Here is a 115,343-nt window from a genome sequence, read left to right on the forward strand (position 1 = left end):
ATATCATTTTGCACCGTTGCACCCTGACCTTGCCAGCGCTCAGGTGCGAGATACGCTGGTGTGCCAGCAGGATTTGGTTGGCTATTATCCACCATCATACGTTGTGATAAAGCAAAATCAGTGAGTAACAATCTAGGAGTCAGACTATTACTCATAGTATCTACTGGCCAATTATCGTCAGAACCTTCAAGCAAAATATTGCTAGGTTTAATATCATTATGTAGCCAGCCAGCCTGATGCAAATTGCCTATCAAGTATGCAGACTTCATGATGAAATGATACTTTTGTGACGCTATCAATGACAGATGTTTTGAAGCGGTCAACTGACTCGCTAAGCTACCATTACGATAATAAGGCATGACCACTATAACTAGGTGTTGCAACTGCTCTAGTATTTGAACGTCCACGCAATGATGAGCCAATAGTGGCGGTGCGATAGCATTATTTTTGATTTTCGATGAAGCATTTACAGCAGCTAAAATATCCGCTTCATGAGTTAAATCGGCAGCAATAGTATAAGCGCCATCACTCAACTGCCATTTAATCATCACCCTACCAAATTGTGGATGCTGGGCACGTGTTAGTCCTTGGAAGTAAGTCTTGTCGATATGTTGCGTTTTAACAACTTGCGCATGCTGACCTTGCGTTTGTTCTGTGCTTTGCTGAGCAATACGTTGATGCACTATTTCCTTAAAATCTTGTGCGTCCAGTTCTTGGGTAATAATGGACAATAGCTGCATTGCTTGAGCTTGCAAAGCTTGCGTAATAGACGGATTACTGGCACTATTTTCCATGGTATTGTTTCTCATAATATAGTGAGATTATTGCCTTCCCATTCGTATCATTTCCAAAGATAATAATAGCGCGAATAATGGTTACAAGTACTACGATTAATAGGTACTAAGATTGTAGGCACTGAAATTTCAGCAGCGTTAATTGTATTTTTGGGTATGGTATTAAAGACAACCTTAATTGCTAGAGCCACTATGTCACAACCAACTATCCCGACCATGCCATCTGATCAACCTACTTACGCCCTACCCGCACATTTGTTAGACTTACTCAGTCAGTACTTACAAGAGCGAGTCACACCAACTATTGAAATCGACCCGAGCCAGCTTGCTTATCGCTGGGTCGGTGGACGCACTGGTCACCTCCAGCCTTTGTCGGTCAATTTGTTTTTGAGCTTAGATGACTTGCATGGTATCGATACACAAAAGTCGAAACTGGTACAAAACACCCGTCAGTTTATTAAAGGTTACCCTGCCAACCATGTATTGATGTCAGGCACACGTGGTGCCGGTAAATCATCATTGATTCGCGCTTTGCTACAAGCCCATCATAGTGAAGGCTTACGTATTATTGAAGTTGCCCGCGATGATCTGCAAGTATTGGATAAGATTCGTGCTGCTATTAATGCCCTACCAGCAGATTGTCATTGCCGCTATATCGTATACTGTGATGACCTCGCTTTTAATGGTCAAGACGAAAGCTATCGTGCGCTAAAGAGCGTGCTCGATGGCTCGCTAGACTCTGAGCAAGACAAACTACTGGTCTATGCCACCAGTAATCGCCGTCGCCTACTACCGCAAATGATGAAAGACAATGTCGAAATTTACAATGGGCAGACGGATGAAGTCAATCCTTATGAGGCCATTGATGAGACCGTGTCATTGTCAGATCGATTCGGTTTATCACTCACTTTCCACCCTATGGATCAGCAGACTTATCTGCATATCGTTCAGCACTATCTAAATTTAGAACAGCAAAAAATCTCAGCTGATATGGATAGTGAGGCTAAGAACATTTTGGAAAGTCAGTCTATGCCTGACAAGATCAGAAAGGACGCGCTACGTTGGGCCTCTGAACGTGGTGGTCGCTCAGGACGGGTTGCATATCAGTTCAGTCGATACTGGAGCGGTATAACGCAATTGGAAATTGAAGACAGTAAGCGCTAAATTATATCTACTAATGCTTAGCCATATCTAATCACTGCGTGCAGAACCTATATACTGCACGCGACTCTCTTCTTGACTGTTCTCTTGATTGCTTACCGATTCAACTGCACCATCAACCATATATTGGTCAAAATCTGCCGCCAGCCATAGATTACCTTTGTAGACGCTCTCAGCATCTAAACGAATATATGCCATATTTGGCGTTTCGCTATCTGGATTATCAAAGTTCTGATAGCGAGCGCTAAAGTGGGTCAAAATGATGTTTTTCAGGTTCATCTTTTGCGCGAATGTGCCCACCACATGCGCACTGCTATGCATTGGGTCATAGTCAGGGTTTCTGGCTTGAATAGCCATCATGACCTCATGCGTATAAGTAGCTTCATGCACCAATAAATCCGCATTGATAACGGCTTTGCTTAACAAATTTGGCGCATCATTGTCTCCTGCCACCACCACTCGCGTCCGCTGTATCTCATTGTCAACATAATCTACTGAGCGCAATTGTCTATTACCCTCAGTCGTGACATCTTCGCCTTGCTGCAATTTACCCCACAGTGCACTTGCTGGAATACCATCAGCCACAAGCTTATCTGTATTAAGGAGGCGGCGGCTAATAGTCTGAGTAATACCAAAGGCATGAGAAGCAACCCGATGCGATAGCCGCGTGATATCAATATCAAGCTGATGTTGGTCACTTAAGCTAATGCTAACTTTGTTCGTATCACCTTGCTCAGTTAACACCTCTTCAATCGCTATAAAATTAAGAGCAAAAGGTAAATAAAGCTCTGTAGTAGCGGTAATCGCTTCAAGCAAAGTAGCAATTGCTTTTGGGGCAATCAAAGTTAATGGCTCACGGCGCCCTGACATGGCAGCACTTGCTAATAGTCCTGGCAGACCGTAGCAATGGTCACCATGCACATGGGTGATGCAGATAGCAGCTAATTGATGTAATGAAAGCTTAGTATGTAGCAATTGCTGCTGCGTGCCCTCTCCGCAATCAATCAGCACCCATGGGCGCGATTTCTTACTCTGATTATTCTGTTGACGACTTCCTTGCTGTACGCCAGAGGTATGTGGATTCAGACACTCTATTGCCAATGCGGTCACATTACGCTGTTTAGTCGGTACACCCGCGGACGTACCCAAAAAGGTTAGCTTTAGCATAATGATGCCTTTTATTTATCAGGAATACTGGCTAAGAAGTACGAGAGTGTCTCTTAATTATAAAAATAATAACAGGAATAGGATAAGCGAAGAATGTCCCCTAGCTACGACAGTTGGCATATCATGGTTTTTTGACCTTCAACCATTTGTCCACCATTGGCAGTGCACTCATTTACCATATTTGATTCGTAAGATTTCCAGCCACCATAAAAGCTCGCTGCACACAGAATTACCACCAGGATTTTCTGTGACCACGATTTGATAGAGACTTGTTGGCTATTAATCTGTTGTCTATTATTTTCTTGCATACTGGTATCTTGCTTATTGAGTGATGTTTGAGTTGCTGACTGATTGTCATTTTGATCTAGGCTACCTTGTTTCAGATGGTCTTTATTCGAGGTGTTTAGATCTGTCATAACATTATCCTAAAAAAGGCTTTGTTTATTCTTAAACAAAGCCTTTGGTCTACATGGCTACTTAAGCGTTGAGAGAGGATTATACCAGTATCCTCTAAAAATTCAGACGGCCACCCTTTTTTTCTGCTCGCTTAAAGGCATCTCGTTCTTCGCAGCGTTTGAGCCAGTTCAAAAGATTGGTATATTTACTCTGATCTAAACCTGCACCAGCATTGGCACCCAAGACTGCAAGATGCATTTGAATATCAGCGGCGCTAAATTCACTACCGGCAAACCAGTGATTTTCATGTAGATGACGCTCCATCATATCTAGCATTTTCTCCAAACCGCTACTGATCATGTTTTTTTCAATCTGACCTTGGATTTTTTTGCTGATAGGTTTGATTAGCATTGGCGACTGAGACACCACTTTTGTGAATACCAAGCGCATGACCAACAGTGGCATCAGTGAAGCTTCTGCAAAGTGTAGCCAAAACGTATAGGCTTCCCATGCTGCTTCGTTATTATTATCAGGTTTGAACTGCTTTTCTTTATCGTAGTGTTTAATCAGATACTCAATGATAAACCCTGACTCAATCAACACGCGATCGTCCGCTTCTAGTATCGGTGCATTACCAATTGGATGCACTTGCTTTAAGCTATCAGGAGCACGGTATGCTTTATTGCGCTCATAACAAGTCAGTTTATAATCGGCGCCAAGCTCTTCCAACAGCCAGATAATACGAAACGAGCGCGAGTTTGCTAAATGATGAAGATGTAACATAAACCGTCCTAGTTATATATTGTAGTAAATCAGCCATAATATCTCAGATATAGCACCATACGTTTACTCGATCGTGGCACTACTGCTCTCGATAATAGCGTAATTTCTACTTGTTTAATACTATGAGTTGGCAGACATGATGGAAAACAATGCCTACCGAATCGATACTATCTAAGACGGTGTACTCTTTGACATCAATCTAAATGCAATGCTTCAATCTTGCGCGTCATTTTATCTATCTTTTGCTGATATTTTTTGATTTGGCGGAATCGATGCGCGATTAGCACGCCTTTAATACGGCGATTTTTCAGACGACGGCGTGGTGGAAAACTACCCACTTGTGGCTCATTGTAGCCATGTAAGCGGTCTTCACGTTTACGCGCCATATAACCCAATCCGCTATCAGCAATCATAATCAGCAATGCGATAAAAATCATGCTATACATCAGCATGGAGCCACCATCATGTAGGCTGCGATCTAAAATTGCGATTGAGAATATGAACAAGAATATCGGCTCAAGGTAGCACAAAGTCCCAAACAGTGAGACAGGCAGCTTCTGACTGGCTACCATCGTCAGTGACATCGCAGCGGTACTGATAATCCCTAATAATGGCAATAGATACCAAAGCTTGTGGTTGGTGATTGCTACTTCAAAACCGCCATTCATATACAGCGCGACCAATACCACTGGTAACAACAATACAAGGTCTGAAATCAGACCAGTAATAGGCGGCACAGCCAACTTACGACGCAGTAGATAATAAGGAGGATAACCCAAGCAAACAAATAAAGTCGCCCAAGAAATAGCACCATACTCAAAAATATCGTAAGCGATACCAAGACCTGCACATACGATAGCTGCCCACTGGAGTAAGCTCATGTCTTCGTTGTAAAAGAACCTGCCGACAACGATCATAATCATCGGATATAGGAAGTAACCCAACGTTACCTCAAGCCCCAAGCCATTAACTGGCGCCCACATAAATATCCAAATTTGTGCGCCCAAAATCGGTGTAGGTAATATAAATAGAAACCACTCTTTTGCGTTCTTTAGTGTTTTTAGATAATCAAAAATGTGCTGCCATTGCTTTAGTACGCTGACCAGCAGTACTAGACTAAAAAACATTGTCAGCACACGCCACGAAGCGACTTGCGTACCTGATAATGGTTGCAGCAGTAGACCAAATAAGAACAGCAATGAGTATAAAAAATTTGCAGCGACAGCGGTGATTATACCCTGCGAGGTTTGGTTAGTAGTCAGCATCACAACAGCCTTTAAAGATTGGGGCACATCCATGGCAATTTTTAAAAAAAACAAAAGCCTCAGACGAGAACGTCTGAGGCTTTTGCATATAAGGTCGTCGCGCAATCTAAGTTGAACGCTTTTGATGTACTAGGCTTACATCATGGTCGGCATTATGTCAAAGTCAGAATGAATAAGCAATGCCACTGTTCATCTAGTGTCTAAACTTTTAAATTCAGTAAATTTAATGCAGGTAAATACTTATTTTGCATCAAGTTGTTGGATTTTTTGTTGTATCTTATCCATCTTCTTTTGGTAACGACGAATCTTGCGAAAACGATGGGCTTTTAGCACGCCATCGATACGCTGATTGATAAAATGACGACGCGGTGGAAAGCCGCCAATCTGAAGCTCTCTATAGCCATGCAAGCGATCATTACGCTGACGAACGAGATAGCCTTTTATGCTATCAGCCATCATAACCAGTAGCGCAAGCGTAATCATGCCGTACATAAAGAGCGAACCACCTTCTTCAAGGCTTTGACTCAAAATAGTAATAGACAATACGAATAACAGCATCGGCTCTATATAACTTAGCGCCCCAAACAGTGATACTGGCAGCTTACTACTAGCAATCATCGTCAGCGACATCGCAAGCGCACTAAAAGCACCAAGCAGCGGCAATAGATACCAGAACTTCATGTCTTGCGCCGCAACATCAAAACCGCCCGTCATATAAAGCACGATGAGCACGACTGGTGTCAACAGCGTCAAATCAAACAATAACCCTGTAATAGGCGGTACAGAAAGGGTGCGTCGTAGCAGGTAATACGGTGGATAACCCAAGCATACAAACAGTGTCACCCAAGATACTGATCCATACTGAACAATATCGTAGCCGATACCGAGTGCTGCAAATATCGCGGCAGCCCACTGCAAGATGCTCATATATTCATGGTAAAAGAATCGACCAAGCACAATCATCACTAGCGGCAATAAAAAATAGCCCAACGTGACATCGAGACCAAACCCATTGACCGGCGCCCACATAAACAACCAAATCTGTCCACCTAGGATTGGTGCAGGTAGTATAAATATTAACCAATCCTTGATTGTCTTTAGCGTCTTTATATAATCAAAAACACGTTGCCACTGCTTAGTCAAACTGACCAATATCACCAAACTGAGCAACATCATGAGCACACGCCATGAGGCTACCTGCGTCCCTGTTAAGGGCAGCATAAACAGTCCAAACAAAAACATCATCGAGAATAAAAAGCTCGATGATACCGAAGCAACCGTTCCCTGAAAAGTTTGATTGGTCGTAAGCATAACAACAGCCTTAAAAAATAGAACCTTATTTACAGTATTGAAAAAATGAGAATTAAAAAACAAAAGCCTCCGACGATAACGTCAGAGGCTTTTTTCTAGAAAAATGCTAAGAGACTAGACTCAAAAGCTAATTACCAAGACTATTACTCGTCATCGTCTTATGCATAGTTAGTCTATTATAGATTGTCACTTGGTTTATGATCGTTTGCAATATCAATCACATCATCGACGTCAGTAGTTGCAGTATCGTCAGTTGTCGCATCAATATCTATCTGCTCCTGACCTTCTACGTCAAACGTACCGTCTTCTCTCATGGCATCGATAAGTTCATCATCGCTCTCTTCATGCTCAACACGTGCCATGGCAACCAGTTTTTCATCTTTTGACAGACGAATCAATGTTACGCCTTGCGTATTACGACCAGAGCTAGCGACATGCTCAACTGGGGTACGAACCAACGTACCTTTATCAGAGATTAGAATAATATCATCGGTAGAGTCAACCTTGGTCGCTCGTACTAGTGCGCCATTACGTTCACTGGTCTTAATAGCGATCACACCGCCACCGCCACGATTTTGTGTATTGAACTCATCAATGAAGGTACGTTTACCAAAGCCGTTTTCACAAGCAATCAGGATTTCACGTACATCATCTTCGATAACGACTAATGATTTGATAAATTCATCAGTAGCCAGACGCATACCGCGGACGCCTTTTGCCGTACGGCCCATCGCACGCGCATCATTCTCATCAAAACGAATGGCTTTACCACTTGAAGCAAACAACATCACTTCTTGGCTACCGTTAGTGATACGAGCGCTGACCAATTTATCACCGTCTTCTAGTCCAACCGCAATCAAACCGTTCGAGCGAATATTGGCAAACTGCTTCAGCTCTACCCGCTTCACTGTACCGTTGGCCGTGGCAAAGAATACAAAAGGCGGCTCTGCTTGGTTGCTATCTTCTACCGAATCGTCATCATTGCTTACTTCTGATACTTCACTTACTACTGATGTATCTTCCACAATTTTTGGAATTGGTAGTATGGTTGTAACGGTTTCGTCGCTATTTAGGCCAATTAGATTGACCAATGGACGACCACGAGCACCGCGACTGGCAATCGGCACTTCAAAACCACGTAAGCTAAAGACACGTCCACTATCAGTGAAACACAGTACCGTAGAATGCGTTGATGTCACGACTAAATGATCGATTACATCATCTTCTTTCATTGCCGTGGCAGACTTACCTTTACCGCCGCGTTTTTGTGCGACATAGTCATCAATCGGCTGAGTTTTGGCGTAGCCAGTACGCGATACCGTCATGACGACCGTTTGCTCAGGGATAAGATCTTCGCGACTAAAGTCCATACGTGAATCGATGATATCGGTACGGCGCTCATCACCAAAGTTATCGCGAATCTCAATCATCTCATTAGAGATAATAGCCATCAGCTTATCAAAATCGCCAAGGATAGACTCTAAGTGTGCGATTTCACGCAGTAAATCTTGGTATTCTTCGGTCAACTTATCTTGCTCAAGGCCAGTCAGACGATGCAATTGCATATCTAAAATCGCATTGACCTGCTCAAGTGACAAACGATAGCGCTCTTCGCCTTCGATTAGACCAAACGGCGCTTTAGGATCTTCGCCTTCGATAAACTCAGGACGTACTGATTGACTACCAGCAGCCGTGAGCATCGCAACGACGCTACCTGAACCCCATGTGTTATTTAATAGACTTTCGCGCGCCAAGCCACGATTTGCAGAGGCTTTAATCGTCGCGATAATCTCATCAATATTGGCTAGAGCGACCGTTAGACCTTCTAGCAAATGACCACGAACGCGGGCTTTGTTCAATTCATAAATCGTACGACGTGTCACCACTTCTTGACGATGACGGACAAATGCAGCGATAAGCTGACGCAAGGTCAATAGTTTTGGCTGACCATTATCCAGCGCCACCATATTGATACTAAAGCTAGACTCTAGCGGCGTTTGTAGAAATAGGTTATTAACGATAACTTCAGCCGTCTCACCGCGACGCAAATCAATAGCTATACGCATACCATCTTTATCAGACTCATCACGAATTTCGCTAATACCTTCGATTTTTTTATCACGGACCAGCTCTGCGATACGCTCAATCAGTTTGGCTTTGTTGGCCTGATAAGGTACTTCGGTAAATACGATGCGCTCACGATCACGGTTAACGCCAGAATTGCTCATCGGCTCGATATGATAACGACCACGAATATGCAAACGGCCTTTACCCGTACGATAAGCATCTAAAATGCCCGCGCGGCCATAGATAATACCACCTGTAGGGAAGTCAGGACCTGAGATATGCGACATCAGCTCTTCGGCTGAAACTTGTGGGTTTTCAGCATAGGCCAAACAAGCATTGATCACTTCGGTCAGGTTATGCGGGGCCATATTGGTCGCCATACCAACGGCAATACCCGTCGCGCCATTGACCAATAAGTTAGGAATACGCGCTGGCATTACGCTTGGCATGCGCTCAGAGCCGTCGTAGTTGTCTTCCCAATCGACCGTATCTTTGTCCAAATCAGCGAGCATCTGGTGGGTCAGTTTGGTCATACGTACTTCGGTATAACGCATCGCTGCCGGAGGATCATCATCGATCGAGCCAAAGTTACCTTGACCATCAACCATTGGATAGCGCAAGCTGAAATCCTGCGCCATACGGACGATGGCATCATAGACGGCACTATCGCCATGTGGATGGTATTTACCGATAACATCACCGACCACACGTGCTGACTTTTTGTACGGTTTGTTATAATCGTTTGATAGCACGTGCATGGCATACATCACGCGGCGGTGTACAGGTTTGAACCCATCACGCACATCAGGCAGCGCACGCGAGACGATCACGCTCATCGCATAATCCAAATACGACTGCTTTAGTTCATCTACGATGCCAATAGGACTGACCGATTCGCTCATATACACTCCTTCACTCACATTTTTTTCTAACGTTGACACATCGCTTATAGCACCCATAGATCATATAAAAATACTGCCACATAAATGGGCAGTCATGACCAAAATAGATACCATAAAAAAACACTGCTACACGTGCAAAACAATAGGAAAATAGTGATACGGTTTTTGTTAAAAACAATGTTTAATAAAAGAAGCTATTTTAGCACAAATTTGCTGATTTAGGGGGTTCTGACCACCATTAAAATCAAGCTAGGCGGTTCATTCACAGTGATATTTTGAATTATTGACACACACTAAAATAATTCTAATGGCAGGTTTTTTTTGATTGGCTGATTTTGCCATTTTTACAAACAAACTTACCATCTGCTGAGCAATGAGACACCCCGCCCATTTTACCTGAACAAGGCGTATTTCGAGCTTGTGCTTGGCTCATAGATGTAAAAGTAAATACTAGGGCAAGTAGCGCTGTGCTGATTGATTTCATTGTTTATTCTCCATATCTGATGGATATTAAATAGAAAAATACTATACTCATTCAGTACAGCTCGACAAGATTTATTTTGACTAACTGAGTGAATACTTATATTTCTACCTACAATTCAACATGACATTTAATTTAACGCTAAAATCTTGAGCATAGGGATCATACGTGGTTTGCATATAAGCTCTATTGACCAAACAACTAGGATGCTTAGAATATTTAGCCAATACAACAACACCTACAACTGTCTCTGACGTGAACTGATTGTTTTTATGGTCATATTGTTTTCATAACCATAATGCTTTGCCATAAGCTAATAGCTTTCAAAATCATATTATTCTCATGAGCACATTATGATTTAAACCACTTTAATGCGGTTATTTTTTAGTGATGCTGGACAAAAAAATTCTAAACGCTACACTAACTCATCTTTTATAGCACTTAAATAACGACCTAACAGGCTACTTTTATTATGGATATCATTCTTGCAATTGTTTGGATTTTAGCAATGGTGCTATACAGCTTTTCGAGCGATTACGTTGCTAGCTTTCCTAACCATAACAATCGCGCTGTCCCTTATGTCCGTTGGGGAGCACTTCTAGTCGCTATGGCTCTGTCAGCATACTTGTCAAAAGCCTATCAAGAAAACCTACAAGGCAATGGTATGTGGGTGTTTGTTATCGTCGTATTTGTCGTTATTGTATTAGCGAAAGTCGTTTTTAAATGGGTAATTAACAGACGTTTGAAACGCTAGTTAATACTGAATAGTTTTATTAATTTGACCCTCTTACTTATTGATCTAAATACCTATGACAACTAAACATCAAGATAGCCAGCCTGACTCAAACCTTTCTATACCAGCAGAAAACGATCGAGCAGATCGTAGCTTCGATGCCATTGCCGATCATTTCGAAAAGAAGGTTTATGGTGGTTTAAAAGGCGAGATTCGATTGGCCGTGCTACGCCGTGATATTTTTGAATATAGTTCACAAATGAGTGAGGCGCTTGGGCGACCTTTACGTATCTTGGATGTGGGTGCAGGGCTTGCACAAATTGCGATAGAACTTGCTGCTCAAGGTCATAGCGTAGTCATCAATGACATCTCAGCGAATATGCTTGAGAAGGCAAAAGCGAGCGCAGAAAAAGTTGATAAAAAGCTAGACATCACATGGTACGTCTGTCCATACCAAACACTTGAAGAAACGCTAGGTAAAGAGGAAAACGATAAGTTTGATTTGATCCTATCGCACGCGCTACTTGAATGGTTGGCAGAGCCTGCTGCCGTCATGGACTTTTTTGATCAGCAATTAATAGATGGTGGCGCGCTATCCGTCTGCTTCTATAATCCAGCAAGTTTCGATTATCGCAATCTTATCATGGGAAATTTTAACTTACTCGATAGCTTACTTGATGGTAACGATTACAAAGCGGACAATAAGAAAAGCCTCACCCCGAACTATCCCGTGGCTAAAGAAGAAGTCGAGTCTTGGCTCAAAGCGCATGATTATCAGACGGTACGTAGCAGTGGCTTGCGGGTATTTCATGATTATGCGCCGCTCAAGCGTGGCGGTCACAACGACCCAGATGCAGTGATTAGAATGGAGTTACGCTACTCACAATTAGAGCCGTACAAGTGGCTTGGTCGTTATTTACATATTTTGGCTAAACGGTAAATTTAGACAACAGCTGAAGAATAAATAAAGACGGCTAAACCTCTTCATCCATTCTCGATGATCTATCGTATTCTGACCAAGTAGTGGCATTGATGTCTTTTTCATCAAAGACTACAACATGCTCTAGCAAAGGCAAGATGCCAATATACGAGCCGATTGCATGATTATGATGGCTCGCAACTAAGGATAAGACAGTCTGTCCGTCATCTAACTGCAGTCGGTACAAATAGTTGGCACCGCGAAACACTCGCCCAATCACCAAGGCTGTCTGCGTACTATCATCATCATGGATGATATCGTCAGGACGCACGAGCACTTTGATTGGTGTACCATTTGGATAATCATATTCGCAGTACTGTGGTTGTCCTGATTCATCATAGACTTCCATGCGGCGATAGATATTGCCAAGCGCCGTCTCCACACGACCTTCTTTGATGATACCGTCTATCATCGCGCCTTCGCCGACGAACTCAGCGACAAAAGGACTGACAGGCTCATGATACAGCTCGCTTGGTCGCGCCCACTGTACCAATCGTCCTTTATCCATTACCCCTACTTTATCCGCTAGCGCAAACGCTTCGTTTTGATCATGAGTGACCAAAATCGCTGTGGTATTGGTACGTTTGAGGATATCACGGACATTCATTGCCAATGACTCACGCAGTACCACATCTAGATTAGAGAAAGGTTCGTCGAGTAGCAGTAGTTTTGGTTTTGGGGCGAGCGCTCTTGCAAGAGCCACACGCTGCTGCTGACCACCGGACAGCTCATTTGGACGTTTATCCGCATGCTCCGTCAGTTCGACCAGGCTTAGCATCTCAGCCACACGTGCTTTTTTGTCAGCAGCTGACCATTTATTGAGGCCAAAGGCAATGTTTTTTGCCACGCTCAAATGACCAAAAAGCGCATAATCTTGAAACACCATCCCCATGCCGCGCTTGGCTGGTGCCACGGCAAAAGAGTGCCGAGCTGTTTTTTCCGTTAGACGTTGATTGTTTAAATGGATAGTACCGCCGCGGCTTTGCTCCAGTCCTGCAATCGCTCGTAAGGCCGTGGTCTTGCCGCAGCCGCTATAACCCAAAAAACACCCAATCTCTCCTTGCTCGAGCATCAACGACATGCCATTAACCACAATAGTATCGTCATAGCCGACAATTAGGTTTTGTACACTAAAATAAGGATCTGTCGCGATATGTTTCTCAGTATTTTGTTGTGAGGTATTGCTTTGTTCTACAGTTTTATTCGGCTGAACTGGATTGATTCTATTTTGTGACAGTGCTGATTTTGCTACAGGCATGTGATTAGCCCGAGCCTTTTCTGACTTAGAATTTGTAGAGTCGTTCATTGAATCAGTGTACATAAACGGTACCAGTTCGCTATTAGTAAGTAAAACCATCGATAAAACAGGGCAAATTATAATATAGCTGACACTATGAGTGTGCTGTTAAACTTATGCCAAATTATTGCTATTAGCTGTGTTGTTACTAGCTGTGTTTGTCGCTTTGACGTAGTAATATCCAGACAGGGAGCAATCCAACTAGCACGATTAGCAAACTCGGCAATGCGGCTCGTCCCCACATACCTTCACTCGTCATTTCAAATACTCGTACTGCAAGCGTATCCCAGCCTTGACGCCTTGTCATTAGCGTAATGGGCATCTCTTTCATCACTTCGACAAAGCCCATCAATAATGCGGTCAATACACCAGGGCTAAGCACAGGCAGCATCACATGACGCCAGCGCTGATAAGGACTGTCGCTAAGTAATTTTGCAGCAGCCTCTTGATTGACGGTCAATCGCTGCAACTGTCTGTCAACTGGCTGAAAGCTCACCGTCATAAAACGCGTCGATAACGCCAGTAGCATAACAATGACACTGCCAGAGAGCACTTGCTGTGAGGTGATACCAAAGGCAATCATTTGATTATCAAGCCACGCAATAGGTATAAATATCCCTACCGCCAATACAGTCCCCGGTGCGACATAGCCTAAATTGGCTAAAGTGGTCATTAGCTTAGTCGATTTATCAGGATACTGCCGTTTGATCCACGCAATAATAATGGCCAAAAAGGCAATAAACAGCGTGGTCATACTAGCAATCATGAGGCTGTTGGTGACAAAATCAATGTAACGTGCATCAAAATCTTGGCGAAAGTTAAGTGCTGTCCAATAGATGAGCTGTAAGAAAGGAATTAAAAAGGCAACTAAAAAGATCAGCGTACACAGCAGTGTCATGGCGAGTTTGGCAGGTTTGCTGGCATCAAAGCGTTGGCTGCTACCTTGGGTAAGTGAGCTACCACGCTTCGCTTGCCAATACTGCTCAAACAATACCACGATAAAAATCACACCAATAAGCAAGGCTGCTAACTGAGCCGCTGTGGTCAAACTAAAAAAACCAAACCATGCTTTATAAATGGCGGTAGTAAAAGTATCGACATTGAATACAGATACTGCACCGAAGTCCGCTAAGGTTTCCATACTAGCTAGCAATAAGCCACCAATGATCCACGGTAATGCTTGCGGTAATGCCAGACGAAAAAATACACGGCTACGACTCAAACCTAGCATCTGCCCCGCTTCTATCGCTCGCCTGCCTTGTGACAAAAATGCCTGACGCGCGAGCAAATATACATAAGGGTAAAACGCTAGCGATAATACCAAGCCTGCGCCCCATACGTTCCTTATCGACGGTATGGCAGTGCTGATACCGGAATCGCGCAGAGCTGTCTGTAGCGGCCCACTAAAGTCAACAATCCCAATAGTGACAAATGCCAATACATAAGCAGGGATGGCAAGTGGCAACATCAACGCCCACGAAAAGAAACGCTGACCAGGGAAACGATACATACTAGTGACCCAAGCCAGAGCAGTACCAATAGTACCTGAAACGACAGTCACCATTAGCAATAAAATTGCCGTGTTTTTGAGCACTTGCGGCAGTACATAGTCTGCCATATGTGTCCAAATCTCTGCCACTGGCTGAGTCCACGACAGCAGCACGATTAAAATCGGTACTAGCATAAACAACGAAATCAGCCCTAAGACTGATTTCGAGATAATACGTTTACGAAGGGCGTGGTCTTGGCTGACAGTCTGCTGGTCGTTAACACCGTTATTGACAGTATCATTTTGACTAACAGACGCATCTGGCGTTGTGATCATATTATCATTACCGTGTCATACGTATAGAGACCTTGTAAGCTTATACCAACCTCAAAATCGTCATTACTTGAATAACTGATCTGTAATAACTAACCTTTGAACCTATTCTTTAAGAACTATTGTCTCGAAGTTATGATTTTGCGATTGGTATCAGTATTACTGGCGATCCCTTATTTATAACCCGCTTTATCCATCATTTGGATAGCTTGAGTTTGTAGTTCACCGAATTTCTGTACATTGATATCGTCTTTTTTGAACTCGCCCCATGATCTAAGCATGTCTGACTCATCGATACCTACTTTTACTGGGAATTCTTTGTCAGAGCTAGCATAGAGACCTTGTGCCTCGTCAGATGACAACCACTCTATCAGTTTAAGCGTACCATCTGGATTGTCCGAACCTGCAACCACGCCAGCGCCTGAGATGTTTACGTGCGTACCAGTCGTATCTTGGTTTGCCCAGAATATCTTCACAGGAAAGTTTGGTTTTTCGTCCAATAGACGACCATAGTAGTAGCTATTGGCGATACCGACTTCACACTGACCAGCAGCGATAGCTTCTAGCATCGCAACGTCATCACTGAACACATCAGTCGCTAGGTTATCAACCCACCCTTTAATAACCGCTTCGGTTTTTTCTTCGCCCAAATGCTCCATCATGCTAGCAACAAGCGATTGGTTATAGACCTTTTTAGAGGTACGTAAGCATAGTTTGCCTTTCCATTTTGGATCGGCCAAATCTGCATAAGTAGACAACTGGTCGGCAGTGACTTTGCTTGGGTCATAAAAGATAGTACGTGCACGTAGTGACAGACCTGTCCACTGACCTTTTGGATCACGGTATTTTGCAGGAACGTTAGCCTCTAACACAGTAGATGATACTGGCTGCAATAGGCCTTGCTCTGCAGCCTGCCATAAGTTACCAGCATCAACGGTCAATAGCATATCAGCCGGAGTATTCTGACCTTCAGCTTTTAGACGCGCCATCAAAGGCCCAGTTTGGTCTGTAACCAGTTCAACTTTTACACCTGTTTGCTCAGTATAGCGATCTAACAATGGCTTAATCAGCTGCTCATTACGTGATGAGTAGATAGTAATTGTCTGACCATCAGCAGTCGTAGCTTCGTCAGTTGCTGCTTGCTGCTCAGCACCTGTTTCTGTTGACTCTACTTCTACGCTCTCTTCTGTGGTTGAAGAATTACTACAACCCACCAAACCCAACGTCATGCCAAATACGGCTGCAGGTAGGATAAGCTTCGTAGAGGTTAGATTAGCGCTGATAGCGTTCAATGACATGGTTTTCCCCATAGTAATGCTATTAAAAAAGTAAGACGGATGGTGAGACAAAATAACAGTGATTATAACGCTGACTGGCTAAGCGCTAGCAGTAATCAGGCCATAATATATCAAAGCAACATACTAATGGAAGTGAGATTAATTATCAATACATTTGTTTAACTCGTAAATATACCTGTAATGAGTCTTTAGCATTGATTTTTAAGAACTATTTTTAGCGGCCCAGTTCTTTCCATAGTTTGGTCTAGCGACGCGTTTTAGTATCCATCTAAAGCAGCCATTGTCCCAATATTGCATTGACTGCAGCTTCTGTACGTAAGATACGAGAGCCTATATGTACAGGCGTGCAGCCTTGAGCTAACAACAGCTCTATCTCATAGTCAATCCAACCACCTTCAGCGCCTATACAGACTAGATTTGGTAGCTCTCGTGATGGTTGCTGTTGTAAAAATTCAGAAAAGGACTGCTGACTATAAGGATGCGCGACAATCGCTTGACTGCTTATTAGGCTTCCAAGTGAGTCTTCGACAAATGGCTTAAAACGTTTTTGTAGCGTAATACTAGGAACGATCGTATCGATGCTCTGCTGTAGACCTTCTAATACAAACTCGTCAACCCGCTCAAGCATTGGGCTTTGCCAATAGCTTTTTTGAGTACGATAGCTATTGATAAGAATGATATCGCGTACACCAAGCGCCGTCATATCCATGATTAAACGCCGTAGCACTTTAGGACGCGGTAACGCCAAAATGACAGTCAAATCTAATTTGGCTGGCGGCACAGTATTGAGCTGAACGTTACTTAACTGAATGCTGTCAGCGGTAATATCTTCGATAACAGCAGTACCAAGATTGCCGCCGATTTGGCCAATTTTAAGCGTATCACCGACTTTCGCGCCCAGCACTTTAGTCACATGGTTGACTTGAGACAAGGCATCGATTTTTGCTGTGTCTGATGAGAAGTTTTCAGCAGGCAATAATATACAGTTCATAAATTATCTTGGTTGGAAGACATCTCGATAGCGTCTTCAATCATCGTAAATTGACGGGTCAGTACCGCTTGCTGCTGTATCGTCATTTGCTCGCCAGCTTGCCCTGCCTGCGCGGCTAATGGCAAATTGCGTAGCCAAGTCTCTAGCTGCATATAAATGCTAACAGCGTCTTCACGGTTATAAGCTGTTTTTTTGCGAGAGGATTTTTTATTCGCCTTTAACTGGTCATCAATGGCCATCTGTGCGTCTGCACCGTTTGATTCAATTGGACAATAGAAGTCATTATTTGGCTGATATACAGCGCCTACTTCAGCCAATTTGTCTATCACGCTTTGGCAGGACTGAGTATAACGTCCCATCAATACAGGCGTTGCCACACTAGCAGGCTCAACTGGATTATGCCCACCAATATCTACCAGTGAGCCGCCCACAAATGCTACATTTGCCAATGTATACCAAGTCATCATCTCACCCATGCTATCTGCTAGATAGACTTGCGTATCTGCACTAATCATATCTCCATCACTGCGCCGAGCCATATTTAACCCAGTTTTTTGAATGAGATCTGCTACTGCGTCAAAACGCTCAGGATGCCTAGGGACGATAATAAGCAGCGTATCTGCTAATGTGGCTTGAGACAGTAGTTGCTGCTGCAACGACAACGCTGCGGCCTCTTCGCCATCATGAGTACTCGCAGCTACCCACACAGGACGATCTGCTATACCAAACTCTGCTCGCAGTTCAGCTTTCTTATTATAAATACGGTTATCTTCTACCGCTTGGTCATCGAGTTTGGATGCATTGATTACCCACTTTAATGAGCCTGCCACACGAATCTGGGCGCTACTAGCCCCTAACTGCCGAAAGCGTTTAGCAGAGTCGCTGTCTTGCGCAATGATTAAGGAGAGGTTTTTCATCATACTGGCGCTGACTGCACCAATTTTTTGATAACTCTGAAAAGAAGAAGCAGATAATCGACCATTGACTAGGATACTTGGAATACGGTGCTGGGATAACTTGGTCAAGATATTTGCCCACAGCTCTGTTTCTACAAACAGTGCAGCGATCGGCTGCACATGCGTCAAAAAAGTCTCGATAACAGCAGGGCTGTCGACTGGCACATAACTATGACTCATCTGACCTTGAGCTATCTGTTCTGCAAAACGACTGGCACCACGGGCAAAACCTGTCTGAGTCGTATTAGTCAACCATATCTGGTAGCCATTAGCCAATAACATATCTAATAAAGGCGCGACCGTATTGGTTTCGCCTAATGAGACTGCGTGGCACCAAATTACCCCTTTATCGCTATCAGCATTGACTACTGGACGCGGTGGATACTGCTTACCAAAACGCTGATCGATTTCCTGTTGATAGTTGTCGTTTTTATGAGATCGACGCCATACTTGTAGACGGTATAATGGCTTTAGCAGCCCAATAAGAGACTGATAATATAAAGGTGTCTCGTGTACCGCACGACTAGGCGATGATACAGGGTCAATTGGATTTGCAGAGTGGTCAGACGGGGTATTAGATGATGGCATGGAACAGCCCAGATTAGTTATGAATCAAACAATAAAAGGGTAAAGGTAAAGCGCGCCAATTCTACCTGAATTTAAGCTGTAACAATAAGCTTTTAAAAAGTTACTGAGTAAATAGTTATTAGATAACGATTGTTAGATAATGATTATTATCAATAAAGCGACTGCGATGATTGCGCCAATTAACAGCTGATAACGCTTGGTGCTATGCTGCTCTTGCTTCTGTGTGGTCAGCAGCATTTCTGCTTGCTGCCATTGCTTGACCAGATTGGCCGCTTCTGCATGACCATTATCCGCTGCCTGCTCTAACCAGTATTTACCGCTATCTATATCTTGGGATACCCCTACTCCTTGGTAATACATTTTACTGAGTAGACGCTGAGCACGACTGTCGTTTTTGATAGCGGCTTGATTGACCCACTCTACGCCAGACTTTTTTTGATTATCACTGTCCGCTGTCAAAACTTCACCTAATAGTTCATACATGGCCAAACGTAACATAGCAGCTGTATTATCATCTTCAGCAGCCGCTTGTAGTAATAGCAACGCTTTGTTTTTTGCTGCGATATGATCATCTGAAAATATAACTTGGCGACGAGGTTTGTTCTGTTTGGCAATATGCTGCTCGAACTGATCTAATACTTTGCGTGCTTGCAGATACTGAACATCACCAGTTGATTGTGGCACCGCTATCTCATCTAACTCTACCAGCAGTTGCGTAAACATCTCTGGCGTTGATGTGTTTTTTACAGGTGACGTAGGCTTAGCTGTTGGCTTCTTTACTTTAGTCAGCTCAGGCTTTATTGGATTCTCAGACTCAGGAGGCACTACACTTGTTTGCAACTCAGTTACAGTATCAGGCATAGCAGATAGAGCTGCGAGACTCTCACCATCAGTTACAACTGCATTAGCTAGGTTATGCTCAGTTCCTATCGATACTTCCTGTGGCTTTTCAAGAAGCTCATTCGATTGGCTAGTACCGACATGCGTATTTGAATCTGCGCTCGGATTACCACTATCAGCGACTTGATGAGTGGTTGCTTTATGTGTTGTTATTTTGTTTATTGCTACTTTATTCGATGTTAATTCGGACACTGAATGAACGTCGTTACTTAAAATAGTTGGTAGTCTAAGGCTAACCGCTTGATATAACCCACTATCTACTTGCCCGCCTTGTACTGCGTCAAACTGCCGATCAATATGACCAAACAGACGCAGCCCTATTGGCTCTAGTGCAAAAAATAAGCGCTCTTTAACCCCACCATTATCATAACCAACAGCCATATGCTGATAAAAATCATCGGTGATCAACGTTAGCTCAGGGTAACGTTTACGCAGCTCAAACTGACCATACCAATGTGGCTTGCTTTGCCACTGTTGCGCCAATACACGACCGGCATAAAACGCCAAAAATACCATAAAATTACGATAGCGTTCATCGACCAGCAGCATCGTCTCATCCCATATACCGCTCTTAATCATATCTCGGCGCACTTGGGATAATAGCGTGTCGATACGCTGTAAACTCTCAAGCGACTCGTCTAGTGTACAAGCGCGCAGCTCAGTTTCGTAGGCGATACCACCTGCAATAGGACGCTCAGCTAAGAAATCTTGCCAATAGCCTTCTGCAATATAGTCCAGTGGTGTTAAAGGTGATGCAGACATAGACGGACGTGACCTCTTTGCAGATAGATAAACCAAAAAAGCATAGGCTATAAAAGTGCTAATACTACTAAAATAATAGAACGGTACTGGTAGATTACCTTACCCTAAAAATCCGAGTGCTACAATAAAGGACTGAACAAGCGCACGACATTATCAAACAAGCGTTTTGATCCGTGACGCTGTTGCCACTCATCACTATCCAAGATTCGACAGTTTTCTAAATAGACTTCCTGACAGTCCGCTACTTGGGCGACCATTTCTGGCGTATAAATCGCCAAACTGACTTCCATATTTAAATAAAAGCTGCGCATATCAATATTGACGGTGCCAAATAAACAGTAGTCATCATCGATAACCACTGTTTTTGCGTGTAGCAAACCACCTCTAAACAATGCGATCGTTACCCCTGCATCCAACAACTCTTGATAATAAGCCTGAGAAGCATGCTGTACCAAAAATGAATCCACCTTTTCAGGAACAATAATCGTCACATCAACGCCGCGCTTAGCCGCTATCGTCAGCGCACCCGATAGGGACTCATCAGGGACAAAATAAGGTGTGGTAATGCGAATGCGCTTATTGGCACGATGAATCACAGAAACTAACGTATTGTAAATCACATGAGCCGTTAGCTGCGGTGCTGAAGGTATTAGCTGCGCCAAGACTTTGTCCACGACAGGCATCTTTGGTACGACAATCGAGGTGGCGCCTATATCTGGCTGCTCATGATCATCAATCGTATCCGCCAATACCTTCACGCGGCTATTTAGATCATTGATGGTCGGATGCATCACATATAACTTACGAGTATAGTTATTAACCCGTTGATGCAGCTCGGCAAGATTGTCATTACTTTCAGCACCAATATCGGTAACAACCACTTTAGCCATCGCTGTATTGATACTAATCGAGTGCTGGCTAGTCGTTCGTAGCGCCACATCAATCCATTGACCAACGTTTTTATTTTGCTTAAAAAACCTTGGATCAACCAGATTGAAGCTGCCGATATAGCCAATATGTTCATCGATAACCACCATTTTACGATGATTGCGCAAATCAGAACGTTTAAATAATGTCTTAAACAACCCTACTGGCAATGACTGATGGACATAAACCCCTGCTTTTTCTAATTTGCGGTGCACGCTACTATTAATAAAGCTAAAACTGCCCACACTATCAGCCAATATATGACACTCTACGCCGCGTTGAGCCGCTACAGACAGCGCCTCTATAACTTCTAACACCTGTCCTTTTGGATAGACAATATAAAACTCCATAAGGACAATACGCTGGGCGGCATGAATATCTTCAATCAAACGCTGAAAAATCGAAGCAGGATCCGTCAACAGCTGCATTTGATGATTGGGAAATACACCAAACCCAGTCCAGCGCGTTCCTATTTGGCTAACACCGCGGTAGTTGGTTGGTAATAAGTCTTGCCCTTTATCAAAAATCAGATGCTCACGCCTTGCCATATCATTCATCAAGATGCTGGCTTGATCCACGCGTTCACGATAGCGTCGTCCAATCATCGGCTCGCCAAGCAGGATGTACGCCACAAAACCAAATACTGGCAACGTGTAAAGCACCGCAACCCACGCAATAGACACGCCAATATTGCGCTGCACAGAAACCACGCGCAGCGTCATTACTATCATAAGTACAATATGCAGCACCAGACCTAGACCCGCTAAGTCTCCCCAGGTCCAGCTGGTAAAAGTATCTTTAATAGTAAAAGTGTTTATATTGGCCTCCATCAACCGTGTTCAACGAATAAAGCATCCATAACGAGCAAAGCATCCATAGTATAGTAGCTTTTCACCTCTAAACAACAAATAATGATAATAAGTGTACTTTTAGAAATGCTATATAATACATGGCTTTGAGTGCTATTTTTGATAGATTACAAGTCCGATTTATAATTATTTTCTAAAAACATTAAAATAATATTTGACACCCAACAGTAAATCTATATAATACACACCCACAGCAACGGAGCTTAGTGACAAACTTAAGAGCTCAGTTGATGTTGAATAAATTGCCTAGCAATTGTTCGAAGGGTGATTAGCTCAGTTGGTAGAGCGTCTGCCTTACACGCAGAATGTCGGCGGTTCGAATCCGTCATCACCCACCACTTCTGAGCAAGTGGCTAAACAAGCTAAGAGACCTAAGCAGCGGTAGTTCAGTTGGTTAGAATACCGGCCTGTCACGCCGGGGGTCGCGGGTTCGAGTCCCGTCCGCTGCGCCATATTTAAAACAAATTCAAACCTTTGGGTTTAAGCAAGTTTCGCCTCAAGCATTAGATTGTTTGAGGTTTTTTTGTGTCTGTATATTCTACTTAGACATTGTTTATATAGCTGTTGCACTATCTAACACTTCTTAACTCGCATACAAATGTTTCAGTGCTATTAACGTTGACTTATTCGGCTCACACTAGCGATTAACGCTACCATCACTACACCCATAATAATCAAAATACCAGACATCATATGCGCCGCCTCATAGTTGAGCGCTTCTACCTGCTCATATATCGCAATCGATACTACTTTAGTTTCGCCTGAGATGCTGCCGCCTATCATCAGTACAACCCCAAACTCCCCAATGGTATGAGCAAAGCTCACCAAACTCCCCAAAATAATACCCACGCGCGCTTGCGGTAAGGCTACCTTGACGAAGCGGCGCAGACGACTGGGTTCTAAAAGATGCGCGACTTCCGTGACACTTTGCGGAATACGCAAAAACTGTGCATACACTGGCTGTATATAAAAAGGCAGTGAGTAAATAATAGACCCAACCACTAGACCTTCAAAAGTAAAAATAAGCGGACTAATATTGTGCTCAATCAGCCATTTACCGATACCCATACTTGGACTTAGCAGTAATAATAAATAAAAGCCAATAACCGTAGGCGGGAGTACCAGAGGCATGGCAATGATGCCCATGAGCAGAATTTTGAAACGCCCAACTGCCTTCTTTTGACTTGGTTTGGCAAGCCAATAAGCCATAGGGGTTGCAAACAACAGTAAGCATAAGGTCGTGATAGAAGCGAGCTTAATACTTACCCAAAATGGACTGAGCATATCTGACATAAGAGACTGGTCGATCATATAATGTCACGGCTCGTTTTATAGGTAGCGTGTCTAGGCTAACGGATTACTGAATGGGCAGGTAGCCTGCTTGCGCGAAGTGCTGTTGTCCTGCATCCGAGCGCAAGTAATCAGTAAACGCCGCTGCTGGGACTGTATTATTGATAACGATACCATCCTGCAGAATAGCTGGGTAGGACGCTATTGGTAAAGTAATAAACTGCTCAGGTTTGGCTTTTATCGCAACGAGTTGAGACTGCGCCACAAACCCATAATCCACGCTACCTGTATGGGCGTACTGAAATACTTGACCAATATTTTCTGCCTGTATCAGGCTTTTCTGTGCATTTAATTTTTCATATATCTTTTGTGATTGTAGATAAGCTTTTGCAGATGCCCCATAAGGAGCGAGTTCAGGATTGGCAATAGAAATCTTGCTATCATCTGTGAAACTAGCACTTGTAAACGCGTCAAGAAGCGATGCTGGCGTAAAATCATTCAAAGGTTTTGTGACACTATAGAGTGCAAGCTGACCTCTGGTATAGGTAAACGGTTGTACAGATTTATCACGCTTGTCATCAGACAGCTTTGCCGGAAACTCTTGATTGGCAGACAAGAATATATCATAAGGGGCTCCTGCCTTGATTTGAGCATATAGCTTGCCAGAAGACGCGTAAGTGACTTCGATATCTAAATTACCTTGATTCGACATATTGCTATCTGTTTGATAGCTATCAATGATATTAGGTAGGACATCAGATAAGTTGGCTGCCGCTGCGATACGTAAGGTTTGGTGCTCAGCACTTGTCGCAGCTGCCGATTCTGTATTCGTACTGTTATCTGCTGTACAAGCATTTAATGCCAGTAGCAAACACGCAGAGGTACTAATAGCAGCTAGTGACCTACCCATTATTACTGAGCCATTTAGATGAAGCATCTTCGTAATATTCTTGCTTCCAGACAGGTATATCTGCTTTGATGGTATCTAATATCCAGCGACACGCATCAAATGCTGGATAACGATGCGCTGACACTACCCCCACCCACACTGCCACATCACCAATCTCTAACGCTCCGATGCGGTGTATGGCAATAGCGTGAGTGATCTCAAAGCGCTTTTTGGCTTCTTCTATAATGGCGCGGCCTTGGTTGATTGCTAAGTCTTCATAACCGTAATACGTAAGACGATCGACGCTCGTAGCGTTATTATGATTGCGCACTCGCCCTTCAAAGCAAACAAACGCGCCGCAGCTGTCATTATCTAACGTACTTTTTAGCCTATCTTCGTCAATCACAATATCTAGTAGCGCAAAACCATCACGCTCAGCGATAAGGTAAGCTTCGTCAGCACTACGTTTGATGCTCATTGAATGATCGTGGACGTTGTCGGTCATTTTTCTTCTCTATTTATTATTTTCTCTTTGTAACCACTGAACAGCTACTGACAAAATGGACACTAATAAACGCTTGTCTAACCACCAGCGACTGGCGTGATGAAAACCACGCTATCACCATTATTTATCTGGTCAGTCCATTTGGCAAAGTAGTCATTTACTGCAACGCGTAGCTCCGACTGCGGACGGCTAAAGCGATGCTTTTGACTAAGCTGTTCGTATAGTTCAGTTAATGACGTATCCTGCTGTACGCTTACTGTCTCTTGCTGACAATTGGCCTCGTCAGCCAAACTGGCAAAATACATGACGTTAATATTCATCGTTGATTCGATATTAGTTGTCATATCGATAGCACTCATAAATCTCTCCATCTTATGCAAGCTTCCTTGCTTGGCATTTAGCATATCTTTATTGATTGACTAATTAATTGATGACGCACTCTGCAATATTGTCACTTTAAGCATGACTGTAGTCTGACTTACCACCTGTCTTTTTAACCAAATGAATATCATCTATAACGATGTCATGCGATAGCGCTTTAGTCATATCATAGATAGTTAAGCAGGCAACGCTGACCGCTGTTAACGCTTCCATCTCAACCCCTGTCTTATGCGTGACCTTGACCACCGCACTAACCGTGATACTGTTGAGCGCGTCATTGTACTCAAAGCTTAAGCCTATCTTGTCTAGCGGTAGTGGATGACAAAGCGGTATAAGATCATGAGTGCGTTTGGCCGCCATGATACCAGCGATATGAGCTGTTTGCGTGATGCTGCCTTTTTTGGTCATTCCATCAGCCGCTTTAATCTTCGCATAAATTTTACTGGGAAAGCGTACTTGTCCAGTGGCATTGGCTTCTCGCGTCGTTGCTGTCTTACCACTGACATCGACCATGGTAATATCACCATCACTATCTAAGTGAGATAAAGTAGATTGCGGATTTATCTGAACGCTGTCACTCATTTATATAACCTTTTCTATGTGATATTTTTATTATTTTGGTAGAGCAGCACATGCCTGCTTAAAATCTTCAGGCGTATTAAAGTTGGTCAGATTTTGCCACTCTTTGCTAAATGGTACGGAGTGTACAAAAGGTTGAATAAACTGCATTACTCTACGCTGTCCGCTATCTATATAGTTTTTCAAATCACGCTCAATGCTTAACTGATACAGCCCTAACAATGGATATAGGTGACTGTCATCTTTCAAGCAAATTACTTTTTTATCAGCAGCACGGCTTATTTCACATTTTAGTTTTTGCCACAAGTCAGTTGCTGGTATTAAGCTATCACAGCTGATAACCAGTAACCACGAAGCTTGTACGTTTTTTGATACGCCTGAATCATTCAAACCGTTCAATGTTTGTAAGGCTGATTCGATAGCGACCAAAGCGCCGCCAGTTTTAATCTGCTCATCATGCTCACTAGAGTCAACATCAGCACCATAATCAGCAATGTGAATAACAGGCACATTAGGACTTTCTGAATGGACATCTAAACCAGTTTGAAAGCCGCGACCATTATCTGCAATCAATATAGGAACCTGTAACTTGCTCGCATGACAAACATGGTAGTCTAGCAGCTGCTCACCTGACGGTAGCGTCAGCATTGCCTTAGCCGTTCCCATACGTCTAGATGCCCCGCCTGCTAAGATAACCACACCTGCCAAACCATCCAGATTATTTGAGTAATTTGTCATTTACCATTACCTGTCAGACTTGACTGTATATCACTCATAGCTCAATTATTTATAACTCAATCATGGCTAGGATTTTGTGCCAAAAAATGCGGTACAAAATTGCACGGACGAGTACGGCTATCAAACTGATCCTTTAAGATATTTTCCCAACCCGTACGGCAAGCACCAGAAGAACCTGGTAGACAGAATATACCCGTACCATTGGCCATGCCAGCAACTGCTCGCGATTGTACGGTAGACATACCGATCTCATCTTTTGAGATTAAACGGAACATTTCACCAAAACCATCAATTGATTTATCAAACAGTACACTCACAGCTTCTGGCATGCTGTCTCTAATGAAGAACCCTGTGCCGCCAGTGGTAATAACCGCATGAACGTCTGGGCTAGCAATCCAGCCACTAATGACTGCGCGAATTTGGTAAATATCGTCGGTAATTAGTTGACGATCTGCTAAATGATGCCCTGCTTCAGTCAAGCTATCTACTAAGTACTGGCCTGACGTATCTTCTGCCAGCGTACGGCTATCAGAAACAGTCAATACAGCAATATTAAGCGGTGTAAATTGTGCAGCAGGCTTACTCATAAATAATCCTTTATAGATGTCATTTTATAATTGTATTAAAGATCCGTTGAATCAAAAAACTATATTGAAAAACGATTGCATTGAAAAACCGTGTATATCAGCGTCATGATTGCAGACTCGAAATGTTTTATCCGCCGATTATCGATAGATTGTGCATGATGCCACTGTTAGAGTCATGCAAATGATGATGCTCAGGCTTGATTGGCATAAAACTATGTAAAGTGTTCACCAGTCCTTGGATATCGTCTTGCTGTAGGTATGGACGGATATCGTAGTTGCCTTGGTCAAACAGACACAAATGCACCTTGCCTTGGCTGCTTACGCGCAAGCGGTTACAGGTATCACAGAAGTGCGCCGCATATGGGGCAATCATACCGATACGACCGACATATTCAGGGTGGCTGTATTCTACTGCTGGACCATCGGCACTACCGCGCTCGTGCGGCTGCCAGCCATTTTCTAACAAGTAATCGGTGATAATATCAGACTGAGCATGCTGAGCAAAAAACAAATCGCTATTGTCACTGGTCTGCATAAATTCAATAAAGCGATAGGTTACTTGCCTATCTTTGACATAGTCGATCGCCGTGATTAAATTCTCAAAAGCAGTCTCTGCCATCAAGACACTATTTATTTTCAGCTTGATATCAGTCGTTTCTAACAATGTATCCATGTCAGCCAATATCTGCGGCAAGGTATCAAAGCCTGTCATTTTATGAAAAGTAGCAGCATCAAAACTGTCCATACTGATATTGAGCTGATCAAGTCCAGCAGCTTGCCAGTTGGCTATATGTTTACCCAATTTATAGCCGTTACTGGTCATCGCAACTGTCTCAATACCGTCCGTCTGCTTAATCGTTTCGATAATTTCGACAATATCACGACGAATAGAGGGCTCACCACCTGTAATTCTAACTTTTTTGGTACCTACTTGAGCAAAGCCGCGCACCAAGGTTGCAATTTCAGAGATACTCAGCTCATCATCAGGGCGCTTACCTTGATAACCATTTGGCAGGCAATACTCACAGCGAAAGTTACAAAAGTCAGTAATAGACAGACGCAAGTAGGTCAGACGCCGTGCAAACCCATCGGTTAGCGGCTGGTGATAGTCACTCATCTGCTCAGTGGGCATGACCAAGGAAGGCTCTATGTAGCCATCAGATAATGCCGGTGCCAAGCTCGGTGAATAGAGTTGCGGGCTGTCTATTTTGTGTTTGTCATCTATGTTGTCATCAATCATATGTTACTGCCATCAGTACTGCTTACTATAAGCACTACTTTATTATTCGTGTTTAGCATACCAGTGTAAGGTCATGGGATTGCTCTCTAACTTTGTGCGACCACCCTACAATAAATTGGCAAACGATGAATTAGCGATGTAGCCAAGGAAACGGTTGTACAACGACGTCATTACCAGCTGCTACGTTCCCACTATCTTTATCCAACACAATGAAGCAATTAGCGCGGCTCAACTGTTTAATTCTATGTGACTGCTGTCTTGAGAAGCACTCAACTTGATAATGACCTGTATTATCTCGTGACAATACGCCACGCTGAAAGTCTTTGCGGCCGGGAGATTTTCTGATATCACTGATGAGTTTGGCCTTGATCGTTAGCGGCATCGGCTGCTCTGATACGCTAGCACCTGACATTTGCCACAATGCAGGAATCACAAACTGTAACGTACCCACAACCGTAGATAGCGGATTGCCCGGTAGGCCAAAATACAGTACTGGCTTATCGAGATTTTTATTCAATTCACCAAATACAAAAGGCTTACCAGGCTTCATCGCCACTTTATAATGGTTAATCCGACCTAGTGTTTCAATCACATTGGTCAAAAAATCATAGTCACCAACAGAGACACCTGCTGTCGATATCAGTACATCACAGTCCTGCATGGCCTCATTGACTGCGATAGTTGTCTGCTCTAGGTTATCAGGAATAATGCCATAATCACGAATAGTGATAGGCAGATCTGATAGCAAGCTTTTGAGCGTTGGGGTATTCGAGTTATATATTTGGGCTAGACTTTGCAGTTCATTGTCAATAGCTACAAGTTCATCACCTGTTGCCAACACGCCTACGACAAGCGGCTGGAACACGTTCACTTGGCTAATACCAAGGTTAGCCAGTAAGCTAATATCTGCAGGATTAAGTCGTTTACCAATTTTTAAAACGGCTTCACCAGACTCAATCTCTTCGCCTTGTGAGCGGATATTATCGTCAACTTTGGCCGTTTGCGTGAGTTTGATGTAATAAGGTCGAGATTTATCAACGGTCGCTTTGATATCTGCAAAATTTGTATTCTCTTGCATAATGACCGTATCACAGCAATCAGGCACGACTGCACCCGTAAAAATCCGCACCCCTTGCCCTGCTGCTGCCTTACCAGTATAAGCACTACCAGCCTGCGACTCACCAACGATTTCAATAGTACTGCTTTCTGATAACTCACTACCTTTGGCAATCGCATAGCCATCCATCGCAGATAGATTCTGTCGCGGTACATCAAAGGGCGAAGCAATATCTTGAGCCAGTATATGGTTTAGGCTGCCCAGCAACTCTAGAGTGTTAACGGCTCTTTTTTGTAGTGGAAAGTCAGTAATATGATAATTATCTATCCGTTGCTGTATCGCAGCTTGTAATTCTTCCATGGTAATCATAAGGTCACGCTCTTTCTGTCGTTCTAATTATTCGTAATCGAAACTGTTATTTAAAATGGCCATTGAAAACTGTCACTAAAAACTATGAGTAAAAGTCATCGTCAAAAAACACATTATCTAGAGTCTATCATTCAAAGTATCAACTTTCTTGTATTAACCTTGTCCTGATAAGTTTTGAATAAAACCAGAGTACACTGGTCTTAACATTTGATATTTATTGCATTGTCCATTATGTTAAAGATGTCAGCAAAATCAGACATAGATTGAGACAAAAAAAGCACCTTGGCAAGGTGCTTTTTGTAGAACAAAGTAAATTATCGTTTGTTGGCTAGTGGCTAATTAATAATGGCTAAATACTATTAAAAAGAACCACTTTTATACAGTGTATAAATACCGTCAGCCTACCTCACCATCCAGCCAATGAAGACGCACTGTTTTGAGTGATAAATCCATCTGGCGTTTGGCCGTTATCTGCTTGCCAGCGCTGGAATGCCATACGAGTATTGGTACCCACAATACCATCAGCGCCTTTGGTATCGTAACCCATACTAGTCAACCGACGTTGTAAGTTAGTCACTTGCGTGGTCGATAATGGACGCTCATAACGAGGCCAAGATTTTTGCAACCCGCTTTGTCCATTAATCGTTTTGCCTAGTAGACTAACGCCCAACGCATAACTTGATGAGTTGTTATAGACTTTAATCACATCAAAGTTTGGGCTCAGCAATAATACGGGACCGTCTTTACCAGCGGGTAACCATAGCTCCATCTGAGTATTGGCGTCTAAGTAAACGTCCGCTATCGTATCGACACCCATCGCAGCCCATCTAGCAGCAGGTTGTTTACTACCAACCACTGAGTAATCAAACGATGCTGGCACCGTTGCCTCATAAAACGGTGCTAAGCCACGAACCCAACCTGAATTGCTAAGATAGTTGGCCGTCGAGGCTAGTGCATCACCAGTCGCCCAAGGATTGCGATGCCCATTGCCATCACCATCGACCCCTTGTTTGAGCCAAGTCTCAGGGATAAACTGGGTTTGTCCCATACCACCTGCCCAAGAACCGTCCAACTGTGACCATGATACATCACCGCGTTGTAGCAGTGTCGCTAACGATAGCAACTGCGTTTCAGCAAACTCTTGACGACGACCATCATAGGCAAGGCTGGCAAGCGAACTTGGCAAATCACTATTACCGGTCACAGCGCCATACGATGACTCCATGCCCCATATCGCAGCGATAATCTCTGCATTGACCCCATACTGAGACTCTAGCTGAGACAAATAAGCACGCTGCTCGGCAAATTTACGCTTCCCTACACTGACGCGTCCACTTGATACCGCAGAATCTACGTATTCCCACGGCATCTTGGAAAACTCGGGCTGACCTGAATCTAATGAGATGACTTGCTGGTTTAGATAAGCAGAATCAAGCAATCGACCAATAACTTGGGCATCATAGCCTGACGATATGGCACGCATAGAAAAGTCTGACTTCCAATCAGAAAAGCTACTATAGCTAGGCTTGGGCGCAGGCTGCGGTTTTACGACTGGTGCAGGTGTTGGTTTGACCTGAACGGTTTGGGTTTGAGTAATCTCAACGCCGCCTTGACGAACAGGCTTACTTTGCATTGCCTGCTGGCTTGTACACCCGACCATCACTAATGCTGGCATAAGGGTGAGGTATTGCTTTTTTAATCTCATAAAAAATCTCAAACATGAATAAATAAAATGGCTCACAGTGGCCAAGCTATCCGTAGCTATTATTTAAGTCTAACGCCCAAGTACGCTACGTGGGTCAATAGGATTACCATTTAAGCGAACTTGAAACTCTAAGCCTACCTCATTGGTCTGACCACTGCTACCCATACTAGCAATACGTTGGCCACGCTGTACTGTATCGCCCTCTTGCACCAATAATTGGCTATTGTGGGCGTAGGCTGTGATGTAGTTATCACTATGACGAATCATAATTAGATTGCCATACTCTGGCAGACCGTTGCCTGAGTAAAGCACAGTTCCTGATTGGCTGGCAAGTACTGGATCACCAACTTTGCCCGCAAACCACATTCCCATATTGCCCGTAGCAGGGTCAATATTACGAGTCACTGGGTTACGCGTAGGATAATCATAACCAGAGGTCGAGTTGGCAGTGGCCTCATAAGCTGGTGTTTGAGATTGGGTCACAGGTGGCGTATAAGTTGGTTGCGTTTGAACTGGAGCACTGTAGCTATTGTTACTTGCAGTGGTTGCCACATTGCCTTGCCATAGTTTGAGCCATTGGCCACTATAGATGGTGTATTTACTATCTAGATTGTTCATCGCTCCGATTTGGCGGTAGTTCAGACGATAGCGCGCTGCAATCTGGCTGACCGTATCGCCGCGTTGTACACGGTGATAGTTAGGGACGCCTTGCGCGTTAGTAATAATCTTAGGACCTGCTTGGTTTGCTGATTGATAGGTAGGCTTCGTTGCACAGCCAACGACAGATAGAGTAGCGACTGCCATAGTACCAATCAACGCGGCTTTAACAAGGTGCGATCCAGCTATGATTTTTTTCATACAAGGTTCCTATTCTTTGTGTTGCTCATTCATTGTTTAATCATTCAAAAGCGCTTGATATCATACAAGAGTCTTCTGATATTCTCATAACACGTCAGTGTTTAATAAGCCGGTATGGACTATATCTTATAGAATTTATAGCGCGAGTGTTGATAATCTCTCCAGCGCTGCCGTTGGCGTATGATGTAGGCGTACTGGTGATAAACTGACATACCCTGCCGCTACAGCCTGATAATCTGTCATCATATCTTGTATCGCATCGATTGACGTCTCTGATGGTCGCTCATTTTTACCTTTTCGTAGAGACAACCAATACGCATCTCGACCGCGTGGGTCTATCATATGGCGTACTGGCTGAGCAGCCTGCTTATGGCCTAGCGAGGTTATTTTTCGACCCTTGATATCATCGGCATGCTGCACATCAGGAATATTAACGTTTAATACATGATAGGGCAAACTTTTGAGCATCTCTAAAACCGAAGTTTCAGTAAGCAGCTTGACGATTTCATGTGCGGCCACTTGATAATCACTGGCTGATTCTTGCCCGCCGTTTTTGACACCCCCGCCTACCAAAGACGTTGCTATAGCAGGAATACCAGATAGTTGCGCAGTCAATGCAGCACCGAACGTACCAGAGAACATCACATCCTGTCCCAAGTTAGCCCCTGAGTTAATGCCTGTAATCACGCAGTCAAAGTCACTATCACGATATAACTCATGCAGTGCCAAATAAACACAGTCAGCTGGTGAGCCATTTACCGCTACAAATCCAGAAGGCAGCTGATGCGTATGCAGTGGTCTTGAAACACTTAACGCACTGGCATAACCGCTTTGTTCATCGTTCGGGGCGACGACCACCACTTCACCAATAGTCGATAATGCCTGAGATAGTGCCAATAATCCTGGCGCATACACACCGTCATCATTACTAATTAAAAATCTCATTTCTGCTCAGTATATGGTTAATATTTTATTAGCTGTCTTTCTACATCTCTATTTGATAATTCTGCTATCGCGCCATATCTGTCCAAGATATGGCATAAAAATACGATGCTCATATTTAAAATGAAAACATGATACTCTAATTCTTCAATGACATGACGTCTCAGTCTAGCGAAAAAGAATCATTTTGATAGCATGGGCGATTATAACTGAATAATATAAAGACACGAACCCTGTCTTTAGCAAAGTATCACTCTCATCTCATACTAATGATTATATGAGAAAAGTAGCGTGACAAATATTTGTATAGAGCGGATGACAACCAGTAGATTAAGCATCGCGTTACAATACGCAACACCCCACAACAATACAAACCGATGTACTGATACTGAAGTAACGTCATTAGGGTATGCTACTGATATGTTGCTAAAAAATGGTTTTGGCTCACAAGATATCTACACATAAATCAATATTTTATGTGACTTTTGTTTTTTTACCGATTAACATATGACCATTAAATAAAGACGAGCGAGTGTAATACTGAATGAATAAACAATCGATATTATCTATAGCTTCTGTGATAGCAAATACTGCCTCAAAAGTTGGGATTGCAGGACTGATAACGTCTGTTGCTATGCTGTCTCAAGCTTCTAATGCTGCGAATAACTCTGGCACTACCATTCCGCTAGACATGTCTGGCATCAACATTACTAAGCACGAAATTGCGGTGATGCAGGTACTATCAGAGATATGCCCACCAATGCTAAATGGTAAGCAAAAACAGCGGTTCTATAAGTCGTACACTGTACAGCTGCATGAGCTAATGCCTTCTCTAGAAGATCCAAAAGCGGCTATTCAATATTTATCTACACAGCAAGACTATCGCCAGATACTACAAGGTATTCGTAGTTGGACGATGGGTTTCTCAAAGCAAGAAAACAAAGCACTATGTGAAGATTTGGCAAACGCAGATTACTAGACAACTAGCTAGTTTGATTCAGCGACTAGCGTCTTCTGCTTAATGTGTTAATAATATTGCTATTAATGATAATAAAATAAAAGCTATGTACTCTTTATAACATCGGTTAAGCAAATATTATCAACTGATTGTTTAGATATCTGTAGCATCAAAGCTTGCTGTCACTTTACTTGTTATTCACAAGCAGTGCAGCAGGCTTTTTTGTGAGCGTTAAATTTTTATTACAGAGACTGGTCAGATGATAGTCAGAACAAATATATGATAGGTCTTCATTTTTCTTTTCAAACTTGCCTTATTTTTGCATTTATCGATTCCCCATCGGTAGTCATTTTGCTAAGATAAGGCGTTAATTTTATGTCTATTGTGTAGGCGTTACTATTTTCGTCGATACATTATTTTAAACACTGCATTTAAGACATGCTGCTTAAAATAATGTATGGAAATAGGTACAAAACATAAGCGATAGATACATTTGGTTCCATGATGCGGTGTAATGATATATGACAGTAAAGCGTGTAAAAAATCAGCTGATACAGCTGGTAGTTGGTGTAAGTATCTCGATGAGTGCAGTAGTGGCAAACGCAGCCATTCAACCACCTGAAATGGACAATACTGCCTATGTGTTGATGGACTATAACACTGGCGAAATTTTGGCTCAAAAGAACGCCAATGAGGCGCTGCCGCCAGCATCTCTGACTAAGATGATGACCAGTTATATCATTGAGCAACGCTTAGCATCAGGCGACCTGAAAGAAGATGAACAGGTATTGATGAGTCCAAACGCATGGTGCCGTGGTAGCAGCAGCCAATCTTGTATGTATGTGCCTGTGAACAAAACCGCCAGCGTCATCGATATGCTACGCGGTATTATTATTCAATCAGGTAATGATGCATCGAAAGCCATGGCTGAACATATTGCTGGTAGCGAAGCCTCGTTTGCAATCTTGATGAACGAACAAGCGCAAAAAATTGGCATGGAGAACTCTAACTTTGTCAATGCTACGGGTATGCCTGATGAAGGTCATTTAGCATCTGCTTTGGATTTGTCTAAACTCGCGCGCGCTATTATCAAAAACAGCGGCGACTACTATAGTATCTACGCAGAAAAAGAGTTCACTTATAACGGTATTACCCAAGGTAACCGTAATGCTCTGCTGATTACTGACCCAACTGTTGATGGCCTAAAAACTGGCCACACTGATGCAGCAGGCTACTGCTTGGTTGCATCAAGCAACCGTGAAGGCATGCGTCTAATCTCTGTCATTATGGGTACCAAGAGCCAACAGGCTCGCGCTGATCAGTCACGCGAACTACTTAACTGGGGTTTCGGTCACTTTACAACGGTTACCAAGGCGCCTGCTGGGCAGTTCGTTAGTAAGCTTCCAGTATGGTTTGGAGAAGCTGACGAGGTAGAGCTTGCAACTGGCGACAACTTGCAAATCCTAACCAGTAAAACCCAGAAAAACAAAATTACCACAGTGGTGGATATTCCTGAGAGTTTAGAAGCACCGATCAAAAAAGGTCAGGAAGTTGGTAAAATGATGGCTGTCATTGATGGTAAAGCGGTAGCCTCAGTTCCTATCATTGCAACCAACGATATCGAACAGTCAGGCTTTATGAGCCGTACGTGGGAACATATCGTACGCTGGGTAAAGAATCTTCTCTAAGAGAAACCTTTAAAAAGCAATTCTAGCTAAAAACTGTTTAAAAAAAAGACGCCTCAAAATGGGCGTCTTTTTTCTTTTTATGCTTACTTTAATTCAACAGTGCTTCGATAGTAAAAAATATGAAAAATGCTACCTAGTAAATTAAATAAGCCTAACTAGGAACACCGATTTAATAGAACCGTACTACGTCCAAACCAACCATTGTTTTAATAAGTCGCTTAATGCTTTGTCTTTATAAGTAGCAATATGACAATAGTCAATGCCAGCTGCTTTTAAACCATACTCAAAACTGTCTACATAGCGCGCCCGATGCTGCGGATACCAATATACCAATAACGCACGATGCTCGCTCTTACTGCCCTCATCGCTTTCATACTGACGAATGCGCTTGGCTAGTATCTCAGCTTTTTCTGGGAAAACATCTTCAGCAAACATTACCATGTCAACTTTCTGCTTACGCATCTCCTCTATGACGAGTTGGTTACCTTGGCGACAAATGATCGTAGCACCTAGGTATTCCAGTTCCTCTAACAAGGAGCCTGTCTCATGATAGTAATAATAAATAATCGTTAGGCCAGACAATAAGCGCTGCTGTTTTGATTGCTGTTGATTGGGCATCGCTATGGTCAGCGTAAACTGCGTACCTACACCAAGCACACTATCAACATCTATAGTAGCACCCATAAGCTGTGCCATTTGTCTAACGATAGGTAAGCCAACGCCTGAGCCTTCATACTGGCGAGTTTGCGACGAATCTACCTGAAAGAACGGATTAAATATATCGTCTAGGTGTTCTTTATCAATACCAATACCCGTATCTTTTACGCTAATTTGCCAACGATTACTTTTATTAAAATGTGTCAGTTGCGACGTAATCGTAACTTTTCCGACAGGCGTGAACTTAATCGCATTATTGAGCAGTATCGATAGTATCTGATATATTTTTTCTGAATCACCATATAGGCTATAGTCTATATGATGAATATTACTGATTAACTCTAACCCTTTTTGCGTAGCCATATTTTCAAACTTAGCTAACAGATCAGCGATTAGCTGTAATGGGTTAAACTCATTTTTATGAATTCTTATCTGGCCTTTTTGGATCTGGTTCAACTGTATAATATGATCTAACGACAATACCAATTTATCACTACCACTACTGATAATCTCTACCGCGTCTTTTTGCTCTCGGTTTAGCGCCTCATGATCCAATAGTTGTAAACCGCCTACAATTGCATTCAACGACGTTTTTAACTCATGAGAAATCATACTTTGAAAATTATGCAATTGCACATCAAGTGACACGTCTTTATTGTGCAATTGCTGTTCAAAAGCTGCAAGGGTTTCATAACCTTGCCGTGCTTCTTGTAAACGATTGAATAAAACAATTAATGCTTTTTTGATTTGGGTCAGTTCTTGAAAATTGAATTGCTGCGGGATGACTGGCAGTTGCTCTAGATTTGTGTTGTTTATGACAATGTCACAAACATCAGTTAACACTTCAATATCTTTAACTGGCCAATTAAGCTTTCTAAAAATATATAAGGCAAACATAACAATCATTACCACTGTTGTTAGCCATAACCACAGGATATTTTGGAACCAATGTAAACGTAGCAACTCTACGTCCATCGTAATATTAATATAACCAATCAATGTGCTATTTTCGGTAGCTATATCAGTCGTCTCATCTGGCGCTGACGATTCGCTCATAATGTTTGATAAAGCCAGTGCCAACTGCTGATTGGAATCAGACTCATTGGACGCGGCACTATTGGCATCAAGGTCTTTACTAATCACTGGATAGTTGAAACTGACCGTATGCGCAAATAAAGCATTTTTCCAATCAGCAAGCGACTGGTCTATATCTTCAATTGGCTCAGAGGTTGAATAGAAAACAATACTTTGAATCATCGGCTCATTCTCTAACAAGATATTGACTTGTTCAGCCACAACATCTGCCCCATCTGCAGTCGATGCGCTAGTCGTTAGTAGCGATGCCAATTGCTGAATATACTGTTCTTTTTCTTGATAGTGATGCACTAAACCATAAAGAAAAGGCAATAAAAAACCTGCCAGCACTGCCAATACGACAGCTTGTATGACAGAACGCCAGATAAGTACGGGGATGGTTTGAGACGAACGGTTGTTCATATCACTCTACTGAGTCGCGTGCAGCTTTCATTTATAGTACAGGTATTTTAAAGATGTGATAAGTAAAACATTTGAGTATTTTTTGAAACTAAGATAGCTATTTATAAGCCCAAACTATAGCGTATTAATAGAAAAATGTCATCGCGCTATCGAACGCGATGACATTAATCATAAAGCTAAAGATATAACGCCTAAAATACGAGAATTAACGAGGCTTTTTATCTTTGGTAGTAAATTTCTGTGATCTATTACGCTCACGTTGACGCAATTGCTGAGCTTTTGCCTTAGTCGGCGTGTCGCTCTTATTCGCATATGGGTTGTCATTTTGCTTCAAGATAACGTTAAGCGGTGTGCCTTCTAGCTTAAACACTTGACGGAATTGATTCTCAAGATAGCGCTGATAGCTCTTAGGAAGCGCACTGGTTTGGTTACCATGAATCACAATAACGGGTGGATTGTGACCACCAATATGCGCATAACGTAACTTGATACGACGACCAGCAACGGTCGGTGGCGGATTGGCCGTTACCGCATCTTGCAAAATCTGGGTCAAACGGTTGGTCGATACTTCGAACATCGAAGATTTGTATGCACGCAAGATAGACGGATATAAATTACCGACACCTGTACCATGTAATGCTGAAATCAAATGTATTTTTACATAAGGGATAAAGCTAAAACGGCGATCCATCTCAAGCTTGATATAGTCTCTTTGATCTTGTGTTAGACCATCCCATTTGTTGATCGCAACGACTAACGCTCGTCCAGCGTCAAGCGCATAACCAATCATATGCAAATCTTGGTCCACGATACCTTCGTGAGCATCAATAACAATCACAGTTACGTTAGAATCTTCAATCGCTTGCAAGGTCTTGATGACAGAGAACTTTTCTACTTTTTCATCGATTTTACCACGGCGACGTACACCAGCAGTGTCGATCAAAACATAGTCGCGACCTTCACGCTGATAAGGAATATAAATACTATCGCGCGTCGTGCCTGGCATATCGAATACCACTACTCGGTCTTCGCCAAGCAGGCGGTTGACGAGCGTTGATTTACCCACGTTTGGGCGACCGATAATGGCAAGCTTCAAGCCTCTTGGTTCTACTATGTTTTCTTGCTCAGGCATATCAGCCGTTAGCACTTCAAGCAAATTGCCCACACCGCGACCATGACTGGCTGCCATCGGATATGGCTCGCCCAATCCTAATGCATAAAACTCAGCAGGTGCTGCATCATGTACGCCATCGACTTTATTGGCAACAACATAGACAGGCTTGCCTAACGTATGCAAAAACTTACCAATTTCAGCATCAGCGCCAATCATACCGGCACGAGCGTCAACGACGAATACAATAATATCTGCTTCATGGATTGCTGTATGCGACTGCTCAGACATATAGTCATCAATATTACCGCTACCATCGTCAGCTTCACCGATACCACCCGTATCTACAACGATAAAAGATTTATCTTCATAAGTTGCATCACCGTACTGACGGTCACGAGTCAATCCTGAAAGGTCAGCGACCAATGCCTGCCGACTTTTTGTGAACTGATTAAATAAGGTGGATTTACCGACGTTTGGACGACCAATTAAGGCGACCACAGGCTTGATACTCATGGGTTACTCTCAGTGAAAGGCACAATGACGGGCAGTACAGTTATTCTTATAACCAGTGACATAACAATAGTAATAGATATGCTGCAATTGACCGTGAATTAAAATGAATGATAGAACAATAGCAAAAATAATAGATGGCTATTTTACGATTAAAAATAGTATATAGGATGGCTTCATAATACCTATTATACATAAATAAGTAGTATATATGGATAGCACATCGGTCGCATAGAGTACGCGAAAGCCTGTGTTTAAACAAGCAATTTACACAAGGCACAAACGCTGACTAAGCAGCGTTTGTGTTTTATAAATGATAATCAAGAATAGGCTTAAGGGCTATAGTGAAATATTACACTTCGTTGATTATCTATAAGCACCTATCTATATAGTTATTAGCGCACTAACTGCCAGATAGCAACTTGTCCTGACGTACTTTGAGTCATTAAACGGCTACCTTGGACTTGCAAGTTGGTCAACGCACCTTTTGTCTCTACACGACTAACGATGCTACCCGTAGCAGGGTCAAACAAATGCACTACGCCATCGAAATCACCAATGGCAATATAGTTGCCAATCATCACAGGATTGGTAAGATCACGATAAGCCAATTCGTCACTTTCCCATAGTGTCTCGCCACTGTTGCGATCATAAGCAACTACTTTGCCATCTAGACTGGTAGCGATAACTTGCTGAGGATTTACCGCCAGTGATTTGAGACTCGCAATTTCATTGACGAACATCACCTGACGCGAGGCCAAATCAATACCCAATAGCTGACCACTATAGCTGATCGCAAACAACTGATTTTTATCTAAGATAGGTTTGCCATCGACATCGCTCATGCGCTCAACTTCACTACTACCAGCACCTACGCCAACACGTCTTGACCATAGCGGAAGACCATTATCGACAGTAATTGCATGCAGGCGACCATCAGCTGTTGCTAAAAGCGCTGTCTCATTGTCTAATAAAGTTGGCGCAGCGCTACCGCGAACGCTGATAGCAGGTACTTGAGTTGCGAACTGCCATACTGATTGTCCGGTTTGTAGTGACAGACCATGTAAGAAACCATCATTTGCTGATAATACCACACGATTATTGGTAATCAGTGCTGGCGTCAAAACCGAACCTGATAACTGCTGCTGCCAGCGTTTTGCACCAGTCGTGCTATCAAACGCCATGACCTTGCCACCACGAGTACTAACGATAGATGTCTGACTTAATGCATCTACTGCAACACCGCCGGTGATTTGGTCATCAACATTGATTGACCATATGCGCTCGCCTGCGCTATTAAACCCTGACAGTTCACCACCACGTGATGCAGTAACGATTTGACCATTGGCATAGCCAACTTGCAAATCTAACGGATCTTTTTTGCTGGCTTTTTTGTTGCCAACATCGGTACTAAAAACAGGCTGTAGTACGCTAATCGGCTGAGCGATTTGTACCAATTTTACCGGATCATTCACGACCGGCTTAATACCGCGATTACATCCAATCACTGCCGTGCTCATTACTGCCAGTACGGCCACATGCATGACTGTCTTTTTGATAGTCTTGGTGTTTAACATTTTGCTAGAGCGAATAGATTGAGTCATTGTATGTTCTCACTACAGATAAATTATTATTAATTGGTAAATTGGCCAACGGCAAACTAGTAATCATTAGGTTATATTAAAAAAGAGCTTTGGATGATTACCAACTCTCAATACTATACTACTGACTTAATATCTAGCCTACTGACTTACTGGCCTGCTTCGGCAGCGACTTCATTCGAGGTATCCATCACTAACGATGGCTCAGGAGCAGATGGCTCTTGAATAAGACTGGTTTGCTCAGCAATCGGCTCAGCCGTGATACCTAAGCTTTCCATCTTTAATGCCAATACTGCACGCGTTTCTTGGCGCCTACGTAATAGCTCCCACGCATTGCTATAAGATTTAATCGCTGAATCTTTATTGTCTTGCGCTAAGTAAATATCCCCTAGTAGCTCCTGCTGGCTTGCTTCAAACGAGCTTGGCATGTCATTGTTTGCTTCTGACAGTGCAGCATCTGTATCACCTGCGGCCAATAATGTTTTTGCATAGCGTAAACGAGTAATCGCTTCTAGACCAGCATCACCCAAGTCGATGGCCAATGCTTTTTTGAATGTCTCAGTCGCTGCTGCAAAGTCATCATTGTCTACTTGTTGACGTGCCTTTATCATTAGCGCTTGCCATGCATAAACCGACTCACCATGTGTGCTGACCAAGGTATCAATATCTTTGTCTAGTTGGCTACGACTTTGGGTCAGCGCTTCTTGAGCCTCTGCTTCTAAATCTGGGTTTTGCGAGGCCAGTTTGACCTCTTCGTTTAGCTGCTGAATATCAGCATATTGATCGGCGGCGACGGTATCTACTCGCGCATGGTTGTTTTGCCAGTATGTCCAACCAAAGTAGGCTGCCAGTGCTAACAAAATCGCAGTGACGATATAACTACCATATTGCTTTAACGCTTGCATGGAGTTATCTGCATTTGGCGAATTAGGTGTCAGAGCCATATATATTTACCTGATAAAATTTACATTAAATTGCTGGTGCGACAAACAAAGCTGATTAGTCAAAGTCAATTAGCCACGAGAAAAGTTATCTTCATTTGATAGCCAGTCTTGGGCGACCGTCTTTTGCTCACCTGTCTGCATGTCTTTAATACTAATCGTATTATCATCCAGCTCTTGCTGTGCGATGATGACTGTCAATGCCGCGCCTGACTTGTCTGCCTTCTTCATTTGCGCTTTTAGACTCGTGGCACTGGCCATCTTTACTCGTACATCTGGACGACTGTGACGTAAGTTCTGTGCATAGCTTATACCAGCACTATATACCTCAGGATGAGCCACAACGAATACATCACAAGCAGGTATGTCAGCAATCGGCGCTACCGCTTCTATGAGTAGTAATAAACGCTCAAGCCCCATTGCAAAACCAACACCAGGCTCAGATTTTACTGGTTTACTACCATCTGTACCGATTGATTTCAATTGCCCTACTAGCCCGTCATAACGACCACCTGCACAAACGGTAGCTTGGCTTCCAAGCTTATCCGTTACCCACTCAAATACCGTTTTATTGTAATAATCAAGGCCACGTACTAAATGCGGATTGATTTCAAAATCGATATTAAGCGCAGTCAGATAGGCTTTGACCTGCTCAAAATGAGCCACACTCTCTTCACCCAAGAAGTCAGCAAGCTTTGGCGCATCTACCAATACTGCTTGCGTACTCGCCTCTTTACTATCCAAGATACGTAAAGGGTTAGTCGTTAGACGGCGTTTGCTGTCTTCGTCTAGCTGGTCTTTTTTATCAGTCAAATAAGTAACCAGTGCCTCGCGATAAGCATAGCGCTCATCCAGCTCACCCAAACTGTTTAGTTGCAAACGCATCTCATTGTTAAGACCTAGCTCTTGCCACATCAAATGAGTCATCGCAATCAGCTCAGCATCAGCATCCGGTAGTGCGCTACCGAAGCTCTCGACACCTAACTGATGAAACTGACGATAGCGGCCTTTTTGCGGGCGCTCGTAGCGGAACATTGGACCGATATACCAAAGCTTGGGCGTATCACCACGTAGCAAGTTGTGCTCGATAACTGCACGTACTGCTCCAGCTGTGCCTTCAGGACGCAACGCTAATGGCGTTGGTGGCTCAGATTTATCAGTAAAGCTGTACATCTCTTTTTCGACGATGTCAGTCGCGCCGCCAATAGCACGGGCAAACAGATCCGTTTGTTCAACGATTGGCAAGCGAATATGCTCGTAACCGTACCTACCAAGTACATCAGCCAATATCGCTTCTAAATGCAACCACTTTGCTGATTGGTCAGGCAAAATATCATTAAAACCTTTGATAGCTTTGATCATGGTAAGGTCGTATCCTTAAATGTTTAACAGGTATTCTATTATTGTTTTCTATGTACTTAAATAAGCGTTGTATCTAATTGATGCTATGACGATATAGCTTAACGTATCAATCTAATGTATGGCTTATTTTACGCGAATGATTTCATTCTCACGTTTTTTCGCCAAATCTTCTGCATGGGCGCGAACCATACCTTCTATTTCATCGACCAGATTGCCTGTATCGATAAGGTGGCTTTTCTCACCCATACGATAGACCAGTGATCTAGGGGCAGCACCAACGATACCGATATCGGCCTCTTTTGCCTCTCCTGGACCGTTTACCTTACAGCCGATCACAGATAGGTTCATCGGTTCACGAATATCTTCTAAGCGAGACTCTAACGCTGTCATCACTTTAATCACATCAAACTCTTGACGCGAGCAGCTTGGACAGGCGATAAAGTTTACACCGTTCGAGCGAATATTAAGCGATTTTAAGATATCAAAACCAATCTTAATCTCTTCTTCAGGCTCAGCTGCTAACGAGATACGAATGGTATCGCCAATACCGTCTAGCAATAATCCACCTAGCGCAATAGCAGATTTGACAGCACCAGTACGGTAGACACCCGCTTCCGTCACGCCCAAATGTAAGGGGTTATCAATTTGCGCTGATATTAAACGATAAGCATCCAATGTCAAAAACACATTGCTGGCTTTGACAGATACTTTGTACTGGTCAAAATTAAGACGCTCTAAAATATCAATATGGCGCATTGCTGACTCTAGCATTGCCTCGCCAGTTGGCTCAGTATACTTGCGCTGTATGTCTTTTTCTAAAGAGCCAGCGTTGACGCCAATACGTATCGGAATATTGTGATATTTGGCGCAAGCGACCACTTCACGTACCTTAGCATCGCTACCAATGTTACCAGGATTGATACGTAAGCAGTCAGCGCCTGCTTCAGCAACTGCCAAAGCGATTTTATGATCAAAATGCACATCAGCGATCAAAGGCACGCTTACCAGTTTGCGAATTTCACCAAAGGCTTTGACCGTATCCATCGTTGGCGTTGATACGCGCATCAAATCAGCACCTGCTTCGACACAACGCTCGATTTGAGCGACCGTCGCTGCTACATCACAGGTGTCAGTGTTGGTCATGCTCTGTACGCTAATTGGTGCATCACCACCAACCGCGACATCACCGACATAGATTTTTTTGGTCAGACGACGATTAATAGGCGATGGCATTGACATACATAAATCCTTAAATCAAAAATAGAAAAGCCCTAGGACTTTGCACATATAATATACATTAGCTAAATCAATATACGCATGAGTGCTTTATTCACATGTGGCACTTATACGACTGACTACGGTGCTAATTCAAAAGTGGCTTGCTTATCCGTTGCATAAGTATCTAACGCAACGGCTTGTTGATTGAGCATCAAGCTAACATTGTCGATATTATCAATTTGCACGTTAAACGGTGGCATACCTGACAATTCATAGTTACCCGCAGACTGAGAACCGCTTATTAAACTGTTTCCAGAAGCATCTGTTATGCTAACCACAGCGTCACTTGTCAATACAAGGTTGAGGTTAGCAGTCGTTGCAGCATCACCTAGATTCAATGCAGAGCCAGAGGCACCAACGCCACTCACATCACTGTTGATGGCAGCGCCTTGAGCTTGCTCTATCGCTGACATGTCTTCAACAGCTGATACAGGCTCTTGGGTGTTCTCTTTGCTAGCGTTACTCACCATACGGAATAGGAACACCGCCAAGATAATCAATCCGATAACGCCTATGATCAATAGCGGGTTAAAGCGGATGCGGTTGTGAGTATCACGCTGCAAAGTCCCCATTGGGCGCAGTGGCGTATCGATATTGCTGGCTGATTTGGCCTTTAGCTCATTGGGATAAGCGGCATCGAAGCTACTAGCGATTTTTGCTGAATCTAAGCCCAGATATTTGGCATAGTTAATCGCAAAACCACGAGCAAACGCAGCCTGTGGTAGCTCAGCGAAGTTTTCGCTTTCTAGCGCTTCTAGATGACGCTTTAGAATAAACAGCTCAGCCGCGGCTGCGTCTAAAGTTACTTGCTTGTTTTTACGGGCTTGCTGCAACACGGCACCAAATGATCCCTGAGCGTTAGATTGAGTGTTAGATGATGGGGTGATCATTTCCATGGTGCCTCTGGATTGTTAAGCCAAGTCTTAAGTTGTTTTGCTTCATCACTTAGCGGATAAGCGGATAAAAGCTGCTGTGCCAATTGCTGGCGCGTTGTTATATTATTTTGTGCTGCTGCAAGCTTGATACCTTGTAAGAGCAAGCGCGGGCTAATACCCTGCCCCTGCACCAATATCAGCGTCTCATTATACAGTCTCTGTGCCTGCGGTACACGCTGTTGGTCGAGCAGCAAATCTACCAGTTCAATATGAGCAATAATACTATTACGATTGCCATCGAGTGCTCGTAAAAATGCTTTTGAAGCGGCACTATTATCGCCTAACTGTAGATAAGTACGACCTAGGTTTTCTAGCGCGCCAATACGGCCTTCATAGCCTAGCGTCGCCCCTGCAATCTCAAACTGTTCTGCTGCTTCACGGTAGCGCTTTGTCTGTGACAAATACACGCCATAATTATTGTGTGCTTGTACAAAGTCTTTATCTAGCGCGATTGCTTTTTTGAAGTATTCATCAGCTTTGGCTAGATTGATACGGCTGCCTTCTTGCTGCAACAAAACGCCCATCATATCATAGGCTGGCGCATAACGGCTATCGGCAGCAAAGGCTTTTTCAAGCTGCTGCTGCGCGGTATCTAGCTCATTTTTTCGGATGTATTGCGCGGCAAGTGAGGTACGTACACGGGCGATTTCCTGCTGATCTAAATTTCGATCGTTGCTAGCGCGCGTAGATGTTTGATAAGGAGAATTGCCTAGCAAATCATTAGTCGGGGTGGTCTGACAGCCACTTAATACAAGAACGCCAAACACTGCTGACAGCACTGCACGCTTTGGCAAGGCGGTTTGGGCAGCACTGATACTCGACTGCTTATAAAATTTAGAAAATGATTTTTGATATTTGAACTGACAAGAATTTTTAGAAGTCATCATAGCCGCCATCATAAAACTGGGATTCAATGCGTTCGATCTTCGAGACCTCAGTTTAATAGATTTAACCCCTATAAGTACAATTTAGTTGTTATTAATTGCCACGTTCTGCAATCTTGACAGTCATTGCTACATTTTCTTACCATTGCGACAGACAAAAGACAGCTAAAACGCTATATCAGTCAGATATCGCGCTTATCCTCTAAAGAACTACTAAACGCTTTCACGATCTTTAATGCTCTGCTGCCACGCGGCTGAGCGTCTGGTACGATCGGCAACTTGTCCAACCAACTGACCACAAGCAGCATCGATATCATCACCACGTGTTTGACGAATCGTACAAACAAAACCCGCTTCACTCAATATATTACTAAACGCATGAATACGGTTGTTGCTTGATTTGTCATACGGTGCATGCGGGAATGGGTTGAACGGAATCAGGTTGATCTTACTTGGTAACCCTTCTAATAGCGCAACCAACTGATGGGCATGCTCATTGCTATCATTGACCCCATCAAGCATCACATACTCAATCGTGACGTGCTTCTTGTGACGTGGATTGACATCATAAACATAGTTTTTTGCCGCTGCAATCAGCTCTTCTAACGGATATTTCTTGTTAATTGGTACCAACTCGTTACGCAGCTCATCATTTGGCGCATGCAGTGAAATAGCCAATGCCACGTCGATGTCTTGCGCTAACTGATACATTTTCGGGACGACACCAGAAGTCGATAACGTGACGCGACGCTTTGATAATCCATAAGCATGGTCGCTTAGCATCAACTCCATTGAGCCTACTACAGGCTTGTAGTTCAATAGCGGCTCACCCATGCCCATCATCACCACGTTGGTGACGTTATTTTCCCATAGGCTATGATCAACGTTTTCTAAACTTTCATTTTCATCTGTCATATATGACGCATTAGCGACCCATAACTGACCGATAATTTCAGCCGCACTTAAGTCACGCTCAAACCCTTGCTTGCCCGTACTACAGAAGCTACAGTCTAGTGCACAGCCTACTTGCGAAGACACGCATAATGTCTTACGGCCATTTAACTTGCTATCATCTGCAGGGATAAGCACCGTCTCAACCAATGAGCCACCAGTGACTTCAAATACCCACTTACGCGTACCATCATCACTATATTGACGATGAATCACTTTGGGCGGTACTACACAAGCATTAAGCGATAACTTATCTCGTAATGACTTACTCAAATTGGTCATTTGCTCAAAATCTGTCACACCATGCTGATAAATCCATTTAATCACTTGAGTTGAGCGGAATGGTTTTTCGCCAATACTCTTGAAGTAATCAGCCAGTTGCGCTTGCGTCATACCCAATAGATTGGTTTTAGCATGTGCCTCATCTACTAGCTTGATGCTATCAGTAATCTTAGCAGGTACGTGCTGAGTAGGTGCTTGAACAGTTGACATAATAGGTAACCTTTTTGCAGAAGCTTAGATAAGCGGTGCAATTATTTATATGGGCTTTGCCATACATACATGGGTGCATGAGCAATCCGCTATGAGCGCAGTTTTTCGAATTAATGAAAACATGCTGATAAGGGATTGATAACGCTAAGTAAAATCAATAATGAGGCAAGTCATTAAGAATTTCAATGAATAATATAATTATAGAACTCTAAAGCGGATACAAGGCAGCCGACTGCATATTGTACAAGTAGTACATCTAAGGAGGGTAACGCCCTAGCAGTTTAGTAATTATTGGACTATAGGATTATTATAATAGCTAAAACGGCCTATACCCATAAGATATAAGCCGTCTCGCAAACCAATTATAAACAATAAATGCTGTAAATAATTCGTCTATAGTCAATCAAGTATAAAACTCATACAGGTAAGATCAGTCTAAATCGTAGCTGTCTTATTATAGCAGTTACCTCAAACAAATCGAATGCCGTAAAAGCTTATAGCTGGTTTACTATATTAGCGTGTACGTGCACAAACTTCATCATCGCTGAAGAAGTAGCTGATTTCACGTGCTGCTGATTCAGCTGAATCTGAACCATGTACTGCGTTTTCGTCGATGCTGCTAGCGAAGTCTGCACGGATAGTGCCTTCAGCAGCTTCTTTTGGGTTAGTTGCACCCATGATTTCACGATGTTGAGCGATAGCGTTTTCGCCTTCTAATACTGATACCAATACTGGACCTGACATCATGAAAGATTTTAGGTCATTGTAAAATGGACGCTCAGCGTGCTCAGCATAAAAACCGCCTGCTTTTTCATCATCAAGTTGTAGCATTTTAGCTGCAACGATTTTTAGACCAGCTTGTTCAAAACGGCTATAGATAGCGCCGATGTGGTTGCCAGCAACTGCGTCAGGTTTGATGATAGATAAAGTACGTTCGTTAGCCATGAGAAGCTCCTAATAAATGATAAATTCAATAAAATATGAAAAATTAATGCGTTGTTTTAGCTTTAGCCACAATGTTGACTTGGACTGTTTTACACAACTCATGGTATATCAGTGTATAACCATAAGCGCCAACATCGGATTGCTGCCTATTATAATGATTAAGGCCATAAATGATAGGGTTAATTTATGACCATACCTTGCATAAAAGTAAATTTATAACAGTATCTTACTTACATCCAAGTTAAGTACTCATCAACAACAGATGCATGAGCTATCGACTTACTTACCTTATCGCTACTCATATTTATCACTTATAGCTACCAGACTGATTTTATAGAGTATTTATATCATTATTAATGATTAGAAAACCCTCAACACACCTTGCTAAGAGTTTTGCTAATACATACTACCAATCAAAACATTTAATCATCTAAGCGACTGTCTCGACAACTACCTGCATTGCATTCACGCACACGTTCATTCAAAAAATTAACTCGATTAGCTGTCTTATTGGTGGCACAGCTCATATTGACAAAGAAACCATCACCATCGTTATAACTACATTGGTCGTTGCGCTCGCGCATCCACGCTAATTGTCCGCGTTTAAGCGTGGCTTTTTGCTGTTTGTTTAGGAGTTTACTCAATTTACTGTAAGAGTTGTTAAGCTCTTTATCTGCTTCTAAGTATACTTTCGTCAGGCAATATAGCCCATCAAAGTCATTGTTTGGTTTGTCACAGTTTTCTGCACCCCAAGCAAACATAGGCAACATGAAAGCTGCGGATGTAACTATTGCTATAGAGGTATTGCGAATCGTGGATTTAAGCGTATTCGTTGTCATAGCAAATTCCTTTTTGTATGTTGATAAAACCAAATCCGTCTATAATATCTTACACTTAATTAAGCCAAAATAATGTCAGTATATCCATTATTTATGATATTTTTAGATGATATTATAGCTAGTAGCCCTACTCTTACACTGTTGAAATTCAAGGTAATCAATCAATTTCTTGAAGTAGCACACACAAAAAACCCCAACGCTTAGCATTGGGGTTTTTATTAATACTAAAAACTATTTAATTAAGTTAATAGTAAAAATTAAGCATCGTACGGATCGCGCAATACGATCGTTTCTTCGCGATCAGGGCCAGTTGAGATAATATCAACTGGGCAACCGATCAATGCTTCGATACGTTTGATGTACTTTTTAGCGTTTTCTGGAAGCTCATCATAGTTAGTGATACCAACGGTAGACTCACTCCAGCCTTGCATGGTTTCGTACTTAGGCGTAACTGACTCATAGAATTCAGCATCATGCGCGCCTGCACACTCAGTCTCAGGTAGGTTGTAACCTACACCGATTAGCAACTCTTCAAGACCATCTAGTACGTCAAGCTTGGTCAAGCAAATACCTGACATAGAGTTAAGTACTACTGCACGGCGTAATGCTTCAGCATCGAACCAACCACAGCGACGGGCACGGCCAGTCGTTGCACCAAATTCATGACCGACTTTGGCTAAATGAGCACCAACATCATCGAACAATTCAGTTGGGAACGGACCACTACCAACGCGCGTAGTGTACGCTTTGGTGATACCAAGTACATAGTCTAAATACAATGGACCGATACCTGTCCCCGTTGATACGCCACCAGCGGTTACACTTGAGCTGGTTACAAACGGATAAGTACCATGGTCGATATCAAGTAGCGTGCCTTGAGCACCTTCAAACATTAGGTTTTTGCCAGCCAGACGTAATTGATTTAGGTCTTCAGTTACATCAGTAACCATACCTTTAATCTCTTCTTTCCACTCTTTACAAAGCTTAAGCGTCTCATCAAAATCAATCGCTTCAACTTTATAGTATTCAGTCAGTTGGAAGTTGTGGTATTCGATTAGGTTACGTAGTTTTTCTTCTAGATCTTCACGGAACAAATCAGCAAGTTTAATCGCACGGCGAGCGACTTTGTCTTCGTAGGCAGGACCGATACCGCGACCTGTTGTACCGATTTTACCGCTGCCACGCTTGGCTTCACGAGCTTGGTCAAGTGCCACATGATAAGGCATGATAAGTGGGCAATTAGGAGAGATACGTAGACGCTCACGTACTGGTACGTTGTTGTCTTCTAGCTCTTTCATTTCCTTTAGCAATGCGTCAGGGGCTAATACGACGCCGTTACCGATAAAGCAAGTGACGCCTTCACGCAAGATACCTGATGGAATCAAATGCAAGACAGTGGTTTTGCCATCGACAACCAACGTGTGACCAGCATTATGACCGCCTTGGAAGCGGGCTACTGCTGAGGCTTTTTCGGTAAGTAAATCAACGATTTTACCCTTACCTTCATCGCCCCATTGGCTACCCAAAACTACAACATTCTTACCCATGATCAATCCTTACCTTTATGTATTGAGGTGTGTGCAATAAAAGCTGAAAATTAAAATGACTTTCTTAGCTATATCTTTTTATCTCAGTGATTTATGAAATAGAAACACTGAGATATCTAACAAATAATTTTACGTTCTCATAATGTGTACTGAATAATTTTGACTACGTGCGCCGCGTACGCCATTCAATAGTCTACTATTAGACAATTAAACAGTTTGTAGCTGCCACTGATTGTCAGCAAAACTCAAACGATGAGTAACGTCATTTGGGCTGTCCTGTGCGTCTAGTGGCATGGTGACGCGATAGCCTTGCTGACGTAGACTCTCAACTTGTTGTAAGAGTGTCTGCATCTCATCTTCGTTGGCATTGTTTATAGCAGCAAAATCAACTAGTACTGTGGTTGGTGCATCAAGCTGCGTATGCGCCAACAAGCGACTGACATCCATACTAAAGCCTGTGGCAGCGCGTAGTGTTTGCGTCTGGCTTTGCATACCGTCGAAACGTCCGCCGCGTACTAGGGGCTGTGTCTCACTATTAATATAACCGTTGAACACGATACCTGTATGATAGTGGTAGCCTGACAACTCTGTCACATCGATACTGACTGGACACTGCCAGTGATTTTCTAAATAAGATTTGAGGCGTTGTAACTCATCGACAGCGGCCGCGATTTGATCGTCCTGTTGAGCTGCGTCTGACAATTTAGATAATAAGTTTGCAATGTCATGACCAAAGCGTGCCAACACATAAAAATCATCGCCCATTGGCAAAGCGCGACAAACACGCTTGAGCTCTGGTAGGTTTTTATTGGCATATAAGTACATCAATTGCTCAGTATCACTGTCTGACAATTCAGCCAATTCAGCCAAACGTTTGAATATCGCTACGTGACCTAAATCGATATGGAGCGCTGCACTCATATTGAGTTTATTCACCATCGTAAATAGTACATCTATCAGCTCAATATCTGCTGCTAGTGACGCACAGCCAAATATCTCAGCACCTAACTGTAGCGGCGTACGAGAGCCAAACAGACCTGATGGCAAGGTATGAATCACATCACCAACGTAACAATAACGCGCAATACCCGTACCGCCATGATGCGCATCTATACGCAAAATCTGCGGGGTAATATCAGCGCGTACGCCCATTAGACGCCCAGTCAACTGATCGATAATTTTAAAGGTTTGACGTTTCAGATCTTCTGACGCATCACTTAGCAAGGACTCAGTAAACTCGATCATCGGTGGACAAACCAGCTGATAACCATGAGTAATAAGCTGCTCGATTAACTGATGTCTAAGCACTTCTTGCTTGTGCGCATCTTCAAACAGTACATCAACCACCCCATCAGGCAATAGCCAACTATTGGCAACATCACTGCCAAAGTTACTCAAATATGGCATGCGATTGGGTGCAGCACTGTTTTCGGCAGGCTGAGACACTGTTTCGTTGGTAGAATTTGGCTGGGCAGGTTTTGCAGAATCAGAACTAACAGACACAATAAATCCTTGTTTGGCGTATCACTTACCAAAAACGCGGTACTGATGCGGTACTTAAAGGGTGATTTGCCGGGTATTGACGCTGTGAGTATTTATTTTTAACGCGCAACATCATTGACCCAATTATTTATAAACAAACCAGGTAACCGCAAAAGGGTGAATAATAAGTATAATTTAGAATGATAAGACGAGTATCTTTATGCGCTAAAAAATTGCGACAAATAATCAAGGCACTTTATGCTTTAGTTTAGCATAGCACTCAAGGTTCGCCTAGTGACAATTAGCCACAATCACTATCTAATTACAGTTCAATTGCCGCTTATTAGCTTAGCAGATGTAACAGTCATCGTTGATGTATTTGGCTCAATGTTGGGCGAATGGCCGAGAGGTTTATTTTTTGTTAACCATAAGACAATGAGCGCGATTACGGCAGCGTCATCAACACAGACTCATGATACACTAACACATATTTTTATCTCGGAAGCCTTATGTCATCTGATTACCACCCAAACCCTGCCATCAACCAAACCAATGTCTTAGGCACTGCACTTGCCAGCTGTTGCTTCGACCCTATCACTGGCTATTATCGCAATGGCTTTTGTCATACGGGAAACCATGATGTTGGTCAACATACCGTCTGCGCCAAGATGACCAGCGAGTTTTTAAACTTCTCTGCCAGTCGCGGTAATGACCTGATTACCCCATTACCTGAATACAACTTTCCTGGTCTCAAACCTGGTGACTACTGGTGCATCTGCGCGCTACGTTGGGTTGAAGCATTGGACTTTGATATTGCACCGCAAATAAAGCTAGAAGCTTGTCACGAGAGTCTCTTGGCATTGGTAGATATCGATACGCTAAAAAGTTATGCCCTATAGATAGTATTGGCATACGATAAAACCGTAGCAGCGTTCACAGTATATTTGGATTATTGAAGTTTTTTATTATATGACAGGAAAGTATATGGAAAATGATAATAATCAATTGATAAAAAAAACGGCGCATATTGCGCCTGATTCCAATATGAATCATATCTACGCCAATATGAATGACAAGCATCTCTATTTGGACGATGATGATAGCTATATTTATGGTGATGTGGACGCCACTACTGAAGACACTATCGAGACCATGACGGTCTACGATCCTGACTCTGAACGCTATGAAGATATTGATTCATCAAGTGCAGGCGAAGTGGTCAATTGCTACGCTTACTCACGTAAAACAGGTGAGAATCTTAATAGAGTGGCGCTCAATGATGTGAGTCGTACGCTAGGGAACAACGGTCAATTTATTTGGCTTGGGCTATATGATCCAAGCTTAGAAACCATGGTCAAAGTAAAAGAAGCCTTTGACCTGCATGAGCTAGCGATTGAAGATGCTTTTGCTGATCATCAACGCGCCAAGGTCGAAAACTACGATAATGATATGGTCTTTGTGGTGCTACGTACAGCCAAGCTCGAAGACAATGTCATTCGTTATGGTACTACTGCGATATTTATGGGTAAAAACTACCTCATTACAATTCGCAATGGTCCGTCAAACTCTTATGCGCCAGTACGTGAGCATTGCCATCGTCGCCCTGAGAAGTTACGCATGGGCCCTATCTTTGTACTGCATGCTATCCTCGATTTTATCGTTGATAACTATATGCCGATTACCGATCGATTGGGCCGTTACTTGCGCGAGCAAGAACGCTATGTATTTACCTCTGAGTTTGATAAAGGCACGCTAAAAAATCTTTACGAGCTTAAATCGCAACTGGTACATATGCGCGCCATCATCTTACCTGTGCAAGACATCTGTAGCTTTTTTATCAATCATAAAAAAAGCGAGATAGTCTCAGGGTTTTCTCAAGCAGCCAAGCCATATTTTCGCGATGTGAACGATCATCTCCTGCACTCATTGGATGCCATTAATGGTCTTAATGAGATGCTAAGCGTGGTCATGAACACTTATATGGCCATGGTCAATATGGGACAGAACGAAGTCGTACGTAAGCTTGCGGCGTGGGCGGGTATCCTTGCCGTACCAACCGCTATCGCTGGTATCTATGGTATGAACTTTGACTTTATGCCCGAGCTCCATTGGAAGTATGCGTACTTCATTATTATGATAATCATCATCGCTCTTTGTAGCTTCTTGTATTACAACTTTAAGCGACTCAAATGGCTGTGATAACTCATTCATACACAAAAAAGGGCTACCACTGGTAGCCCTTTTTTATGCTGATCGTCAATCATTATTCGCGGCGGTGCTTGGTATGGCTGTCTGGTGCTTGCGCATTATCAGGCAGCATAGCCTTGACCGTTAAATTTGCATACTGTTTATCAAGATTGTCTTCTGGGCGACCAAATGTTTTTGCTGTCCAAGTTAATACTACGATAGAGCCACTTAATAGCATGATGGCCACAGAAATTGTCGCTAGCAACCATAGATGAAAATAATCTGACACTGCCTGCACATCAACCACTAAATGTCGTGATAAAGCCGTTATGGCAATAAATATCAAAAACTGTACGGGCAAACGATGGGTTTTAAAGTAAATCCCTATCATAGCCAGCAGCTCAAGATAAATGAATAGCATCAAAATATCTTTTAAATCCGCTGAGCCTTTTTGGACAATATAAATAAACTCTTTACCTGCCGTCCAGACCACCACCACGCTGATTAAAAATAAGATAACGTAATGACAGACATCGACAAACTCTCTACCAATACCTTGTAGTCGCTCATGAATACCTACGTCTTTTTTAGCCATTTTTAGGTCCTATCAACTAAGATGTGGTTGATTTGGCCTGGGGCTACTTTGCCTCAAGCCCGTTATTTATTGGCGATCAGCACTCACATGACTATCTTTTTAGTTAATACCCAAACCTGCTGATTTTTCAGCCGCATCGACTGTCTGGCGAATAAGCGTGTTGATGGTCATTGGGCCAACGCCACCTGGCACTGGTGTATACGCGCTAGCAATGTTTTCCATGCCTTGCATTTCGATATCGCCAACACCGCCGTTATCCGTTGGATGGAAACCAGCATCAACGACTACTGCACCTTTTTTGATCCAAGCGGCTTTGATCAGCTCAGGCACACCCACAGCACCAACTACAATATCGGCACGCTTAATATGAGATTCTAAGTCTTGCGTTCTTGAATGACAGATAGTCACCGTACAGTTCGCATTCAATAGCATCATTGCCATTGGTTTACCCAAAATAGCACTACGCCCTACGACCACTGCTTCTTTACCCGAAAGCTCGATATCATAGTGCTCTAGTAGATGCATAATGCCTTGCGGTGTGCACGATCCATAAGCTGGCTGCTGCATCGCCATACGACCAAAACCAAGACAAGTCACGCCATCGACGTCTTTTGCTAAGTCAATCTGCTCAAAACAAGCACGCTCATCAATATGCTCAGGAACCGGATGCTGTAGCAAAATACCATGTACATCTGGATTGCTATTTAACTCATCTATTTTTGCCATGAGCTGCTCAGTGGTCGTGGCACTCGGCATCTCAACGCGTATAGAGTCCATGCCAACACGCTTACAGGCGTTGCCTTTCATACGAACATAAGTGGCAGAGGCTGGATCGTCACCAACCAATATCGTCGCTAAGCTTGGGGTGCGGCCAGTCTTTTCCTTAATCGTATCTACGCGCGTGCGCAGATCCTGTTCTATTTGTTTGGCAAGTGCTTTGCCGTCCAAAACGGTGGCGGATTCTTGGGCAGTAGACATAGTAACTCCAATAGAGGGTACGATATAAAAAAATAAAGACAGCGCGCGCAAATACTTTGCATGCCTGTCCTTTGCTTCGTCAATCTTTGACTAAGAGTAATATTGTACCTGTGTACGCTACAAAATCCTAGCGTAAGATAAAGCCTGCTCACTGATAAATTTTTATAATAAGTCAATTAAACAGTATTGCTTATATATAGGCAAATGTATCTTATGCTTTCAGTAAAAATAGCGTCAACTTCAAAGTAAATTTTTAAAAATAACCATTCATTGCCGTTTTATTCGACCATCGAACCAAACACATTATCGATCGCCTGTATTGTCAGTTCAATTTCAGCCGCCGTAAGCGTAGGATGCACTAGAAACATGAGACTACTCTCTCCAAGCTGCTTTGCTATTGGCAATCTAACACTTGGACGCAACCCTGTATTATCAAAAGCCTTCTCCAAATAGACTTCTGACGCAGATCCAGAGAAGCAAGGCACACCTTGATTGTTAATTGCTTCAATAATACGGTCACGTGTCCAACCAGTAGGTAGATTATCAGACTGCATATAGACATATAATTTATAGTAAGCATGGTTCGTATTGGAGAACTGCGCTAAATGCTCTAGTCTCGGCACACAAAGGTAGCCTTTGGACTCCCACTTGCTACAGGCCTCTAGTATGGCTTCCGCATTAGTAGTCCGTTTGGCTGTCCACTCACTCATTTTATTCAGTTGAATACGTCCTAGAACGCCTTGCATCTCAGTCATACGCCAATTGGTGCCAAAGCTCTCATGGAGCCAGTTGTAGCCAGGTGATTGCTCCGTTTCATAGACTGCAGCATAGCTCTTACCATGATCCTTATACGCCCACATTTTTCGCCATAGCAGTTCGCTATCAGTGGTGACCATACCACCCTCACCTCCTGTGGTCATAATCTTATCTTGGCAAAAACTCCATGCCCCAACATGACCAATACTACCCACGCTTCGCCCTTTATATCGTGCGCCATGAGCTTGTGCGCAATCTTCAATGACATATAGGTCATGCTCATCTACCAGTGCCATAATGCTGTCCATGTCGCATGGCCAGCCAGCTAAATGGACGCACACGATACCTTTGGTTTTATCACTCAGTACAGCGGTGATGGTTTCGACAGTGATATTACCAGTTGCTTCATCAACATCTGCAAAAATAGGCGTCGCACCTGCATTAACGATTGATGAGATACTAGCAATAAAGGTACGCGGTGTGACGATGACCTCATCACCTGCACCTATATCGAGTGCTTGTAACGCGACATCCAATGCTAAGGTGCCATTACCCAACGCTATTGCATATTTACTACCTGTCCAGTCAGCAAACTCTCGCTCAAACTGACGACATTCTTCGCCTGTCCAATAATTGACTTTGTTAGATAGTAGCACTCGACTGACAGCATCAGCCTCATGTTGCGTAAATTTTGGCCAAGGTGAAAAAGGGGTATTTAGCATATGTTCCTCTATGGTACTTATGTCTAATGTTGTGTCACGCTCTACGATAAACTGCTCACTATGTTATTAACCTTTTTATCTATCATGATTTGCTTCATGCCTAAATTTTTCAATTAGCTGTATTGCTATCAGCACAGAGTATTTTTTAAAGCATTTCTTCATTAATACTATTGCCCATGAATTTACTCATAGTTGCTTCACCCTCAGCACTGATACCATCTTTGATAATGACTTTTTTCACTGTTTTAAGTAAAATTTTGATATCCAACCACAGCGACTGATTGTCCACATACCATGTATCCAGTGCAAATCTTTCATCCCATCCAATAGCATTGCGACCATTAACTTGAGCATAACCTGTAATACCTGGGCGGACATTGTGTCGGCGCGCTTGTTCATCATTATATAAGGGCAGATACTCCATCAATAATGGTCGCGGGCCCACTAGACTCATATCGCCTTTTATGACATTCCAAAGTTCAGGCAACTCATCAAGGCTGGTGTTACGCAACGCTTTACCAAACGATGTCAGTCGCGCGCAATCTTCCAAAGGTTTGCCATCTGCGTCTATATCATCTTTCATGGAACGAAACTTTATCATCTCAAATGGCTTGCCATACAGACCTGGACGAATCTGACGAAACAGAACAGGCGCGCCAAGATTTTTACTCACCTTGTAGGCAGTTGCAGCATAGATAGGAGACAACACTACTAACGCTGTCGTTGCACCTATAATGTCAAATAGTCGTTTTATCATTTATAAACCCAACATATTTATTAGTCGTTTATTGACTTGATCTGCATCAAATTTCTCTTGTGCTAGCTTGTAGCTTTCATCACCCATCTCTTTAATTCGTTCAGGATGTTCTATAAAGTAAATCATTTTCTCTGCCAAAGCTTTCGGGTTCCATTTTTCTACTAAAAACCCATTTACTCCATCAACAACCGTCTCACGGCAACCAGGTACATCAGTAGTGATAATAGGTCTTCCAATTGCCATCGCTTCTTGAGTGCTGCGCGGCACACCTTCTCTGTAATAAGATGGGAGAACAAATACGCTAGATTTTGTTATCCAGTCTGAAACATTATTAACATGACCTGGATACTCTATAATACTCGCCTTTATAACTTGTCTTAGTTCTACTTCTGTCAACGCACCTAAAGCTACTTTATCTATTGCTCCTAACACAACAAACCTTGCCTGTGGATATGTTTTTTTTACAATTTTAGCAGCGGCTATATAATCATGAATACCCTTTTCTGCTAATAATCTTGCTATGAAAATAAATACTGGGTTTTTAGGGTAGTTGTTTGAATAACTATAGTCATCAAGGTTTAAACCAATCCCCCCTAAAATCTCTACTTTTCTAACTTTTATTGAGTATTCTTCCAATAGGTCATTTGGATCATCTGGGTTAAGAAAGATGAGAGTATCTAACTTTGGTAAAGAAATTCTATACAACGCTATTTGTATTTGCTTTATTAATTGCGTTCTTTTTATCAAGCCTTTGGGCTGCTTAGTAAAGGTATACCCTAATCCCTCAAGCATACCTATTACCTTAGGTACTTTAGCCCATCTAGCTGCCAAAGTACCAAATATTACTGGTTTAGAAAAATAAGAAAATACTAAATCCGGTGCTATAGCTTTAATTTTATTTGTTAAGAGATATGTTGATATTACATCTACCAAAGGGTTTAAACCACCTCGCTTTTGCTCATAAGTGACTGGTATGGCACCTAACAACTTAATTTTTTCTAGTTCCGAATTTGTATATTCTGACGTGAACGCATAAACAATATGATTTTTCTGAATCAGTACCTTTATCAGGTCAGCACGGAAACCCAAAAAACTAGAAGCTACCGTACCAATAATAATAATAATCATCTAGAATAATCCTATTCTTTTTATTTCTGTATAACTTTCATCATAATCACTAATATCTTGGTCTCTACAATCATCACACCTACTTTTGAGTAAAACACTCATGAGATTAAAAAAACCTAAATATTTCACCACTAGTTTTTTTAACCTAAATCTCCTAATTATTTTATTTTTTCTACTAACAGACACTATACCTTTATAATTACTATTAATGATTTCCATTTGCATATCATAACCTTGAATCATTTTTTTTACAGTTACATTCTCAACAACTCTGTACCAATATAAAGGTTGTTCAACAACTAAATAATTTAAGTCATTATTTTTTGCAGCTTGTAACCATAAATCGAAATCTTCTGCCAAAATTCTACTTTCATCATAATTATTTCTTATATACCAACTTTTACGTGCTAATAGCGAAGCATGTAACAGATTAGTCACTCCCTCTAGAATCATTTTTGCATTCATTTGGTAATTATCACCTAATCGCACACCTGTCAGCTCATTATTTTTACCAATGGTAAAACAACCTGTAGTAACGAAATCAACTTCCTTATTACTTTCTAATACTTGTATTTGCTTCTCAAGACGATGGTTACTCATCAAGTCATCAGCATCCATACGTGCAATATAATCATATTTGGCTTCACGAACAATTTGATTTAATCTATAGGGTAATTTTTTATTTAAACCATCAGATATCACCCTGATCCTAGTATCTCTACTCTCAAAATCTCTAGCAATTTCCAATGACTTATCGGAAGAACCATCATCAATTAAAATCAATTCCCAATATTGATACGTTTGAGCTAAAACTGAACATATAGCATCTTCTAGATAGTTTTCTGTATTATAAAATGGAATGCCAATTGAGATATAAGCGCGACTTTTCATCAGAACACCTCAAACATAGGATTGATAATATAAGGACTCAGATTGCTGAACTTTGATGTCGTCAATATGAAATACACCAGGAAGATAAACACACTGATGATATAGACATAAATGTTATTTATCTTTTTCAACACCACAGGCAGTAATAAAATCAAAGTCCATGTGAAATACGAAATGATTCTTTGCGGGCCTGAAGCGCTAGTACCTAACAGCGCTAGCGGTATGACAAAAACTACGCCTGACGCATAAAACATCAATAGCTGTTGAAAGGTCTTATCTTTAATTTTATATACATAGCTTGCAACAATTATGAGAAGCATAAGCACTGTGTAAAACCCAAGTGTCAAAAACCCGCCTGACTCTTCAGATACTTTTGCATAGTCTTCATATCGATCATTAGTAGATGAAATATAAGATACGAGTAACCTACTAACGAATAAAGACCCGAAAAACGTCGCAAGTATTTTATAAGCTGGCTTCACTCTCAAATTTACAATCAAATAAAATGGAATGATAAATAAAGCCGTGATATGAAAAAACGATGCAATGGCACATATTAATAGATAAGGAAAAAGCCGTTTCTCTAGCAGATAAGGAATGGCTAAAGTAAACAAAGCCATTGCGATTCCTTGACGCAATCCATTGAATGAAAAGGTATAGACGCCTAGCGTAATAAACAGAAATACAGAGAGCCAATAGTTCACACTATATCTTTTAATGACTTTTAAGTAACAATAGACGATAACCAAACTGGTGATAATCAGTAGCCAAAAATAGTTATTTGTCACATGCAGTAATGAATACTCAAATAGCTGGTAGCCGTACTCAACGTCTTCATTAAATCTAAAGGACTCAGGACTCAATTTATTATTAAAATTTCTGGTATAGCTTGCAGTATCCGTACCGACCCAATAACTGCGACCGCCTGCGAACAGCGCTAAAGCAATTAAAGGCAGCCAAAAAGACGTACGATTGAGAGATTTTTTCTCCAGTACTATCCAGAAAACAACAAGGCTAAGGACCAACAGATAAGGAAGCATCTAACCCTCTATAAAGTAGCTGAATATTAAGTAAAAGCCTTATCGCATATTCAAATACATTTGCGTTAACTTCTGCGAATTGGTCGCGGCGCTAAAGCCATGTAAATTTAGCGCATTCATTATTTCTGCTTCATTGGATATTGGAGGCTGAAAACTCAGCAAACTATCCACCCAAACATTGGCTGACTGTATAGGTAAAAAACATACAAGTCCAAGTCCTAAATCTACTTCAGGTGATACTTGATCAGAAACCAATGCCATAAGTCCGACTGTCTGGCTTTCTACTAAGACCACTGGGAAACCTTCATGTAGGGATGGCATAATCATACAGTCAGCACTGGCCATTAACTCAGTAATATCAGTACGCATACCCAAAAACTTAATATTACCCCCTAAGGTTTGCTCTTTCACTTGTCGTCTTAATTTATCTTCCAATGGACCTTGTCCAACGATATATAAGGTAAAGTCGATCTGACGTTTTTTCAGCTGCTCAGCGATTTCTAAAGAAAACTGATGGTTTTTAACCTCATTGAGACGACCAACTTGGATGATTTTTAACCCTTCATCTCCAAGTCTTTTAGCACCAAACTCCTGATTGATATAATGCCGTGATTGGTTAGCGACTGATATCATCTTCTGTATATCAACAGCATTGGGCAGTAGCCACACATCTTTTGTAGTACCAAATAGGTAGTTTGCAGCATGATCACCGCAGCTGATTCTCTTAGTAGCCAATGTACGATTGGTAATTAATGCCCATTGTTCATATATTTTTTTAATAATATTGGTTTTACCATTACTGGTGCTATGAGAGTGAGAAATGCGATGCGGCACGCCAGCACCTTTAGCAGCCAACAGATGAAAGGCATTGTTTAATAGCATATGAGCATGAACGATTTGATAATCAGGCTGCTGTTTAAGGAATTTTTTAAGTTTGAGCATGCGCGTTAATGAATGACCAGCTAAAATCGGTATAACCCTACCGCCCAACGCTATTATCTCAGCATCATAGTCGCCGATCTCGTCGGTAAAAGTGACAAAATCAAACTGAATCTGGCTATGATCTATATGACGGTATAAATTCATAAGCATGGTCTCTGCCCCAGCACGATCCATTTTTCCCACTATGTGCAGCACTCTCCGGATAGTCATATCATTTACCTTTTAAGAAACATAAAGCCAACTTTGCTTCTTGTAACTATTTCCAATTTGCTTCCTTTTAACCTTGTTTCTTTCTTTAATGCTTTACGAAGCACCTGCATTATAGGCAGCGCAATTTGGCTTGGCATACGTGCTATATTGCTGATCACTATATTTCTTAACGTCAAATTGTTCTGATAACCATTTAAACGTAGTGTTTTATCTGCTTTTTTAGCTTGTGCCAGTGCCCTTATTAAATACTCATTGTCTATACGGGTGAGAATGCTCCAATGACTTTGTCTGATTTTATTGGCAAGTATTTTTTTAACTTCATTAGCTTGATAGTCTTCTACTAGATTCATGACTTTTGAATGAATAACGAAAAGGTCTAATAGCTTTTTATCTGTTGAACCCGTAATCGACGTGCCTCGCTGTCTATACAGGTAAAAATTAATAGGCAACTGATATCTAACCTTAGTAGATAAGCCAAGATGCCAATGGAAAGGCCAATCCTCGTAATACAAACCCACTGGAAAACTTAGAGAAGCCGTTTGCACGACACTGGATTTAATAAATTTAAGCCACGCAAAATGCGGTAGGCTAAAATACGAATCGTCTATCTTGGTTGTCTCGGATGCCAAGCTAGCAGCTGGATACGGTAGTTCATTCTCTGCCGCTCCTTCTTTGAACGGTGCAAAACCATATGTCACTACTTCTGCATTCGTAGTAAGAGCACAATCTACACAAGCTGCCACTAAGCGAGTATCTACAATGTCATCAGAATCAACAAACATCATATAATCACCTACTGCAGATTTAATACCAGTATTGCGAGCAGCAGAAAGACCGCTGTTTTCATTATGTTGAATGACTCTGATACGCTTATCTGTGAGATGTAAGGCAAGCGCTTGTTTTGAATTATCAGTAGAGCAATCTTCAACGACAATAATTTCAATATTCTTATACGTTTGCTGCTTGATAGTTTCTAAGCAAGCGTCAATATATAACGCGACGTTGTATACTGGCACGATAATGCTCACCAATGGCTTTGCTACGCTAGTCATATAATAACCACCGATTTTTCTAGATCATGGTATTCATTGATATGAACGGGTGACTCATTCATCGTACCGTGAGACAAAAATAGCAGTTTGTCGATATGTTTCGAAATCTCAGCAACCTCATCTAGTTCTAAAAACACAAGTCTTGGATGATTACGTAACCAGTCTAACTGCGTTTGCCTTATCTTATGATTGGAGTTCGGCAATACCAAGCAAGGTGTACCCGATAGTAAACATAAAATCATGCCATGTAGGCGGTCTGTCACGACCAATTTTGCAGCACGAAACTGATTAAGCTTGTCAGTCAGTAATTTTTTGCAATGTACTTCGTCCAATTGAGAGCCGCCAGCATGGGTATCTGTCTTTTCAATATAATAGCCAGTATCTGCTAAGGCTTTATCTATAAAACCGTATTGTTCAGTGGAGAGAGCAGCTTCTTTGTCATTCCGTAAGCATCGCAGAATAGTTGACGACTCTACGTCATTTGTCGTCCCAAGTACTGCTGCGTTTGCACTCATAACGATATCTGGCACAAGACCAACATGGACATTGCTATACTCGGCAAAAAGCTTGATAAGTTTGGCCGCTGTCATCGACTCTCTAGCGAAAATGTGTATATCTGGGTGCTTGGCGTAGACGTTTACGATACGATGCAATGCTCGCTTAGACTTAGCAGAATCACTCCAATCCAAGGTCTGAGGAAAACACACAACGCGATTCTTAGGAAATGTATTGATAACTAATTGGCGCAGCTCTTCAATATCAGGATACGAGCTACCCATATTGCCTCCCCCAATAATAGTGACAATATCCCTCTGTTGTATTTGTTGTTTAATCGAATTAAGCACCAATCTGGTTTGACTAATAGGAACACTGACAACTTCATAATCAGTCATTACATGTTGCAAATATTGCTTTTGAGCGTAAGAGATAGCGATATCACCAATATTACCGTAGTCAGCCGCCAGAAAAATGAAACATCGATTACTACTAGGCAAAGGCAAATCTCGCGCGCCCATATAAGTAACTAAGTGTTTTTTTAGTCTAAATGGTATGAGCTTTTTTATGGCGGTAGTATTCATTTTTGACACTCCCTTATTTATTTCTCATTAACATCTTTTTTACCCACATACGACGCTTTGACCCAAAAGGAAATAACCCACTCAATTTTGGAGATGATTTACGTTTAAGTACTTTTTCAATATATGGAAGCCACTCAAGACCTTTGCCCGTTTCAATCATCTCTTGACGAATTAGATACCAGTCTATGCGTACAGCGTCACTTTTCAGAACCATGAACCTGAAAAGTGACGACTCTATCGGGGTCTCAAAACAAGCAGGGTTATCAACACCTGCAAGTAAGAGATTCAGTCGAGTTCGTACACATTTTTCACAGTAACCGCAGTTTCTATCATGCCTATTACCAGCCCAGCAAACACGTAAATTTCGTATGCCTATAGACCAGCTTGAAAGAATGATTAACTTCTCAGATCGACAAAACCCTGCACCATCATGAATAATTCGAAAATTGCCACCGCTCAATAATGGATCTGTTATGGGATGTGATCCCCATGAAGTAAGTAATACATCATAAGAATCGCCACTACCGATGAGTCCAATTCCTGCATATCGTTTCAATCCACATAGAACGGAAGCAATGGCAGCCGCGTGATATTCTTCCCAATCGATAGACCACAATGCTCGAACATTCGTCTTAACGGGCAGTAGATCAACGTTAATATCAGAAAGTACTTCGGTCGCTACCTCTACAGCACTATCAAAACCTTCTGTATCATCTAAAGGTATATCAAAGCCATGTACAAAAACCCCTGCCTTAATATCTCGTGTGGCATATCCTGCTCTGCCTGTCGCATGACGATAAGCGGTAAATTGAGCATCCACGCCACCAGAAAATGCAGCAATCGCACCCTCTACTTGTACGTCGCACGCTCTAATACGATCAACTTGTACATCAATCAAAAAATAACGCTCTGGTAACCATTTATTCCAAACATACTGTAGCTCTGTCAGATTGGCTAATAGCTCGTGGGACACACTGCCATGAACCCGAATAGCCGCACCTAGCTGCATCGCAGGCAACAATGTGGCTAACAAGTAAGAGTCGCAATCATCGTCTTCTGGCATTGGTAGATTGATAGGATATGCAAACCACAACTCTTGCTCAGTGAGACTTTCACCCATGGTTGTTTGTTTCAGCAAACAAGAACGAGTCTGTCCATGTTCGTCACTTTTTAAAGCCTGGGGAAACAAATCAATATTAAACATGTCTTTTTACCTTCGCTTTAGACCAAGACAGCTGCAAAAAAGCCAATGTCATCACATACCAACGTCGTGAAAAATATGAAATCAAGATACGAATGCCGCGTGCTGGATGCCGTTGATAGTAATGTGGCAAGCAGTTTTGATAAACGAAAGACTGGCGTATTTTTATCAACTCTGCATGGCGTTTTCTCATCTGAATATGAGCCAAATTATTGAGTAAATATGGCAGCATATGCTCGATATAACTACGGGCAAAATCTGATAGCAGTATTTGCCTCTCAGTAGCACTGATAGACCAGTCATGTATCCTGACTCTAGCGTTATAGTCTGCTTCAATAGACTCTAGTAGCCCTGGCTTATATTGCAAACTCGTCATCGAAGTGGCATTTTCATAGTAGTTATATGGACAGTCGGGTACGACAGATAAATGGTTCGCTTTCCCCAAGCACTCAATATTAAAAATACCGTCTTCACCAAGTTTTATGTCACAATCAAACCGTATATCGCCTATTAATTTTCTGTTATAAACTTTAGTACATGCATACCAATATATATTTCTATTTTCTGTCACTCTCAGTTGCAATGCTTGAATTTCCTGCTGTGAATATTCTGCTGTAATGTTATGGCGCTCGATAACAGAGCCATCTAACATGATGCGCTTATGACCAAACGCCAACATCTCAATATCCCGATTAACCGTTTGTGCAATGATAAAGTCAAAATACCAATCATCGATAGTGTCGTCCGCATCTATAAAAACGATGTAGTCGCCAGTTGCGATATCAAGTCCAGTATTACGAGCATCTGCCACGCCTCCATTTTTTTGATATTTCACCGTAATCCATGCCCTATCACCTTCCCACCTGTGCAATAACCTAGCAGTGTCATCATTAGAACCATCGTCAATAACGATCAACTCAATCTCATGGTTCTTTTTCGCAACGTCAATACTACTAATACAACGATCAATAGTGACAGCGGCATTAAATGCGGCAATAATAACTGAAATCATAGTGAGCCTCTTGAGTTGAGACCTCTAATGCATATCCTTTGTGCCATCCAACGCAGTCGAAATACTCATCTACTGCGGCACTTTATGGATATGAACCAGACGCCGAAAAGCGACATAAACGATAGATAAGCTAAGCAAGACCCCAACAAATGAGAACAGGGCAATGGCTACCATATCTGACTCAAAAACGTAAAAACCTACATACAGCGCTGCAGCACGAAATATCACTGCAAAAATCTCTCTAATCAAAAGAAAACGCTGCAAACGTAATGCTGGCAATGCCGCAGTGCTTGCACCTGATACCAAGCTGGTCAAAAGCCAAATAGAAAGCCACTGCGAATAACTCCCTGCTAATGCCCACTCTGTGCCAAATACTAAAGAAAAAAGGTAATCGCCAAAAACGAACACTGTACCGAAGGGAACAATACCAATCACCAATAGAATTACCGTCACTTTTAATAAAAATTGATAAGCTTCTGGTGAATTTGATGTGATCGCACGCGTAATCTTAGGATAAAAAACCTCTCCAACAGCTTGCCCTAACAACATCGCTGGTGCACCAAGTACAAGAACAGCCAACGAATACTGCCCAGCAGCAGAAGCACTAAATAGTGATGCTAATAAGATAGTTGGTAGCCCTACTGAAGCAGCATTAAGCATACTTTGCGGCATACGGTATATGGCAAAGTCACGCTGCGATACAGCAGCGTTACGAATACCAACCGTGCCAAACCAGTCTCGGACATTTAATACACCAATCCTAGGTACCCGAAGCATCTGCATCATAAAATTCGTAAGCTGCCCCGCTATCGTTAATAAAATAAGCAACATACCAGAGGGGGCCAATACACCACCTATCAACTTACTGGTATCTGTCACAAGCTTGCTCTCTACATAAGCATGAGCCTTGGCTTTAAACAAACCTACTCTGATAGCAGACTGATCAGCAACAGATAGAAACGCGCCGGCCAATAGCGTCAACGGTATGAGATACAACATGTATGGTGCACTTTCCATACCCGTCCATCGTGCCAAATAAACATTGCCGAAATAGACAGCGATGAACGCTATAGCGGCTATAAACAAACTGAGCAATACAGACAATCTGATAATGGCAGCGGCATCCTCGTCACTGTCAGGCATCACAATGGCATTGGCATAACCCATGGTCGCAATCGGAGTAATAATACTGATGACTGCGGCAAATGCAGCAGCGATACCAAAATCTTCAGGGCTATATAATCTGGTGAGAAATGGCATAAAGACTATAGCGATTGCCTGACCAGCAGCAATACCGCCTCCAACCATGGCCACATCTCGTACAAAGTGACTGGTTTTCAATCGACTGATTACGCTCTGTATCGATAAAAACACTTCAGAGGCCATTACTCATTATCCAATTTGGTATGTCACAGTATTTATATAAATAACCATATCCTAAACAATATTACCAATAAATGATTTCATCATCTTTTCAATACCAACCCTATCACCGCTATTTAATACCCTTACTTAGTATCACTACTACTCCTTAACCGACCACCTCTAACTGCTCTACATCTATCTTTTCGACATCAGCTTCATCGCCTTCTCGGTAGCCTTCAACGAAGGTCCTAAACTGTGCTTTCAACCATTCAGTATCGTGCTGCTTTGATCTTTCAATAAACTCAAACAAGATAGCTTCGATATCTTCCAATGGAAAACTATGCTCCATTGCTTGCATAATGAGTGGATGAAACGTGGTCTCTATGTTGTCGGCACCAATGATTAACTCTTCATAGAGCTTTTCACCTGGCCGCAATCCAGTAAACACAATTTCGATATCACCATTAGGATTGCTCGCATCTTTCAGCTCGCACCCTGTCAGACGAATCATACGTTTGGCAAGATCCACAATTTTGACGGGCGCTCCCATATCAAGTACAAATACTTCACCACCGAACGCCATAGCCCCTGCTTGGATAACCAAACTGGCTGCTTCCGGTATGGTCATAAAGTAGCGTGTGATGTCTGGATGGGTGATGGTAATCGGACCACCCTGCTCAATTTGTCTGGTAAAAAGTGGTACCACAGAGCCTGATGAACCTAAGACATTACCGAAACGCACCATACTAAAACACGTATGACTATTGCTTTGGCTCAGTCCTTGGCAGACAAGCTCAGCCAAGCGTTTGGAGGCTCCCATCACGTTGGTCGGCCGCACTGCTTTGTCAGTAGAGATCAGTACAAACGTATCAACATGAGCCCTTATCGCAGCACAAGCACAATGATAGGTACCTTTAGTATTGTTGATTGTGCCTTCAAATGGATTGGACTCGACAATCGGTACATGTTTGTATGCAGCAGCGTGATAAATCGTTTTTATATGGTATTTTTCGAATATATTGATTAATTTTTTTTCGTTACCCACGCTTCCAATGATGCTGACAATCTCAGTATCTTGATATTCAATATTACTAATGACATTACTAGCGACAAGGCTTCTAAGCTCTTGATCAATTGTGTACAAGGCATATTCAGACTGCTCGTATAATACCAAACATGCAGGTTTATTTTTCATGATTTGTCTGCATAACTCACTTCCAATAGAACCTCCTGCCCCTGTCACGAGTACGTTTTTACCCGTAATGTTTTTTTGGAGGAGCTCAGCAACTGGTTCGACAGTCTCTCTTTCAAGCACATCTAATATATCGACTGGCCGTATATGGCTGACTGTTACGATCTCATCAGCAAGCTCTCGTAAGCTCGGTAAATCTTTTAATTTGACAGAAACGCCTGACAGGCTATCCATAATCTGTTTTTTACGACCACGGCTCATAGAAGGTATTGCCAAAATCACTTGCGCGACATTTAATTTTTCTATCAACCAAGGTAGCGCATGAGCGGCATATATTTTTTTACCATGTAAATAAGCCCCTATCAGCTGCGGATCATCATCGATATATGCCACTACATTGTATTTATGAGAATGTCTCAAGCTCTCTAATAGCTCTCTACCAGCCGATCCTGCACCATAAATAATCACGTTATCACAGCAACTATCTAGGCGATCTTGACTGTCTGGTTTCTGTAGTCGATTCAGCAACCCGCGAATCATTAGCCGACTGTTCCATAACCAAATAAAAAATAAGAACAAAAATATGATTGGCGCTGAGCGCGGCATCATTGATACTGGGTTCACATAAATGATGAACTGATAAACGATAATAAGTAATAAAAACAACTGTAGTACTCGACCCATCGCCGCATCGAAAAATCCTCTAGAGGCGCCTCTATAAAAGCCAATCAGATATAAGCTGACGACAGGTATCAATGCATAAAAAGCCAACACCATAGGGCCAATTTGATCATCGACATAACCCTGACGCAGTGCCAATGCCGCTACCAAGCAAAGGACAGCAATTGAAAAGTCGATGCCAAATAAGATAGAGCATTTAGCAAAGCGTGGTAAGGCTAATAAAAACAGCGTCATACGCTTCGACCATCGATTGATATCGCTTGGCGTGTGATAAGCATTGTTAGACTCTGTTTTTATAAACATAAGATCCACCTACTTAAGTTATGTCGCTCGTTTGCCATGGACAATGGACAGTAACTAACTACGAATTGTGTCCATAAGCATAATGGTAGTGATAGCTGTACCTGTTCAAGATACTTTGCTGTATGTCATTTAAGATGATGCCATCTACTTGTACGTTTGCTTTACTCATCTGTTTGATGGCATAGACCAGCTGGCCTTCTACTGAATGATCAAATTTGGTGACGATCAGTACTTTGTCTGCGTGCTGTGCCAGCACCATGGCATCTGATGCAGCCAAAATAGGTGGCGCATCGATAACGATATAGTCGTACTTCGTTTTGAGCGCTGCCATCAAATGATTGAACCTCTCTCCTATCAATAACGAAGTCGGATTATGCGACGGTCGTCCCCGCGATATAAGGTCGATATGCTCCATACCAGTCGGCTGAATAAAGCTCTCAAGGTTTAACTTAGTCATATCACTATCTAATCGAGGCTCATTATCTGTTAGAGAGCTATCTTTATCCTGCAGTAAGTAGTCTGTGAGACCACTGTCTGGACTCATACCAAACATTTTGTGCAGCTCTCCTAAACGCATATCTCCATCGATAATCAGCACTTTTTTGTCAAGCTGTGCAAATACTTCAGATAAATTGGCCGTAATAAAAGATTTACCGACACCCGGGCTTTCTCCAGTGATTAATATGGTCTGAGCGGATTTCTCATCTACTGTCTTCGTCGTCTTACCAAATAAAAGGTTTGTCCGTAAATTTTTAATTGCTTCATAGCTCAAGCCATTGTGATCAACGTGAGCAAGCATTCGACCAGTATTTTTTTTGTTCCTACCTAGCTTAGATATCGAGGTCGAACGTGGAATCGTTGCAATAACAGGAATTCCCGTTTTAGATTCTAGATGCTCTGGGTCTTTTACGACATTTCTAATTAAGTTTCTGATTAAAACCAGCATCACCCCAAGTACAGTACCTACGAGTAACGCCAGCAGCATAATTTGGAATTTGTTTGGTGCAATGGCATCGAAGGTACTAGTCGGTCTATCTAGAATACGGGCATAACCAACCTGACCAGCTCTAACGATTTTTAGTTGTTCATAATTTTTGAGCAGCGTGAGGTAAATCTCTCTATTAATAGCTGTATCTTCCGATAGCTTTAAAAACTCTCGCTGTATTTCAGGCAGTCCTGCAACGGTGCTACCTATCGCTCCTATTCGACTGTTGAGGACTTTTAGTTGCTCATTGATTTGGATAACGAGTGGGTGCTCATTGGTATAGTAAGTCGTTAGATCCGCTCTCTTTAATTTGAGATCATTGAGCTGCTCATCGATTCGAGACTTTTCATTTAGTAACAGCTCAGCTTCTTTACCTACATCGATGGTGCCGTGCTTTTTACGAAACTCATTGAACTGAGCTTCAGAGGTGTCTAATTTCTCTTTTAATGCTGGAATCTGCGTCTCCATAAAAGCCAATGTTTTGGTGGTTTCTTCTGTACCACGAGATTGGTTTTGATCGATATATGACTGGACTATCTGATCAAGTGTGGTCGTGATTTGCTGTTGGTTTGTGCCTGTCATCGACAGCTGAATAATATTGGTTTTATCGCCTTTTTCTTCCACAGACAATGCGCTATTAATTACGTCTGTCGTGGTCTTTAAGGTCTGCTTAGTGATGCCAATAGGGTAACCGTCTGCAGGTAGCTCAGTCACCGTAATATTAATCTCACCGTTTACCCCATTAAACTGATGCGGCTGACCCAATTGTCCTTTAAAATCATCTAGTCCATTGCTCAGGACAAACCCTGTGTCAGACTGTGATAGCGTAAAAGACTGGTTTGAATACGCTGGTGACACATCGAACTGATTGATTTTAACCGAACCGTTTTTTGTGCTCAAAGACACACCATCATTTGTGTTCAACTGAGTGTTAATGCGGTCGTTTGTTATTTTATCGAGATAGCCAATATTAGGATCGGTCAGCTTGATGTCTAGATGTAGCATATCGACGACTGGCTCTAGTATCATCCGAGACCGTATGAGCTCGGCTTCTGCCTCAGCTTTGCTCGCTTCTTCTCCAACCAACTCTGAGATATTTGCCCCAAGCGCATCGACTCCTTGGGAGTTTTCTTCAATTTGGATCAGCGCATCAGACTTGAAGGTCGGATTAATATAGCGTGTATAGAAAAATCCTATTAAGAGTCCGATTGCTGCCATGAGCGCTATGACTTTCCAGCCACGCAACAAAACTAAAACCAGCGCCGTTAAGTCGATGTTGTCATTGTCGTTGTCACCCTTAGGTGTCGATAGGTCTTTTGAATCTATATTATTCATAACCATATACCCATTATTCAATGTTAATCGCTTAATAGCTTTCGCTTAGCTTCAAGTCCCTAACTGCCCTTGACTGCAGTTAGATTACTCTCTGCCTCATCGCACCTTATAAAATCTATCACTCTACTTCCTATTCTTATTTCAATTAATCTCAGTATTGAAATTCGAAGCACATCCAGTATTTTCACTAGCCATCATTTATAACCCTGATATCACGTTGATGGCAGAGGTTGATGGTAGTATCGCGCTAATCACACGATTCCAGCGGGCCAAGCCTGTTGGATCTACATAAAGAATGTCATTGGCTTGCATGTCAAAGCGACTGGCTAATGCTAAGCTTGTGATGCTCTGCATGTCGACGTAATAGATATTGGTGTACTGGTACTGAGGGTTGTCGCGCACGATATATACTTTGGCTGCGTTAGCCGTATTGGAATTTAGTCCATTTGACTCGCCTAATACATGCGCTAAGCTCAGCCCCTGTTCTGGAATCGCCACTGGCTCAATTTTGCCAAATTCACCCAATACGTAGACTTTATTGCGGCTTTGGCTATTGACGTGAATAGAATCACCATCCCGCAGATAGATTTGATTGGCAGACAGCCCCATTCTTTGTAGTGACTGCACTCCTAAGTGGTAGCTGTTGCCCTGACGATTTAGCACAATGTTGTTTGAATCGCCAGTCTCAGTAGTACCACCTGCCATAGATATAGCGCCATATACCGATACCGGCACATCAGCAATAGCAAACTCACCAGACTGCTTCACCGCACCATCTACGAAAAACTTGCTGCCACGGTAATTGATGATTTTGACTTGAGGATCTGAGTACTTGAGATAGCGCTGTAGTTTGCTTTGCAACGTAGCGGTGAACTGCGGCACGCTCAGCCCACTGGCTTGGACTCTGCCTATCAATGGAAACTGTATATACCCTTGTTGATCTACCGTTAAGCTAGCAGTTGACGCATTAATATCTGGATAATTGGTAAGGATGATATTCAGCACATCCCCTTTCGCAATGCCATAATTGACTCGTCCAGAGGTTTTGATCAAATGAGAGAGATCTTGAGTAACAGTAGCCGGCGCTGTACGCGGTAAAGTTGCCAGACTTAAAGGCTGAATGTGAAATTGAAGGCCGTTTTCTGCGGTAAAGGTGCCAGATTCAGGAAGATTTCCTGACTGAAGTCCTGAGTTGATCGTACAGCCACTAAACAACCCCATTAGAAATAAGCAAAATATGCTCATTACCAAGAAGCGTCTGTGTACAAAAATGAAATATTTATTAACCATAACAGTTACTCATATTTATATTTGTGAATCAAACCAGAAAACTCTACTACAGCATTTATATTCGTAAAAAAGAATATATTTAATAAATATACACCTAAACTATATTCAGTGCAATACATATAATCTGTCATAAAATAATTAAGTGACTATCTTACAATTTCTCATCAAGCCCTTTATTTACGGATAATTACGAAAATTGATATCAACTTTCAAATTGCTGAGCGATAAAAAAACGGAAGTGCAAACAGCTTCGTTATAAATAAATTTTTTATTTTTAATTTGAAAAATTTGAACTTAATGAAGGCTTGTTTCGATTGCATTTATGATTGGAACTATCCTTTTAATGCCGAAGTAGTGTAAGTGTTTGTATCTATGTATTAACTTATATAGTTACTCACTGAGAGTCTTCGAATCTATATTTTGTATACGACTAATAAACTTTTATTGATTAGCACTATATTTGTTTATACATTAATAACCAGTAAGGTATTGGTTTACGTGCTAAATTTGTTAAAATAGCGTAGAATAGTCAATCCAATTTTTTACATTGAGAAATGTAAACCCACCGACTCAAGGATATTATGATGAAAGATGAAAAATTACAGAAAGCACTCGCCCGTATGGGACTTGGTTCACGCCGTCAAATGGAAGAAGTCATCAAATCTGGCCGCGTAACGGTTAATAATGGTCCTGCGACCATCGGTGATCGCGTCTCGCAAGGTGATGAGATTCGCGTTGATGGCCGTCAAATCAAATACACTTCTGAAAATGAGAAGCGTCGCCGTGTTATCGCTTACTACAAGCCTGAAGGCGAAGTTTGCTCGGCTAAAGATCCAGAAGGCCGCCCAACTGTCTTTGAACGTTTGCCAAAGCTGACGCATGACCGCTGGGTAATGGTTGGACGTTTGGACATCAACTCAACTGGCCTATTGTTATTTACTAACGATGGCGAAATGGCGCATCGCTTGATGCATCCATCTGGTGAAGTCACTCGTGAATATGCGGTACGTGTATTGGGTGAAGTAACGCCTGATATCGCTCGTGCATTGACCGCTGGCGTCATGCTAGAAGATGGCCTTGCCAAATTTGAAGACATCAAAGAAGGCGGCGGCGAAGGCGTCAACAAGTGGTATCACGTCCAGCTAAAAGAAGGCCGTAACCGCGAAGTACGTCGCTTATTTGAGTCACAAGGTTTAAAAGTTAGTCGTCTACTACGTACACGCTATGGCACGATTGTTCTACCAAAAGAGCTACGTACTGGCCGTTTCTTAGAGCTTGATAAAAAAGAAATCAACACGTTGACGGATTTGGTCAGCTTGCGTCCACGTTATGGCACGGGTCTACATGGCGCAGCCAAAGAAAAGCAAGAACGTATCAGAAACAAGCCGCTTAAAGCGCGTCGCACTGACACCCGTAGCGATAACCGCAACAGCAGCGCGAAACCTAAAAGTAGTGCTAGCCCTGCCAGCCGTGGTACACGTAACACCCGTGATCGCAATGATAAGCGCTAGTTGATTTGGTTTAACATTACCCTAAATCTTTGATAGATTTAGGAGAAGCATGAAAAAGCGGTCAATGATGAATAGTCATTGACCGCTTTTTTGTGTCTCTTTATAGGCTTCACAGTTTACAGGCGTCATAGTCGCTCAGTATAGATATAACGGCTCAGCTATCATGGCTATTAATATAGTGTTTCATGACTCGCAGCTCTTTTAGCTGCTCCTCGTCCATTTGTGCCAGTAATCTATCCAAACGCTGCTCGATATTATCTAAAACACTCTGCAATAACTCACTAGCCTCTAACCTCTTTTCGCTATTCACATTAGTGACATTTATATCTGTTAATTGATAGTGAGTGGCTAGCATTTCGGGTAACCGTGTTTGCAACATTTTATTCAATACAAACTGTGCTTCTGTTATCGCTGGTGTCTTATGTTGAGCATGTAATGCTGCTTGATAAGCATAATAGCTGCTTACTTTTTCATCGATACGTTTTAACTGGCGCAGTTGCTGCTCAGACAAGTTTTTTAAGTGCTGTTTATTTAACGTTAACTGCTGCAAGCTTAATGTGGCTAATGACAAGGGCGCATCATAATCCTGATAAGTGAGCACACCAGGTGAGATACCGACGGCTTTATGAAAAGCCTGCCAGCCTTTTCTACCTAGATAAAAGGTAGTGACGGTCGTTACAATACCGATGCCTATTAAGATACTCATATATGCTTGCTCTTTACCCTTTCACCATCCAACTTTGTATTTATAGCTTGATGTCTTTAGCACTCACATTTTCACCAATTGGGCTTTCAATCGCTTGAATATTTACCTCACTGCTCACATTACTACTGACATTGCTATCGGGCTTTTGAAACTCTGTGTTGCTAGCAGGATTGTCAAAACGTTTTTGGAGATAGCGATTGGTGGCAAGTAGCTTTTGACCATCTTGATGATATGAGGCGTTGAGCAGGTCATCGAACTGTGTGTTAATTGTCTTAAGCACATCTAACAAGGCTTCTTTGCCAGTGACATTAGAATGTTTAATTTTGGTAGTATCAGCAAGCGCACTATCCGTCACATCTAAATCATGCAAGCGGCGATAGTCAGCGACGGCTTGTGGCACATGCCTATCCATTAGGTTTTGAATCATAATATAAGTTTCGTTGACGGTATCTTTGTCATCAATCTTACCATCGTTATTGGTATCGCCATACATGACACGCAGCTTCTCACCCTTTGTGTTAATTTGATCAAGAGCAGTTTTAACTTCAACGGGTAGGCTTTTTTCAGGTATGTAACCCAGTTGCGGCATCGCCTTATATTCGAGCATTTTGGGTGCTATGACTTTTTTAATGCCACGATAACCTAGATATAACCCAGCTGCTGGCAACAGCCCATACAAAACAAACATTACGAACATTGCAGTCATTTGGGTCATTATATTGTCCTTATTACTTATCAGAATGTCGTGGCTGATTTCTTATGGTTGATATCATTAAACAAAAAAATAAGGCTCTATTAAAGCCCTATATTGTTATGCACTAGGTCGATTGTGTTTTTTGATAATACTTAACCTTTGCAAGTGTACGAGAGAAAGTGTCATCAAAGAACATTTAACTTTGCGTACGGCTCTTAACATAACGATGGGTTGAGGCAAGGCGGTTCAGAACCGTTTGGTGCAATTCGTCTAATAATTCGTCAAGCTCATAATCAATCTCTAAAAACAAATCTGTCAGCATATCACCAGCAGTCATCTTGCCCTGCACCATATTATTCTTAGTGCGATGCGGACTAAAGCGTTGTAGCTGCTCATAATGATGTAATGCTTCAGGGATACTTTCGGACACCAGTTTATCGATGACGAACTGACGCTCATTATGTTGCTGCTGTTGCTGTTCGTTCAGCTCACTACTCCACTCACGGTAACGCTTTAGCTTACCGTTGATACGGTCTAGTATCGCAACGGCTTCAATAGGCATGGCATTTAGGGTGGCCTCATCGACCACATCAACAAGCTCAGTCATAATCGGACAACGTCCATGTTTGAGATACCACAAAGTATCTGGGTCAAAAGGCGGTCTATTGGTTGGGCGCATTTGAGCACGATTACTCAGATAGCGATCAGTCAAAGGTGTGGATGATTGGCTATCACTCACTTGTGCCAACGCATCACATATACGGTTTACACGTTCAGGCGGAGTTAGTGTAGCACGCTCTTGTACTGTTTGATTGCTATCACTATTGGCAGCCGCATCCTGTTCATGATTGACACTCATCTCCTGAGCATTCTTTGCTGCCAATGTCGGTAGGTCATCTTGAGCTTGCCCAAATGACTGTAGCATTCTTGTCAAACTGACTACCATGACTTGCTCTGCCCCTCGTCTATTACACTCACATTGTGCGCATATTGCATACATTCATTCAATAGCGTATCTTAGCAGGTTTTTGCTGGCCTGCCAGTAAGCAAAATGTCACCATTCCTACATTCCAATTGTTAAGTGCTCTATTATGAATGCTCCCGATTATATCTCTGGTTTCCTACTCGGCCTCTCACTTATCTTAGCGATTGGCTCCCAAAATGCCTTTGTACTCAAACAAGGCATCAAACGTGAACATATCTTTTTTATCTGCCTGTTTTGTGCGGTGAGCGATGCACTACTAATTTCGGCGGGTGTCGCTGGTTTTGGAGCTGTAACGGCTCGTTATCCACATGCTGTCGACATAGCCAGACTGGCAGGCGCACTATTTTTGCTAATTTACGGCTTGCAGAGCCTATATGCCAGCATTAGAAAATCACATGCAATGACTGTCGAAGGGCAAGTCGTGAGTAGCTTGAAAAAAGCTTTGTTACTATGCTTTGGTTTTACTTGGTTAAACCCGCACGTCTATCTAGACACCTTGGTACTTGTCGGTATGGTTTCTACAGGCGCAAGCAGTAAATTGACGTTTGCCGCAGGTGCAATTAGCGCTTCGTTCTTTTTCTTCTTTGCACTTGGGTATGGTGCGCGATTACTCAGGCCTCTATTTGAGAAGCCTAAAGCATGGAACATCCTGGATGCTTTGGTAGGGTTACTGATGCTCTATCTAGCTTGGCATTTGTATCAAAGCTGATAGAGGTATAACTGAGAAATGATAGATAAGCTGAGTGTTGAATAAACTGAATATTAAGTAAACAACGTATTGGATAATACTGAATCATGTTGATAACTGCTAACCGCTGTATAAATATACATGGTTAGCGATAGTGTTGATCATTTACATCAAGCTAGGAAAGAGCGTACGCAGTCCATTAACGATAATCTCGATAGAAACGGCGGCCAATAGCATACCCATGATTCGGCTCATGATATTCAAGCCAGTATCACCCAATAGACGACTGATACGACCTGCCGCCATCAATGCCAAATAGCAAAACAGACTGATGAATAAGCCTGCAATCAAGATGGCAGATACCTGCAAAATACCTGATACTTGTGAAGAATAAATGATAACCGTGGAGATACCACCAGGCCCAATCATCATCGGAATCGCAAGGGGAACCACGGCAGCTGCCATCGAGACTGGTGCATCTTTCACATGATCAACATCGAAGTTCTCTTGATCAGGTTTAACCGGGTTACCCTCTCCATTCATCATATTTAGGGCGATTAAAAACACCAATATACCGCCTGCCAATTGGAAAGAGCCTATAGAAATACCAAGGGTTTTTAGTAGCGTCTCACCTGCAATCGTAAAAAAGCTGATGGTGATAAAAATGGTCAGACAAGCAACGCGCGCGACCTTACGTCGATTGTTCATCGAATAGCCGCGAGTCAAATCTAAAAATAACGTCAATGCGCTAAATGGATTGATCAATACCATAAAGGCTAGGATTATCTTGATAATTTCAGTATTCACTGAGCGCTCGCTTGTCTATTGATACCGCTTGTGCAAAAAGATAAGGTCATCGTGCGAGTGCAACGATGACCCAATAGGCAACTAAAAATAGCATTGTAGCATAGGCAGATAAGCTAATAAAATCATTAACTTTGCGTCGTTACGCCTACATGTCACCTTAGTAAAGCTTCAGTGTAAAAACAAGCATTTAACAGATGATCAGTACAAGCTATCAGTATAAATTGCCATTCTATTAACTCGGTTATAACCCTTGTCATAAAATCGAGCGCATATAGCGCTACTAGTCTTTAACACGTTTGTATTTATGCACTAAAATCTAGCCCAATATCTAAGGCTGTCGTACTGTGCGTCAAATAACCCATGGCGATAAAATCAACTCCCGTACTTGCTGCCGCTTGTACCGTTTCAGGCGTAATACCACCTGAGGCTTCAGTCTTTGCTCGACCCTGACACATAGCAACCGCTTGCGACAATGTTTCAGGCGACATGTTGTCTAATAGTACTAAACTCACACCTGCATCGAGCGCTTGCTCTAATTGCTCTAGTGTATCGACTTCGACCTCAATAGGAATCAGATGCCCAGCAAATTTCTGTGCTTGCTGAATGGCCGTTTTGATGTCACCAGCAATAGCGATATGGTTGTCTTTAATTAAAATCGCATCATCCAACCCCAATCGATGATTGCGTCCGCCGCCGCAGCGTACGGCGTATTTTTGTACAATACGTAAGCCTGGAATGGTCTTACGCGTACAAGTAATCTGCGCAGGATATTGAGCCACGCTATCGACAATTTGACGGGTCGCTGTCGCAATACCGCTGAGATGGGTCATAAAGTTCAGAGCCGTGCGTTCTGCTGTCAATAAGTGACGCGCGTTACCTTTTACGGTCGCTAACACTGCGCCAGCCTCTGCTGTTTCGCCATCCTGTACTTGTGCAATAAACTCAATTTGCGCATCGACTAAGGCAAAAGACAAACGTGCCAAGTCGATACCACATATCACGCCTGCTTGCCGCGCCTTGATCTGTAGCTGCGCTTGCATATCGGCTGGGATAGTAGCTTGCGACGTTACATCACCACGCCTACCCAAATCTTCAGTTAGTGCTTGATCAACCAATGGCTTGAGCAATACGTCATCCAATTTTGGCTCTCGTTCAATTGTCATTTTTGACCCTTATCTAGGCATGATATTGATAAAAACTGCTCGTCATTTAAACTCAAAATGAGCATAAATATAGCGTAAAGTTAGCGACCCTGCAAGGAAAGGTGACAAGTTTTTCGTTTTACAAATCACTTTAGAGATACAACGGACTGGCTTGAAACGACTATTTGCGCTTAGGAAGTTTGCTGTCCATCAATAAACTCTGCAATTCAATATCATGGCGGAAGCGATATAACTTGGCAGGACGACCGCGCTGAGCAGTACTACTCTCTCCTGTCTCCATTACCAAGTTTTGTGAATCAAGCAATCGACGAAAGTTTTGCTTGTGCAAACGCACGCCTGATAATGCCTCAACACTCTGCTGCAACTGCGATAAGGTAAAGAAGTCTGGCATCAGCCCAAAAATAAGCGGTCTATATTCAATCTTCGCGCGCAGTCTTGAGATAGCAGTAGCGATCACGCGACGGTGATCGTAATACATGGGTACACCTATGCGTTGTGACCAGTCCTCTGGCAAGGCAACAGCTTGATAATTGGGCGGATAATTAGGGGCTTCGGGTATCAGACCTGCTTCATAAAGCATCTCATAGCGTAGTAATACATGCTCTGCAATCCATTCTCTACTTTCATTATCGTGTTCGTTGACTGATTGGCTGTCAGTGAGTTTGCCGCTTGCCAAAAACGCTTCGTCCAGTCCCCAACATAAGCCAATACGCTGACGCCTGCGCTGTTGGACAATCGAGTCGTTGGCAGTATTGGCCCACTCGAGTAGTGCTGGCACGATAAAGTCCATAATAATGCTAGGCATACCGTCCAAATGATTTTCCCATGGGAAATAGTCGTACCAATCTCGCCAGAGTGCTTTGCTTTGGAGTGCCTGCGTTTGCGTCTCTTGCACCAAACCCAAATAACTCACATACACCAACGCATGGCCATCAATATTGCGCCTGTTGGTATCGACAAAGGTATATAACTGCTCTAAATATCCGAGCGGTTGTTGTGTTTGCTCCTCTACCCACTGACGTACGCCCGCTTGTAGAGAGCGATGTAGCGGCATAAGCGGCCCATTTGGCAACAGCTTGCCTTGGTCAACGGTTAGAACGCGCGCGATATGATCGGTGATAGCGACCAATACGGCGACCACTTCTGTCGTGCCGCTACCTTGCTGGTGCGCATGTGAATAAGACAACGTCATGGCTTTGGGAATTATCCTTTTTCTCTGAAATGTAAAAGGCTATTGGGGTTAATAGCTATGGTATTGCTTAGTATAGCTCGAATCTAAAACTATCATAGTCTGTGGTTGTAAGTATGAAAAATCAATAACGATAAATAGTTATAAGATGCATGAATTAGCACTACTTTTAAGCTCAGTACGACTTAACTGCACATCACTTTTAGCACTCAAACCCAATCTTTTGACTTATTGAGTATAAAAAACCACTTGTAATTATGCTCAAAATGAGCATAATTAAGACAACTTATAAATTTGTTATGTCCAACTACCTATTTTTTAGCACATACATTTATCGTTATCGCACCAACAAAGGCTGCCATTATGAAAAAATATCCTTACGACGCACCTATCATGAGTACGGACAATCGCATCGCCACTCAGATGAACATTGAATACGCCAAGGCTAAAATGCCAGCAGACTTGCCTCGCACTGAACGCATCGTAGTCGAAGAAAATATCAAGAAGCTACTGAAAGAGAATAATGCCGTACTGGTAGCACACTACTATGTCGACCCTTTTATCCAAGACTTGGCATTGGCAACCGGTGGCTGCGTCGGTGACTCACTTGAAATGGCTCGGTTTGGACAAGCTCATAGCGCTCAGACTTTGGTCGTCGCTGGTGTGCGCTTCATGGGTGAATCGGCAAAAATATTAAGCATGGAAAAGATCGTCCTCATGCCAGATTTAGAAGCCGAATGCTCGCTCGATTTAGGCTGTCCTGCTGACGAGTTTTCAGCATTTTGTGATGCCCATCCTGAACGTACTGTGGTCGTCTACGCCAATACCAGCGCCGCAGTAAAAGCGAGAGCTGATTGGGTGGTCACCTCATCTGTCGGTATCGACATCGTCCGTCATTTACATGCCCAAGGTGAGCCGATTATTTGGGGCCCTGACCGTCATTTAGGCAAATACATCGCTCGTGAGACTGGTGCAGATATGCTGCTGTGGCAAGGGTCTTGCTTGGTACATAACGAATTTAAAGCCACTGAGCTAATGCAATTAAAAGAGGAACATCCAGAGGCCAAAGTCTTGGTACATCCTGAATCACCTGATAGTGTGGTTGAACTAGCCGATGTGGTCGGCTCGACTAGCAAGCTTTTGCAATCAACGTATGAGATGGATGCTGATACCTTTATCGTCGCTACTGACTTGGGCATATTGCACGAGATGCAAAAACGCTCGCCAAACAAGCGATTCTTGGCCGCACCGACTGCTGGTGAGAGTGCAAGCTGTAAGAGCTGTGCGTTTTGTCCTTGGATGGCCATGAACGGTCTAAAAGGTATTGAGCAGTGCTTAACCAATCAAAGCGGTGAAGTACTAATGACACCTGAGCTAGCAGTAGCAGCTAAGAAACCTTTACAACGGATGCTCGATTTTGCTGAAGCACAAAAGCAACGTGTAACCGCTAGTGGCGACGTTGTAAAAGACCGTGCGCTGTTCGCTAACGTTGGGGCAGCCTAGCATGAGTCCGTTGCATTCAGTTGATCGTTCCAGCACCACTCGCTATAAAAATAATAGGAGCAGCAGTGATATGAGTAATATGATAAAAACTGATGTTCTTATTATTGGAGCTGGTCTGGCAGGTTTGAGCACCGCGCTATCTCTGCCAAAATCGCTGAATATCACTGTTTTAAGCAAAGCGGCACTTGAGGTGTGCTCAAGTCACTACGCTCAAGGTGGTATCGCAGCTAGCTTAGACAAAGCAGACTCTGTGACTGATCATGTCGCTGATACCTTAATTGCTGGTGCAGGATTGTGTGCGACGGACAATACTGCCCGTATCTTGGGTGCAGGACAGCAAGCGGTGCAGTGGCTATGCGAGCAAGGTGTACCATTTACTCAATCTAATTTAACTAAAGAAAATGATAATGCACCTGATTTTGCAGTCTTAAAAACCAGTGACTTACACTTAACCAAAGAAGGCGGTCATGGCTGTAGACGTGTGGCTCATGCGGATGATGCAACGGGTCGACACGTGATGGACGCCTTAACCATCAAAGCACAGACTGCAATCAATATCACTATCTTGCCTTATCATGAAGCATTAGAGTTACTGACTTCACCCATGATTAGCAGCTCTTCTTTTAGCATGAACGATAGCGACATTAAACATTGCCGAGGGGCGCTAATCTTTGATCATGTCAATGAGCGCCAACTCACCATTCATAGTGCGGCTGTTGTACTGGCTAGTGGTGGCTTAGGTCAGTTATTTAAGCGTGCCAGCGCGCCTAACGTCTGTGTTGGTGATGGCGTCATGATGGCATGGCAGGCAGGTTGCCGCTTGGCAAATTTAGAATTTATTCAATTTCACCCAACAGGTCTGGCATTAGATGACAGCAGTTTTTTGATATCTGAAGCGTTACGCGGTGAAGGTGGACGACTGTATTGTCCGCAGACTGGTGTGCGCTTTATGTTAGATATTGATGAGCGCGCTGAATTGGCGCCACGCGATATCGTCGCTCGAGCAATAGCCAATCAGATTAGTAGTAACGGACTTGGCTACGTACATCTTGATGTCAGTCACTTGCCAGCCGCATTTATACAAGCGCATTTCCCGCAGATTTATCAGACGCTGCTAGCACTCGGCATCGATATGACCACAGATCCTATTCCGGTCGCTCCGACTGCCCACTATAGTTGTGGCGGCGTGGTGACTGATGCCAATGGATTGACCGATATTGCAGGGCTGTATGCAGCAGGCGAAGTTGCTTATACAGGGCTACATGGAGCCAACCGTTTAGCAAGTAATTCATTGTTGGAGTGTGTGGTAGTTGGTCGAAACATCGCCGCCAACTTACCTCGTTACTTAACAAAATTGGATCGCTTAAAGAACTTAGAGGCTTTAAAGAAAACGGCTGAAGCTTTAGAAAAAATGCCGCAGCCACATACGACTACCTACTATGAACTGCATCAGTTAGCTGCCGATATTTGGCAATCTCCGACATTAGAAAACACTCAACCTGTCATCTTGCCCTCTTCTAAGCAGTCATCGTATCCAACTTATAATGCCGATAAAGCGCTTCATTCTGACGTAAATAGTGCAGAGATAACTATAGCGTTGAAAGCTCTTTTGACAGCCAATATGGGCATTACACGTAGTGCCAAACAATTAGAGCAAGCATTGCGACAAATTGAGCAGTGGCAAGAGTCAATCGAACATACTGAGATCATGCTATCTGATACGAGCAGTAGAACTCCTACTACTAACAGTGAGCTTGCCATTTTTCAATTAGTGAGGCAATTAGCGTTAGCAACGATAATTGTCCAATCGGCTTATCAGCGTTTTGAGAGTCGCGGTGGGCATTACCGTGAGGATTATCCTAATTTAGCTGAAACGCCTTTGACCAGTATCATTCTGCCATGGAGAAACGCTACCTTTGATTCCTTTGAGAGCATGACAGAAAACGAGCGTTATCCGATACCTGTTACTGACCATATTTGAACGTACGACAGATAATAGCCAAACCCATCAAGGGTGATATCTAACACTATAGTTAAAGAGGCATTTAAGCTATCATTATGGATAGGCTTAAAATATTACTTCTTCTTTGAGTGTCCACGGTATGGCTTCTGATATTGTGTTTGTGATTGCCCTGATGATAATTGTCAGCTTGGCTTGGAGTGTACTTGCCGTACCTCGTCTGCGCAAACGCTTGCCAAAAATCTACCTGATAGCCCGCTCGTGGTGGTTGATGCTTGCCGCGCTCTGCACTTGCTATGTGATTGCAAAAATAACGAACGATACGCAAGGTTCTTATTCGCAAGCATATTCCTATCAATGGCTACTCATTTTATTTTTTATATTAATTGGTCTACGCGGCAGCTACGAGATTAAACGCCTATGGTGTTTACGCAGTAAAGCCATGCTCATTCATAAACTCCAAGCGCAAGGCTTACAGCCAAGTACGCTCCTGCTACCGAATACATCTCTCAACTCGACTCAACACTATACGCGGCTTAATTACTTAGACCTGCTACTGAGTATTGCATTCATCTCACTCATCATTAGCCTTGTAGCCTTACAGCAATTGACCTGGCAACGCGAACAATATGGTGTTTTACTTTTCGTATTATTTGCCAGTCAGTTTAATGATATTGCCCAATATCTATGTGGGCGACTGCTTGGACGTAAGCTGTTTAAACGAGGTCTAGCGCCGACTATTAGCCCCAATAAAAGCATTGAAGGTGCTATCTTTGGCAGTTTAGTTGCGGCAATCTTGGCAACAGTATTAGGTCTTTGGCTCACCCCTTTTGATTGGTGGGTCTGTCTATTAGCTGCCTATGGCTTGGCGGTAAGCGGTATATTTGGAGACTTATTAGAATCAGCATTCAAACGCCAGCACGGGGTAAAAGACACTGGAACGATGCTCGCTGGTCATGGTGGGGTATTAGATCGGATAGACAGTTTGCTGATTGGAGTGCCAGTATTTACCTTACTCTATTGGCTACTTGGTTAAACCTAGCCAAAATGTTGATAGACATACTATCTGGCTTTATCCAGCTTACTGCGCAATATCCAATTGAGCACAGGCTTTGGTAAATGATTTAAGGCACTCGTGATATAGCGCATCGAGCGTGGAAATATCGCTAGTTCTATATCATCGTCAATCGCTTGCATAATATGATCAACCGCTGCTTGCGTGCTCATGATAAATGGCTTATGGCTAGCATCGCCATCGTTTAAATCACGTAATGCTTGAGTATCAATATAGCCTGAGGCAATACAGTTCACTTGGATATCATAAGGTACAAGTGCTGCCCGATAAGCGCTGACAGTCGCAATCATTGCGCGCTTGCTTTTTGCATAAAGGCTGGCATAAGGATAATCCATCGTACCTGCGATAGAGGCAATACAGACAAGGCTTGGTCTATCGCCTTTGCTAGCGTCCAATGACTGATATTGCTGTTTTAACTGACTGCTTGCCCATCTAAAAACTTGCTCAAATGCCTGCAAGTTAATCGCTAACATTTTATCACTGTCTGCTTGGTTTAGATGATGAACACGTTCATTGGTATAACTGCCAGCACTATAGACAAGCCTTTGAAAGCTTGTAGCTGACAATTCATCTAACAAACTCTGTGTTTGGATAACATCCGTTAAGTCGCACACATAAGTCACGATGGTAGGATGCTGGTTATTAATGTCGGCTATCTTTGCCTCGTTACTACCAATAACGCTCACCTGCCAGCCAAGCATCTCATGATGCAGAGCCAATGCCAAGCCAAGACCACTCGTGCCACCAACGACAATAATATGCGGCGTATGATTTCCGGCGGTATCTTCTACGAGAATTTTCATAAATTATGCTGCTGTATGTAATCCGCTGTACGCTGGTAGCCATATTGCCATTGCGCCTGCATTTGCTGCACAAAGCCATCGTAATCACTGTGTATTAGCTCGACGGTCATTTGCTTTAGGTTAAAACGCTTTTGCACATTTTGCCCTCTCAGTTGCTGCTCGTTATCTGCAAATGGTAACCAGTGTAGCTGACGGTTTTTATTAGTGGTGTCAGTGCGAGGCGACACGCTGATTGGTTGATAACCGTGTACTGCTGCCAATCGCCTATTAGGATCAAAACCAAAAACACGCTGAATCGCGGGAGCAGCTAGCCATGCGTCATAACCTGCCTTGGTCTCTGCAAATACGCTGTCGCCCAACTGACAGGCTAGCTCAATCGGTGTCAGATTGATCACACCTCCCAAGCACCAGCCAAGCTCTGTGATATGTGTTGGCGGTAGATAGTACATGTCAGCCATAGAAGCGCGGATCACTGGGGCAAAATCCCATTGCGTCTGTACCTTTACAGACGGGTGTATGCGTCCGTTTGCAAATATATGCGCTGGTGACGTTATTTGTTCGTCAGCCAGACCTGATGCAGAATCTGGCAAACTTGCTAAGCGTGGCGGTGCAAATAACAATTCTTGCATTGCGAGTTTTTCATTATACAAACCATCAGCAGGTGCCTGATACAATCGACTGCCAATGATGGCTATCTCTAGCGTTGCTTTATCGACAGCGCTACCATTATTATTACTAGCAGCGAACCGCGACAGCTCATCTAGCCAATACTGCTCGTTATCGATACGAAACATCGCTAACTGCTGTAGCTCATTTAACAGTCGCTCGTAGCTGTCTGCTTGACGTTGTCCTTGTCCATGATCCCTTTGCTTTGATAACCGCCAACGTTTGAGTGCATGGGTCATATAACGCAGCTTTAGACGTTTATTGGCTTCATCTGGCGCGACATGTCTGATGGCAGTAATGACGCGATACAACTCACGGCTGCACATCAGCGCTTGCAAATCCTTAGGGTCAGGCGCAAGTTGTACTAAGTAAGCAGACAAACTACCACCGCAAGTACCAACGATAATGTCTGGCGTCAAATCATGCGCTGCTAGTGCTGCATAACTGCCCAAATAATAACCAAAACGCGAACCTCCGCCTGAAAACAGTTGAACACGCTCATAAGGTTTAACCTGCTGATTGTTCATTTATCACTCATCATCAGCTGGTAAATTTTTAATCGCTAACGAAACAGTAAATATTCCAAAGCGATCGATACGCATCGTGACTTTCTTAAAGCCCGCGCGCTCAATCAGTTGATCCATCTCCGCCTGCGAACGGCAACGCATCATCCAACTACTACCACGGTGATTGTTTAATGTTTTACTGATAAATTCTTGCTCAGGGTGCCACGGTTGGTTGGTATAAATCAGATAACCGCCCGACTTCAAACTGTCATAAATACCTGCTAAAGCTGTCGCTGGTAGCGAATTATCAGAGAACAACTCAAACAACCCAGAAGCAATAGCAAGATCTGATTTTTTAGTATCGGTACTAGTATCATTCGTATCTGCATCGATATAACTAGTAGGATCAAAGGCATCATAACTAGTAGGATCAAAGGCATCCTTTTGACTGGTCACGACTCGACTGCTCATGCCCAAACGCTCCGCCTTTGCGTGCAATGCCTGTATATTATGCATCTCATAATCACGCAATTCAGCATATAAATCTGTAAACTCTGTCAGCAGATCAAATGCATAAAAACCATGTCCACTAGCGATATCTAACAGTTTTGGTCGGTATGGTTTGGCGTTACTCTGATTTTTATCTTCGATATCTGCAAGTGCTAAGCGTGCCAACTCCAGTATGTGCTCACGGCGAATGCGAATACCTTGCCAGCCGATATTATTTAAATAAAACTTATCGACTGCCTGGCCAAATTTATTCTGACCGCTGGGCTGATTGTAATAGACATGATCCAGCGAATGGCCAGAATCAAATCCATGCTCAAGCCCTGTGGCAATCGCATCGCTGACATGACCAAACTTCTGCATCGCAAACCGGGTAATCGCAAAGTTTGCATTGAATGGTTTAATCGCCAAACGATCCACCTTATCCTTACTGGCACTGTTTAAGTGAGCGGTACTCAAATCAGGTGCTTGGACTGGTGCGCTAAATACTTGCTCAGCAAACTCAATACAGTCGGCAAATACATCGGCTTTATTGGTCTCATGAAAGATTGCATGATAGCTGTCTGGATACAACTGCCAGCGTTTGATCGGTGTGTTAATCGCTTCATAAAACGTGCGCTCAGCCTGCTTATCGACCACATAATCCTTGCCCGCACATAAGACGAACGTCGGTACGGTAATGGCGCCTGCATCATCGAGTAGACGCTGACCCGTTGCATGAGTATCGATGAGTAAATCGGTCGAGATACTATTTGATATCAATGGATCGGCATTGTAAGCCTGCTGTGCGTCTTTATCATGGGTCAGTACTTGTGCTTTAACGTAGCTGCTGACACGTGACATCAGACCTAGCGTACGCGCCACCTTTAGCGATGGTATGGCAAAGGGCAAATACAAGCGAATACTGAGCGCAGGCGTTCCAAGTATCATCCCGCGAATATTTGGCGCATAATCGTGTACCCATGCTGCTGCCAATACCGCGCCGATACTGCTAGCGACAATCAATGTATCTTCAATAGCAATGCCTGTTTGCCCAATCACCAGTTGTACAAAACCTTCTAAATCTCGCTCAAGCTCGGTAACGCTCTCAGCATGGTCTTTGATACCGCCTGAGCGACCATTACCGCGCGCATCCCAAGCAAATACTTGATAGCCAGCTGTTGCAAACTGCTCTCCCAGCTCTGCCAATCGTCCCGAATGCTCATGCCCTCGATGCAATAAGATAACTTGGCGCAACGGTTGGTTGGCTTGCTTAATATCTTCTAAAGGCGTCGTTAGCCAGTAGCGATAATAAATAGCCGTGCCATCATAAGCGTTATAACAGCTTTCACCATTGATGATTTTAGATGCAGGCAAGTCAAAACCAACACTGGCCTGTTCTTCGAATTTTTGACTATCAACGGTTGTGGTTGGCATTTCTTTGAACTCCAATGGGCGAGCGTTATCAGTAGAAGTATTTGGCAAAACAACAGTAAGAGATAGTGAGTTGTTTGTTGACTCACCCAGTACGGATCGCAGCTGAGGTGGGTTACGCCTCAAGTATAACTCTGTCATATAACGTAGTCGATTGAGACAGGTCTTTAGTAGCATTATCTCTGTTAGTATAAATAATTGACCTATTCTGACGGCAGGCGAAGCCACCTGCCCTTTAATACTTACTGGCGCTTTATCTCTAATACTCATAAACGCACCAAGCACACCTAATAGGAAGGCGCGATCGCTTTTGCCCAAAGGCCCTTGGTTAGCACGAGCACCTAACATGGCATTACTAGTAACGCCCAATAGCTCGGTGCCAATACTAAGGGCAATCAGGCCAGTGATATGATGCTGAGAAGTTGATATATTCGTTGGCAAGTTGGCTATTAACGTTTGCTGTTCTTTATCATTGATATGATGGGTCAGAATATGAGGGGTCAGGCTCGCTAATAGCGCCGTATCGGCAACCATATCACCTACTTCGTTTAATACGGCTCCTAGCGTTGATGCCTGGCCATGCTCACGCGCCATCATGCCATCGATGGCATTGAGTGCCATACGTACAAACAATGATGTTGGTAATAAAAGCCACAGCCGCTGCTGTTCAGCCGCTGGTTTGGCAATGATATAGGCAGTACCGATACTTAATAAAACAGCGGATACTGTCACTTGGTTAGCGGTAATATTTTGCTCAACCAGCGTATTGCTTATCGGGCGTAGCTGATTTTGAAACTGAGTTTTGAGCTGATATAGCGACATGAGACTAGCCAAATATTTTCAGTACTTTAATGTAGCAACAAAAGTTTATAAGGTAAAGAATTACAAAGCGCTCAAAAACGTTCAAGTATTTTGAAAAAGATATTTATTATCATCATTATAATCGTCCAGTTTTTTCTATTTTAATTAACAACGACCGATGGTTTGCAATGAATCTCAGTGGCTCATATCAGTATTGCTAACCTTGTATGGTACAATCTTCAGCTTCTTAAAAACGCCTTATTAAAAATGCTGCGAGCCCGTCATCATGCAAAGCCTAGTCACCCTTGTTCTGGTCCTAATGCCAATGTTTATTGGCTTTGCCATTCCGTCTAACCCTACCATGACAACAGTGGCCGACAAAGGTCTATCATACTTGGTATTTATCATCCTAGCGTTGATCGGTATTGAGCTGTCTCAGGTAGAAGGTCTAGGCAATCAGCTGGGTGAAATTGCGCTGTATGTCACCGTCCTATCAATATTAACAATTGGTACAGGATTGTTTGCGCTCATGGTGTTTGACCATCTGCGTCCATGGCATGCCAAAAAACCAAGCGTAAAATCCAAAGAGCATCGAGTGAGCATTCGAGGTAGCTTGGCGCAAGTGGTTTGTGTGGTGATTGGGATGGTGATTGGCTATTTCTTGCCTGCTGATTATATGCCGCCTGAAAATTCTATGACCGTCATGCTGATGATTTTGATTTTACTGGTCGGTATAGGCTTAAAAGGCTCGGGCATCACTTTAAAAGAAGTACTGCTCAATAAACGCGGCGTAGAAATGAGCATCATCTTTACGCTAGCGGTATTGGTAGGCGGGCTTATTTTCGCGCTACTATTTACGAATGTATCATGGACGAAAGGCTTAGCATTATCGTCAGGCTTTGGTTGGTACTCACTGTCAGCGATTGTCATGACCGATGCTTATGGCGCGGTTTGGGGCAGTGTCGCGCTGTTTAATGACTTAGTACGTGAGTTCTTTGCATTAATCTTTATTCCGGTATTTATGCGCAAATACCCTTCCGCCGCGGTTGGGCTTGGTGGCGCGACCAGTTTAGACTTTACCTTGCCTATTATTCAGCAGTCCGGTGGTTTAAAAGTCGTGCCACTAGCGATTAGCTTTGGCTTTTTGATCAATATTGTCTCGCCAGTGCTGATGGTGTTCTTTTCGGCACTTGGCTAGATCTAAATTCATTTTCATATCAAATCGAAGCCCCTATTTCATCGCATTTGATGAATCGTCTCGAATATGTTTAACAATAAAATTATTTTCATTCTTCAGGCTCAAACGCAATCGCATAAACGCGCCGATTCAACATATTACCCTCTTCACTATCAGAGGGCGCAATTGGTCTTCTTGCGCCATACTCAGTCGTCGTAATACGCTCAGAGTCAATGCTATATTTCGATATTAAATAATTTTTAATCTTATCCGCTCGGTCTTCCGCTAAAGCGTTCGCTTTATCTATAGAGACACTATCGATTTCAGTTTTTGAATTATGACCTTCAATCCATATGATAGCGGTTTTATACTCTTGCAACTTCATTCCTACTTTATCAAGCTCGGCTTGATATTTTGGCAACAGCTCACTACTATCTTTATCAAAAAATGCGCGATACTCCATTTTTAGACCTACTCCAATACCTGCAATAGGACAACCTGCTTCATCTATTATCACCTTCCAAGGTGTAGCAGGGCACTCATCTATATCATCAAGTACGCCATCCCCATCTGAATCCGGAGTATCTGGTACTAACGTAATAGGAGGCTCTTCAATACTTTGATTGAGCGCCGTGCTTTTTAACGGTGTCTGACAACCTGTCAGTGCCAATACGCCTAGCATACCCGTCATCACTATCGATAATTTAGTACTCATGGTCTACTCATCCTTAAGTATAGAAACTACACACCACTCGCCTGTTTAGCAAACAAGCGCATCAACGGCTTAATTTTGCTGACTCGGTACATGCCTTCATTACGGATTTGTTGCACAGGACGCATTTGGCCAAGCGACCCTGCAAATAACCAATTAAGCGCAGAAAAACTGTGCATCATCAGGCTATTATGTGGACGGCGCGAACGCTCATAATGACGTAGCGTTTGATTACTTCCCCAAAGCGTACCGTCACTACGTGTAAAGTCATGCGCTAATTGCTCACATAATACTTGCACGTCCAGCATACCGAGGTTCAACCCTTGACCCGCCAGCGGATGTACGCCATGAGCCGCATCGCCAATAAGTACCAAGTTATCAGCGACGTAGCTTTTCGCTTGCTGTGCCGCTAATGGAAAACTAGCGATAGACTCAATCTGATTAATCGCACCCAACTCGTAATTGCTAGCAGCTGCTAACTTATCAGCGATAAAACGATCTTCTTCCTCTATCAATGCCAATGCTTGATTGCGCGGCAATGTCCATACGATCGACTGCCAATGCTGCGGATTTGTCTTATCAGCATCGGTTATATCTGCTAATGGCAATAGTGCCAACGTACCTGTTGGTAGCATGGCTTGACGTGCTGTCGCTTGATGCGGTTTCTCAGTCTGAATCGCACAGCAGATGGCAGTTTGTTTATAGTCAAGTGTATCTACGCCAATCCCTGCTTGCTGACGGACAAATGAACCGCGCCCATCAGCGCCAACTAATAGACGTGTATCAATCGCCTCGCCATTGTCCAGAATTACACGGTAGCCTTGCTGCGCCCCTAGCCAATCCATATTGACAACTTTATGACCAGCGATAAGGGTCAGATAGTCGCTGACATCCTCTTCATGCAAACGCTGCCATAAGGCGTGCTCAATGACAGCAGGCTCGACCATACTTCCTAATAATATAGGTTCATGAGTTTTACTACTATTATCCTCGGCGCCAATACCTTCACTTTCGCCAAATAATAATTCACCCATCCCATTTAGCTGCCATACCTGCATTTGCGAGTAGTCTGCTTTGCGTTTAGAGGCGGCAATATGTTGCCAAGCGCCAATATCTTTAAGCAAATTAATACTAGCCATACTGAGTGCATAGACACGTGCATCACGTTTGCTAAGTACATCTTGCCAAGCTGACTCATCACGCTCAGGGCGGGCATCAATCAATGTCACTGGCATTTTATCTTGCGCCAGCTTTAGAGCAAGCGTTGCCCCAACGATACCGCTACCGATAATCAGCGTATGGTTTTTTTTCATAAGGTGTCTCTCAATATTGTTCAATATTAGAATGCTTATTATCAATCTTAATTACAGTTAGTTGATTCAGTTTAAAAGAGAGACAAGGCAACCGAGTGCAGATGTATAGGCAATACTTCAAGCGAGGTTAACGCTGTCACTCTTTTAAAGAAGATTAACTATAGCGCTATGATTTTAGACCCATCGCATAAGTGGCGACTAGTGGCTTGATATTTGGCAATTTATCAAAAGCCAACAATGCCATATTTCGCGCCAGCTTAATCGCTGGGTTAGGATGCGTGAAGCCATGTACTACCGCATCACAAAAACGAATCACTCGCTTCTGGTCGGTTTGACGTGCTTTTTCATAACGCTTCAATAACTGTGCATCACCAATATCTGCGCCTTTGAGTACTTGTGCATTTAGCATTTGTGCCAGCACATGTGCATCTCGCATACAGAGATTAAAGCCTTGTCCTGCTACAGGATGCAGAGTATGAGCCGCATTGCCCATGACCACGCAACGACCTTCTACTTGCTTGTCAGCTAGCACACGTGTCAATGGGTAGGCGCCGCGGCGACCTGCAGTGGTGAACTTGCCAGCGCGTTGGCCAAAGGCTTGCTGTAGGGTCTGCAAGAAATGGGCGTCGTCTTCTAAGTATCTGGTTTCTTCACCTGTTGGGCATACCCACACCACAGAGCGTCTGTAGCCTTGTTGATACTCATCATTGCCATCACCCTTTGGATCGGTCAGTGGGAGTACGGCAAGTGGGCCAGCTGGACTGAAACGCTCAATCGCTGCATGCTCGTGTGGCGTATCTGTCTCTACTACGCCGACGATGGCCGTTTGCTGATAGTCATACGTAGTTGTACTAATATCTAGCAGTTGGCGTACTGTAGAATCGCGTCCATCACAAGCGACTAATACGCTAGCTTGCAGCTGCTGCTCGTTTTCGGCTTCATCGTTATAATTAAAGCTAAGTGTCACACTATCGGCTTGCTGCTGGACAGTCGTCACATTGGCATTATCTATCAAGGTAATTAATGGCGCTTGCTGTGCGGCTAATAAAAGTTTACGACCCAGCCAAGCGTTTTCGATGACTTGCCCAAATGACTCAACGCGCTCTTCTGCTTTATTTAGCTGCGCGCGCCCAAAGCTGCCTTGCTCACTAATCTGTACAGTGTCGATACGGCAGGCATGGCTCTGTAACTCATCCCACAGTCCAATCTCTTGATATATTTGTACCGTGCGCCGTGACAATGCGGTGTTGCGACTGTCTAAATAATGGCTGCGAGTACTATCATCCGTTGGACTGATGGTTGGATAGCTGTTTTTTTCTAATAAGGTGCTCGCAATACCGTGATGGGCCAATAGCAATGCAAAAGACAAACCAACATGACCACCACCTGCGATAAGCACTTGCTGGTCGGTTATCGCTTCTTTGTTTTTAGATATGCTGTCGAACTTTTTAGGTATGCTGTCAGTATTGGATAAATGTGAATCAGTATCTTGCATCGTGATTTTCCTATTATAATTTTTTGGACAAGCAGTTTATTTATGATAGACAACTGCTCGTCACTGACTTTATTTTATAATTTTTATCATGTCGCTGCTGTTGTTAGATAGGTTGCAGCAACCTATGGTATCGCCCATAGATTACCACAAATTGTCCATTATGCCGTGGTCTTAACCGTAGACAAATCGTTTCTTTACTCTCATCATAAACAAGGTTTATATTCATAAAACTCAAATATCTTAATTTTATTAGAGCACTATCATACGATGGGTAGCGATGAATTATATAGAACTTATAGCAACATCGAATCAATCTATAGAAAATCGCTGTAACAGTTGCAATCCGCATACAAAAACAGCGTTATCTATCTGATGTATGGCTTGAAATTTAAAAATTCTCTACCATAATGAAGGCAAGACTTTTCATTACTTTCATTCACGACCTTCCACAAAAACAACAATAATATCGCCGTCATTTTTATCATCTACAATTTTTTACCACCTAAATACTGTAACGCCACTAACTATTTTATCTCTGCAACCCGCCACGCAATTAAAACCAAATCATAGCGTCGGGTACACAATAAAAGGATAATCGCTTGACTGATTCCATGAGCCGCCGTATAAAGTTTGAATCATTGACCCCAGCACAGCTAAAAACCGTGCTTGGTGAATACAACAATCACATGAAATATATTCAAGAACGCCTCGATATTAAAATCATGCAACGCCAAGGCGATTTTTGCCTGAGTGGCGATGTGACCAATGTCGAACGTGGTGAACGTATTATCTACAAAATGGTAGATGAAGCACAGAACACCAAAGACATCAGTGCAGAAGAGCTGCATCTCATCATCCAATCTAGCCTCTCTCGTGATGAAGACATGGAAGAAGACGAACAAGATCACGATGACATGGAATATGATGAAGATTTGGATGAGGCTAGCGAATTTACGCCCATCAGTTTACGTACACGTAAAGGTCGCATCGTTCCGCGCGGTGGCAATCAACAGCGTTATGTAAAAAACGTTCTGAGCTCTGATGTGTCGTTTGGTATTGGGCCTGCTGGTACGGGTAAAACGTATCTAGCGGTGGCGTGTGCCGTCGATATGCTTGAGCGTAATGAGATTGAGCGTATTTTGCTAGTGCGTCCAGCGGTAGAAGCTGGCGAAAAACTGGGCTTCTTGCCAGGTGATTTGACCCAAAAAATCGATCCGTACTTACGCCCGCTATATGACGCACTCTATGAGATGATAGGCTTTGAGAAAGTCGGTAAAATGATTGAGCGTCAGATTATTGAAGTGGCGCCGCTTGCCTATATGCGTGGTCGTACTTTAAATAACTCGTTTGTCATTCTAGATGAAGCGCAAAACACCACGCCTGAACAGATGAAAATGTTTTTGACCCGCTTGGGCTTTGGCTCACGAGCCGTCATCACTGGGGATATTACTCAGGTCGATTTGCCACGTGGTCACAAATCAGGCTTGGCACAAGCGATGGATATTCTAAAGGATATTGAAGAGATTCATATCACAAAGTTTGATTCAAAAGACGTCGTACGACATCAATTGGTACAACAAATTGTTGAAGCCTATGACGTATTTGATGAAGAGCAAATGGCTTTAGAAGAAAAACGTAAGTTTGAACGTATTAAAGAACAAGAGCGTAGACAAGCCGTCGCTAATGCAGCAGCCAATTTGTAATAATCAAGCTAATCATTGAATTACAATCATTTGCTATAAGCATTTAGCTTATATAAGAAAACCGGATTACTCAAAGTAGTCCGGTTTTTTCTTACCAACAGTTTATTGAATTTAGCTCTTTCGCTACTAGTCGCTTACCAGTAACTTAGCTATAGTAGCCTCTATATATTCTATACATTGGCCTCTCTTTATTAGCCAAAAATTTAGCGATGAGATAAACAGTGATTGAACTACTTTTACGGTAAAAAACTGGCAAATAAAAAACCTAGACACTGCAGCATTAGAAACGCATTTATTTATAATAAAAAGGACAGCAATATGAGCCAACCTGACAATACTAATTTCGATGACAAGATTGCTAGCAACCATGCCAGCTTAGCAGCACTTGATATCAGTGCGACCGACAGTATTGATGATGAAATATTAGATACTTTTTATAATCGCGAGCATTTACTATCAGTCATGATGGCGACTTTAGATTATATAGATGGTCGTATTAATAATGGTCTGACCCTACCCTATTTTGCAGATATCGATCCTGAGCTATGGCAGGAAAAATCTAAAACTCTAGATATATATATCACTGATGACGTCGAAGGCCGTGCTTTAAATCTAGAAGCACGCGGCAAGGACTATGCAACCAATATTTTGTCTTATCCAAGCGAATTGCCTGCTGCCGTCATTGAGCTGATGCCAACATTGCCTCTTGGAGAGCTGATTATCTGTCATGAAGTGATGGTACGTGAAGCGGCTGAACAGGACAAAACAGTGGCGCAGCACATTAGCCATTTGCTAGTGCATGGCGTGCTACACCTACTAGGTTTTGATCATGAGCTCGGACAAGCTGAACAAGATGAGATGGAGTACTTTGAAATTGAGATTTTGGCAGGTCTAAACCTACCAAATCCTTATATCTAAACTAGCACTACTTTATTAAACAGTCTTCTAACTATTAGACAGCTACTCATTAATCTTTAGATAGTGGTAGCTTTTGCGCTTGACCCATCTGATTAATCATATGATCCAAGCCTTTAACATGGACACTGCGCTGCGGGAATGGAATCTCGATTTTCTCATCATCTAAAGCTTGCTTGAATTGCTCTAGTAGCTCGCATTGCATCGACCACCAGTCGGCATTGGTTGTCCAAACGTTCAGGGTAAGATCTACTGAGTTGTCACCTAGATTGGTCACTCGCACGATAGGCTCAGGATCAGTAAAAGCCAATGGATTGTTTCTTGCCAGACTTAACATCACGTCTTTAGCCGTTTTGATATCAGCATCATAGCCAATACCGACAGTGATATCGACGCGGCGATTGGGTAGCGCTGTATAATTGACCACAGGTGAAGTCGTGATATCGCTATTAGGAATGATGATATCGTGATTGTTAATGGTCGTCAGATGGGTGTTAACCAAGGTAATCTCTGTCACTGTACCTGTGTAGCTACTAATCTGTACGTAATCGCCGCGTACAAACGGGCGAAACGTCACAATCATAATACCAGCGGCAAAATTTGATAACTGGTCTTTTAGTGACAAACCAACGGCAACAGCGGCACCACCTAAGATTGCGACGACCGACGTAGTCTGTACACCGACTTTGCTAAGTGCAGCTAAAATCACCACGACCAGTAGCACGCCATACAATAGGCGACTTAAAAAACTAGCAACTGTCTCGTCCAGATGGCTACGCGTCATCAAGCGATCGGAAAAAGCGACTGCCTTTTTGGCAAGCCAACGTCCAACGATAAATATAAGTATTGCTAAAGCGACTTTAATGACCAGCTCTAGGGCATTGCTCGTTAAGGTAGCGACATCGACGGTAAAACCTAAAAATTCCATACTGACTCTTTATTTTATAGCTGTGTGTTATGAACTTGGATATCTGTGATTATAAAAAATAGTGCGTTAAGCGTTATTCTTAACAGTTGTATTTTCGGTGATATTTTTTCAGTAACTTTAATTTCAGTAACTTTAATTTCAGTAGCTTTTTTCTTAGTGCTTATCTTCTTAGCACCTATCTTCTTAGTGCATGAATACATTAACCTTAGTACGTTACTTCGACTGTATCACTATAGCGGTAAGTACGTATCAAGCGCAGCTCGACGATATCGTTCATGTCTTCGGTGAATTTACCAAAGGGTGCAGCTTGTCGTACCGACTGCTTGGCCGCTTCATCCAATATCGTAGAGTTCGAGCTTTCAAGCAGTCGAATGGCTTTGATATTGCCGTCGTTACTGATGATAACCATTAGCCGTACTTCACCCGTAATGCCTTGAGCACGCGCTTGTACGGGATAATGCAAGTTGCCCACTCGCTCGACATGCTCACGGAATGTATTGATATAGTCTGCTGCCGCACCCCGTGTGGTCGAATTACTATCCATCGTCACGACTTTGGATTTGGTTGCGTAGACCTGCTGACGCTGAGATAGCTGAGCTTCTAAGGTGGCAATCTGCTTACGTAGCCGCTCTTCTTGCGCCATTGCATCATCTTGCGCTTGCTCGCTGTCATTATCCGACTCTACAGTGGCCTGACGCCAACTTAACGTCGTACGCAGATAACTCTCTTGATAACGCTGCTGACGTACTTTACGCTGTAAATTAACGATATCTTGAGTCTCACTCATTTGCTCAGCAGACATTGCACTTAACTGATTGTTCTCTTGTCTGAGCTGCTCTTCTATTGTACCGCCGCCCTCTTGTGAAGCGTTGGCAATAAAGTGCGCATCTTCATTGGGCTTCATATTGTCGGTCAGCGCCTTTGCCACATCTTGCATCATAGCAGCTGGGTCTTTTCCCATAGAGAAGCTAATTCCGAAAATAATCAGCACATGAACAGCCACTGCAATAACAATAGCAACAGGCAAGCTTATATCGCGCTTGGGCGCTTGCGCGGAAAAATGATAGCTCTGTGAGTCTTTTATATAGGCCACAATGAATCTCAGCTTGTGAGCACATCAGTACAAAGCACTATTTAACAAGTGTTGTAACGATGGGCATGATTTATACTGGCGCTATCATAACATGACATAGAATTATGTCGCCAGTATAAGCACTGAGACGGCATTTTGACATTTGCCATACAGTATTGGTAACCTTATCCGCTGATTGAAAAACATGCATTTGAGAATATATAAGGCAGACGAAACACTGTCTATACCAAATGAATTGCTATAAAACGCATGTGTTCATTTTGAAGCCACTGTATTTGTTATATACTGCTTTAGCATAATAGCATTAGTAGCACGATACTTTGCAACAATCAAAACTGTGCATCGTGTTGATTAGGCACGGCAGATTATCAAGCAGCACAGTAAATGTAGATTCACTATGCACTAGTATCAGAGGTCAGTTTTTCGCTTTTGCTACCTATCAGTATAAAAATTACTAATGGTCGTAGATATTTAGAAATTATAGATGATTAGCTTTCGTTCAAATTAACGATAGCCTGCAAAGTTTGTTTAGCCATTTTTACGTCACCGATTGAATGACGCGCCCTATAAGGATAATAAGTTTGAGTGACTTTGATAACGTGAATAATTCAGACAATTTTGATGAGTTCTTCGAGAGTATTGGCTATCGTTTTGACGAGTCATTCGGCAGTGGTTGGGAGCGTATCGCCCAATCGGTTAAAGATATCTATAATAAGACGACGGACAAGTTCGAAGATGAGTTGTCATTGCCAGTGGCACAGACTTACGTTAATGATGCACTACAAAAATTCGTCACCGACAATGTAAAAGCCATTTTAGAGCTACGTGTCGAGATGCATGAGGATTGGTTTCGTTTGTACTGCACTGTCAATGCAGGCGGCATCTATGCCGAAGTAGCAAGTAACTTTAGCCTAGTTCACGTCCAGCTCGATCGCAATGTGCAGCGCTTTGTATTTGGTCAGCAAACTTATACCGATATATTAAATCTGCGCTGCGAATCTTTTGTGAAACGCCAAGGCGTCAAACTGGCAATTTGGTTTTATCATAGCGTCCTCAAAAAAGACCCTTTAGGCTTTATTCTGTCGTACGTCAATATTGCTCGCGCAAAAGACGAAGTGATTTATCTCGATATCCATCGTTGGTTAAAAAACAACAAAAAAATCATGAGTACCTTGCATAAGGTGCAGATAAATTATGGCGAGCTAGAAGAAGAGCAAATGATTTTGAAGGCTCAGATTAATTATCGCGATTTACTGGCTGCCAGCAGTAACGAAGATATCATCGGTGATGATGATGATCCTGAATTGATGCAAGGCCCTATTAACCCTGTAGACGATGCGACTGAGCCAAGTCAAGAGTAAGTCGCTAATGTTTTATCCCATAAGACAATGTTTTATCCCATAAAAAAACGCTGCAGCTTAGAGGTTATTGGCCTTATAGATGCAGCGTTTTTTTATTGGAGTCGTCAACTACCAGTAGTTCTCTACGGCAATATTACCCTCACCGCGGCGATTCATTACCAGTCCCAATGTCTTTAACGCCTCTTTGGTATCTTCTACCATGTCTGGGTTGCCACATAGCATGACATGCGTCGTATCGACATCCAAATCGATACCCGCGCGCTCTTGCAATGTCCCTTCTAATAATAGCTTCGGCAGACGCTCTGACAAGGCCCCGTCGACAGACTCTCGGGTGACGATAGGAATAAAGATCAGCTTTGCTGGATTATCCACCAAAGTACCGAAATCTTCTTGCAAGCGTTCGATTTGCTCGACGTAAGCAAGCTCATCCGTCGAGCGGGCGCTATAGGCCAGCACAATGTGCTCGTAATCTTCCCATGTCTTTAGGTCTTGTAGCATCGATAAAAATGGTGCAAGACCAGTCCCTGTCGCGAGCAGCCACAAATCCTTTGGTAATGGTTTTTGATAACGCGCTAACGTTAAGAATCCAAATGGCATGGTATTAAGCAGTAACTCATCGCCCACTTGTAAATGTTGCAACTGTGAAGTAAAGGCACCATCAGGAATCACAATAGAGAGAAACTCTAGCACCTCATCGAATGGCGAAGACACAATCGAATACGCTCGAAAGATATCTTCATTCAATGCTTCATCACTTGCCTCAACCTGTTGGTAATATTTCAACTGGCTGGGATTGACACCCAAACGGACAAACTGTCCGGCGGTAAACTTAAAACTATCGGGACGGCTGACGGTAAAACTAAATAAATTTGGTGTCCATGTGGTTTTGCTGATCACCGTTACCGTTTGAATATTGTCACTCATAACTGTTCATCACTTATATTTTATTAAATGGTATTTTTATAATATAACTTTGCCAAAGACAAAAATTAAGCAAAAAAAGATGCGCCAAGCTTATCATAAAGCGGGCGCATCTTGGTTTTTTAACCGTAACAACAGATAAGCAACAAATGGCTTATCTTATCGCATAAATCATTGAATCTACCAAATACGAGCCAAGCTTGCCCATTCGATCATACTATTTGGCAAAATACCAAAGAACAGGATAATTGCCGTCACCGCAATAACCATAATACCGCCGGTACGAATACCCCATTGTCCGGACACGTCAAACTCGATGAACTGCTTAGGACGTTTGAACAGCGTGAGTAAAACGCGCAAGTAGTAGAATAGACCAATCGCACTACCCAAGATAATCATCGCTGCTAAGAACCAGTTGGTACCTTGTACAGCAGCCAATATCGCAAACAGCTTGGTGATAAAGCCTGCCGTCAACGGAATACCAGCCAGTGATAACATCATGATAGTCATCACAGCGGTCAGTACCGGACGACGCCAGAACAACCCCTGATAATGAGTCAGCTCATCAGCTTCACCAGACAAACGATATGGGCTCGACATCAATGTCACCACACCAAAGGCACCAATAGAGGTAAAGGCATAAACCGCCATATACATGCTAGAGATACTATCAGCGGCCGCACCGATACTGACGATGACAATCATCACATAACCCATATGGGCAATAGAAGAATAACCCAATAGACGTTTGAGACTGGTCTGACGGACAGCCAACAAGTTACCCACTAAAATGGAGAGTGTTGCCATTACCATCAATAACATCTGCACCGATGGCAGTGCCAATAAGGAGGTATCGATTAAGAATCGAACCGCCAGCGCCATCATGGCAACTTTTGATACCGATGCCAAAAAGGTCGCAATGGGAACAGGCGCGCCTTCATAAACATCTGGCGTCCACATATGGAATGGTGCCGCAGAGAGCTTAAAGGCGATACCAAACATCATCATCGCCGCACCCAATATCAGTAGTGGCGATTCAAACAGATTGCTCAGCACTATACTGATTGGCTTAAATGCCAACGAGCCCACTTCTGCATAAATAAAGGCCATACCCATGAGCAAAGTCGCTGACGCCGTCGCCGATAGCACCAGATACTTCAGTCCTGACTCAAGCGAGCGGTTGCGCATATAGGTATAAGCAAGCAAACCATATAACGGCACTGACAGCATCTCTAAACTCATAAAGAACGATGCCATGTGCTGCGCGCTTACCATCAGCAGTGCACCAATGGTCGATAACAGCATGAGCAAGTACAGCTCTTCTTTATTGTCTTTTAGGTTGGCCAAATACGCATACGATAGTGTACAACACGCCAAAGCGCAGATCAGGATCACTACCATATTGAACTGAGCAAAGTTATCAACCACAAATAACTGCTCAGCATTCGGCGCGATAGCGCCGCTTTCGATAAAGCCTGTCATTTGCCCAAGTAACGTAACCAGAGCAATATTCAAACCGACCACCGTGATCGTACCAGTGACCATATGCGAGCGTTTAAAAGTAATGGCAATCATCACCACGAGTACCGTAAGCACTACGGCAATGATTGGCGCGTAAGGCAACAATCCTATCAAATCATTCATCGTAATCTCATTCATGACTTAACGTGCCTCCATTGCATCAAGCAGTTGCGACGCATCTACCTGTGTCACTTGACTGTATATATATGCATTATTGATCCACTGCATGGCATGACTTGAGGTATCAAGGAACGGCTGTGGATATAGTCCAAGCCATACCAAACCAGCCGCTAACATCAGTAGTAACGATAGCTCGCGCTTGCCCAAATCTTTTAATTTACGAGCGGGCAAACCATGTGACTTAGTCTCTCGCTCTGCCAATGCGGCAATGTTGTTTTCACCAAATAACGCGCGATGAATCAAAATCAGCGAGTATAGACCTGCAAGCACCAAACTAAATGTCGCAAACACCACAAACACAGGATACTGAGCAAATGAGCCAAATAAGATCATAAACTCGCCAATGAAGTTACCTGTCCCTGGAATACCAAGCAATGCCGCGCAGAAGAACATCAATATCGGCGCGTAGTAGCGGAATTGGCCCCACATACCACCCATCAAGGTCAAATCGCGAGTATGCAGACGCTCGTACAACTGCCCTGCCATAATGAACAATGCCGCTGAGCTAAGCCCATGTGCGAGCATCTGGATCATTAGACCTTGCAAACTGAGTAACGTTCCTGCGTAGATCGCCAGCACCACAAAGCCCATGTGCGAGATACTGGTATACGCCAGCAAACGCTTCATATCCGTTTGCATAAAGGCGAGCCACGCACCGTAAAAGATACCAATCGTACCTAAGGTTATCGCTATCGGCGCAAACTCTTGTGACGCTGCTGGAAATAGCGGCAGAACAAAACGAATTAAACCGTAGGCAGCTGTTTTAATAAGTACCCCTGCCAAATCCACTGAACCTGCCGTTGGTGCCTGCGCATGCGCATCGGGCAACCAGCCGTGGAACGGAATAATTGGCAATTTCACCGCAAAGCCAATAAAGAAGCACAGCATGATGGGATATTCCCAGCCGCCAAGTGACGTACCGAGCAGATCATTATAGTTAAAGCTCACTACCCCTGTTTGGGCGTAGCTGATAATGACCAATACCAAAATACCGATGAGCATGATAAGCCCAGACGCTTGGGTATAGATAAAGAACTTAGTTGCTGCGTATTCTTTGGTTTTGCCAACCACATCATGACCCCAAATGGCGATCAAGAAATAGATAGGAACCAGCATCATCTCCCAAAAGAAGAAGAATAAGAACAGATCAATCGCTAAGAAAACCCCGATGACGCCGCCCAAACTCCACAGTAAGTTCAGGTGAAAGAAACCAACGCGGCGCTGAATCTCATTCCACGAACAGGCAACGGCTGCCACACCAAGCAGACCAGTCAACGCCACCATCATTAGTGACAGACCGTCCAATGCCAAGTGAAAGCTGATACCAAAAGTCGGTATCCATGGCACACTAAATTCAGCGACCCATGGCACTGCCGCATCTGGCGCAATAACCTGCTTACTCATACCGCTAAAATCGCCCTGCTGCCAAAGTACCAGTGACAAGGCAAAGGTCAACGTCATACCGATCAAGGCAATCCAGCGCGGCAGACGTTTATTGAATCGCTCTACCAACCAGCATAGCAACCCTGCAATAAAAGGAATTGCGATTAATGCTGGTAGCGCCCACGTTTGTTGTAACTCAATCATCTTATACCACCGTCATCATTACCAGCACCAGCAATACAGCCATACCCAAGCCAAAGCTTGTAGCATAACCTCGAAGTGACCCTGTTTGCGTCGCAGACAATACCTTATTACCTGCTGAGGCCAGCTTAGGTAACAGTAGCCACGTTTTATCGATAGGGTCGGCTTTAAGTAAGCGGCCGATGAACAAAAAGGGTTTTACAAAAATTACATCATATAGCGCATCAAAACCTAGGCCGTGGTAGCACCAGTGATATAGCGCCCCGCCGATACTCGATCGCTTAAAGCTAGTGAGCATGCGACCTTTATTGACCACATATAATAGTGCCGCCAATATCAAACCTGCCGCCATTGCACCCATCGCGATATACTCTGCGGTGTGCTTGGCATGATCTTGACCCGCGACTTCTAATAGATGACCCACGCTCTCTGGTAAGACGCCTTGTAGTGGCGGTGTAATCCATGCACCAACAGCGGTAGATAGGACAAGCAATACCGTCAAAGGCAACCAATAAGACACCCCTGATAGCTTATGCGCATGGGTTTTTTCTTCACCGAAGAATATGATCCAAATCATACGGAACGTATAAATTGCGGTTAAGAAAGCACCAAATACACCCATATAAAACAGTACTAAGTGACCCGTCGCATAAGTCTCCCAAAGAATCGCTTCTTTAGAATAAAAACCAACGGTAACCCAAGGTATGGCAGCCAGTGCACCGCCACCGATGATATAGCACCAAAATACCAATGGTATCTTTTTGCGCAGACCACCCATCTTAAAGATGTCTTGCTCATGATGTACCGCAAGAATGACCGCCCCTGATGATAAGAATAGCAAGGCTTTAAAGAAAGCATGGGTCATCAAGTGGAAGATCGCCCCTTGCCATGCGCCCACGCCAAGTGCTAGGAACATATAGCCAATTTGACTCATGGTTGAATACGCAAGGATACGTTTGATGTCTGTTTGCGCGAGTGCACAGAATCCAGCAACGACCAGCGTTAACGCCCCGACACCGCCTACCCAGTACAATAAAATACCTGGGGTCAGTTCAAACAATGGATGCAGGCGGGCAATCAGATAAACGCCTGCCGTCACCATCGTTGCAGCGTGAATCAATGCCGATACTGGTGTTGGACCTGCCATCGCATCAGCAAGCCATGTGTGTAATGGCAACTGCGCAGATTTACCCATCGCGCCACCGACCAACATCATCGTGGTTAGCATCATCGTTGGGTTGTTGACATCAAACACTTCTGGCGCGCGCGTAATAATCTCTTGAATATTAAGCGTACCGAATTCGCGGAATAATAAAAATAAACCAAAGGCTAAGAACACATCACCAACACGCGTGACGGTAAAGGCTTTCATAGCCGCACGACCGTTGGCTCTGTCATGGTAATAATAACCAATCAACAAATATGAGCAGATACCCACGCCTTCCCATCCGAGATAAAGCAAGAACAAGTCATCTGCTAGCACCAGTAATAACATACTGGCCACGAACAAATTCATATAGCTAAAGAATCGGGCAAAGCCAGTGTCGCCTTTCATATACCAAGAAGCAAATAGATGAATCAAAAAGCCGATGCCAGTGATAACGCCGGTCATAGTCAGTGCTAAGCCATCAAAACTCAAGCCAAAATGCGGCGCGAAGTCGCCCACTTGGAACCATGTCCACAGTGGAACCTGTACGACCGTTCCAGCGGGATTGGTGGTCAAAAAGGTATAGCTAACGACCAGCGTACATAATGCTGATAACAGCATGCTACCAACACCAACAATCGCTGCGACCGTCTCTGATAATTTGTCACGCATAAAGGCTAAAATCAAAAAGCCAATGAGCGGGAATATAAAGGTTAATGGTAATAAACTCATGACATCATCCTTTCATCTCATTGGCGCTATCGACATCGAGATGCCCACGCTGATGATAAAACCGCAATAATATTGCCAGACCAATTGACGCTTCAGCCGCAGCCAACGTCAAAATAAAGATAAACATAATCTGTCCGTCTGGATCGACCCAGCGACTCCCCGCCACCACAAATGCCAGTGCCGCCGCATTCATCATGATCTCAAGGCTCATGAGCATAAATAGAAAGTTGCGTCGTACCATGACACCGCATAGACCAATGGCAAATAAAATTCCTGCCAAAATCAGTCCATGGCTCATGGGTATCATACCCAGTACGTTTTGCGCCTCAGCAACTGGCTGTACTAAGCCTGCCACCTCGTGGGCAAACGGCACGTTTGACACATCTTGTGCCACGCTCGCTGCTAGTACCATTAGTCTGACTCCTTGCGCGTCACTTTGTTCGCACCTACTTGACTGCCTCCCTTCGTGCCAACCTTCATACCAACATAGTCATGCGGGTCGACATCTTTATATTCGTAAGGCTTAGCCATTTGTACCGCGTCATACTCTGTGTGAGTGCTGTCGTTATCGTACAGCTCAATACTACCCACGCTTGGCTGAAAGTCTTGGCTATCGTTACCAATGATCTCTTCATCAATCGACTCTTTACCCAAATGATAGGCCGCAACCAGTGCTGCTAGCAGTAGCAACGCCGCCACTTCAACGAGCATAATGTATTTGGTAAATAGCACCGTACCCACTGCTTTGGCAGAGATAGTCGTGCCACCCATCATGACAGCTTCATCGTGATTGAGACCAATCATCGCATAGAGCACAACGGCAATGATTATCGTCAATCCTGTCGGTATCGCCCAAGTGCCGGCATCAAGCCAACGCTCTTCGCGCTCGTCATTGCTCATGCCCAAATTAAGCATCATAATGACAAAGACAAATAGCACCATAATGGCACCAGCATAAACAACAATCTCTAGCGCACCCGCAAACGGCGCTCCTAATACAAAAAATATCCCAGCAATTGCCAGCAACGATACAATCATCGATAAGATAGCATGCACTGGATTGGCCTGAGTCACTACGCGCAGACTGGCAAATACTGCCACTGCTGCAAGCGAATAAAACCCAGCCAGTTCAGGATGGTTCAAAATATTCATCATGGTAGCAAGCTCCTTAGATCAATCGGTGCAGACTCATTTTGTGCTGCGCCTTTTGGTTTATCTGCTACCGCCATACCTGTCACACGATAATAGTTATAATCAGGGTATTTACCTGGTCCTGAAATGAGCAAATGCTCTTTTTCGTAGACCAAATCTTGGCGCTTATATTCACCCAGTTCAAAATCTGGGGTCATTTGAATCGCTGTCGTTGGACAGGCTTCTTCACACAATCCACAAAAGATACAGCGTGAGAAATTGATACGGAAAAACTCTGGATACCAGCGTCCATCTTCACGCTCGGCTTTTTGTAATGAGATACACCCTACCGGACATGCCACCGCACACAAGTTACAAGCGACACAGCGCTCGTCTCCATCAGGATCACGCGTTAGGACAATACGTCCACGAAAACGCGGCGGTACAGGTACCGGCTCTTCAGGATAAAGGATGGTGTCACGCGGTCTGAGCGCATGACTATTGACCATCCACATGCTGCGGACAATGGTAAATATACCAATGACGGTCTTTTTTATGGTAGTAAACATGGGATTATTATCCTTATCAGCTTTACCCTAGTTCATCAGTGATGGCTACTAGTAATGACTATAACGTTGGAGAAAAGATCAAAATGACCGCAGCAGTAACCAACAGATTGATCAAGGTTACGGGCAGACATACTTTCCAGCCAAAGTTCATCACCTGATCATAACGCGGACGCATGAGTGAGCCTCGAGCCAAAACAAACATGGTCATAAAGAATAGCGTTTTAATCATGAACCAAAAAGCTGGTGGAATAAATGGAATATCTAAATTGAACGGCGCAAGCCAACCGCCAAAGAACAAGCAAGTCATCAAGGCAGAAATCAAGACAACGTTGACATACTCACCAATAAAGAACATACCAAACTTCATGCCAGAATATTCAACATGATAACCTTCAGCCAGTTCTTGCTCTGCTTCTGGTTGGTCAAATGGATGTCTATGCGTAACGGCAACACCAGCCACCACAAATGTTAAAAAGCCAAAGAACTGCGGGATGATATACCAGCCGTCTGCTTGCGCTTCGACAATGGCACGTAGGTTAAATGAACCTGTTAGCGCAACAACGCCCATCAACGACAAACCCAAAAACACTTCGTAGCTGATCGTCTGTGCAGCAGAGCGCAAACCACCGAGTAGCGAGAACTTATTGGCAGACGCCCAACCACCGAACATCACGGCGTAAACAGCAATACCAGCCATGGCAAAGAAAAACAGAATACCAATATCCCAATCAACCACGCCAAGCGTTGGCGAGATAGGAATAATGGCAAATGAAGCCAAGGCAGTAAACATTGCGACCGCAGGTGCCAACGTGAACATAAACTTATCGGTAAAGTTTGGTGTCCAATCTTCTTTAAAGAAGATTTTGAGCATATCGGCGACTAACTGCAACGAACCAAAAGGCCCAACACGGTTTGGACCATAACGATCTTGCCATAAGGCCAGCATGCGGCGCTCATAGATAATCATCATTGCGGCAACCAATACTACGACCAAAAAGATGACTAAAGACTGACCCACCAAAAACAGAATAGACCAAGTATCAAAACTCATGCTATTGGCCAAAAAGCTTGGCACATCAGGGATAATACGGGTAACTTGCATATTACACCTCCTGTGTGGTGGTCGGCGCTGCATTTATTTGCGCTGTGTCATTATCATTAATCATGTCGTTAGCCATGCTACCCATCATCGTTACTGGTGCATCCACTTTACGTACCGATGCTGGCATCGATGGGTGAATGATACTCACCTGCCCAACGGGGTAACCGATACAGCCTTCTGCCAAATAACCGACCAGCTGTACTGGCAAGGTGATTTGTTGCTTATCGACTTCTATCGCCAAGTAATCACCAGCAGCAATATTCCAGTCTTTGGCATCATCTATACCGATACGCCATGCAGCAACAGGTAGTTGCTCTGCAACTATTGGGCTACGTGATGCCATCATTGAGCTGGCATAGATATTATGAATCGGTACCAGTTTGGCTTGGCCTTGCTGCAAGTCAGTTGTATTCGAAGACATCGCTTCTGGCGCCACATATTGACGAGTGGCTAGGCGCTCTAGCTGATCGAACAAACGCACACCTGGATCACCATTTTTCAAATGACCGCCGACTTTGTCTTGGTATTTGTTCCACGCTTGCGGTGAGTTCCAACCTGCTGCATTGGCAAAAGGAATCATCGAGCTTGGCGTTTCTTTACCGCTATAACCTTCCATTGAGAAAGTTAGACCAGTATCCAAATCTTTTGGCTGCATTGGCTCGTGCACTGAGATTGGCGCACGCATAGCAGTACGACCTGAATAACGACGCGGTTGACGCGCGATTTTCAGACCCGTTATACGGTAATCAGCATCAGGCGCAGCGCCTTTAATACCTGCAAGTTTAGGATGGGTGGCAATCAACGCATTGATAACATCATCTAGCTGCGTCCAGTCGACATCACGACCTTCAATGCTGCTATGCACAGCATGTATCCAACGCCAACCTTCTTTGATACTGCTCATCGGATGGTAGTATTCATTATCGTAAACTTGGAAGAAGCGCTGTGCACGACCTTCAGCTGATATCAATGTACCATCCGCTTCTGCAAAGCTCGCCGCTGGCAATACAATATCGACGTCTTTATGCCAATCAAGGAGCTGATGATCTAACGCGATGACCGTTTTATCAGTCAATAGCTGCGTCAATTTATTGGCATCAATCGCATCTGTTAGCTGGTTTTCTGCAACCACAACCACATCGTAATCAGTCGCTAGCAGTTCTTCAACTGACTGACCGCCAAGCATACAAACACCCATGCTATTGGCATCAGGAACCGTTAGATAAATACCTGCTTGTGCATGATATTTTTTATTGACTTCTTTTAGCTCAAGTTTTTCCGCAGGCTCGCGCTCGACGTCATCTTGTGCTTCTGTATTCACGCCCGTTTCAGGTTTGTTTGGCTTAGCAGATAAGTCTTGGTCTTCTTCAGGCTGGTCATTAGCCGCTTTTGCTTGGGCTGCCTGTACTTTGGCATTATGTGCCTCAACCTGCTGTTGCTCAGTCGCTTTAATTGCTGTGCGTTTTTGCGTGAGTACCTGAGTGATTTGCGCGGCTGCTTCTATTAAAGCAGTCGATGACAAGCTGCTACCCGAGATGACTAGCGGCTTATCTGCTTGAACCAAGTCATAAGCAATTTGCTGAGCGAGTGCCTGCATCGCATCAGTATCGACACCTTGTTCAGTCGATTGTGGATCTGCTATTTCTGCCAAGTCATCAGCAAAGTTAGCAATCTCATCAGCCACTTTAAAACCCAGTTTAATGATATCTTCAGGTGTGGCAACCACGCTGACTTTACTGATGTCTTCTAGCTTGGTTTGGGTCACATCGATGACATAGACTGGACTTAACGCATCTTGCGCGATACGCTTAACCGGTTCAGCAAGCCAATGCTGCGTCTGTAATGCCGCCGCCATTTTTAGGCCTTCGTTCTTTGCCGCTTGGCGTACTGATAGCGCTACTCGTGATGAGGTTTGCGTGATATCTTCACCCAATACCAACACCGCATCATGACTTTCAATATCCGTCATACCTGGGTTATAAATACCCTCGGTGCTGAGTACTTCGATACATTTATTGACCAGTGCTTGCTGCTGATGATTAAGACCGGTTGAGAAACTATCAAAACCAACCAAATTCTTAAGGGCAAAGTTGGTCTCAAGGCTGGCGCGCGGCGAGCCAATACCGATGACTTTTTTATCTTTGATGCGTTTGATGGTTTCATCCAATGCATAATCGATATTGATTTTGACATGCTTATCGTTGATACGCTCAAGCGCTTGAGTTGGACGATCGTCACGATTGACATAGCCGTAACCAAAACGGCCACGGTCACATAAGAAGTAACGGTTTACTTCGCCGTTATAGCGGTTTTCGATACGGCGCAATTCGCCATAACGCTCACCTGGAGAGATGTTACAACCTGCTGAGCAGCCATGACAGATACTTGGCGCATACTGCATGTCCCATTTACGGTTATAACGCTCAGAATGCGTTTTGTCAGTAAACACACCGGTTGGGCAAACTTCCGTTAAGTTGCCTGAAAATTCGCTTTCAAACTGACCATCTTTATCACGACCAAAATAAACGCGATTGTTTGAGCCATAAACACCCAAATCTTCGCCGCCTGCATAGTCCTTATAAAAACGTACACAGCGATAGCAAGCGATACAGCGGTTCATCTCATGCGCGATAAACGGACCAAGCTCTTGGTTATGATGGGTACGTTTGGTAAAGCGATAACGACGACGGCTATGACCTGACATATACGTCATGTCCTGCAAATGACAATGTCCACCCTCTTCGCAGGTTGGACAGTCATGCGGATGGTTGGTCATCAGTAGCTCAACCATCGACTTGCGGAATGCTTTGGCTTCATCGTCAGTGACCGAGATGTACATGTCATCGCCAGGGGCAACCATACATGACATAACCAGACGACCGCGACCGGCTTCCATATCTTCTTTATTTTGGAATTGCTTGACCGCGCACTGACGGCAAGAACCGACTGAGCCAAGGGCTGGATGATAACAAAAATACGGCACATCAATGCCGAGTGATAAGCAGGCTTGTAGCAAGTTATCTGCGCTATCTACTTCGACAGTGGTCCCATCAATATGTATGACTGCCATGCCGCTCTCCTTATTTCACTTCTGGCTGTTGATTGGCTGCAGCATCAATGACATCTACACCAACCGCCTGCGCGATTTTTTGATCAAACTCTGGACGGAAATATTTAATCGCACTCATCAGTGGTTCCATCGCACCCGGAGCATGCGCACAGAATGTTTTACCAATCCATAAGTCACGCGTCAGACCCTCTAGTTTTTCCACATCGCCGACTTGCCCTTCACCATCATTGATGGCGGTAAGCAGTTTAACGCCCCAAGGCAATCCATCACGGCACGGGGTACAGAATCCGCAAGATTCGCGTTGAAAGAAAATCTCAAGGTTGCGCAGCAGTGGCACCATGTCCTGTGCTTCGTCAACGACCATAATCAACCCAGTACCCATACGGCTACCGGCTTCTTGAATGGTGTCGAAATCCATGACCACATCTAAGTGATTGGCAGTCAAAAAGTCAGTCGATGCACCGCCAGGTAGCCATGCTTTTAACGTCTTACCTTCTTTCATGCCGCCAGCCAACTCTTCGATAATCTCGCGAGCCGTATAACCAAATGGCAATTCCCACAGACCTGGGTCATTGACCAATCCTGAGCAACCAAACAGTTTGGTGCCTGGCGTTTTACTTTTACCTTTAATCTCGGATAGTGATTGATACCACTCTACGCCGTGATTCAAGATGGCTGGCATATTGCATAAGGTCTCAACGTTATTGACAACCGTTGGTCTGCCCCATGCACCAGAGATTT

97 protein-coding genes and 2 tRNA genes (2 of these 99 only partly in view) are annotated in these 115,343 nt (G+C 43.1%); 19 read left to right on the forward strand and 80 right to left on the reverse strand.

Features of this window, described 5'->3' with window-relative positions:
* Nucleotides 1-794 carry the 5' portion of a serine/threonine protein kinase gene (locus ACI2IW_RS02375; RefSeq protein WP_404692511.1) on the reverse strand. It extends 247 nt beyond the left edge of the window, so 794 of the gene's 1,041 nt are visible here — the first part of the coding sequence; it begins with the start codon at nucleotides 792-794; the stop codon falls past the left edge of the window.
* Between the two features lie 192 nt (nucleotides 795-986).
* Here ACI2IW_RS02375 and ACI2IW_RS02380 point away from each other — a divergent pair, with 192 nt between their 5' ends.
* A complete protein-coding gene (locus ACI2IW_RS02380) occupies nucleotides 987-1,958 on the forward strand; it encodes an ATP-binding protein (RefSeq protein WP_404692512.1) in 972 nt (323 codons plus the stop codon).
* A gap of 27 nt (nucleotides 1,959-1,985) precedes the next feature.
* Here the strand turns inward: ACI2IW_RS02380 and ACI2IW_RS02385 are convergent, their stop codons facing one another.
* The 7 genes from ACI2IW_RS02385 to ACI2IW_RS02415 all read right to left on the reverse strand — a co-directional run bounded on the left by ACI2IW_RS02385 (nucleotide 1,986) and on the right by ACI2IW_RS02415 (nucleotide 10,330).
* Nucleotides 1,986-3,122, reverse strand: coding sequence for a ribonuclease Z (locus tag ACI2IW_RS02385; RefSeq protein WP_404692513.1), 1,137 nt, complete (start codon nucleotides 3,120-3,122; stop codon nucleotides 1,986-1,988).
* A 104-nt stretch (nucleotides 3,123-3,226) separates the two neighbouring features.
* Nucleotides 3,227-3,538 carry a hypothetical protein gene (locus ACI2IW_RS02390; protein WP_404692514.1) on the reverse strand — a complete coding sequence of 104 codons (312 nt, stop codon included), beginning with the start codon at nucleotides 3,536-3,538 and terminating at the stop codon, nucleotides 3,227-3,229.
* Between the two features lie 94 nt (nucleotides 3,539-3,632).
* On the reverse strand, nucleotides 3,633-4,301 hold the full coding sequence (locus ACI2IW_RS02395; protein WP_102092001.1) for a glutathione S-transferase: 669 nt from the start codon (nucleotides 4,299-4,301) through the stop codon (nucleotides 3,633-3,635).
* Nucleotides 4,302-4,495: 194 nt separating this feature from the next.
* On the reverse strand, nucleotides 4,496-5,566 hold the full coding sequence (rarD, locus tag ACI2IW_RS02400; RefSeq protein WP_404692515.1) for an EamA family transporter RarD: 1,071 nt from the start codon (nucleotides 5,564-5,566) through the stop codon (nucleotides 4,496-4,498).
* 240 nt (nucleotides 5,567-5,806) lie between these two features.
* Nucleotides 5,807-6,877: an EamA family transporter RarD gene (gene rarD, locus ACI2IW_RS02405; RefSeq protein WP_102092003.1), complete on the reverse strand. Its 1,071-nt coding sequence runs from the start codon at nucleotides 6,875-6,877 to the stop codon at nucleotides 5,807-5,809.
* Nucleotides 6,878-7,053: 176 nt separating this feature from the next.
* On the reverse strand, nucleotides 7,054-9,846 hold the full coding sequence (gene gyrA, locus ACI2IW_RS02410) for a DNA gyrase subunit A (RefSeq protein WP_404692516.1): 2,793 nt from the start codon (nucleotides 9,844-9,846) through the stop codon (nucleotides 7,054-7,056).
* Between the two features lie 304 nt (nucleotides 9,847-10,150).
* Nucleotides 10,151-10,330 carry a hypothetical protein gene (locus tag ACI2IW_RS02415; RefSeq protein ID WP_102094349.1) on the reverse strand — a complete coding sequence of 60 codons (180 nt, stop codon included), beginning with the start codon at nucleotides 10,328-10,330 and terminating at the stop codon, nucleotides 10,151-10,153.
* 469 nt (nucleotides 10,331-10,799) lie between these two features.
* On the opposite strand from ACI2IW_RS02415, the gene ACI2IW_RS02420 reads away from it, so the two are divergent.
* Together ACI2IW_RS02420 and ACI2IW_RS02425 are read left to right on the forward strand one after the other, a co-directional pair.
* Nucleotides 10,800-11,081: a hypothetical protein gene (locus ACI2IW_RS02420; RefSeq protein WP_101206189.1), complete on the forward strand. Its 282-nt coding sequence runs from the start codon at nucleotides 10,800-10,802 to the stop codon at nucleotides 11,079-11,081.
* A gap of 55 nt (nucleotides 11,082-11,136) precedes the next feature.
* Entirely contained in the window at nucleotides 11,137-12,000 is an 864-nt protein-coding gene (locus ACI2IW_RS02425) for a methyltransferase domain-containing protein (RefSeq protein ID WP_404692517.1), read from the forward strand.
* 34 nt (nucleotides 12,001-12,034) lie between these two features.
* Here the strand turns inward: ACI2IW_RS02425 and ACI2IW_RS02430 are convergent, their stop codons facing one another.
* From ACI2IW_RS02430 to ACI2IW_RS02460, 7 genes are all read right to left on the reverse strand, one after another.
* Nucleotides 12,035-13,360 (reverse strand): ABC transporter ATP-binding protein, encoded by a 1,326-nt coding sequence (locus tag ACI2IW_RS02430; RefSeq protein WP_404692518.1) that lies wholly within the window; start codon nucleotides 13,358-13,360, stop codon nucleotides 12,035-12,037.
* Nucleotides 13,361-13,484: 124 nt separating this feature from the next.
* Complete coding sequence (locus ACI2IW_RS02435; protein WP_201605392.1) at nucleotides 13,485-15,161, reverse strand: iron ABC transporter permease; 1,677 nt, start codon at nucleotides 15,159-15,161, stop codon at nucleotides 13,485-13,487.
* Nucleotides 15,162-15,331: 170 nt separating this feature from the next.
* The gene (locus ACI2IW_RS02440; protein WP_404692519.1) at nucleotides 15,332-16,456 is read right to left on the reverse strand and encodes an extracellular solute-binding protein; all 1,125 of its coding nucleotides are present in this window, start codon (nucleotides 16,454-16,456) and stop codon (nucleotides 15,332-15,334) included.
* Between the two features lie 268 nt (nucleotides 16,457-16,724).
* Nucleotides 16,725-17,447: a 16S rRNA (uracil(1498)-N(3))-methyltransferase gene (locus ACI2IW_RS02445; protein ID WP_404692520.1), complete on the reverse strand. Its 723-nt coding sequence runs from the start codon at nucleotides 17,445-17,447 to the stop codon at nucleotides 16,725-16,727.
* Nucleotides 17,444-18,991: a 3-deoxy-D-manno-octulosonic acid transferase gene (locus tag ACI2IW_RS02450; protein WP_404692521.1), complete on the reverse strand. Its 1,548-nt coding sequence runs from the start codon at nucleotides 18,989-18,991 to the stop codon at nucleotides 17,444-17,446. The genes ACI2IW_RS02445 and ACI2IW_RS02450 overlap by 4 nt, the downstream gene beginning before the upstream one ends.
* A gap of 132 nt (nucleotides 18,992-19,123) precedes the next feature.
* Nucleotides 19,124-20,653, reverse strand: a complete 1,530-nt coding sequence (locus ACI2IW_RS02455; protein ID WP_404692522.1) for a tetratricopeptide repeat protein — start codon at nucleotides 20,651-20,653, stop codon at nucleotides 19,124-19,126.
* Nucleotides 20,654-20,772: 119 nt separating this feature from the next.
* A complete protein-coding gene (locus ACI2IW_RS02460; RefSeq protein ID WP_404692523.1) occupies nucleotides 20,773-22,410 on the reverse strand; it encodes a cardiolipin synthase in 1,638 nt (545 codons plus the stop codon).
* Between the two features lie 301 nt (nucleotides 22,411-22,711).
* Here ACI2IW_RS02460 and ACI2IW_RS02465 point away from each other — a divergent pair.
* Nucleotides 22,712-22,787, forward strand: a tRNA-Val gene (locus ACI2IW_RS02465).
* 37 nt (nucleotides 22,788-22,824) lie between these two features.
* Nucleotides 22,825-22,901 (forward strand) — tRNA-Asp (locus ACI2IW_RS02470).
* A gap of 160 nt (nucleotides 22,902-23,061) precedes the next feature.
* Here the strand turns inward: ACI2IW_RS02470 and modB are convergent.
* The 12 genes from modB to surE all read right to left on the reverse strand — a co-directional run bounded on the left by modB (nucleotide 23,062) and on the right by surE (nucleotide 33,592).
* Entirely contained in the window at nucleotides 23,062-23,760 is a 699-nt protein-coding gene (gene modB / locus ACI2IW_RS02475) for a molybdate ABC transporter permease subunit (protein ID WP_404692524.1), read from the reverse strand.
* Between the two features lie 46 nt (nucleotides 23,761-23,806).
* Entirely contained in the window at nucleotides 23,807-24,649 is an 843-nt protein-coding gene (gene modA / locus ACI2IW_RS02480; RefSeq protein WP_404692525.1) for a molybdate ABC transporter substrate-binding protein, read from the reverse strand.
* Nucleotides 24,642-25,133: a molybdenum cofactor biosynthesis protein MoaE gene (locus tag ACI2IW_RS02485; protein ID WP_201605369.1), complete on the reverse strand. Its 492-nt coding sequence runs from the start codon at nucleotides 25,131-25,133 to the stop codon at nucleotides 24,642-24,644. Before ACI2IW_RS02485 ends, modA begins: the two co-directional genes overlap by 8 nt.
* 77 nt (nucleotides 25,134-25,210) lie before the next feature.
* On the reverse strand, nucleotides 25,211-25,492 hold the full coding sequence (locus ACI2IW_RS02490) for a MoaD/ThiS family protein (protein WP_160021603.1): 282 nt from the start codon (nucleotides 25,490-25,492) through the stop codon (nucleotides 25,211-25,213).
* Nucleotides 25,493-25,589: 97 nt separating this feature from the next.
* Nucleotides 25,590-26,096 (reverse strand): cyclic pyranopterin monophosphate synthase MoaC, encoded by a 507-nt coding sequence (gene moaC, locus ACI2IW_RS02495; protein WP_404692526.1) that lies wholly within the window; start codon nucleotides 26,094-26,096, stop codon nucleotides 25,590-25,592.
* 30 nt (nucleotides 26,097-26,126) lie between these two features.
* A complete protein-coding gene (locus ACI2IW_RS02500) occupies nucleotides 26,127-26,831 on the reverse strand; it encodes a molybdenum cofactor guanylyltransferase (protein ID WP_404692527.1) in 705 nt (234 codons plus the stop codon).
* 56 nt (nucleotides 26,832-26,887) lie between these two features.
* Nucleotides 26,888-27,418: a molybdenum cofactor biosynthesis protein B gene (gene moaB / locus ACI2IW_RS02505; RefSeq protein ID WP_102078147.1), complete on the reverse strand. Its 531-nt coding sequence runs from the start codon at nucleotides 27,416-27,418 to the stop codon at nucleotides 26,888-26,890.
* A gap of 127 nt (nucleotides 27,419-27,545) precedes the next feature.
* Nucleotides 27,546-28,658: a GTP 3',8-cyclase MoaA gene (gene moaA / locus ACI2IW_RS02510; protein ID WP_404692528.1), complete on the reverse strand. Its 1,113-nt coding sequence runs from the start codon at nucleotides 28,656-28,658 to the stop codon at nucleotides 27,546-27,548.
* 130 nt (nucleotides 28,659-28,788) lie between these two features.
* Nucleotides 28,789-30,084, reverse strand: coding sequence for a gephyrin-like molybdotransferase Glp (gene glp, locus ACI2IW_RS02515; RefSeq protein WP_404692529.1), 1,296 nt, complete (start codon nucleotides 30,082-30,084; stop codon nucleotides 28,789-28,791).
* Between the two features lie 406 nt (nucleotides 30,085-30,490).
* Nucleotides 30,491-31,789, reverse strand: a complete 1,299-nt coding sequence (locus tag ACI2IW_RS02520; protein WP_101206205.1) for a lytic murein transglycosylase — start codon at nucleotides 31,787-31,789, stop codon at nucleotides 30,491-30,493.
* Nucleotides 31,790-31,858: 69 nt separating this feature from the next.
* Nucleotides 31,859-32,647 carry a M23 family metallopeptidase gene (locus tag ACI2IW_RS02525; protein WP_102092022.1) on the reverse strand — a complete coding sequence of 263 codons (789 nt, stop codon included), beginning with the start codon at nucleotides 32,645-32,647 and terminating at the stop codon, nucleotides 31,859-31,861.
* Between the two features lie 135 nt (nucleotides 32,648-32,782).
* A complete protein-coding gene (surE, locus tag ACI2IW_RS02530; protein WP_296135537.1) occupies nucleotides 32,783-33,592 on the reverse strand; it encodes a 5'/3'-nucleotidase SurE in 810 nt (269 codons plus the stop codon).
* Nucleotides 33,593-34,133: 541 nt separating this feature from the next.
* Between surE and ACI2IW_RS02535 the strand changes: the two genes are divergently transcribed.
* Both ACI2IW_RS02535 and ACI2IW_RS02540 read left to right on the forward strand, forming a co-directional pair.
* Entirely contained in the window at nucleotides 34,134-34,568 is a 435-nt protein-coding gene (locus ACI2IW_RS02535; protein WP_057759051.1) for an MCR_0457 family protein, read from the forward strand.
* 500 nt (nucleotides 34,569-35,068) lie between these two features.
* A complete protein-coding gene (locus ACI2IW_RS02540) occupies nucleotides 35,069-36,235 on the forward strand; it encodes a D-alanyl-D-alanine carboxypeptidase family protein (protein ID WP_160021596.1) in 1,167 nt (388 codons plus the stop codon).
* 183 nt (nucleotides 36,236-36,418) lie between these two features.
* On the opposite strand, the gene ACI2IW_RS02545 is transcribed toward ACI2IW_RS02540, so the two are convergent.
* The 13 genes from ACI2IW_RS02545 to ACI2IW_RS02605 all read right to left on the reverse strand — a co-directional run bounded on the left by ACI2IW_RS02545 (nucleotide 36,419) and on the right by ACI2IW_RS02605 (nucleotide 53,291).
* Nucleotides 36,419-38,389, reverse strand: a complete 1,971-nt coding sequence (locus ACI2IW_RS02545) for a sensor histidine kinase (RefSeq protein ID WP_404692530.1) — start codon at nucleotides 38,387-38,389, stop codon at nucleotides 36,419-36,421.
* Between the two features lie 205 nt (nucleotides 38,390-38,594).
* Nucleotides 38,595-40,016, reverse strand: a complete 1,422-nt coding sequence (der, locus tag ACI2IW_RS02550; RefSeq protein ID WP_057759046.1) for a ribosome biogenesis GTPase Der — start codon at nucleotides 40,014-40,016, stop codon at nucleotides 38,595-38,597.
* A gap of 392 nt (nucleotides 40,017-40,408) precedes the next feature.
* A complete protein-coding gene (gene bamB / locus ACI2IW_RS02555) occupies nucleotides 40,409-41,617 on the reverse strand; it encodes an outer membrane protein assembly factor BamB (protein WP_102094331.1) in 1,209 nt (402 codons plus the stop codon).
* Between the two features lie 146 nt (nucleotides 41,618-41,763).
* Nucleotides 41,764-42,558 (reverse strand): YfgM family protein, encoded by a 795-nt coding sequence (locus ACI2IW_RS02560; protein WP_404692531.1) that lies wholly within the window; start codon nucleotides 42,556-42,558, stop codon nucleotides 41,764-41,766.
* Between the two features lie 69 nt (nucleotides 42,559-42,627).
* A complete protein-coding gene (hisS, locus tag ACI2IW_RS02565) occupies nucleotides 42,628-43,917 on the reverse strand; it encodes a histidine--tRNA ligase (RefSeq protein ID WP_404692532.1) in 1,290 nt (429 codons plus the stop codon).
* Between the two features lie 123 nt (nucleotides 43,918-44,040).
* A complete protein-coding gene (gene ispG / locus ACI2IW_RS02570; protein ID WP_057759039.1) occupies nucleotides 44,041-45,156 on the reverse strand; it encodes a flavodoxin-dependent (E)-4-hydroxy-3-methylbut-2-enyl-diphosphate synthase in 1,116 nt (371 codons plus the stop codon).
* A gap of 116 nt (nucleotides 45,157-45,272) precedes the next feature.
* Nucleotides 45,273-46,085 carry a helix-turn-helix domain-containing protein gene (locus ACI2IW_RS02575; protein WP_404692597.1) on the reverse strand — a complete coding sequence of 271 codons (813 nt, stop codon included), beginning with the start codon at nucleotides 46,083-46,085 and terminating at the stop codon, nucleotides 45,273-45,275.
* Entirely contained in the window at nucleotides 46,082-47,017 is a 936-nt protein-coding gene (pilW, locus tag ACI2IW_RS02580; protein ID WP_404692533.1) for a type IV pilus biogenesis/stability protein PilW, read from the reverse strand. Before pilW ends, ACI2IW_RS02575 begins: the two co-directional genes overlap by 4 nt.
* Nucleotides 47,018-47,227: 210 nt before the next feature.
* A complete protein-coding gene (rlmN, locus tag ACI2IW_RS02585; protein ID WP_057759033.1) occupies nucleotides 47,228-48,457 on the reverse strand; it encodes a 23S rRNA (adenine(2503)-C(2))-methyltransferase RlmN in 1,230 nt (409 codons plus the stop codon).
* Between the two features lie 513 nt (nucleotides 48,458-48,970).
* The gene (gene ndk, locus ACI2IW_RS02590) at nucleotides 48,971-49,402 is read right to left on the reverse strand and encodes a nucleoside-diphosphate kinase (protein ID WP_057759031.1); all 432 of its coding nucleotides are present in this window, start codon (nucleotides 49,400-49,402) and stop codon (nucleotides 48,971-48,973) included.
* Between the two features lie 422 nt (nucleotides 49,403-49,824).
* Nucleotides 49,825-50,241: a lysozyme inhibitor LprI family protein gene (locus tag ACI2IW_RS02595; RefSeq protein WP_101206216.1), complete on the reverse strand. Its 417-nt coding sequence runs from the start codon at nucleotides 50,239-50,241 to the stop codon at nucleotides 49,825-49,827.
* A 257-nt stretch (nucleotides 50,242-50,498) separates the two neighbouring features.
* Nucleotides 50,499-51,788 (reverse strand): adenylosuccinate synthase, encoded by a 1,290-nt coding sequence (locus tag ACI2IW_RS02600; RefSeq protein ID WP_057759029.1) that lies wholly within the window; start codon nucleotides 51,786-51,788, stop codon nucleotides 50,499-50,501.
* 207 nt (nucleotides 51,789-51,995) lie between these two features.
* A complete protein-coding gene (locus ACI2IW_RS02605) occupies nucleotides 51,996-53,291 on the reverse strand; it encodes an ATP phosphoribosyltransferase regulatory subunit (protein ID WP_404692534.1) in 1,296 nt (431 codons plus the stop codon).
* A 273-nt stretch (nucleotides 53,292-53,564) separates the two neighbouring features.
* On the opposite strand from ACI2IW_RS02605, the gene ACI2IW_RS02610 reads away from it, so the two are divergent.
* The 3 genes from ACI2IW_RS02610 (at nucleotide 53,565) to corA (ending at nucleotide 55,469) form a co-directional block, all read left to right on the forward strand.
* Complete coding sequence (locus ACI2IW_RS02610; RefSeq protein ID WP_404692535.1) at nucleotides 53,565-53,831, forward strand: hypothetical protein; 267 nt, start codon at nucleotides 53,565-53,567, stop codon at nucleotides 53,829-53,831.
* Nucleotides 53,780-54,169, forward strand: a complete 390-nt coding sequence (locus ACI2IW_RS02615) for a DUF2237 family protein (protein ID WP_057759025.1) — start codon at nucleotides 53,780-53,782, stop codon at nucleotides 54,167-54,169. The genes ACI2IW_RS02610 and ACI2IW_RS02615 overlap by 52 nt, the downstream gene beginning before the upstream one ends.
* Nucleotides 54,170-54,314: 145 nt before the next feature.
* Nucleotides 54,315-55,469, forward strand: a complete 1,155-nt coding sequence (gene corA / locus ACI2IW_RS02620; RefSeq protein ID WP_404692598.1) for a magnesium/cobalt transporter CorA — start codon at nucleotides 54,315-54,317, stop codon at nucleotides 55,467-55,469.
* A 64-nt stretch (nucleotides 55,470-55,533) separates the two neighbouring features.
* Here corA and ACI2IW_RS02625 read toward each other — a convergent pair whose 3' ends face one another.
* From ACI2IW_RS02625 to ACI2IW_RS02700, 16 genes are all read right to left on the reverse strand, one after another.
* On the reverse strand, nucleotides 55,534-56,052 hold the full coding sequence (locus ACI2IW_RS02625; RefSeq protein ID WP_404692536.1) for a phosphate-starvation-inducible protein PsiE: 519 nt from the start codon (nucleotides 56,050-56,052) through the stop codon (nucleotides 55,534-55,536).
* Nucleotides 56,053-56,151: 99 nt separating this feature from the next.
* On the reverse strand, nucleotides 56,152-57,030 hold the full coding sequence (folD, locus tag ACI2IW_RS02630; protein ID WP_404692537.1) for a bifunctional methylenetetrahydrofolate dehydrogenase/methenyltetrahydrofolate cyclohydrolase FolD: 879 nt from the start codon (nucleotides 57,028-57,030) through the stop codon (nucleotides 56,152-56,154).
* Nucleotides 57,031-57,308: 278 nt separating this feature from the next.
* On the reverse strand, nucleotides 57,309-58,508 hold the full coding sequence (locus ACI2IW_RS02635; protein ID WP_404692538.1) for a DegT/DnrJ/EryC1/StrS family aminotransferase: 1,200 nt from the start codon (nucleotides 58,506-58,508) through the stop codon (nucleotides 57,309-57,311).
* Nucleotides 58,509-58,653: 145 nt separating this feature from the next.
* A complete protein-coding gene (locus tag ACI2IW_RS02640) occupies nucleotides 58,654-59,265 on the reverse strand; it encodes a sugar transferase (protein WP_404692539.1) in 612 nt (203 codons plus the stop codon).
* Nucleotides 59,266-60,393 (reverse strand): glycosyltransferase family 4 protein, encoded by a 1,128-nt coding sequence (locus tag ACI2IW_RS02645; RefSeq protein WP_404692540.1) that lies wholly within the window; start codon nucleotides 60,391-60,393, stop codon nucleotides 59,266-59,268. It lies immediately after the preceding gene.
* On the reverse strand, nucleotides 60,394-61,284 hold the full coding sequence (locus tag ACI2IW_RS02650; RefSeq protein WP_404692541.1) for a glycosyltransferase family 2 protein: 891 nt from the start codon (nucleotides 61,282-61,284) through the stop codon (nucleotides 60,394-60,396).
* Nucleotides 61,284-62,324 carry an EpsG family protein gene (locus ACI2IW_RS02655; protein WP_404692542.1) on the reverse strand — a complete coding sequence of 347 codons (1,041 nt, stop codon included), beginning with the start codon at nucleotides 62,322-62,324 and terminating at the stop codon, nucleotides 61,284-61,286. The genes ACI2IW_RS02650 and ACI2IW_RS02655 overlap by 1 nt, the downstream gene beginning before the upstream one ends.
* Before the next feature lie 39 nt (nucleotides 62,325-62,363).
* Entirely contained in the window at nucleotides 62,364-63,476 is a 1,113-nt protein-coding gene (locus tag ACI2IW_RS02660) for a glycosyltransferase (protein ID WP_404692543.1), read from the reverse strand.
* A gap of 5 nt (nucleotides 63,477-63,481) precedes the next feature.
* Entirely contained in the window at nucleotides 63,482-64,528 is a 1,047-nt protein-coding gene (locus tag ACI2IW_RS02665) for a glycosyltransferase family 2 protein (RefSeq protein WP_102092940.1), read from the reverse strand.
* Entirely contained in the window at nucleotides 64,525-65,607 is a 1,083-nt protein-coding gene (locus ACI2IW_RS02670) for a polysaccharide pyruvyl transferase family protein (protein ID WP_404692544.1), read from the reverse strand. Before ACI2IW_RS02670 ends, ACI2IW_RS02665 begins: the two co-directional genes overlap by 4 nt.
* Before the next feature lie 13 nt (nucleotides 65,608-65,620).
* Nucleotides 65,621-66,745, reverse strand: a complete 1,125-nt coding sequence (locus ACI2IW_RS02675) for a hypothetical protein (RefSeq protein WP_404692545.1) — start codon at nucleotides 66,743-66,745, stop codon at nucleotides 65,621-65,623.
* Nucleotides 66,746-66,803: 58 nt separating this feature from the next.
* Nucleotides 66,804-67,820 (reverse strand): glycosyltransferase family 2 protein, encoded by a 1,017-nt coding sequence (locus ACI2IW_RS02680; RefSeq protein ID WP_404692546.1) that lies wholly within the window; start codon nucleotides 67,818-67,820, stop codon nucleotides 66,804-66,806.
* 69 nt (nucleotides 67,821-67,889) lie between these two features.
* The gene (locus ACI2IW_RS02685; RefSeq protein ID WP_404692547.1) at nucleotides 67,890-69,206 is read right to left on the reverse strand and encodes an oligosaccharide flippase family protein; all 1,317 of its coding nucleotides are present in this window, start codon (nucleotides 69,204-69,206) and stop codon (nucleotides 67,890-67,892) included.
* Nucleotides 69,207-69,351: 145 nt separating this feature from the next.
* A complete protein-coding gene (locus tag ACI2IW_RS02690) occupies nucleotides 69,352-71,361 on the reverse strand; it encodes a polysaccharide biosynthesis protein (protein WP_404692548.1) in 2,010 nt (669 codons plus the stop codon).
* A 58-nt stretch (nucleotides 71,362-71,419) separates the two neighbouring features.
* A complete protein-coding gene (locus ACI2IW_RS02695) occupies nucleotides 71,420-73,681 on the reverse strand; it encodes a polysaccharide biosynthesis tyrosine autokinase (protein WP_404692549.1) in 2,262 nt (753 codons plus the stop codon).
* A 198-nt stretch (nucleotides 73,682-73,879) separates the two neighbouring features.
* Nucleotides 73,880-74,926 carry a polysaccharide biosynthesis/export family protein gene (locus ACI2IW_RS02700; protein ID WP_404692550.1) on the reverse strand — a complete coding sequence of 349 codons (1,047 nt, stop codon included), beginning with the start codon at nucleotides 74,924-74,926 and terminating at the stop codon, nucleotides 73,880-73,882.
* A 629-nt stretch (nucleotides 74,927-75,555) separates the two neighbouring features.
* Between ACI2IW_RS02700 and rluB the strand changes: the two genes are divergently transcribed.
* Complete coding sequence (gene rluB / locus ACI2IW_RS02705) at nucleotides 75,556-76,482, forward strand: 23S rRNA pseudouridine(2605) synthase RluB (RefSeq protein ID WP_101206234.1); 927 nt, start codon at nucleotides 75,556-75,558, stop codon at nucleotides 76,480-76,482.
* A gap of 154 nt (nucleotides 76,483-76,636) precedes the next feature.
* Here the strand turns inward: rluB and ACI2IW_RS02710 are convergent, their stop codons facing one another.
* From ACI2IW_RS02710 to ACI2IW_RS02720, 3 genes are all read right to left on the reverse strand, one after another.
* Nucleotides 76,637-77,188 carry a hypothetical protein gene (locus tag ACI2IW_RS02710; RefSeq protein WP_404692551.1) on the reverse strand — a complete coding sequence of 184 codons (552 nt, stop codon included), beginning with the start codon at nucleotides 77,186-77,188 and terminating at the stop codon, nucleotides 76,637-76,639.
* Nucleotides 77,189-77,228: 40 nt separating this feature from the next.
* Entirely contained in the window at nucleotides 77,229-77,903 is a 675-nt protein-coding gene (locus tag ACI2IW_RS02715; RefSeq protein ID WP_404692552.1) for a hypothetical protein, read from the reverse strand.
* A 175-nt stretch (nucleotides 77,904-78,078) separates the two neighbouring features.
* The gene (locus ACI2IW_RS02720; protein WP_404692599.1) at nucleotides 78,079-78,807 is read right to left on the reverse strand and encodes a hypothetical protein; all 729 of its coding nucleotides are present in this window, start codon (nucleotides 78,805-78,807) and stop codon (nucleotides 78,079-78,081) included.
* A gap of 166 nt (nucleotides 78,808-78,973) precedes the next feature.
* Here ACI2IW_RS02720 and ACI2IW_RS02725 point away from each other — a divergent pair, with 166 nt between their 5' ends.
* A complete protein-coding gene (locus ACI2IW_RS02725) occupies nucleotides 78,974-79,576 on the forward strand; it encodes a LysE/ArgO family amino acid transporter (protein WP_404692553.1) in 603 nt (200 codons plus the stop codon).
* Nucleotides 79,577-79,720: 144 nt separating this feature from the next.
* On the opposite strand, the gene ACI2IW_RS02730 is transcribed toward ACI2IW_RS02725, so the two are convergent.
* The 3 genes from ACI2IW_RS02730 to ACI2IW_RS02740 all read right to left on the reverse strand — a co-directional run bounded on the left by ACI2IW_RS02730 (nucleotide 79,721) and on the right by ACI2IW_RS02740 (nucleotide 82,717).
* The gene (locus ACI2IW_RS02730) at nucleotides 79,721-80,362 is read right to left on the reverse strand and encodes a MarC family protein (protein ID WP_082624565.1); all 642 of its coding nucleotides are present in this window, start codon (nucleotides 80,360-80,362) and stop codon (nucleotides 79,721-79,723) included.
* A gap of 302 nt (nucleotides 80,363-80,664) precedes the next feature.
* Nucleotides 80,665-81,525: a carboxylating nicotinate-nucleotide diphosphorylase gene (gene nadC / locus ACI2IW_RS02735; RefSeq protein WP_404692554.1), complete on the reverse strand. Its 861-nt coding sequence runs from the start codon at nucleotides 81,523-81,525 to the stop codon at nucleotides 80,665-80,667.
* 160 nt (nucleotides 81,526-81,685) lie between these two features.
* A complete protein-coding gene (locus ACI2IW_RS02740) occupies nucleotides 81,686-82,717 on the reverse strand; it encodes an NrtR DNA-binding winged helix domain-containing protein (protein WP_404692555.1) in 1,032 nt (343 codons plus the stop codon).
* Nucleotides 82,718-83,077: 360 nt separating this feature from the next.
* Between ACI2IW_RS02740 and nadA the strand changes: the two genes are divergently transcribed.
* From nadA to ACI2IW_RS02755, 3 genes are all read left to right on the forward strand, one after another.
* Nucleotides 83,078-84,217, forward strand: a complete 1,140-nt coding sequence (nadA, locus tag ACI2IW_RS02745; RefSeq protein WP_404692556.1) for a quinolinate synthase NadA — start codon at nucleotides 83,078-83,080, stop codon at nucleotides 84,215-84,217.
* A gap of 70 nt (nucleotides 84,218-84,287) precedes the next feature.
* Complete coding sequence (gene nadB / locus ACI2IW_RS02750) at nucleotides 84,288-86,198, forward strand: L-aspartate oxidase (RefSeq protein ID WP_404692557.1); 1,911 nt, start codon at nucleotides 84,288-84,290, stop codon at nucleotides 86,196-86,198.
* A gap of 121 nt (nucleotides 86,199-86,319) precedes the next feature.
* Nucleotides 86,320-87,213: a phosphatidate cytidylyltransferase gene (locus tag ACI2IW_RS02755; protein WP_404692558.1), complete on the forward strand. Its 894-nt coding sequence runs from the start codon at nucleotides 86,320-86,322 to the stop codon at nucleotides 87,211-87,213.
* 26 nt (nucleotides 87,214-87,239) lie between these two features.
* On the opposite strand, the gene ACI2IW_RS02760 is transcribed toward ACI2IW_RS02755, so the two are convergent.
* Genes ACI2IW_RS02760 through ACI2IW_RS02770 form a run of 3 tightly spaced genes read right to left on the reverse strand, consistent with a single transcriptional unit; the run spans nucleotide 87,240 to nucleotide 91,969 of the window.
* Nucleotides 87,240-88,055: an SDR family NAD(P)-dependent oxidoreductase gene (locus ACI2IW_RS02760; RefSeq protein WP_404692559.1), complete on the reverse strand. Its 816-nt coding sequence runs from the start codon at nucleotides 88,053-88,055 to the stop codon at nucleotides 87,240-87,242.
* Nucleotides 88,052-89,248 carry a patatin-like phospholipase family protein gene (locus ACI2IW_RS02765; RefSeq protein ID WP_404692560.1) on the reverse strand — a complete coding sequence of 399 codons (1,197 nt, stop codon included), beginning with the start codon at nucleotides 89,246-89,248 and terminating at the stop codon, nucleotides 88,052-88,054. Before ACI2IW_RS02765 ends, ACI2IW_RS02760 begins: the two co-directional genes overlap by 4 nt.
* A 3-nt stretch (nucleotides 89,249-89,251) precedes the next feature.
* Nucleotides 89,252-91,969: an alpha/beta fold hydrolase gene (locus ACI2IW_RS02770; protein WP_404692561.1), complete on the reverse strand. Its 2,718-nt coding sequence runs from the start codon at nucleotides 91,967-91,969 to the stop codon at nucleotides 89,252-89,254.
* Nucleotides 91,970-92,234: 265 nt separating this feature from the next.
* Between ACI2IW_RS02770 and ACI2IW_RS02775 the strand changes: the two genes are divergently transcribed.
* Nucleotides 92,235-93,146, forward strand: a complete 912-nt coding sequence (locus ACI2IW_RS02775) for a lysine exporter LysO family protein (RefSeq protein WP_404692562.1) — start codon at nucleotides 92,235-92,237, stop codon at nucleotides 93,144-93,146.
* 88 nt (nucleotides 93,147-93,234) lie between these two features.
* Here the strand turns inward: ACI2IW_RS02775 and ACI2IW_RS02780 are convergent, their stop codons facing one another.
* The 3 genes from ACI2IW_RS02780 to ACI2IW_RS02790 all read right to left on the reverse strand — a co-directional run bounded on the left by ACI2IW_RS02780 (nucleotide 93,235) and on the right by ACI2IW_RS02790 (nucleotide 96,645).
* Entirely contained in the window at nucleotides 93,235-93,840 is a 606-nt protein-coding gene (locus ACI2IW_RS02780; RefSeq protein WP_404692563.1) for an OmpA family protein, read from the reverse strand.
* Between the two features lie 26 nt (nucleotides 93,841-93,866).
* On the reverse strand, nucleotides 93,867-95,150 hold the full coding sequence (locus tag ACI2IW_RS02785) for an FAD-dependent monooxygenase (protein ID WP_404692564.1): 1,284 nt from the start codon (nucleotides 95,148-95,150) through the stop codon (nucleotides 93,867-93,869).
* A 166-nt stretch (nucleotides 95,151-95,316) separates the two neighbouring features.
* A complete protein-coding gene (locus ACI2IW_RS02790; protein WP_404692565.1) occupies nucleotides 95,317-96,645 on the reverse strand; it encodes a UbiH/UbiF/VisC/COQ6 family ubiquinone biosynthesis hydroxylase in 1,329 nt (442 codons plus the stop codon).
* Nucleotides 96,646-97,244: 599 nt separating this feature from the next.
* Between ACI2IW_RS02790 and ACI2IW_RS02795 the strand changes: the two genes are divergently transcribed.
* Nucleotides 97,245-98,348 (forward strand): PhoH family protein, encoded by a 1,104-nt coding sequence (locus ACI2IW_RS02795; protein WP_201547628.1) that lies wholly within the window; start codon nucleotides 97,245-97,247, stop codon nucleotides 98,346-98,348.
* Nucleotides 98,349-98,666: 318 nt separating this feature from the next.
* Nucleotides 98,667-99,266: an rRNA maturation RNase YbeY gene (ybeY, locus tag ACI2IW_RS02800; protein WP_379543904.1), complete on the forward strand. Its 600-nt coding sequence runs from the start codon at nucleotides 98,667-98,669 to the stop codon at nucleotides 99,264-99,266.
* Between the two features lie 49 nt (nucleotides 99,267-99,315).
* Here ybeY and ACI2IW_RS02805 read toward each other — a convergent pair whose 3' ends face one another.
* Nucleotides 99,316-100,191 (reverse strand): mechanosensitive ion channel family protein, encoded by an 876-nt coding sequence (locus tag ACI2IW_RS02805; RefSeq protein ID WP_102092965.1) that lies wholly within the window; start codon nucleotides 100,189-100,191, stop codon nucleotides 99,316-99,318.
* 205 nt (nucleotides 100,192-100,396) lie between these two features.
* Nucleotides 100,397-101,284, reverse strand: a complete 888-nt coding sequence (locus ACI2IW_RS02810) for a TonB family protein (protein ID WP_201571580.1) — start codon at nucleotides 101,282-101,284, stop codon at nucleotides 100,397-100,399.
* A 581-nt stretch (nucleotides 101,285-101,865) separates the two neighbouring features.
* Between ACI2IW_RS02810 and ACI2IW_RS02815 the strand changes: the two genes are divergently transcribed.
* The gene (locus ACI2IW_RS02815) at nucleotides 101,866-102,645 is read left to right on the forward strand and encodes a hypothetical protein (protein WP_224737876.1); all 780 of its coding nucleotides are present in this window, start codon (nucleotides 101,866-101,868) and stop codon (nucleotides 102,643-102,645) included.
* Between the two features lie 108 nt (nucleotides 102,646-102,753).
* On the opposite strand, the gene ACI2IW_RS02820 is transcribed toward ACI2IW_RS02815, so the two are convergent.
* From ACI2IW_RS02820 to nuoF, 10 genes are all read right to left on the reverse strand, one after another.
* Nucleotides 102,754-103,569: a ferredoxin--NADP reductase gene (locus tag ACI2IW_RS02820; protein ID WP_404692566.1), complete on the reverse strand. Its 816-nt coding sequence runs from the start codon at nucleotides 103,567-103,569 to the stop codon at nucleotides 102,754-102,756.
* Nucleotides 103,570-103,746: 177 nt separating this feature from the next.
* Complete coding sequence (gene nuoN / locus ACI2IW_RS02825) at nucleotides 103,747-105,225, reverse strand: NADH-quinone oxidoreductase subunit NuoN (protein WP_404692567.1); 1,479 nt, start codon at nucleotides 105,223-105,225, stop codon at nucleotides 103,747-103,749.
* Between the two features lie 3 nt (nucleotides 105,226-105,228).
* Nucleotides 105,229-106,854, reverse strand: coding sequence for an NADH-quinone oxidoreductase subunit M (gene nuoM, locus ACI2IW_RS02830; protein WP_404692568.1), 1,626 nt, complete (start codon nucleotides 106,852-106,854; stop codon nucleotides 105,229-105,231).
* A gap of 1 nt (nucleotide 106,855) precedes the next feature.
* A complete protein-coding gene (gene nuoL, locus ACI2IW_RS02835) occupies nucleotides 106,856-108,730 on the reverse strand; it encodes an NADH-quinone oxidoreductase subunit L (protein ID WP_404692569.1) in 1,875 nt (624 codons plus the stop codon).
* A 4-nt stretch (nucleotides 108,731-108,734) separates the two neighbouring features.
* Nucleotides 108,735-109,043, reverse strand: a complete 309-nt coding sequence (gene nuoK, locus ACI2IW_RS02840; protein ID WP_025653102.1) for an NADH-quinone oxidoreductase subunit NuoK — start codon at nucleotides 109,041-109,043, stop codon at nucleotides 108,735-108,737.
* Nucleotides 109,044-109,141: 98 nt separating this feature from the next.
* The gene (nuoJ, locus tag ACI2IW_RS02845; RefSeq protein ID WP_404692570.1) at nucleotides 109,142-109,885 is read right to left on the reverse strand and encodes an NADH-quinone oxidoreductase subunit J; all 744 of its coding nucleotides are present in this window, start codon (nucleotides 109,883-109,885) and stop codon (nucleotides 109,142-109,144) included.
* Entirely contained in the window at nucleotides 109,882-110,430 is a 549-nt protein-coding gene (gene nuoI / locus ACI2IW_RS02850; protein ID WP_010198902.1) for an NADH-quinone oxidoreductase subunit NuoI, read from the reverse strand. Before nuoI ends, nuoJ begins: the two co-directional genes overlap by 4 nt.
* 58 nt (nucleotides 110,431-110,488) lie before the next feature.
* Nucleotides 110,489-111,481, reverse strand: a complete 993-nt coding sequence (nuoH, locus tag ACI2IW_RS02855; protein ID WP_180958090.1) for an NADH-quinone oxidoreductase subunit NuoH — start codon at nucleotides 111,479-111,481, stop codon at nucleotides 110,489-110,491.
* A 52-nt stretch (nucleotides 111,482-111,533) separates the two neighbouring features.
* Nucleotides 111,534-114,602: an NADH-quinone oxidoreductase subunit NuoG gene (gene nuoG, locus ACI2IW_RS02860; protein ID WP_404692571.1), complete on the reverse strand. Its 3,069-nt coding sequence runs from the start codon at nucleotides 114,600-114,602 to the stop codon at nucleotides 111,534-111,536.
* A gap of 10 nt (nucleotides 114,603-114,612) precedes the next feature.
* On the reverse strand, nucleotides 114,613-115,343 hold the 3' portion of the coding sequence (gene nuoF / locus ACI2IW_RS02865; RefSeq protein WP_404692572.1) for an NADH-quinone oxidoreductase subunit NuoF. Its footprint extends 694 nt past the window's final position; only the last 731 of its 1,425 coding nucleotides appear in the window; its start codon lies off the right edge, out of view — the gene reads right to left on this strand; it ends in the stop codon at nucleotides 114,613-114,615.

The sequence above is a fragment of the Psychrobacter sp. NPDC078501 genome (genome assembly GCF_044900935.1).
Lineage (GTDB): Bacteria > Pseudomonadota > Gammaproteobacteria > Pseudomonadales > Moraxellaceae > Psychrobacter.

What these genes read in the sequence shown, in the direction of transcription:
- ACI2IW_RS02380 (WP_404692512.1), top strand. Translation starts at nt 987, where the DNA reads ATGTCACAACCAACTATCCCGACCATGCCATCTGATCAACCTACTTAC.
- ACI2IW_RS02385 (WP_404692513.1), bottom strand. Translation starts at nt 3,122, where the DNA reads ATGCTAAAGCTAACCTTTTTGGGTACGTCCGCGGGTGTACCGACTAAA.
- ACI2IW_RS02390 (WP_404692514.1), bottom strand. Translation starts at nt 3,538, where the DNA reads ATGACAGATCTAAACACCTCGAATAAAGACCATCTGAAACAAGGTAGC.
- ACI2IW_RS02395 (WP_102092001.1), bottom strand. Translation starts at nt 4,301, where the DNA reads ATGTTACATCTTCATCATTTAGCAAACTCGCGCTCGTTTCGTATTATC.
- rarD (WP_404692515.1), bottom strand. Translation starts at nt 5,566, where the DNA reads ATGCTGACTACTAACCAAACCTCGCAGGGTATAATCACCGCTGTCGCT.
- rarD (WP_102092003.1), bottom strand. Translation starts at nt 6,877, where the DNA reads ATGCTTACGACCAATCAAACTTTTCAGGGAACGGTTGCTTCGGTATCA.
- gyrA (WP_404692516.1), bottom strand. Translation starts at nt 9,846, where the DNA reads ATGAGCGAATCGGTCAGTCCTATTGGCATCGTAGATGAACTAAAGCAG.
- ACI2IW_RS02415 (WP_102094349.1), bottom strand. Translation starts at nt 10,330, where the DNA reads ATGAAATCAATCAGCACAGCGCTACTTGCCCTAGTATTTACTTTTACA.
- ACI2IW_RS02420 (WP_101206189.1), top strand. Translation starts at nt 10,800, where the DNA reads ATGGATATCATTCTTGCAATTGTTTGGATTTTAGCAATGGTGCTATAC.
- ACI2IW_RS02425 (WP_404692517.1), top strand. Translation starts at nt 11,137, where the DNA reads ATGACAACTAAACATCAAGATAGCCAGCCTGACTCAAACCTTTCTATA.
- ACI2IW_RS02430 (WP_404692518.1), bottom strand. Translation starts at nt 13,360, where the DNA reads ATGTACACTGATTCAATGAACGACTCTACAAATTCTAAGTCAGAAAAG.
- ACI2IW_RS02435 (WP_201605392.1), bottom strand. Translation starts at nt 15,161, where the DNA reads ATGATCACAACGCCAGATGCGTCTGTTAGTCAAAATGATACTGTCAAT.
- ACI2IW_RS02440 (WP_404692519.1), bottom strand. Translation starts at nt 16,456, where the DNA reads ATGTCATTGAACGCTATCAGCGCTAATCTAACCTCTACGAAGCTTATC.
- ACI2IW_RS02445 (WP_404692520.1), bottom strand. Translation starts at nt 17,447, where the DNA reads ATGAACTGTATATTATTGCCTGCTGAAAACTTCTCATCAGACACAGCA.
- ACI2IW_RS02450 (WP_404692521.1), bottom strand. Translation starts at nt 18,991, where the DNA reads ATGCCATCATCTAATACCCCGTCTGACCACTCTGCAAATCCAATTGAC.
- ACI2IW_RS02455 (WP_404692522.1), bottom strand. Translation starts at nt 20,653, where the DNA reads ATGTCTGCATCACCTTTAACACCACTGGACTATATTGCAGAAGGCTAT.
- ACI2IW_RS02460 (WP_404692523.1), bottom strand. Translation starts at nt 22,410, where the DNA reads ATGGAGGCCAATATAAACACTTTTACTATTAAAGATACTTTTACCAGC.
- modB (WP_404692524.1), bottom strand. Translation starts at nt 23,760, where the DNA reads ATGATCGACCAGTCTCTTATGTCAGATATGCTCAGTCCATTTTGGGTA.
- modA (WP_404692525.1), bottom strand. Translation starts at nt 24,649, where the DNA reads ATGGGTAGGTCACTAGCTGCTATTAGTACCTCTGCGTGTTTGCTACTG.
- ACI2IW_RS02485 (WP_201605369.1), bottom strand. Translation starts at nt 25,133, where the DNA reads ATGACCGACAACGTCCACGATCATTCAATGAGCATCAAACGTAGTGCT.
- ACI2IW_RS02490 (WP_160021603.1), bottom strand. Translation starts at nt 25,492, where the DNA reads ATGAGTGCTATCGATATGACAACTAATATCGAATCAACGATGAATATT.
- moaC (WP_404692526.1), bottom strand. Translation starts at nt 26,096, where the DNA reads ATGAGTGACAGCGTTCAGATAAATCCGCAATCTACTTTATCTCACTTA.
- ACI2IW_RS02500 (WP_404692527.1), bottom strand. Translation starts at nt 26,831, where the DNA reads ATGACAAATTACTCAAATAATCTGGATGGTTTGGCAGGTGTGGTTATC.
- moaB (WP_102078147.1), bottom strand. Translation starts at nt 27,418, where the DNA reads ATGAGTAAGCCTGCTGCACAATTTACACCGCTTAATATTGCTGTATTG.
- moaA (WP_404692528.1), bottom strand. Translation starts at nt 28,658, where the DNA reads ATGATTGATGACAACATAGATGACAAACACAAAATAGACAGCCCGCAA.
- glp (WP_404692529.1), bottom strand. Translation starts at nt 30,084, where the DNA reads ATGATTACCATGGAAGAATTACAAGCTGCGATACAGCAACGGATAGAT.
- ACI2IW_RS02520 (WP_101206205.1), bottom strand. Translation starts at nt 31,789, where the DNA reads ATGAGATTAAAAAAGCAATACCTCACCCTTATGCCAGCATTAGTGATG.
- ACI2IW_RS02525 (WP_102092022.1), bottom strand. Translation starts at nt 32,647, where the DNA reads ATGAAAAAAATCATAGCTGGATCGCACCTTGTTAAAGCCGCGTTGATT.
- surE (WP_296135537.1), bottom strand. Translation starts at nt 33,592, where the DNA reads ATGAGATTTTTAATTAGTAATGATGACGGTGTGTATGCGCCAGGATTA.
- ACI2IW_RS02535 (WP_057759051.1), top strand. Translation starts at nt 34,134, where the DNA reads ATGAATAAACAATCGATATTATCTATAGCTTCTGTGATAGCAAATACT.
- ACI2IW_RS02540 (WP_160021596.1), top strand. Translation starts at nt 35,069, where the DNA reads ATGACAGTAAAGCGTGTAAAAAATCAGCTGATACAGCTGGTAGTTGGT.
- ACI2IW_RS02545 (WP_404692530.1), bottom strand. Translation starts at nt 38,389, where the DNA reads ATGAACAACCGTTCGTCTCAAACCATCCCCGTACTTATCTGGCGTTCT.
- der (WP_057759046.1), bottom strand. Translation starts at nt 40,016, where the DNA reads ATGAGTATCAAGCCTGTGGTCGCCTTAATTGGTCGTCCAAACGTCGGT.
- bamB (WP_102094331.1), bottom strand. Translation starts at nt 41,617, where the DNA reads ATGACTCAATCTATTCGCTCTAGCAAAATGTTAAACACCAAGACTATC.
- ACI2IW_RS02560 (WP_404692531.1), bottom strand. Translation starts at nt 42,558, where the DNA reads ATGGCTCTGACACCTAATTCGCCAAATGCAGATAACTCCATGCAAGCG.
- hisS (WP_404692532.1), bottom strand. Translation starts at nt 43,917, where the DNA reads ATGATCAAAGCTATCAAAGGTTTTAATGATATTTTGCCTGACCAATCA.
- ispG (WP_057759039.1), bottom strand. Translation starts at nt 45,156, where the DNA reads ATGTCAATGCCATCGCCTATTAATCGTCGTCTGACCAAAAAAATCTAT.
- ACI2IW_RS02575 (WP_404692597.1), bottom strand. Translation starts at nt 46,085, where the DNA reads ATGATCACCCCATCATCTAACACTCAATCTAACGCTCAGGGATCATTT.
- pilW (WP_404692533.1), bottom strand. Translation starts at nt 47,017, where the DNA reads ATGATGACTTCTAAAAATTCTTGTCAGTTCAAATATCAAAAATCATTT.
- rlmN (WP_057759033.1), bottom strand. Translation starts at nt 48,457, where the DNA reads ATGTCAACTGTTCAAGCACCTACTCAGCACGTACCTGCTAAGATTACT.
- ndk (WP_057759031.1), bottom strand. Translation starts at nt 49,402, where the DNA reads ATGGCTAACGAACGTACTTTATCTATCATCAAACCTGACGCAGTTGCT.
- ACI2IW_RS02595 (WP_101206216.1), bottom strand. Translation starts at nt 50,241, where the DNA reads ATGACAACGAATACGCTTAAATCCACGATTCGCAATACCTCTATAGCA.
- ACI2IW_RS02600 (WP_057759029.1), bottom strand. Translation starts at nt 51,788, where the DNA reads ATGGGTAAGAATGTTGTAGTTTTGGGTAGCCAATGGGGCGATGAAGGT.
- ACI2IW_RS02615 (WP_057759025.1), top strand. Translation starts at nt 53,780, where the DNA reads ATGTCATCTGATTACCACCCAAACCCTGCCATCAACCAAACCAATGTC.
- corA (WP_404692598.1), top strand. Translation starts at nt 54,315, where the DNA reads ATGAATCATATCTACGCCAATATGAATGACAAGCATCTCTATTTGGAC.
- ACI2IW_RS02625 (WP_404692536.1), bottom strand. Translation starts at nt 56,052, where the DNA reads ATGGCTAAAAAAGACGTAGGTATTCATGAGCGACTACAAGGTATTGGT.
- folD (WP_404692537.1), bottom strand. Translation starts at nt 57,030, where the DNA reads ATGTCTACTGCCCAAGAATCCGCCACCGTTTTGGACGGCAAAGCACTT.
- ACI2IW_RS02635 (WP_404692538.1), bottom strand. Translation starts at nt 58,508, where the DNA reads ATGCTAAATACCCCTTTTTCACCTTGGCCAAAATTTACGCAACATGAG.
- ACI2IW_RS02640 (WP_404692539.1), bottom strand. Translation starts at nt 59,265, where the DNA reads ATGATAAAACGACTATTTGACATTATAGGTGCAACGACAGCGTTAGTA.
- ACI2IW_RS02645 (WP_404692540.1), bottom strand. Translation starts at nt 60,393, where the DNA reads ATGATTATTATTATTATTGGTACGGTAGCTTCTAGTTTTTTGGGTTTC.
- ACI2IW_RS02650 (WP_404692541.1), bottom strand. Translation starts at nt 61,284, where the DNA reads ATGAAAAGTCGCGCTTATATCTCAATTGGCATTCCATTTTATAATACA.
- ACI2IW_RS02655 (WP_404692542.1), bottom strand. Translation starts at nt 62,324, where the DNA reads ATGCTTCCTTATCTGTTGGTCCTTAGCCTTGTTGTTTTCTGGATAGTA.
- ACI2IW_RS02660 (WP_404692543.1), bottom strand. Translation starts at nt 63,476, where the DNA reads ATGACTATCCGGAGAGTGCTGCACATAGTGGGAAAAATGGATCGTGCT.
- ACI2IW_RS02665 (WP_102092940.1), bottom strand. Translation starts at nt 64,528, where the DNA reads ATGACTAGCGTAGCAAAGCCATTGGTGAGCATTATCGTGCCAGTATAC.
- ACI2IW_RS02670 (WP_404692544.1), bottom strand. Translation starts at nt 65,607, where the DNA reads ATGAATACTACCGCCATAAAAAAGCTCATACCATTTAGACTAAAAAAA.
- ACI2IW_RS02680 (WP_404692546.1), bottom strand. Translation starts at nt 67,820, where the DNA reads ATGATTTCAGTTATTATTGCCGCATTTAATGCCGCTGTCACTATTGAT.
- ACI2IW_RS02685 (WP_404692547.1), bottom strand. Translation starts at nt 69,206, where the DNA reads ATGGCCTCTGAAGTGTTTTTATCGATACAGAGCGTAATCAGTCGATTG.
- ACI2IW_RS02690 (WP_404692548.1), bottom strand. Translation starts at nt 71,361, where the DNA reads ATGTTTATAAAAACAGAGTCTAACAATGCTTATCACACGCCAAGCGAT.
- ACI2IW_RS02695 (WP_404692549.1), bottom strand. Translation starts at nt 73,681, where the DNA reads ATGAATAATATAGATTCAAAAGACCTATCGACACCTAAGGGTGACAAC.
- ACI2IW_RS02700 (WP_404692550.1), bottom strand. Translation starts at nt 74,926, where the DNA reads ATGAGCATATTTTGCTTATTTCTAATGGGGTTGTTTAGTGGCTGTACG.
- rluB (WP_101206234.1), top strand. Translation starts at nt 75,556, where the DNA reads ATGAAAGATGAAAAATTACAGAAAGCACTCGCCCGTATGGGACTTGGT.
- ACI2IW_RS02710 (WP_404692551.1), bottom strand. Translation starts at nt 77,188, where the DNA reads ATGAGTATCTTAATAGGCATCGGTATTGTAACGACCGTCACTACCTTT.
- ACI2IW_RS02715 (WP_404692552.1), bottom strand. Translation starts at nt 77,903, where the DNA reads ATGACCCAAATGACTGCAATGTTCGTAATGTTTGTTTTGTATGGGCTG.
- ACI2IW_RS02720 (WP_404692599.1), bottom strand. Translation starts at nt 78,807, where the DNA reads ATGCTACAGTCATTTGGGCAAGCTCAAGATGACCTACCGACATTGGCA.
- ACI2IW_RS02725 (WP_404692553.1), top strand. Translation starts at nt 78,974, where the DNA reads ATGAATGCTCCCGATTATATCTCTGGTTTCCTACTCGGCCTCTCACTT.
- nadC (WP_404692554.1), bottom strand. Translation starts at nt 81,525, where the DNA reads ATGACAATTGAACGAGAGCCAAAATTGGATGACGTATTGCTCAAGCCA.
- ACI2IW_RS02740 (WP_404692555.1), bottom strand. Translation starts at nt 82,717, where the DNA reads ATGACGTTGTCTTATTCACATGCGCACCAGCAAGGTAGCGGCACGACA.
- nadA (WP_404692556.1), top strand. Translation starts at nt 83,078, where the DNA reads ATGAAAAAATATCCTTACGACGCACCTATCATGAGTACGGACAATCGC.
- nadB (WP_404692557.1), top strand. Translation starts at nt 84,288, where the DNA reads ATGAGTAATATGATAAAAACTGATGTTCTTATTATTGGAGCTGGTCTG.
- ACI2IW_RS02755 (WP_404692558.1), top strand. Translation starts at nt 86,320, where the DNA reads ATGGCTTCTGATATTGTGTTTGTGATTGCCCTGATGATAATTGTCAGC.
- ACI2IW_RS02760 (WP_404692559.1), bottom strand. Translation starts at nt 88,055, where the DNA reads ATGAAAATTCTCGTAGAAGATACCGCCGGAAATCATACGCCGCATATT.
- ACI2IW_RS02765 (WP_404692560.1), bottom strand. Translation starts at nt 89,248, where the DNA reads ATGAACAATCAGCAGGTTAAACCTTATGAGCGTGTTCAACTGTTTTCA.
- ACI2IW_RS02770 (WP_404692561.1), bottom strand. Translation starts at nt 91,969, where the DNA reads ATGTCGCTATATCAGCTCAAAACTCAGTTTCAAAATCAGCTACGCCCG.
- ACI2IW_RS02775 (WP_404692562.1), top strand. Translation starts at nt 92,235, where the DNA reads ATGCAAAGCCTAGTCACCCTTGTTCTGGTCCTAATGCCAATGTTTATT.
- ACI2IW_RS02780 (WP_404692563.1), bottom strand. Translation starts at nt 93,840, where the DNA reads ATGAGTACTAAATTATCGATAGTGATGACGGGTATGCTAGGCGTATTG.
- ACI2IW_RS02785 (WP_404692564.1), bottom strand. Translation starts at nt 95,150, where the DNA reads ATGAAAAAAAACCATACGCTGATTATCGGTAGCGGTATCGTTGGGGCA.
- ACI2IW_RS02790 (WP_404692565.1), bottom strand. Translation starts at nt 96,645, where the DNA reads ATGCAAGATACTGATTCACATTTATCCAATACTGACAGCATACCTAAA.
- ybeY (WP_379543904.1), top strand. Translation starts at nt 98,667, where the DNA reads ATGAGCCAACCTGACAATACTAATTTCGATGACAAGATTGCTAGCAAC.
- ACI2IW_RS02805 (WP_102092965.1), bottom strand. Translation starts at nt 100,191, where the DNA reads ATGGAATTTTTAGGTTTTACCGTCGATGTCGCTACCTTAACGAGCAAT.
- ACI2IW_RS02820 (WP_404692566.1), bottom strand. Translation starts at nt 103,569, where the DNA reads ATGAGTGACAATATTCAAACGGTAACGGTGATCAGCAAAACCACATGG.
- nuoN (WP_404692567.1), bottom strand. Translation starts at nt 105,225, where the DNA reads ATGAATGAGATTACGATGAATGATTTGATAGGATTGTTGCCTTACGCG.
- nuoM (WP_404692568.1), bottom strand. Translation starts at nt 106,854, where the DNA reads ATGATTGAGTTACAACAAACGTGGGCGCTACCAGCATTAATCGCAATT.
- nuoL (WP_404692569.1), bottom strand. Translation starts at nt 108,730, where the DNA reads ATGAGTTTATTACCATTAACCTTTATATTCCCGCTCATTGGCTTTTTG.
- nuoJ (WP_404692570.1), bottom strand. Translation starts at nt 109,885, where the DNA reads ATGATGAATATTTTGAACCATCCTGAACTGGCTGGGTTTTATTCGCTT.
- nuoI (WP_010198902.1), bottom strand. Translation starts at nt 110,430, where the DNA reads ATGTTTACTACCATAAAAAAGACCGTCATTGGTATATTTACCATTGTC.
- nuoH (WP_180958090.1), bottom strand. Translation starts at nt 111,481, where the DNA reads ATGAGTTTTGATACTTGGTCTATTCTGTTTTTGGTGGGTCAGTCTTTA.
- nuoG (WP_404692571.1), bottom strand. Translation starts at nt 114,602, where the DNA reads ATGGCAGTCATACATATTGATGGGACCACTGTCGAAGTAGATAGCGCA.